Origin of the sequence: Bradyrhizobium elkanii WSM2783 (assembly GCF_000472865.1) — a bacterium.
Lineage (GTDB): Bacteria > Pseudomonadota > Alphaproteobacteria > Rhizobiales > Xanthobacteraceae > Bradyrhizobium > Bradyrhizobium elkanii_A.
Genome location: NZ_AXAP01000035.1, coordinates 1 through 90,964 on the forward strand (window position 1 = coordinate 1; position 90,964 = coordinate 90,964).

Consider the following 90,964-nt stretch of genomic DNA (forward strand, 5'->3'; position numbering starts at 1 on the left):
CACAGTCGGTCCACATCGCCTTCACCGCCAGCGAGGTCGCCGCGCTTACCGCCCTCAATCAGCAGCTCGAAGCCAGAACCAAACGGCTGAAAAACCCACATCCCCCCGACAGCCTCGCCTGGGCCGCCTGGATCATCGGCCGCCTCGGCGGCTGGGATGGCTATCCATCATCCAAGCCGCCAGGCCCGATCACCTTCAAAACCGGCCTTGAATACTTCCATGCCGTCGCAGTCGGATGGAGCCTCAGAGATCCGTGCATGCCCTAGTGTTGCCGCGAGGACGGCGTGGTGCGCGCCGGGTGTACGACCGACGGGTGATCAGCGGGATCGTGCATATGCTACGGTTAGGAGCGCTGCGGCCGGACCGCTTCAGGGCTGTGGCGGCCATGAGCGTCCCGTTCTATCCACGGGGCATGTCGCTTCGAACCGCGCTCATGCCGCGCACGGAAAACGCGCGGTTCTACATGCTTTACTTCCAGGAGCCAGGACTCGCCGAAGCGGAGTTCGGGCGCGATCCGCGGACCACTTTACGCAACCTGCTGTTTGCTGGGTCGGGCCATGGTGTGGCGCTCGCACGAGCCGCTCAGGCAAGCGGCGGGCCGTCAGAAAATTTCGCTATGGTCCCGAACGGCGGTGAATCCTTGCGAGGTTCCAGCGCACCGGCAGCATTGCCGTCTTGGATCACCGAAAAGGATATCGACTTTTATGGAGAGGAATTCAGGCGAACCGGCTTCCGCGGAGGCCTGAACTATTATCGCAACATCGATCGAAATTGGGAGCTGCTCGGCGCGATGGCGGGCCTGCGGGTGTCGGTGCCAGCGTTATTTATGGCCGGCGATCACGACCTGGTGATTTCCTTTCCCGGCACAGAACAGGTGCTCGCCAATCTCCAAAACCTCGTTCCCGGTTTACGCGGCATCAAGATGCTGGCAGGCTGCGGCCATTGGACCCAACAGGAGCGGCCTGAAGAGGTCAACGCCGCGCTCTTGGAATTTCTTAAATCGCTGCGGGATCACGGATGACGGAGCATGATCCGGACCGAGTTAGTGCAAACTGTGTGGCGGTTTTCCGAAGAGCATGCCCTCGGGGTCCGCCCGAGGGATCATGCTCCAACAAAAACATAGAGCGGGATGACGATACGAAGAAAAGTCATCACGCTCTAATGCGGACTAGCTCGGTCCCTTGCCGCGCGTGTTGTCGGTCACAGCAAAGACCTCGTAGAAATCGATCTGCGGCTTCATGCCGTAACGCTGGATGATGCCCTCGAGCCACGGTCCGGTGTAGAACGCCTTGGCGTCCTCGATGCGCTCCCACTGGTACACGCCGCCCGCCCAGCCGCTTTCGGTCCAGATAAAGTGCTTGCTGATCAGCCCCGTCACGTCGCGGAAGCCGGGTGCGATCTTGTGGAAGTGCTCGCGGCACGCGGCGCAGTCGATCTGCGGCGGCAGTTTGTATCGTACAACAGCGGTAATCATGCGACCTCCACGTAGGTATGCCCCGGCCCAACATTGATGGCACTCCCGGCATCAAGCAAGTGAAGCGGGAAGCCAACATGAGTCAAAGGCGCAAAGCCAAACCAGTAGCTTCCGTTCTGCTGCAACAAGCCAACTATCCCATAGCATGCTGGACTTCGCGCTAGAGGTTCAGCCTTATCCTGCATGATCTCGATGTAGGCGTCGCTCAATTCGCGCAACGCAAGCTCCATGCTGGAGCGTGCGCTCGACCGAAATATTGATCATCCACTCGCGCCGATCGCGACTAAATCGCGAGTGAGTAGGTCAATACGATTGACAAGAGCCTTAAAGCCGCGCCGCTATCTCCTTCCAATTTTTTGCGTTAATGTGATCGTCTTCACACCTGTGTAGCAGACGGGCTCGGATGATGCCCGCGGAGAGGTGAGCTAAGGCCACCGCAAAGCGCCGCCCGGTTCTATTCCATTCACACGCGAGTTTGGGAGTGACACATGGAAAAGCGCGAAATTGGCAACGGCTTCACGAAAGGTCTGACTGAAGCGAAGCGGGGCGCCTTCTCCCGCCGCTCGGCGCTGACGTTGGTTTGCACCCTCGGCGCCGCGGCGCCCTTTGGAATGTTCGGAGCGGCTCGCGCGCTGACGGCATCCGGGACAGGATCGCTGTCTTATATTCCTGGCGAGCCCCTTATTTGCCGCGCCGCAGCGAACAGTGAAGAGCTGCAGGGCCCACCCCGTCAACTAAAACTCGCCTGGAACGCGAACGCGGCATGCACGGTCGCTGCGCCAGTCGCAAAGGAACGGGGGATCTTCGCCAAGCACAACCTCGATGTAGATTTCGTCAATTTCGGCGGTTCGACCGACCAGTTGTTGGAGGCGATTGCAACTGGCAAGGCGGATGCCGGTTTGGGGTTGGCCCTGCGCTGGCTCAAACCGCTGGAGCAAGGTTTTGACGTTCGGATCACCGCGGGTGTGCACGGCGGCTGCATCCGGCTCCTCGGTTCCAAGGCTGCGAATATTGACAGCCTGGAATCCCTGCGCGGCAAGGCTATCGCGATTAGCGATCAAGCGAGCCCCGCGAAGAACTTCTTTTCGATCTACCTCGCCAAGAAGGGCATCGATCCAGCCCAAGAAGTAGAGTGGCGCCAGTACCCGGCCAATCTGCTCGCGCTTGCCGTCGATAAGGGCGAAGTGCAGGCGCTGGCCGAGATAGATCCGCTGCCCTACCTCTGGCTCAAGGAAGGCAAACTTAACGAGATCGCGACGAACTTGACGGGTGAATTCGCCGACCGCACCTGCTGCGTTCTCGCGATACGTGGCAGCCTCACCCGAAGCGAAATGCCGGTGGCGGCCGCTCTGACACGATCGATACTGGAAGCGGCAGATCGAGTTGCCAGCGATCCCGCCGATGCCGCAGCAATCTATTCGGGCTACGGCGGGAGAGGGTCCGTAGAGGATCTCGCCACTATGTATCGTAGCCATACTCACCACAGGCATCCCGTCGGGGCGGAGCTCAAGAAACAACTTTTACTCTACACCGATGAACTCAGGGCAGTGAACGTCATCAAGAGAGGCACTGACCCGGCCAAGTTCGCCGACCGGATTTATCTTGACGTTCTAAGCTGAGCCGATTGGGAAGATCCGCAGTGAGCTCGGTCATCGATGAAGTGCCGAGGCCATCAGAGAAATCGGGTTTCGGCTTTTTTGAAAGTTCGACCACTCGGTCGTTGATCGGCGGACTGTCTGTTGCCGCCGCATGGTTGATGGTCGCCGCGCTCACTGCGTTCTGGCCAGATAAGCCCGAGAGCGATTGGGTGTATACGGGGGGCTTCGCCCTTGCCTGCGGCGCATTGGCCCTTGCCCTTGCCTTGGCGGCCTTTGCCGGCGTTCGTTTCGTCGCGTTTCAGCGTCTCCAGCGGCTTTCTCCGTGGCTGCTCGCCCTCGCGCTGTTTTTGGCTGCATGGGAGGCCGTCACAGCAAAGCTTGGATTGCTGCCGTTGCCGTTTTTTCCGCCGCCGCAGGCCATTGTCGAAGTCGTAATCGATGATTGGGGGCGGCTGGCTGAAGGCATCTTCGCCTCAGCGCGTCTGCTCGCGACCGGTTATTTTCTCGGGGCGGCGGTGGGGTTCGTAACCGGCGTCGCGATCGGCTGGTCGCGGCTCGCCGGTTATTGGATCCACCCAGTTTTGCGGTTCATCGGGCCGCTGCCCGCGACAGCTTGGCTGCCGCTCGCATTTTTCGTTTTCCCGTCGAGCTTCAGCGCCAGCATTTTCCTGATCGCGCTCGCCACTGGGTTTCCGGTCACCGTGCTCACCTGGTCGGGCGTCGCCTGCGTGAAGAGCGCCTATTACGACATTGCGCGGACATTGGGAGCAACCCAGCGCTTCCTCGTGCTCAAGGTTGCCATTCCGGCGGCAATGCCGCATGTCTTTGTTGGCCTGTTCATGGGTCTCGGCAACTCGTTTGCGGTTCTTGTCGTAGCCGAGATGCTGGGCGTGAAGGCCGGGCTCGGCTGGTATCTGCAATGGGCGCAGGGTTGGGCGGCCTACGCCAATATGTACGCCGCGTTGCTGCTCATGGCGTTCTTATGCTCCGGGCTGATCACGCTGCTGTTCCGCTTGCGGGACCGCCTGCTATCCTGGCAGAAAGGTGTCGTGCGATGGTAGCGGCAATCGCAAGCGATTGCGCGGTCCGTGGATCGACCCTAACGCTCCGCGAAGTCAGCCATAGCTTCGATCTCGAAGGGCAGCCCTTGCCGGTATTGGACCGCATCAGCATGCAGGTCCGCCGCGGCGAATTCGTCGCTCTCCTGGGACCGAGTGGGTGTGGAAAATCGACCCTGCTGCGGCTGGTCGCGGGGCTCGACACTCCAACAGCCGGCTCCCTGCTAACGGAGGGAAGCGAGATCGAAGCACCCGATCCCTCGCGCGTCGTCGTTTTTCAAGACCCCACGCTTTATCCATGGCGGACGGTGTGGAGCAACGTTGCGCTCGGTCTGGAAGCCCGCGGGCTGCTGCGCACCCATCGCGGACGTATCGAGGACGCGTTGCGCCTGGTGGGGCTCATGAGCTTCGCCAATGCCTACCCGCACCAGCTTTCCGGCGGCATGGCGCAACGCGCGGCTCTGGCGCGCGCGCTTGTCAACGACCCGAAGCTGCTCATTCTCGACGAACCTTTGGGCCAGCTCGACTCGCTGACTCGCATCGCGATGCAGGCGGAACTCGTATCACTTTGGCAGCGCTCGAACTTCACGGCGCTGCTGGTCACGCACGATGTCGAGGAGGCGCTCTTGCTCGCCGGCCGTATCATCGTGCTGAGCGAGCGACCGGCACGGATCAAGGCCGAAGTCGTCAACAGCCAACCCTATCCTCGCCACCGGGGCGATCCGCACTTTGTTGAGCTTCGTCGCGAGGTGTTCGAGCATCTCGGCCTCGATGAGGCATGGTAGCCGTCGAAAGGAGCTCGCCGTGGCAGATCTTCTCATAGTTAGCATAGAGCAGCCACACGGCGTATTCGCCGCGATTGCAATGCGATTGCTTTAGCGGCTTGGTAGCCATGCAGACGAGGTCTAAAAATCTGGGAAGCGCACGGAGACTTCGATGACCTCTGAATTCAGCGTTCACAACGCCGCGGGCTATGAGCAGCTCATGGGCCGCTGGAGCCGGAGACCGGCGCGGCCATTCATCGACTTCACAGGAGTTGCCGACGGCGAAAGGGTTCTCGACGTCGGCTGCGGCACCGGGAGCTTGACATTCGCGTTAGCCAAAGCAGCTGATCTCGCCGAGATTGCCGCGGTCGACTATTCACCAGTCTTTGTCGAGGAGGTGATCCGGCGCAACACAAACCCGCGAATAAAAGTCCGACAGGCGGATGCCCGGAACGCGCGACGATCCGGACGCCGCGAGGGTGGGCGATCTCCGTGCTTCAGGAGGCCGGCGCCATCCGCGAATGCGAAGAGCACGGGTGGATGCAGGAGCGCGCCGACCCGCACCCCCGCGAGCGCGCCTTTGACATCGCCTGCCAGGATCCGCCGGCCAACATTTCCACAGATAAAGCCGTCGCAGAAATCCCCGGTGTGCTGGGCTCGATCGGGGACAGCTGCCCGGAGTGCCAGGCTGTCGCCTGACGCTCTCCGCCGAGAACCTTAGCGCTTCGCCATCGTCGCCGTTCTCACTTATGCCCGGAACCCGCCTGCTGCTGAGCGTTCGCATTGTTCGGGTTTTTCTTGCTTGCCTCGTGATGGCCGACGACACACCCTGCCACGGCGCCCAGCTTGCCGTGCCCCGCCATATGACCGGCCACGCCGCCGACGATCGCACCCTTGATGCAGCCCTTAGCGTCCGCCGCGGGAGCGAAAGCAAGCGAAATCGCCACGGCGCAAGCCGCCACTATGATCCGCCTCATGTGTGTTCCTCCGGTCATGAAGATCGAGGTCAACGTTATCCAGCCACACTCAGTTCCGGAGAAGCGGATGGCTGTTGCCGGCTAATCGCGCGCGCGCCGCAGGGCGGCTTGCAGCCGTTCTCTTTCCTTTTCCCACCGTTCGTTCTCGGCCCGTGCTCGCTTCTCGAGTGCGCCGACCTCGCCCGACCCAGACCCCAAGCAGTAAAGCGACAAAGAGAGACTGCAACGGTGCCTTCACGCTGATTTCGCGCAGGCGAGTGGCCCAGCGCCTTTTTGCGTGATCAACGGCGTTTTGCTCGGCGAGTGAAAGGCCAACCAGGTCTGCATCCTGGATCGGCGCCCGTCCGTCAGGTCCGGCAGTGTGCAGGCCATGTTCCGTCGAATCCAGTGCGTGGCCTACATCTAGCTCAACGACGTCTGTAGCTTTGGAAGCTCCCATCTCCTTCTTGAAATGAAACGAATCTCCAAACGCCGGCGCAGCCGCCGTTTCTGCCCGACCAGCGTCATCGGTAGGTTGGTCCTTGCCTCCGGCGTTCAGGCTGGACCCTAAGTGTAGGTTGCTAGCAGCGTTTACAGGCCCCGCGTGGAAGTCACGCCGCGATTGGCCGCGATTGGCCTCATTCTCCAGTGTCGCGTCATGCTTGGCAAGCTGCTCGGCAGCTGCGAAGCTGTCTTCAGAAGCGTGTAAATCGCGCTGCGATTGCCCGTGATCGGAGTCGTGTCCCGGTCGATCGTGCCTAGCATACTGCTTGGCGGCTGCGGAGCCGTCTTCAGCGGCGTGCAAATCACGTTGCGATTGCCCACGATTGGAATCGTTCCCCGCGCTCGCCTGTATCGTGCCATGCTCGCCAAGCGTGGACGCGTCGGTTGCGGTTGCCGCTCTGAAACCGCTATGATCGATTAGAGCGTTGATGGACCCTGATCCTCCGCGAGGATAGTTATCGTTATCGTTGCCGTTGACGCTAACTTGCCCCGCGTCTGCATCGGAAAATCTGAAATTCATCGCCGCGTCTGTCGACGGTATCGCCTGGGGTAGTCCCGAAGGCAAATGGCCGATCGTATATTCCGGGATCTAGTAGGGCCAAGTTGTCGGAACCACCCAGGTTCGCATCGGCGCTGCTAGGGATATTGAGGGTTACTAGTTCCTCGGTGCCGATTGCGGTAGCTGATGCGAAGACATCGGGTAAGCTATCACGAAGATCGAACGCTTGCGCAGGTGATAGGCTATGCGTACGTTCGATTGACGGAAGCGGGTTTCTGATTCGGAGCTTGACGTGGCGAGAAAGCTCGCGCGAGCGTTTCGAAATCCTCCGGCGGAAGAGGGCGGCCAAACAAATAGCCTTGGTAATTGAGCCGCCCATACCGCGCTAAGAAGGTATATTGCTCTTCCGTTTCCACGCCCTCGGCGATGACGGAAAGACCAAGACTTCTGCTAAGTGCGATGATCATCTTGGCTATCGCGGCACTATTAGGATCGACTAAGACATCCTTGACAAAGCTGCGATCAATCTTGAGCTGATCGATAGGAAGACGCTTTAGGTATGAGAGGGACGAATAGCCGGTTCCGAAATCATCGAGGCTAAAGCTGATACCGATTGCTTTCAACTTATCCATCTTGGCTATTACGTCGTCGACATTGCTGACTAGTGTGCTTTCGGTAAGTTCAATTTTTAGGCGACGAGGATTAGCACCGGTTTGCTCGATGATCGTACGAATTTGATCGACGAAGTTCTTCTGGCGCATCTGCAGTGCGCTGACATTTATCGCAACACTTAAGTGCTCGGTTGCAGGATCTGATGACCAGCTAGCTAGCTGCCGGCAAGCGATTTTGAGCATCAAAGCGCCGAGCGGCAGGATAAGACCTGCGCTCTCCGCCGCCGGAATGAATTCGCTTGGAGAAACCATGCCTTTCTGCGCATGTGGCCAGCGGGCCAGCGCCTCCGCGCCCAATAGCCTTCCTCCGTGATCGACCTGTGGCTGATAATGCAGCAAAAACGCTTCCCTTTTTAAATCTTCCCGCAGATCTGTCTCAAGGGCAGCTCGCGCCGAAATCATAGTCTGCATAACGGGATCAAAGAACCGGAGGCCATTCCGGCCAGCGGTTTTTGCGTCATACATCGCTAGATCTGCCCTTTTTAGCAGTTCGTCGACGTTGTTATCCTTGGAAGAAAATAGGGTCACACCGATGCTGGGCGTGCATGGATATTCATATGCGTGAAGGCGAAAGGTATCAGTGAAGGCGGCAACAATTTTTTCTCCAACTGCCTCTGCTTGCAAAGCAGCGGTTTTTGCCTTTTGGGTACCGAGATTGGCAAGAAGAACAACAAATTCATCGCCGCCGAAGCGGGCAACTGTATCTTCTGCGCTTACACATCGAGCGATGCGCTGAGCCGCCGCTTTCAGCAGGAGATCGCCTATGTCGTGGCCAAGCGAGTCGTTCAGAGTCTTAAAATTATCGAGATCAATGAAGAGCACAGCGCCGTAGGATTTATGGCGAGTATTGGCATTGAGCGCCTGACGAACGCGGTCGATCAGTAAGACACGGTTCGGCAAGCCTGTAAGTTGATCGAAAAAAGCTAATTCCCGGATCTTTTCCTCAGCGTGTTTGAGTTTGGAAATGTCATAATAAGAGCCGATGTAATTGGTAACTTCCCCTGCCTCGTTTTTCACGGCGGATATCGTCAGCCAGCGCGCGCAATGTTCTCCGCTCTTCGTCCTGATACTCATATCGCCCTGCCAGCTACCGGTGCTCTGAAGGGAGTTCCACAGGCTCTGGTAAAACTCAGCGTTGCGACGATGCGACTGGAATAGACGTGCCGTTTGTCCAACCAACTCTTCCATCGCATAACCAGTCAAGGTGACGAAAGCGCGGTTGGCACTCAAGATCACGCCCTTGGTATCGGTGACAATCATTCCCTCTTGAGCATTGAAGGCGGCAGCGGCGATGCGCAATTCAGCATTTGTCTTGTCAAGCGCATCGCTCTGCTGTTGCAGGTCGATCTCAATCGCTTCGCGACGCTTAATCTCTTGCGAGAGTGCAAGGTTATGTTCGGCCAACTCCGCTCTGTGACGATTGGATTCAACGAACTTAATTTGCAGCCGCGCCGAGTTCTGACGCATTCGTTCGAAGCCGACAGCCAACACGAACAGCGCGATAGCGAGGAGACCCAGACAGAATACAGAGGTCGGCGAAAGTGTACTGCCGTAAAGCTCTTCTTCGCTCGCCAGACGCAGGACGGAAAGCCGTGTGCCTCGAAGCGGCAGGCGCAGCGCAAAGTATCCCTTCAGCCCGGGAGCCAGGACAACTGATAGAGCCTGAATGCGGCCAGCCGGCAGAGCGGCGAGCGCGGGGCCGTTGGTAGCAACAGGCGAGTGTCCCAGCTCGACCGGGAATAACACCTCGCCGTCATCGGCCAACAGGAATTCATGGGGCTGTCCCAGATCGTTGCTAGGTACTAATGATGCAAGCAGATTGAGGTCGCTTATACCCTGCACCGTTCCCCGTACCCCGCCCTTCTGCAACACCGGCGCACTGGCTACAAGCAGACGGCGCTTCTCGTCGATCTGAACATTCGGCTCGACGAGATTCAAAACGGGAGAGAGCGTTGCCACGCCGGACGCGCCGACATCAGCTTGCGTCACGCCGTTGTTGTCAAAGAAAGTCAGGCGCAAGTAGCAGGGTTGGCCGCGATATTTATCTTCATCCAAGGTGGTCTGGAAACGACCCTCGATTGCAGCCAGATTAGCAAAGAGCCCATACTTGACGGACATCCCGAGATCGAGGTTGCTGAAATAGTTGGAGATGTCCTCACTGGCGGCGAGCCGCGCGACGGCCTGCCGGCGCTCGATCAAAAATTCTCCAATCTGGCTGGTCCGCGCTTCACCGATTGATAGAAAACGCGCATCGGCGTTCTGACGTAGTTCCACTTGCGATGTGTAGAGATTGACAATCAGAAACAATATTGACGACAGAAAGGCCGCGGCTGCTATGAATGGCCAACGCAGAGCCAGGAATCGACTAAAATTGGCCAGCCAAGGCTGCATCAATTCGTCTTTGCATAAAATTCCGGAAAGAAGCGACGGATGCCGGGATAGTATTTGTTCACGAGCCGGTCATAGGCGCCGGAAGCTTTGAGGTCCCTCAAATAGGCATTGAATTCGTCGCGCAAAGCCGTCGCATCTTTTGGAAAGGCAGTTGCCAACATCTGCGGGCCGGAGATTGGCCCTAGAATCTTGATCCTGCCAGCCCATTTTCGCAAATCGAGGATGGCGTCTGGCACGTCAAGCAGCGTCAGCTCAGCTTCCCTGTTGAGCATAGCCGGCACCATCTCGTTGAGGTTCGAACTCTTATTGTAGGCCTTCAGGTCGATACCGACATTGACCAGGTCGTAATTCGCTGGGTCCAAGCAGGTGCGCTCCATGACGAGCACGCTCCTGGAGCCGATGGCTTGCCGCGTCTCGGCGATATCTGCCTCAAGATCGGCGCTACCCTCGATTGGCTTTAGATCAGACTCGGCTGGCGCCACTAACAAAACCTGGGAGGGAAGGGTCGGATCGGAATATAGGAGAACGGCCTCTCGCCACGGCAGTATGGTGAAACCGCTCGAAATCACGTCCCCCTTGATGGGATAGTCGCCTGTCAGCGCCACCTCGCCATTTTTGCGCACGGCATCTTTGCCGAGCAGATCGCGGATTACCGAATAAAAATCTGAGTAGACAAGCTTGTAAGATACGCCGATCCGTTTAGCGAAGCCCTGCATCAATTCCACGTCGAAACCGTCACCAGCGCCGGTAACGAAATTAGCGTAGCGGATACCGATATGGCGAATTTCGCCGCGCTTCTTGATCTCCGCGAGATCAGCTGCCCAGCTAGAGGCCACAAACAAACAAGCCATTGCGCCGCTGAGCGACCCAAGCACGAAACGCTTCGAGAACATGAAGGTGCACTTTGCTTTTACAGCGATAAAAATGCACCCTAAAAGTCCGGCATTAAGAAAAGATAGCGAAAAACAGTTAAGTGCAATCCAATTTGGCCACCAAAAGGCTGGCTTGGCGGCGATGGATTACGGGCTCGTCGCTGGCTGTAGTGGAAGCGAATCCCTCAGGTTCTTGAGTTCGTTCAGCACCGACCTCCAAGGACCGATCGCGCTCAACAACGTACTTAAGGTTAATATGACGACATATCCTGAAAATTCGTGCCAATGAGGAGTTACGCGAGACAAGTATTGGTGCCCTTGCTGTCCTATCTGCGCATAAAGCAGCACGAGCGGCGCACTGCCTAACACACTCGTTGTCAGGTATTGGAGGGGTGAGACACGAAAGACTGCAGCAAAGAAGTTCGCCAATGGCGCTGGCACGAGTGGCGAGAGGCGTAGTCCGAGCAAAGTCAGCCAAATCTTGACAGCGGAGTAGTGATCTAAGCGAGCGCTGAGACGTTGCTGAATCTGCTTCCGGTAAAACAAAAACGCGCTCAAACCGCCAAAGGTACTGCCNAGCAACACCGTTGCACCTCCGGCGAATCCATCCATGTAAAAGCCTGCCGCCAGGTAAACCATGGGCATGGAAGGAAACGCCAGAAAGGCAAGCGCGGCTGATGCAAGCAGAAACGTCAAAGCTGTTACGAGCGGATTCGCTTCTGCCATTGTCCACAAGCCCGGGAACAGCTGCGAGGCTCCTTCGCTCGACATGGGCGACGCAAAATACGCCAACGACAGAAGGAGAACAGCCGACAAATAGAAGATTACCGCTTTGTGACTACGCATCACACTAGCCTAAACCGGATAAGAGAGGCGGCGTATGTTCAAAGCTGTTGTAGGTGTTCCAAAACAAGACCTTCTTGTTACTCAGTGTCCCAGTTCGAGACCAGGCGAGCAGCGACCGCCAAGCCTTCAACGTAAATACCGGATCGAGATTGAGCCCTGCCTCCTTCAATTCCTCCGCCCACGCGGTATCGACGCTTTCGACCAAACCGTAGCCAGGACCCCAGCTGTTAGAATCCGGGACAAAAATTTCCTCCCGCACACGACGAAGAGTGTTGGGCGAAATGCCTGGAAAGCGGATCTTTTGCAGCCAAGCCGCCGTGCTGCGGGCGAGCTGGGTGACGTTTCCCTCCACAAAGGGCAGAGAGGGCTGCCGATTGACCAACCATCGCGTCAAAAAAGGTTTGTCCTGATCGGCCACCCCTACCACCTTGGTTTGCCATCCCATCAGGTGGACGCCGAAGAGTAGGCCGAGCACAGTCGAACCGCTGCCCATGGGAACAAAGATCACGTCGGGCGGCGTTTCCCATGCCTGAGCGGCGTCGAGCCACTGCGCCAGCTCGGCGACCGCATTCATATGCCCCAACACGCTTAATTCGTTCGAACCGCCTGGCGGAACAACCGAATCCGTGTCCGGATGCAGCCAGTGCCTTGCAAATTCGTAAGCCGCCTCGCCCACCAATTCGACGTCGTTCTTGGTTATGGCAACGCGCTGAACAAGGCTCCGCAAAATGGCCAGCCTCGCCATGTCCGTGGCGGCTCCCGGTACCTCAAAAAGCACCAAATCAAGGGCGCAGTTCAGCGGCTCTCCGTCGCCGGTCAAATCAGCCATGCGGTTGGCGAGAGCAAATTGCAACGCGTGATTGCTGGAAACCGCACCGATGGTCCCAAGGTGCTGAGAGCCGGACCACTTCAAGTTTGGCAACAGAAATTCGTACTTGCGGGCCTTGTTACCAAAAACGGGATAGTGCGCACTGCTCTCATTCACCACCAAGAGTTCAGCGCAATCGATTTGTCGCGTCACCGACGGTGGCAACTGTAAGAGGTGGTTTTCCCGCGCAAATATGGGGGTCCAGGGAATGATAGCGCGGGCCTCGGCATCCTTCAGGAAAATGGAATTGCCGGGATCGCCTAGGCGCTTGTATCCGGCGAAAGAGTCTTTCCGGGCGCGCGTGTTGATGATGAGAGGCCCCTCTTCGGCGTCGGGATCTACCAAGGAGGGAAACAGCTTGGCCAAAGCCAAAAATTGCGAGTTTAATACCGCAGGCGGCGGCGCCAAACCTGAAACATCGGCCATATGGGGAAGCGGCAACAACGAACGCCCGCTTTGAGCCGCGCCGACCGCGCCCAACGCCGCTCCGCCCAAAATGATTCCTTGCACAAAGTTTCGGCGCGAGAGGTACATCGCGAACTGTCACATGGCACCCAAGAGTTGTAGATTAACCTTTTTTTAACGATATTCCAGTCGGGTGCTGGCTTCGACGAGGAATAATTTAAGTTTTGCTTAACCAAGACTCGTCTAAAGGCACGCCAGGATTCCGATCGGGCCTGACCTTGCCTTTGCCAAATAAGCGTCGAGAGAATTGCGATCGGAGCGGCGTCGCATACCCAAGGTTGAGGTTTAGCGCGGGCCGACCATCTGGCCGAGACGAGCCGCACATTCGCTCCAAAAAAGGCGCGGCTGCTACGCTCCAGCCTATACGAATCGAGCAACGGCATGGCGGGCGAAAGGCGAAACCGGTCAAGCAGATGCAGACCAGGCCGAAGCGTCCCGACTGGCCACTGAAAATAAAAATGATGCTGTCGGACAGCTCCGGCATTTGGTACGCCGGAAAGCAGAATGTCCGCGTCGGGCTTAGAAGCAGTGCGGTGAGTCAATCTAGAGATGCTTTCCCTCCAGCCACAGAAGCAGCAGGTGTGAATAAGCCCCCAAGTTTGACCCCGCGAACGCTAATAATTCAAGCATTTGATGCGCGATCGGCGTATGGACCCCACGCTGATTTACAGCTGCGGGTCGCCCACTCACTGATGACGCGGAGCGAGCCGCGGAAGCCACGCGCCCTTAAACGACGCCAAAGTGCATTCCCGTTGTGACAGCTAGACGCCCACTGACAGTCGAGCCATGGCAAATGCAAATCCAACGAACTTTGCCGGGTCCGGAAGACATCGTGACGTTCGCCGCGGACCACCTGTCGCACCAGCATCCTGCTGTGGCCGGTCTGACGCACGATCTGCGGAGTGCCTACTGCATGGCGCTGATTCTCCCCCAATCAATGCACCAAACGTCCCTTGAACTGCATCAAAAGTGAGTCAGAGCCAAATTTGAACACCCGATTGACAGTTTATGCCCTCAGAAGTCCATTGCGCCGGGACCGGCAGGGACAGTTTGGCCGGTCCCATCCTTCTTCTGGGGCGCTTCGGCGACCATTGCCTCTGTCGTGATTAAGAGCCCGGCGATCGAAGCTGCGTCCTGCAGTGCGGACCTTACGACCTTGGTCGGGTCGATGATGCCTTTCGCGAACAGATTACCGTATTCTGCTGTCTGCGCATCGAAACCCGCGGCATAGTCTTTGGTCTCGTCCAACCACGATAGATCCATCTTCTCCCGCATTTTCCGCGATCTGCCGCGCCGGCGAAGTGAGCGCTTTCCAGGCCGTGTCGCTGATCGTCGTTTGCGGCCTTGAGTTTCGCGAGCGCCGCCGTGGCCCGCAAGAGCGCCACTCCGCCGCCTGGAAGAATACCTTCTTCGACGGCGGCGCGCGTCGCATGCATGGCGTCGTCAACACGGTCTTTCCGCTCCTTGACCTCGACTTCGGTCGCGCCCCGACCCGGATGACGGCTACGCCGCCGGAAAGCTTCGCCAGTCGTTCCTGCAGCTTTTCCCAATCATAGTCCGAACTGGTCTCTTCGAGTTCGGCTCTGATCTGTTTAATACGCGCCTCGATCTCCGACTTCTTGCCAGCGCCGCTGACGATGGTCGTGTTATCCTTGTCGATCGTGACCTACTTAGCGCGTCCCAGCATGGCGAGCGTGACGTTTTCAAGCTTGGTGCCAAGTTCCTCGGAAATGAAATTGCCGCCAGTCAGAATCGCAATGTCCTGCAACATGGCTTTGCGCCGGTCACCGAACCCGGGTGCCTTAACAGCCGCAACCTTCAATCCGGCCCGCAGCCTGTTCACGACAAGCGTGGCAAGCGCCTCACCTTCCACGTCGTCGGCTATCATAACCAGGGGCTGTACGACCGATTCCAGCAGGGGCAACATCGGTTGCAACGCCGAGAGCTTCTTTTCATGGATAAAGATGTATGGATCGTCCAGCTCAACCCGTATCTTCTCCGCATTGGTGACAAAATAGGGGGAGATGTAGCCGCGGTCGAACTGCATGCCTTCGACGACTTGTTCGGTCTCGAGTGACTTGGCTTCCTCGACCGTGATCACCCCCTCGTTGCCAACCTTTTTCATTGCATCGGCCAGGAACCGTCCGATTTCCTTGTCACCATTGGCAGAGATCGTCGCGATCTGCGCAATTTCGTCATTTGAAGTTAGCTTCTTCGTATTCTTCTTGAGTTCATCGACGACCGCATCGACCGCGAGATCAATACCGCGCTTAAGATCCATGGGATTCATGCCCGCTGCGACCGCCTTGGCGCCTTCCCGGACAATTGCATGTGCGAGAACGGTAGCAGTCGTCGTGCCATCGCCAGCCTGGCGGAGGTCTTTGAGGCGACCTCGCGGACCATCTGCGCTCCCATGTTCTCGAACCTGTCCTCGAGTTCGATCTCCTTGGCAACAGTAACGTCGTCCTTGGTGACGATGGGCGTGAGCTATCCCGCTTAGCCCACGCCACCCGGGCCTACCGCCGCCGCTTCAGTTGACCTTAATGGCTCGCGGCTTAGCTTTCTCTGCCAACGGCAGCATGAGCGACAGCACGCCGTCCTTGAGCTCGGCTGCGATCTTGCTCTGGTCGATCTTGCCGAAAAGCCGGAAGCTTCGCGAAAAGTGGCCGACATTGTACTCAGTGTACAGCGGCTGTAGGACTCGGTACTTGGAGAAATCAAGCTTTCCGTCGACCTTGAGCACGTCGTCCTCCACTCGAACATCGACGCTATTCTTGTCGACCCCCGGCATTTCGAGAACCACGTTGAGCCCATCTGTGGTCTCATAGATGTCCGCGTTTGGCACGAATATCCTCGCCGGGATGGTGGTCTCCTCCTTCTTCTCCAACTCCCGCTTTTGGGTGACCTGCAGTTCCTTCTTAGAAACCATGATTGTATCTCCTCAAACCTGCGGTGCCGCGCCGATCCTCCGCCCTTAAGGAGGAACCAGTAGCGACAGATTGCCGTCAGGTTATCTTGACGGTGCGTGGCTTGTCGCTTTCCGCGCGCGGCAGGAATAGCGCCAAGATGCCGTCCCGATATTCAGCCCTGATGCCATCCGGCTCGATCTGCACGGGCACCGACAGCGTTCGATCGAACTCGCCGGAGACGCGCTCGCGTCGATGCAGGCTCGCCTCTTCGGGATAGTCGACTTTCTTCTTGCCAAAGATGCGGATGGCGTTTTCCTTAGCCTCGATCTGTAAATCGCTCTTGCTGACACCCGGCAGCTCAACGATGGCCAGGATGTCGTCGCCTTGCTGGAAAACATTGATCGGTGGGAATGGTCCGCGGCTGGTGGTGAGATCTTGCAGCCAGTCGCTGGCCAAGGTCACTTCAAGAGAGCGTTGTAGGTCGAGAAGTGTGTCGAACGGATCAGCAAATCCCATGATCATGTTTGCAACCCCATGTACTTGTGGACGGGGCGAGAAGGCATCATGGTCGCCCCTCAAAACTTTGATTTGGGACGACGAGTGGCACTGTCAAGAGGTGAGTGCTAATCGACTAACGTGTTTGCTGTCATCTATAAGTATTTGATTTTACGAACAAAATTTTATTCTAAGGATGCAGGCCAAGCCACTTGGGGCTCGACCTCGTCGGATTCTGAGTGCGGATTTGCTCGATGGCCCTCTCTAATGGCCCGTCAATCCCGGCAATTCACTCTTGATGCCAGTCATGATGAAATTCACGCCGATCGCGGCGACGACAAGCGCCATCACGCGAGTCATGACGTTGATGCCGGTTCTGCCTAGGAAGCGCTCGATTGCTGCGGCCATCCAAAGCGTCAGTCCAATCAGGAACGCTGCGAGTACCGAGGCAAATGCAAGCAGTGCTTTGGGAAGCCATCCGGACTGTCGTTGGAAAGAGTGATCATGATGCTCAGTTCGGCCGGCCCCACGAGCAGCGGAAAAGCAAAGGGCGTGATCGTCAGCCCATGGATATCCACTCCGTCGCGAGCCGTTTCATCAGCCACCTGTATGTATCTTCCATACTGGGCCTGAAACATCTCGAACGCGATCATCAGCGCCAGCAGGCTGCCCGCGATGCGGTAAGTCATCGAGGCCGACATTGAAGAAACGTCGACGCCGACGTTGCGGATCACGGCAACCCGACGTAGGAAGCACACCCGTATCGGCGGCAGGTTGCCGATATCGCGGTTGATCACCCGCAACAAAGCCATTCATCGCGGCCTGGTTGGTCGTAATCGAGTAGAGATTGCGCGTAACCAGCTTACTGCTGATCCTTCGGAGTGGCCCCGCCTGCCACGTCCGGACCGACGTCGGACTCGACTCTTCGGCTGGCGTACCTGTTCTTAGCTCCGCCGCCGCCGTGCATTCGCCAGCCCCGAGCTTTGTTCGCGCGACCGTTCCAACGAGCTTGCAACCAACCGGCGCTATTGGCTTCGCCTGAATGAGCGCCTTGAGCGAGCGCGATTGCGGGAATGAACAACATGGCACGCCAAGCGCGGTTCCCATAACGTGGCTCCGCTCCTTCAAAACAGGCGCGTCTGCACAATCATCTACCAACTTGTGGGGGCGCCAGATCCTCCAGTGGTGTCGGACAACTCAAGATCCGCTGACCCCGATACGACATCTCTAAGAGCCTAAAGGCCGCGCGTAACCAATGCCGCCAACCGCCTCTGGAAGCCACTGATCTGTCTGAATGCTTCCCGTCGCTCTGATCCGTCAGGCAGCCGCTGCGCGGCTTCCCATAAGTTCACTAGCAACCGTGCCATGTCGATCAATTCATTAAATTCCGGCATTCCAACGCTGCGTTGGCTCAACGTTGAGTCCTCATAGTACGAATGGATGGATCTGGGGGAGGCCGCAACGGGATAGCGCGGCGAGTAAGGGAAGAGAAATACCAGCGACGATGCAGGCGACCAACGCGACCATGGAGTGACCTGTAAAGCCGAGCAGGACCAGGCTGACCGCCGTGCCAACGGTGCCGAGTGCGACAAGCCGATCGGGCCCAAAGGTCGTTTTCATCCAGGGCAGGCCGAAAGCTCCACCGACAGCGCCTGCTCCGATCGCGCCGAGTAACATGCCGTAAAGCGCCGGTCCCCCAGCGATCTGGTTACGTGCGAAAGCGGAAGTAGTGCCTAGTAGGCGCTCGCAAAGAAGAAGCTTCCAGCTCTTATCAGTGTTGCCCGCAGATGTGGATTGTACCGGGTATGGCGAAGTCCGATCACCAGGGCGCTTATCAGACGTTCGGCAGGAAGTGCATGACCGTCGGAACTTGACGGCCGCCACCACCACAGGGCTCCGATGACGCCGAAATTGCTAAGCGCGTTCAGCCAGAACGGCGCGGCACTCCCCAATGCACCGATGATGACGCCGCCCAGTGCAGGTCCGATCGCCCGGCCGATGTTGACGCCAACGCCGTTGCTCGCCACGGCCGCGGCCAGATCCCGCCTCGGCACAAGGCTGGGCACCACCGATTGCCACGCTGGCGCAGTGAACGCTGCCCCTGCGCCGAGGCTCACAAGGGCTCTTGGAACGGAGGTTTTGTCGCGGGGCTCGATCCTGCGCGCAGGGACTACGCAAGTTTCGCCGACTTCTCGGACGGGGATGGCAATCGTTGGGTGCTGCAGGAACGGGGATACCGCAATTCGTAGGGAATTTCGCGACGAGCCCTCACTTTGCGCGCAAGTACCCCGCCCTAAACGCCCGCACCACTCCAAAGAACGACCGCTTACGCTCGCTGACGGTAGATATTTCTTGATCTCTCGGTGCACACGTCGCGCACGCCGCCATCTAACCAGTTGAACAGGGATTCTTCAGGGACGTCATCCGATCTAGCTGCGGCGTTCCCGAACGGAGAGGATGCGTTCGCGCCTGGAGAATGTCGTCGTCGTGAGAGGTGCGTATAAGCAGCACCGAATCCACTTTGATCACAACAAGCCAGAACTGAACGACACCATGGATCGGGTCATGCGAGCGGCATTCGGCGACCTCTACCCACAGTTGGCTGAGAGGGAGTATCGGCTGGCGCCGGCCGAGATCGCCCAGCCTAATCAGACGGAGACCAATCCGGCCAAACGGGCAGGGCTAAGGACCCACGAGCGGAAGCCGGAGGCCAAACACAAGAACTGGCCTTGGCTGGCATATGCGCTGTGCTTTTTGGTCGGCATAGCCGCGATTGGTGGGGCCTTGACCGATTTCGTAATGAACCGCCACCCATGGCTGGTCGTATGCATCGTCATGGGGTCGGCTTGGCTGGAAATACGACGCACTTAGGGAGGACGGTTCCTACTTCCAAGCCGAAGTATGAACCAGCACATTGAGGTTTTTGTGATTGCGGGTCCCAGGTTGTGGGTGACGCGCCTCCAGCGGCGGTTGCCCGATGACGCCTTGAAGATCGTCATGCGCGGCCCCGACAAGCAAGACCAGCTCGCAGCATGAGACGCTGCAATATCGCCCCCGGTACGATACGCCCGAGAGTAGCGGTCCGCGGGTTGATAGAGCTGGCACATTCCGTCGATCGCGGTCCTCAGCTCCTCCGGCGCTAAGGCCTTTGGCCTCGGCAGGCCACGCCCTCCTGAACGCGGCCGCATAGCAACGAAGCGGTCGCTCAAGCGTACTTCAGCTTTACATCGTGATGCGCAGAGATTCCGCAAGGCGCAGTGAAGGCTTCGTCAACAGGCCAACAGGACCGGTTTTTTTTGGAGACCATTCATGGCGCGGAGCCGCTCACGGCAGACCCAGACAATATTCCGGAAGCGCTTTGCATCGGAAAAGTCAACCTCTCGCCGGGGCCTGGGCCACTCATGACACTCACATTTACAAACTTTCGGCCAAGGGCAGGTCCGCTATTCGATTCGAGTAGGATTGAGCATGAAAGCGTCGTGCGTGCTCGCATTGTTACGACGTTGGACATTTTGATTGTATTGCGAAATTCGCCAGCTCTTTCCGTCAGCAGCGGGGCCGTCAAAGGCCCGAGACGAAGAAGGGCCGCACCATGACAACGTTCCGAACCGACCAGGTTGACGATAATAGGATGAGCATCAAGCGCGCCCCGAACATGCTGGCCGGGTCGATCGCCCGAGTCGACGATCACTGGCAGGTCGAGATCATGTGGGGCGGCCTTGACAACGCCATCACCTACGAGGCACCATCACTGCTTCGCGTTGGGATGGGATCGACGCAGCATTCGACCGATGATGGGCATTCGCTAAATGCGAGTGGCTCTCGCTGAATGGGGTCTGGCGGAAAGCATCCCCGGACCCCAGCACCCCGAAGCCGGACGCGATCGCACGGGCTATGGCGTCTTGAAATTGGTTAGGCCTAACCGCCGGCCGTCTTGTTTGTTTTGGGAACCTATTAATTTCCGCTGGATAGCGCGTTCCGAATTGGACACCTTTTTTCGAAGCGCAAACAGCTCAGTTCTCTCCTGTTCCAGCCTATGAATGGAGCCGAGCAAGGATTGAAAGCTATTCATCGAACCAATGTCTTTCGAAACAACCATAAGCGTTCCCTCGCGATGCGCATGAGCCACCGCCCGGTCTGCTATCTCTGCGAAAGGAAACGGCGCCAGCATCGAGGGCAAAGGCTGGGACCGTTCCTCTCGGGACGTGACAGGCGGCTGTCACACGATTGTCCACGATTGAAGTCCCTAAAGGGTTTGATACTGGGATAGCATCCTCTCAACGTCGCGGCCGCACGCACGCCTCGCCGATGGCATGGCGTCTTCTTTCAGAACCTCAGTCGTGCTTGCCGCGGCGCTTAATCAGCCAATAGACGCCATAGCCGATGGCGAGCATCGGAAGACCCGCGCCCGCAATTGGCCCGGCGGCCCCGTTGACATGACCGTGGTGGTCTCCTCTCCAGTGATCGTGTGACCGCGACCGCCAGAGGCATTCGCGGGCGCGGCAATCATCATCATTGCAAGGGCAAAAAATGCGGCGGCAACGCGCATCCTGCCCAAATCTCATAATATCGATAAATACCAATTTAACATTTAAATAATTTAATTTATTAAATTTGTTCGTTGCCATAAAACCCAAGTTTTCGGAGAGATAAGCGGAGGCGTAATATGGCCAATTTGAAACCGATCAGTTGCCCCGTTTGCGGGGCTGAGGCCCAAGACATTACCGTTGCGAGGTTCGATGGAAGGACGATCCGTTGCGACTTTTGCGGCGACTATGAAGTCTCGGGTCCGGTGTTCAAAGCTGGGCTTCTCGACAAGCTGGATCGCCAAAGAAGGCTGGATGCGCTCGAAAGAGCGAAGTCCTCCACTCCCTCCGGTAAGCGCCCGATGATCACAAGGCACGATCTTTAGCGAACATGCCGATCTCGCCCGCCGATCTCTTCCGCCTACCCTAATCGGCGACGAGACGGCGAAGACAACTACTTCATGCGCCTCATCTCTTGTGCCAGGATCGGAGCGGCACCTACGTGAAGATCACGCCGGAAGGCTCCTGCGGCTGCGGGGGAGCCGGCCACCCTGTCCCCAATGTCCCGGAACCAGGCGAAGCTCCGCGCCTTGCAAAGGGCTACGAGACAGACTTCGACGAAAGGGGCTGGTGACACTGATGGCGCATGCCACAGCTCGCCGCTAGGAAAGAATCGCCATCATCTGGTTGCGGCTTCATGGGGGGCGTTTGCCGCCATGTACTCCTCCCACAGGGTCCATGGGGTGATCGGCAGCAAGTAGGCGGCTCCTGCATTCCCAACCCCCACGACCCTGCCCCGGGTGTCGGAGCCGTTCCCCTTTCCTTGGGGATCTGTTTAGCGTGAAGCGCTCGCCTGCGGCTCAGGCCCCGACCCGAAGAACGCGCGGCACGCGGGCGAGAGCTGCGACTTATTGCGGATCATGCAGGCCTTGATGCGATCGACATCGGGAATGAAGGCGTAGCAGAGTCGCATCGCATCGGGGGAGCAGGCCTGCCGCTGCTCCGGCGTATAGGCGGTGCCCGCGTGAGGCCACATCGACACGGTGACCGCGCCTGCCAACACCAAGCCGAGTCGAAAACCACCGAAGACGATCGCCATGATGATTCCCCCTGTTTCGGAGAATTGTCGGTGAGCGTCTTGGCATTTTCAAGGCCCCCGCACCAAACGGGTGATGCGAGCGCCTGGTGGGTTTTCACTTCGCTGCGTCAGCACCCGCCTTTGCGACTTGGCCATCCTGAACTGACGTCCCGCCAGAGACGCCGATCGCCCCGACAATCTTGCCATCCACATTAATGGGAATGCCGCCTTCTAGTGGAGATGCCCCACGGAGTGCCAATGAACGCAAACCCATGCCCCCCTGCGCCACGAGATCCTCGAACACCTTGCTAGGGCGCCTGTAGTTAATCGCGCTGTGCGCCTTGTCCTCGGCAGCCATAAGAGAGCCGTATTGCGTATTGTCGAGCTTGTGCAGCATCACCATGTGGCCCGTGCTGTCGAGGATGACGATGGCCATCGCCCAGTTGTTCTTTACGGCCTCCGTTTCCGCGGCAGCCATCACTTTCTTGGCTGCCTCGAGCCCCAGTGGCGCTCCATAAGGCGTTATCGGAGGTGGGGATGGCGCCTGTTGAGCGCTGGCTGTTGCGGTGAGCATCACTGCAGCCACGATGGAAGCGACTAGCGTCTTGTCGTGCGTCCTCATGTTGTTGTCCTCCCGATATCTGCTGGTCGGTTAAATAGGCAGCCCCTGCACTGGGACCATTTGCGACCGCAGGATTGCGCCAATCCGTACCACAGTCCATCGGCTGGGGCGTGCCACCGGCGCAAAAGGCAGAGCGGCCCCTCTTCCTATTGCGGGTACTAGGCCCGGATGGGTCGCCCCTCGATTGGCTGCGCGTCAAGGACCGCTATGGGGCGAAAGCGCCGAATTAAGCGAATGCCGCGGTCCTTCATTGGCGTAATTCGGTAAAACAGATTGCCACTCCGCTGGAGTAAACGGGCGTCGTCCGCGCTCGTTATCGACCGCGCCTGGGGAGCCTTGAGTAGCTCGATATCATCATTGTGCAGCGGCACCGAATATCGTCACTCAACTGCCGCCTGAACGTCACAATAGATCATCAAAGCGTCATTTCCAGAGCGGCCAATGAGCGGTAGCTGGGCCGATACACTCTACAGGGAGGGTGAGCCATGGCACTGCGATTCCGTACCATCGACGGCTCCAGGAACAACCTTGCCGATCCCAACATGAATCAGGCCGACACCGACTTTGCTCGGGTCCGGCGCATTTCGCCGATGGATCTAATGAAATGACAGCGGGGCCGACCCCCGCGCGATCAGCAACATCGCCGTGGCGCAGGAGGACACCGGGGAGGAAAGCCCGCATTTGATGGACGACGACGGCGTTGCGCTATCAGGTATGATGTATGGGTGGGCCCAGTTCATAGATCACGATCTGGATTTGCAAAAGCAGGGCACAATCACGGATATCTCGATCACGGTCGCAGCTGATGATGAGTTTCTCCCGGCCGGCAGCATTATTCCGCTGGTGCGGGTAGCCATCGATCCCGCGACCGGTGTTGCCGGCATCCCGCAACTGCCATCAACACGGTCACAGGTTGGCTGGATGGATCGCAGATTTACGGATCCGACGCTGCCACCGCAGCGAGCCTGCGGACCGCCGACGGTCATATGAAAATGTCGGCGGGGCAAAATCTCGCGATCGTCGAGACTGATCAGGGCAAGGTCTTTGCGGCCGGTGACGTGCGGGCGCAGGAGAACCCCGACCTGACGGCCTTGCAGGTCTTGTTTGTGCGCGAGCATAATTATCAGGTTGATCGCCTGCACGAGGAACATCCACATTGGAGCGGCGACAGGCTGTACGAGACGGCCAAGGCCATCACCACGGCCGAGATGGTCAACATCACCTATAACGAATTCCCGCCGCATCTGTTAGAACGACGCTATTGCGCCGTACCACGGCTATGATCCTACGGTAGACGCGCGAATCACCGAAGAGTTTGCGGGTGCTGCGTTTCGCTTCGGTCACTCCATCGTCTCCGATGAAATCAGTGCGATCAGCAATCTAGGTGCCTTCACATCCGAGCAGACGCTGGCGAAATCATTCTTTGAAGATACGGCGACGTTCCAAGCTACGGGTGCAGATGGCTTGCTTCGGCATCTGTCCGGAGACCTGGCGAATCTGCTGGACGCCCGGATTGTCGACGGCGTGCGCAACTTCCTGGTCGATCCTCCGGACGGTATCGATCTAGCGGCGATCAATATCCAGCGCGGCCATGATCTAGGGTTGGGTACACTAAACCAGACCCGGGAGGCGCTGGGACTTGCGCCGTATACCAGCTTCGGTCAGCTCAGCTCTGATCCGAAGACGGCGGCGGCGTTCGAGAAAGCCTATGGTTCTATCGATGCCGTCGATTTGTGGGCTGGTGGATTGGCTGAGGATCATGCTGAAGGAGCCATCATCGGACCCACCTTCGGCAAGATCATCGGCGATCAGTTCACTGCGTTGCGCGACGGCGATCGGTACTATTTCGAGAACCAGAAGTTCGACAGCGAGACTGAACGAGATCAAGGGCACCACCCTGTCGGATTTGATCCTGCGCAACACTGATACCACGGCGATTCAGAGTGATGCTTTCGTTGCGACCGAGCGGCGCAGCGGCACCCTGGGAGGAGGACACCCTGACCGACGGGATCTAGATGACACGCTGGTGGCCGCGAGCGGCCACATGACCATGACCGGCGGTGGCGCCGATACGTTCGTGTTCAACACTTACTACTTCAAGGGGAGACACAACACTGCAACCATCACTGATTTTGATCCGAAAGTGGACAAGCTGCAACTTTTGAACGAAGACTACGTCAAAATAACCTCCGACCACCACGGCGGAACACTGCTGCAAGTCGGCAACGAGACCATCGACTTGCTGGACGTCAAGCCGAACGAATTGCACCATCGAGACTGGGCATAAGACCAACGGCTGCGTCGCTCTAATGGGCGGCGCGGCACCTCTTAGTTGGTGAGATGACTCGCCGTTTTTCGCATAGCGACGGGACCAATCGTGTCGCGTCCAGCGCGGTGATCCAGCTAGCGATGATCTTAGCGTCACAATTGCAATCCCCTGGTCGATAACGTCCGCGCTGGGTCGATGCCGAAAGTCTTCTTACATCGCTGACGCAAATTTTCCGAGCCATAGGTGCGGCGGACTGACAAAGCGCCCGTCATCAGCGACTGAGCGCGTAAGTGTTCGGCACCGAAAATGAAGGTGAACCCGACCGTCAGAATGGTGCCGCCGAAAAGCACCACCCGGATGATTGCGGGCACGACGCCGTCGGCCATGACACGGCGTTCGCGCCGAACCTCACTGATCGAATCAACGTGCCGTAGGATCTCGGCCAAGACGAGCCTTCATCGGTACCTAATGACTGGAATTTAAGAACCGCGTGGTAGATTTCGTTCAGCGTCTCAGTAGTAGCGGGCTTTGCTTGCGGCTCTCCATGGCCGGCCAGTCGCTTGCGGTAGCGGACGTCAGGTAGGCTGTCGTCGACTCGCGAATGGCAGCTCCGCGCTCGGGATCGATCCCCTGTGTTAGGCGAAAAACGGTTGCGGCCGCACCGGCCTCCTTGGCCACTTCGCTCTCGGCTTATTGAATTTTGCCACACGACCACGGCAAAGGCGAGCAACTCCACGTCGAGCACAGGCTTGGCGCGATGATAATGGCGCCGAATTGATCCAAAGCTCGCGAAACCTGCTCGATCATGCCTGCGGCAAATTGGGGGTACTCCGTCAGGCTCGGTTCCAACTCCAAACGAGCGAGTTGACCATCGTTGCAGCAGGATAAGGATTCAGTAGCTTTGAGTAGTGAGCACGCATGGTGGCTGTCACCCCTCACCCCATGACAATTCTCACTTTGAGGAGCAATCCACGTCGCTGAGAAATCTGACTGTTGCAACAACCTTGGCCGCGTTGACCGCTGTCGGCGGAGTCTGGTTCCGGCCGGCCGCCCACGCAGCTAGCACCAAGGAGTGCGGGACCACCACCACGACCACGACGTCGGGCGTGACGCCGCCTAATCCAAGTGCGGGCTTCACGCTGACGACGACCACATCGAGCACGCCGCCGCCGCGACGGAGAGGGCTCGCTTCGCGACCGAGCGCGAGCTCATCGTTGTTGTCGCCCAAAAATCCCCGACGTGCTGAAATACTGAAATACGTTGACGAACCGCCAACACGGATTCGGAGCTTTCAGATGAGAAAAGTGCTCGCTGCCAAACTGCATGGCATCCATGTTACGGAGGCCAATCTTCACTATCTCGGTTCAATCACACTCGATCCGGACCACTGCCAGGAAGCAGGCATTTTCCCGATGGAATTCGTGGAGATTTGGAATAAGAACTCCGGGGCACGAATTTCGACCTACGTTATTTTTGGCGCACGCGGTTCGCGGTGTTGTGTCCTCAACGGTGCTGCCGCACGCACGTGCCAAGTTGGTGACGCGATCATTGTCTGTAGTTCGACATATGTGGACGAGACAAGAATCGCTCAGCTGAGACCAAAAATCCTTACCTTCGATCGCTACAACCAGGTTACGGATCGCCTGACCTATTCGGTGACTCGGGAACCTACGGAGCGCTATTGCTTCGAAATCCTGGGTGAGTCAGGCGACATCAAAGCAATACCCCTTCGTGTTGCAGAATCGGACTGAAGTCCGTTTGACGGGATCTAGATCGGAAATGAGCTAAACATGCTGGGGCATACGCCTTTGTGATTGAGTTCGGAACTTAGTAGCCGCGCTGAAGTTTTGCGAGAAAACCGTCTCACCCTCAGAACGAGAAAAGCGAGTATTACAGCCTTGCTAGCCTCCGGGAACAGAGCGGGAGCGCTCCCACACACTGAACCTACATCTGCATCCCAGCGTCGGACGTGGTTCATGGAGCTTGTCGCTCCGGGCATTCCGCAACATCACTTGCCGTTCGCTCTCGAGATTTTCGGCGACCTCGACATTGCAGCGCTTCAACTCAGCCTCGATTTTGTCGTCGAGCGCCACGAGGCGCTAAGGACAGTATTCGTGGATGATCGCGGCGAGCTTCGCCAAGCGGTCGGGGGCCCTCGCGCTGTCGTCGCGCTGATCGACGCCCCATCCAGACCCGATACGGAGTTAAACACCATCCTCCGTGAACAGGTCACGGCTCCGTTTGACCTCAACCGGGGCCCTCTGGTTCGCTTGGTCGCCGTCAGGCGCGCGCCGGGGGCGCATGTCCTGGTGTTCGTTCTGCACCACATCATTGCCGATAATCTGTCGCTTGGCGTGTTCGCGCGAGAGATGGCCGAGGTCTATCGAGCATTCAGTGCTCGCAGCGTGCCGGTACTTGCGCCGCTGCCGTGGCAATACGTCGACTTCGCCATCGCTGAAGCCCGTTGGCTCGCCAGTCCCACATTTCGCACTCGCCTAAAGTGTTACGCGGAGAAAATTGGTCCCACGACAGCGCGCCTGGACTTCGGTTCCGAGCAAATCTCCACTACCGGGCAGGCCGGCGCGAACCACGTCATGTCCCTCGACCCTGCCGTGGTGGATCGCCTCAAACAGGTTGCGCAGCGCGGCCGCGTGACTCTGTTCACGGTGCTGCTTGCTGCGCTCGAAACAGTGCTCGCGCCTTACGCGGACAGGCCAGATTTCGTTATCGCAGTGCCTGTGGCTGGCCGCGCCAGCGATGGCGCAGAGGGCGTGATCGGTCCCCTTGCCAATATCGTTGGCCTGAAGACGAGTCTGCGCGCGGGCGGGACAATGGCTGAGCTTCTGGCCGACACCGGCCGCCAGCTTATGGATACTCTCGAGTATGAGAACGTGCCCTGGGATGCGCTGGTGCGTGCCAACAATCCCTCACGCTCTGCCGATTCTTCGCCGCTTAGTCAGGTAATGCTGTCTTGGGCAGCGGTGCCGGCGCCGTTTCAGCGCTTCGGGAGCCTGCCATGCCGACAGATCTGGCTTCCGTCTCCCGTGCCATCAATCGATCTTTTTGTAACCGCATCGGAGACGCCTGACGGGATACTATGGCTCGGTTTCGATAGCCGACCAGACAAGGTGTCTCCCCGTACAGTTTTCCGTCTATCGGGCACGCTGCAAACCGTCCTCCTTGAAATTGCTTATGGAGATATTACCACGCTCAGGGCGTATCCGAGACACGGCACAGGCGCCGCCATGCCTCGCCATCACATTCGCGATGCTTTTGGTGCCACCTCCGCCAACAGCTTCGCGCCCAGCCCCTGCGAAACAACGAAGCGTCGCGAGGTGCTCGAGAAACTCGTTGCCGAGCTATGGCGGCGGCTTCTCGGCGTCCCACCAAATCATATGCGCGAAGACTTCTTTGATGCCGGCGGCGACTCGCTGTTGGCGGTGCGGCTGATGTCGCAGCTGTGCATTTACCTCGATCGGAAGCTGCCGGTTGCGCTTTTCTTCAAGGCCCCCACCGTCGCCGGGCTAGTGAATGGTCTCCTTGAAAACAATACTAGCGAATTGGATTACTCCATCATCAAACTCGCAGACGGAATTGACGGCCGGGTGCTGTTTGTAAGCGCTGCGCAAAACGGTCTCGATGAACTGGCTGCGGCGATGCCGCGGGGGCCGTCGATATATAGATTGGATGCTTACTTCCTTCAGGAGCAGCAACTGCTTGCCGGCCGGCCCATGCTTGATAGCGTGGAGGCCATTGCTGCGGAATTCCGGTATCGACTGAAAGCGGTTCAACCGAAAGGCCCGTATCTGCTGGCCGGCGGCTGCGAAGGCGGCGTATTGTCTTACGAGTTAGCGCTTCAGCTTCAGCGGCAAGGTGATGAGGTTGCTTTTCTCGCCATGTTGGATACGCCCGTCCGCGGCTTCTGGGAATCGAAGCCAGCCTTTCTAGGTTCGGTCAGGGTGGCCAAGCGCCGATTTTTAGATTTTATCTTGCGACAACCACCTCAACCGACGACGCCAGAGCATGAGCAGGTCCAACGCATCTGGGCGATGATCTGGCAGGCCGTGCGCTCATACCAGCCCGAACGCCTTTTTGACGGAGACGTTCACCAGTTCAAGGCGGAAATGACACGATTGGGCATTGCCGACGTTGCGTCTGGTTGGGATCGTCGGGTTACCGGCCGGGTCGCGGTCCATATGTTGCCCGGTGACCATCTCAGCTGGATAACAAATCCGCAGAGCCGCGCAACAATCTCCGCCGTGTTGGATGCAGTAGTGCGGCCTCCGGTTTCGCCCGGACCTACTCAGTGACTGAGCGACCTACCATTACTATCGGGAGTGCAACGCCAGTCTCGCGGCGTGTGCCCGCCGGTCTCGCTGAGCTTGCGGCCTATCGCGAGTTGCTCGGATACATGACCGTCAACCGCCTCCGGGTTCGCTATCAGAACAGTTGGCTAGGGTGGGCTTGGGCGGTCTTGCAGCCACTTGCATTCCTGGGATTTCTCTCAGTGGTCGGTTTGGCCGTCGGTGGCTATGCGACCTCTGGGATCGCTTACCCACTCTTTATCCTTGCCAGCTTGTCGCCGTGGACATTCTTCGCGACATCTCTCAGCACCTCGGCCGCGAACGTGTTGAACAGCAGATCACTCATCGCCAAGGTGTATTTCCCTCGCGACATCGTGCCGTTCTCTAGCGTCCTCGCGGCCCTCGCCGACCTCGCGATCGCGACGGCGCTGACGATGGTCGCTCTCGTATGCACCGGCCACAGCATTCCGGCGACCGCGATCGAACTTCTGCCAATCAGCCTGATCCTGATCGTTTATGCAGCTGCGTTTTCGCTGCTGCTCTCCATTGCGCAGATCGGATTTCGCGATGTCGCGATCGGATTGCCTCTTTTACTCCAGGGATTGTTGTTCACGACGCCCGTCCTGTACCCATCGGGCGCCGTTCCCGAGCACTGGCGCGCAATCTATACACTCAACCCACTGGCACTGCTGGTCGAGGCCTTCCGGGGCGCATTGATCGACAAGCAAACCATCAGCCTCGCGCAGCTCGTTTACGCCGCTCTCGTGGGGCTAGTTCTGTTCGCGATTGCTTATTTCGCATTTAAGACTGCCGAACCAACCATGGTCGACGAAATCTAGTCATGTCTGCTGTCGATATCGTTGCCCACAACGTGTCAAAGTCCTATCGTGTCCATCGCGACGGCAGGAGCGGCCGCGGCCTGTTCAGATTCAGGCCTGCAGAACGCTTTTGGGCACTGAAAAATGTCAGCTTCGACGTTCGGCGTGGCGAGACACTGGGGGTTGTCGGCCCGAATGGTTCTGGCAAAACCACATTGATCAAACTGCTCGCCCGCATCACTTCGCCTGATAGCGGACAAATCACTATCGCCGGTCGGTTGATGTCCCTGGTGGAAGTTGGAGCAGGTTTCCATTCCGAACTCAGTGGCCGCGATAATGTCTTCCTAAACGCTGCGATCTTCGGAGTTCCAGTGGGGCAAGTACGAAAGCGCTTCGACCACATCCTGGAATTCTCAGGACTCGCCGAGTTTATCGATGCCCCGGTCAAGACCTATTCATCAGGAATGTTCGTCAGGCTGGGCTTTGCCGTCGCCGCGCACCTCGACGCAGATATCCTTCTTCTCGACGAAGTATTGGCAGTGGGCGACCTGGCTTTCCAGGCTCGTTGCATGGACCGGATCGAGGAAATCCGACGCTCGGGACGTACAATTCTGCTCGTTTCCCATGATCTCGCGGCAGTCGAGCGGCTTTGCGACAGAGTCCTTCTGCTTACCTCTGGTGAAGTGGCGGGCGAAGGCGCCCCGAGTGACATGATCGAGAAATACCAGATCATTGCGGCAACGCGCATCCCAGCCTCCGGTTCGAATCTCGAGGGTGGCGCCGTCGTCCTACACGGCGTCAGCTTCGTCGGCCGTGACGGCGCTCGACCTAGGACGGGAGACGCTCTGACTGTGCGCGTGAGCTACGAGGCCACAGCATTGGTTGACGACGCCGTGTTCACGGTGAGTTTCATCTGGCCCAGCGGCTATATCTGCACCGAGCTTGTGTCGTCGAGGTCCACTCTCGTGGTGGGACACGGGTGCATTGTTTTTGATTGTCCGATGCTTGCTATGCAACGGGGGCTTTACACAGTCGATCTCACGGTCGCCACAGACGCCGGTCGTGTTCTAGCCAAACGCGTGCGTGCCGCGCCGTTTCGTGTAGATCCGGGTCTTATCGTGCAGGGCGATTTCTACATGGCGCACAGCAACAGGCTGGAGCGAGACCCGAATTAAATTAAATTGCTTCAATGTCCCGCCCTACGCTGCGTATCAGCGCATCGAGTTCCTCGGGCGACAGTTGGACAAGTCGATTCCTCAGCTCGCTCAACTCCGTTCTCGACCGCGCCTGTGGCCTGATCTCCGTCAATTCCTGGTCGTCGGCCGGCGGGGCGTCTTTTACGGCATTCGAGAAACCTGCCAGCGTTGGGTTGTCGAACAGCGCCCGGATTGGGATGTCGATGCCGAACCGGCGCCGCACGCGCACGATGACTTGCATGGCAAGCAGTGAATTGCCGCCGAGGTCGAAGAAATCGTCGGTTGCTTGAATGTCGTCCTCACGCAGTACGGTTCGCCAGATCTCTGCCACGTCGGCATTCACCGGCATCGTGCCGGGTGCAGCCTCCTGGCGTGTGGGCGCATCAGCAAGCGATTTGAGAGCCATCTGATCGACCTTGCCGCTCGGCAAGAGCGGAAGCGCATCAACCACGAACAGTTTGGCTGGGACCGCTGCCGACGGCAAACGCTCCTGAAGCGATGCACGCAATTCGCTCGGAACGGGCGCCTTCTGTTCCTGGTGTCCGACAACGAATGCGACCAGTCGTTGTTGGTCAGCATCGCCCACGATCATCGCTGCGGCGTCCTTCACCGCGGCGTGGCTGCGGAGCGCCCCAAGGACTTCGTCGAGTTCCAGCCTGACACCCCGCAGCTTCACCTGGTTGTCGTTGCGGCCGAGATAAAGGATCGTGCCATCCGCCCGGCACACTCCACGGTCGCCAGTATTGAACAGTATCGGCGAAGGCGCGCCCGCAATCGGATTGACTCTGAAGCGCTCGGCAGTCAGATCGGGTTTGCCCCAATAGCCAAGTGCCAGGCAAGCGCCGCCCGCGTGGATCACGCCGGGCATGCCCACCGGGGTAGGCTGGCCCACGCGGTCGAGAACGTAGACCTGCGTATTGGCAATGGGTTTGCCAATCGGCACGGGTCCGTCGGCGTCTGCGTCCTGAACCTCGTGGACAAGAATGTCGGCTGCGACCTCGGAAGATCCGTAGAGATTGATGAGCTTTCGGCCGGGGCAGGCCAGCTTGAAACGTCTCACGAGATCCGGCGTGAGAACTTCGCCGCTCACCGACCACATCTCGAGAGCCGGCAGACGCCTTCCCAGGTCGGGCGCGTGGTCGAGCAGCACGCGCAGCAACGTCGGCACGAGCACAATCCTGGTGACGCAATGCTGTCCGAGCAGCGCGATAAATTTTTCCGGGTCAAGGATGATCTCATCCGGAATAATCACCGTCGGCACGCCTGCCAGCAGCGGTCCAAGCATTTCCCAGACGGCGTCAACGAAGCCGATCGACGTCTTGCAACAGGCCACCTCGCCGCGGGCGAACGGATACGCCTCATGCATCCAGTCGATCCGGTTCATCAAGGCTCTGGTCGCGCCCATGACGCCTTTCGGCACCCCGGTCGAGCCGGACGTGAAGAGGACATAGGCGAGATCGATGCCCGCTCCTGTACCCACCATCTCGACCGGCTTGCTCCAAAGCGGAGCATCCCGATCCATCACGACCGCTGAAAGCCCGGAAGGCAAGCGGTTGGACAACGCGCGAAGGGTGAGCACGGTACGGCAGCCGGCCAGTGCGACGAGTTGCGCGAGGCGCTTATCCGGTTGGGCGGTATCGAGAGGAACCCACGGTATGCCGGCGACCAGGCACCCCAGTACTGCCGTAAAGGCATCGACCGAGCGGGGCAGGAAGATGCCGACCGGCTCGGCGGTATGGCCACGCAGCGCCGTTGCGACCTGACCCGCACACCGAGCAAGCTCGCCAAAGCTGATCCGCTGATCGTCAGAAATGAGCGCGACGTCGCCCGGCAGCTTGGCCGAAATCGCGGCAAAGGCGTCTGCCGGCGTATGTTGCAGGTATTCGCGCGCCGTGGAATTCCACTCGAACACCGCACGTTGCCAGTCGTCCTTGTCAAGCAAGTTGATGCCACTGATAGCTCGCTCGGGTTTGTCGACGACCGCCTCCAGGATACGCCGGAATTGATCGGCCATTTGCGCTATCGTCGACGGATCGAAGAGTTCGCTGTCATATTCGAATGAGCAAGCGAGTCCGTCACTCTCGATGATCTCGAGCGAGAGATCCAGTTTGGCCACACCAGGGTCGACGTCCACGTCCTGAATCTGGAGGCCGGCCAACTTCGGCGCTTGATGTCGAAAGTTCTGAAGCACGAACATGACCTGAAAGATGGGGGAATGGTCCCGTGTCCGCGGACTACCCATATCAGCCACGACCCGCTCGAATGGAACGTGCTGGTGCTCAAACGCGTCAAGCAAGACCGATCGATTGCGGGCCAGCATTGCAGAAAAGGTGGGATCGCCTGACAGATCCCCGCGCAGCGCCAATGTGTTCACAAAGCAACCGATGAGTTGCGCGAGATCCTCGTCGCGACTTCCGGACACTGGCGTACCGACCACGACGTCATCTGTATCGGCCCAGCGTTGCAGCAGAATTTGGAATGCCGATAGAAGGCCCATGAAGAGAGTGGCACCGTGGCGGGCGCACAACGCTCGCAGCGTTTCGGTGAGACGTTCATCTATGTCGAAGCCGAGACGCTTGCCGCGGTGGCCCCGCGGGGCGGAACGCGGGCGAACAGTCGGCAATGCAAGGACAGGTGGCGCGCCAGCAAGCGCTTTCCGCCAGAACGCGACGTCTTGCTCGAATGCCGCCCGCGCGTACAGCCGTTCCTGCCGTTCGGCGAAATCGCTGTATTGAAACGCGAGCTCCGGCAGAACAGCCGGCTTGTTGCCTAGTCTCGCCTCGTAGAGACTGGCGAGTTCATCGAAGAAAGTCCCCATTGACGATCCGTCGACGATGATGTGATGAAATACGATCACGAGTACGTGTTCTTGTTCCGACACCCGCGCAAGCGCAACGCGTAAGTGCGGCGGTACGGCAAGATCAAAGGCAGTCTGACACATTCGCGCCGCAAGTGCGTCCACCTGCATACGACGTTCAGGTTCCGGCAGTGAGCCGAAGTCCTGCTCGTCGACGGCGAACGAGATCTTCTCATGCACATGCTGCAGAACCATCCCGTTTCGCTCGACAAGCCCCGTCCGCAGGACTTCGTGCCGCGCGATAAGGTCGTCAAATGCACGCGCGAGGAGATGGTTGTGAACCATCCCTCTGAGCCGCAGTACTCTCAACAGATTGAATACGGGCGTTCCCGGGTCGATTTCATTCGCCAACCAGAAAGCCCGCTGCTGGGCGGAGGCTGCTCGCAGTTCATCTCGGGTCGGAAAATCAAGCAAACATCTCTCCATTCCGAGGCAATAGGGATGCGGCACTAAGCTTTCAGCATCTGCATAGATGGAGGGGCATCAAAAATAATTCCGAAAATATAACATAAGCGTCTTCACAGAAAAAGCTCATGAATACTGAATTACCTATACGAAATTTTGGAGAAATTCATAACCGGCGGCAACCAGACTTGGTGCCGGCGAGTCGCTCTCACTCCAAACCCCCGTCGTCGTCGCCTCTCGGCAACATGATGGCGGCGAGCCTCTGAGAGAGCTTCAGCTTGGGAAACGAGGTGCATCACACAAGTACGTTCACCGGCCACAGGACGAAAGGGTGGGCAAATACCTCGAAAGAGGTAGTTTTCGGTAGGCTGAGTCGGCGGTTAGAGTGTCAGCCGGCGTTCAACATTGACCCGCATCGGCGTGCAGTTTTTGACTTGCCTTATCAAGGCGGCATCGCACAGGCGCAAACGCGGAGCGAGGTACCAAATAGGCGCCACGAACATGGCGAGCCGCGAGCGGCGGGCCGGATTGATCGAAGCAGTAGCTTGGCCGGCCTAAAGAAGAGTGCCACTTGCGGCGCGAGTGGGCTAGGCGGAGCCTACGATGAACATGGGCATCTTCATTGCTATCGTCGAGGACCGGAAGACGGCTTGTAGACCGCATCGCAAGCTTGTGCCTAGGCGATTGGCGATGGTTGTGTTCTTGCTATTGGCCTGCATGTTTCATCAGGCTGTGCCATTGATTGCGCGAACGAACGCGCCTGAAGCTACGCCACAGATACCGCCCTATCCAATGCAGACCATGCCTCGACTGGCACAAGCCAAGCGCTCCCCTAGCACAAATACGGTGGGAATCGTGACGGGCCGCCCAACCGGGACTGATTTTGCAATCGCCCAAGACATTTCGACGGTTCTCGCGACCGGACAGGAGACTGGTCCGAGAGGTGAGGTGGCATTGCGGATTCTGCCGATGGTCGACAAGGGCGGCATTCAGAACGTTCGTGACGTGCTAACCTTGCCCGGCGCCGACATGGGCATCACTCCCAAAATTTTGCTCAACCGCCTGCGCGCCGGCAAGGAGTTGGGTGATATCTCAAAGAGCTTGGTCTACATCGCCCCGCTCTTCTACGAAGAACTCCACATTCTTGCTCGCCCAGAGATCCGCACCGTTGCCGATCTCGCTGGAACACGCGTCAACCTTGGTGAGGAGGATAGCGGTACGGACATCCTGGCGCGGGACATTCTCACTCGACTAGGCCTGAAAGCGACAGAAATAAACGTTGACCAGAATGCAGCTGTTGAACGCATGCGGAACGGCGACATCGCGGCCACGATGTTCATCACGGGCAAACCCGCCCGGTGGCTCGAACGCTACGAGCACGAGGACGGCTTCCATCTCGTTCCCGTCCCATACACGTCCTCCTTGGAGGAGGACTACCTGCCGGCGACTTTCACCCATCAGGATTACCCGAACCTGATCGCTACTGACGAGCGCATCGACACGCTTGCGGTTGGTTCGGTCCTCATCACTTACAACTCGCCTCGGGCAAGCGAGCGGTACCAGCGCTTAGAGACCTTCGTTAACGCGTTCTTTTCGCGTATTTCAGAGTTCGAGAGTCCAGCGCGGCACCCGAAGTGGAAAGAGATCAACGTTGCGGCGGAGTGGCCCGGGTGGACCCGCTTCGCTCCCGCGGAACGCTGGCTGAAGCAGCGCCGATCAACAGCACCCGATGCCGACTCGCGGGCGGAGTTTGAGCGATACCTGGATCGGTCGGGCATCGTGCCTTCCGCCACCGAGCGCGAACGTTTGTTTCAGGATTTCCTACGCTGGTGGAAGGGGAGAGACCGCTGATCGATCTCACATCCGTTACAGGGCGACCTCGGAGCAACAATGGGAGGGGTCATGACCATGATGACGCGTGCATGTGCGATTGGCTTTCTGGCCATCCTCACCGTGGCTCGTGCGGCGAACGCGCAGATAGCGGACCAACCGAAAACGCTCACGCGCAGTCCGCCAAAGCAACTGGCGGTGCACATCAGCAACGAGAAGAGCGCGCGCATAGTGTATGCACAGGGGAGCTCGCTCGTGAATTTGTCGCCCTTCATCCGCGAGATCGGCGCTCTTGACGTTCGGCCTACAACGCTCCCGCACAGAACATTCCGTGCTTTCGACCTTAGGGGCAGACCGAGCGGCACGATCTACATGCACGCGCGCAGGTGGCCCAAACGAGCGGCGGTGCACATCAGCGACAGAAAGAAAAGCGAGCGTCTAGGATATGAGAAGGTGAGTTCGCTCGTGGATTTTCCACCCTTTTTCCCCGGCATTGGCGCGCTTTACGTTCAACCCAAAACGCTCCCGAACGGACCATACCGTGCTTTCGACCGCCGGGGCAGACTGAGCAGCACGATCTACATGCTCCCGATCGAGGATCTTGAGAACCGGAAACGGTTCGATCTTGAGGGCCTCGCCGGAAAGGGCGATCACGTAACCTTCTACTTCAATTCCGGTCACCCTGGACTCGACAAGCCCCACTATCACATCCACATTTGGCACGTGAGCAAGAAGGGGGAAGAGCAGGTCGCGAAATAGCGAGTGGTGGGATCTTTGGGATTGCCGCGATCGTGTTGCCCGCGGAACATTTGGTGGAACGGTTTCGGACTCCGTCCGGAAACGTCAAGATCGCGCGGGCGGTCCTGAAGGACGCCTTGGACAAGAATATCTACCGCAAATTCCCGCCAATCGCCTGGCCAGCCGGAGAAGGTCGCTGGCAGCGTCGTATTCCACGCCACCGACGATGCTGGTTTCGTCAGCATGGTGTGACGCCAGCTAAGACTTGGTGCCACCTGAATTCAGGATTCTCCCGGACCAATGCTAACGTTGGGCATCGCCAGTGGTCATTCGTCACGTGAAGCGTTCCGCCAGACGCGATGCGCGCCAGACCGTACGGGAAAGCTCAATGTCGGCACTGTTTCACACAACCGCACAGTGTCGCCAGAAGTGACACGAGTCTTGGTGTCGCGAAACGTATCCTCCAGGTCGAGTTGATGCGACGACATGTCTCATTCCTCTCGCTTAAACTGAAGTCAGTGGCGAATGATATAATGAAGTACCCCATCTTGACTATTGAACCGGCTCTAAAAGCTTCTAGCCTGTGATGCCGGACATCGAACCGTCTGATTTAAAGCATGCAAAGGCGTGATCTGAAATCCCTGTCTATGGATCAGCTATGGCACCTTCATGAAGAGTTGGTGACCGAACTGACGCGCAAAATAGCGGCTGAAAAAAACAGGCTCGAGGAGCGCCTTCGTCAACTTCGTCTCACCGGTGATGAACTGACCCATGGGCGTCGCCCTTACCCCAAGGTCCTTCCTAAGTATAGAAATCCCAAGAATCCTTCGCAGACCTGGAGCGGCCGTGGCAAACAACCTCGCTGGTTGAGGGAGCAGCTCCGATCCGACAAAACGCTGGACGACTTTCGGATAGAGCAAGCGGCCGCCGAAACACTTGCCCATACCATGCTTAGGATCGGCCGAGCGCAGCGGCCAAGGATGTGATGGCGTTGAAGCGCTCTTTAGACTGATAGACCGACGTCATCAAGCAGTCCGTCCTGGTCAGGATCATGGCTCTGCGTTCACAGCAGGCATTGACGTGCTGGAAGAACAGATTGCTACCGCCGGAGATGACGGCGAGGTATCCGATCTGTTCGACGATCAGCAGCGCGAAGCGGTACAACCTGATCCGGTCGCGTAGCGCTCGCGCTCGAGTTTGGCGAGTGTGATGGAGCGGCTGGGCGGGATGGCATTCTCGAAAATGTTGCGTCCGGGAGACCGGACGATGTCTTTGCCGCGACCGAGAAATTCGCCGCAAGACCTGACGCATCCTTGGTGCTCACGCCGCTAGGATTGACGCCGCTGATCTGGACTCGGCATCACGATAGCCATTCGGGTTCTTCAATTGCCAACGCCAATGGTCCGCACACATTTGCGCCAAAGGCCGTGTCGATTTCCAACCCAATACTCGTTCCGCAAGCGTCGCATCGGCACAACAGATTGCAACATCACCGGCCCTGCGTTCACCGATCGAATACGGAATTGACCTGCCACTCACGGCCTCGAATGTCCGAATCACCTCCAAAACGCTGCTGCCGGCTCCCGTTCCGAGATTGAGCGTGAGCACACCGGGCTGTTTCAGGTGTCTCAAAGCACTCAGGTGTCCAGATGCAAGATCGACGATATGAATGAAGTCGCGGATTCCCGTACCGTCCGGCGTGTCATAGTCGCTGCCCCAAATCGTGAGCTTGTCACGCCTTCCAATTGCCACTTGTGCCACAAACGGCAACAGATTGCTCGGAACGCCCAGCGGGTCTTCTCCGATGAGCCCGCTTTCGTGCGCGCCGACTGGATTGAAGTATCGCAGGATACCGATGCGCCAATCATCGTCGGCCCCGTAAAGATCCTTCAACATTTCCTCGATGATGAACTTTGTGCGGCCGTACGGATTTATTGGTCCGAGAGGATGCTTCTCATCGAGGGGCAGATATGTGGGTCTGCCGTACACGGTAGCCGACGAACTGAAGACGAGCGTCTTCACCTTCGCTCGCTTCATGGCGGACACGAGCCGCATCGTGCCCAAGACGTTGTTGTCGTAATACGTCAGCGGATCAACGTTAGAATCGGAGACCGCCTTCAGCCCGGCAAGGTGAATAACTGCACTCACATTGCAACTACCAAGTACTTCGTAGATCGCCTCCTCATTGCGGACGTCGGCATGCCGAAAGACCAGCGACCGACCGCAGATGGATTGCACCCGCTCGAGAGAGGCCTTGTTGCTGTTCGAAAGATTGTCGACTGCAACGACATCAAGCCCGGCCTCAAGCAACGCGAGACAGACATGGGACCCGATGTAGCCCGCGCCTCCGGTCAACAGGATCATCTCGGACGCGTCCCTATTCGCACTGCCCACTGTCGGGCCTGCCCGAACCGGCTGCGCTTTCCAGTCTCGAACTCTCTTCCAACTCACTCTGGCCCGTGACCCAATGCAACAGCCCCGAAGGATTACTCCCTGCACCACGCGCAATCTGGCGTGGATTGGGCAGAGTAGCCTGGCCTACCAGGCCGCTTCAGTACGACTTCGTATTGCCAGACCGTCCGATGGAGGAAGACGCTTGCGAAAAGATGCCAGCACCAAAGCGGAGGCCCGCAGGGTTGCTGCGATACGCACGTCAGTCGATGCGCAGAACAAACGCGTCGAGCGCAAATCCGCAACAATTGGTGCTACGGACGCAGCGCCTCGAAGCGCGCTTTCGCCTCCTTAATCCCTGCGGCGTCGGCTTTCGCGTAGAGATCTTGCGCTTTGCTCGCATCGCCTCGCGTCCCATAAGCTCCCCGTTTGGCGAGGATCAACGGATCATAGGTTTCTGCCAGCGAGAAGTTCGCCTGAGCGCTGCCCATCTCGATGGCGCGCTCCAGCACAATCCGCGCAGCGCCTAAGTCGCCATGTCCGAGCAGTGTGCTCGCACGCGCAACTAAACGTGCCGCCACCACAGCTTGCTCCGAATTGGGCTGGGCATCGCCCCGACCGTCCCTTCCCGGCATCCGGTCGGCGACTGGCCTTGCGTTCTCCTCGACAGGCCTACCCCGCGCTGTCGAATCGAGAGTTGCGATATTGGGCCCAACGCGATACGCAACCGCGAGATCCTGCGTCGGCCGATCGGGCTCACTCTGTGCGGATTTGTGAAGCGATGGCACGCTGTTTGCCGCCGCCTGCATTAGTTCGGCCGCTTCGTCTCCCGCTTTGCGGGCCTGCGCCTCGTACGCGTAAATTGAGCTCCAAGTCATAGAGCGGTCTTGTGCAAGCGTGTTGGTCCTTTCGTGTTCCTTCTGCATCGATTGCCGCAACTCGGCAGGGCCGGCTTCCATCGTCCGATTCCACCGCAGCAGTTCATCGGTTGCCTTCGCGGCCAGCGCCGTCTGGGCCTCCACGTCGCGTCGCGCCGCCGTAAGATCCTGCTCCAGCGACGCGGACCGTTCGCGCTCCTCTTGCAAGGACTTCTGCAGCCCGGCCGCGCTCCTCTCCCCCGCCTCTTTCAGCCGGGAGGCGTCCTCACTTGCTTTCGTCGCCAGCGCCGTTTGGGCCTCGAAGCCACGCCGCGCATTCGCAAGATCCTCCTCCAGCTGCGAGGACCGCTCGCGCTCCATTTGCAGGGACTTCTGCAACTTAGCCGCGCGCCTCTCGCTAGCCTGTTTCAGCCAGGTAGCTTCCTCACTTGCTTTCGCCGCCAGTGCCGTCTGAGTCTCGACGTCGCGCCGCGCCGCCGCAAGATCCTGCGCGAGCCGTTCTGCACGCTCGCGCTCGTCCTGTGCGGATTTGTGAAGTGACGGTGCGCCATTCGCAGCCGCCTGCCTTAGTTCGGCCGCTTCATCTGCGGCTTTGCGGGCCTGCGCCTCGTACGCATAAATCGCGCTCCGGGTCATCGAGAGCTCATGCGCAAGCGCGTCGGCCCTTTCGCGTTCCTTTTGCATCGATTGCCGCAGCTCGGCAGCACCGGCTTCCGCCGCCTGACCCCGCCGCTGAACTTCATCAGTTGCTTTTGCCGCCAGCGCCGTCTGGGCCTCGACATCATGCCGCGCCGCCGCAAGATCCTGCTGCAGCCGCGATGACCGCTCGCGCTCCTCTTGCAGGGACCTCTGCAACTCGGCAGCGCTGCTCTCGCTAGCTTGTTTCAGCCGCGAAGCTTCCTCGCTTGCTTTCGCCGCCAGTGCCGCTTGGGTCTCGACATCATGCCGCGCTGCCGCAAGATCTTGCTCCAGCCGATCTGCACGCTCGCGCTCCTGCTGCAGGGACTTCTCCGGCTCGGCCGCGCCCTTCTCCCCCGCCCACTTCAAGCGGGACGCTTCCTCGCTTGCTTTCGCCGCCAGTGCGGCTTGGGCTTCGATTACACGCTGAGCATCCGCAAGCTCCTGCTCGAGCCACGCGGCACGATTGTGCTCCTGCTCGAGACGTTGCAGCAATTCGATATCGCGCCTCGCATTGGTGAGGTCAGAGAGCAGTGTCTCCATCCAGCGGTGTTCCGCAGATTGTCCCGCATCGCTCATCGTTGCTTGCCCAACCTGCATCGATTTATCGTTGCTCCGCCTGCTCGGCGGCAAAGCCTCGAATTGGCCAGCACCTACGGTTTCCTCGGAAGCGAAACTGCGCGCAACCATCGTGCGTTGCGCACTCGCCAAGTGTCGCGCTTGGTCGGGGAACGCCTGTGTTTCCGACATCCATGCTGTCGCGAGCATGGCTGCGGCGATGCACGGGGTCACGGACCGTACGAGTGTCGATAGTCGCACGTGTCGCGACGCCGGATGAATGAAACAGACGGTATTCATCTCTTGGCGGAAAATGACTACGCGACCCATACAATCACCTCTTGCATCGTGATACGGCCTGATGAGATGCGCACCTAGGCCTTTCGCTGACACGGTTCTTATAACTTGCATGGAGGACCCCTTTTCTGCCTCTTTCGGGGTCAGCCTGCCGCGCGTGTGCGTCGAAATGCTCAAAGCTCCTCACGACCCAACTTCCGGAAGGTCCGCCGACGGCAGTCGCGACTGCTACGTTCCAGAATTGCGTTAGCCCGCGTCACCTGCTCCCGACGCGCGGCGAGTCGGCCTTGGCCGCGTCAGTTCGGCCCGTCCCTGTCGGGCTACTTGAACCACTTAGCTTGCGGGGCGGCGCGTCTGGACCGTCCTCGTATCGCAGCATAACCTCTACGGTGTCACCCGGCTGCAACTCGGTATCCTCGCTGGCGATAATCCGCTCCTGCCCCTTCTCGCCTTCTCTATTGATGGCAATCTCCGCTCTATTGACGGCTCCTCGTACGAGTTGTGATCGAACCATGGCAGTGTACTGAAGCTTCTCGCCGACGCTCTGCAGCTTTTCGCGAATTTGGTTGAGCCTTACGCTAGTGTCTTGCAGCTCACGGAGCAGGTCCAGCCTCCGCTGGTCATCGAGCTTTGCCAACTTTCTGGTGAGCTCGTCCTGTTGCCTCTTGACCTGCAGCAGTAGCGCAGATGTCTGCAGCGTCCGAGTTGATGACAGCAGCACCGCGCGACGCGCATCCGTAACGCGGGGGCTCGTCAAGGAACCCTTGCCGAAGAGATCGGACACTTTCTGCAGTTCTTCGAGGTCTGATTGAAACCCCTGTTCCTCCTTGTTCCGCTGCTCTGACAACACACGGATCTCGTCGTCCCCCTGTCGGACGCCGCGCTGAAGGAATGCCTTTTCCTGCTGGTAGTCACTCTGCTTCGTCTTCAGATATTCCGTTTCCGCATTGACGATTTCGGAAATCGCCGATCGAGCTATGGGCACGTCCGTCAAAATGCCTGGATTGAGCTGCGTCCCCTCTCCAAGTTCATTCTTGATGCGCCACATACGCGCCTGTTCTTTGGCGAGTTCTGTCCAAAGCGATCCATACTCGCTTCTCAGGTCTGCTGACTCGAGATACGGGTTGTTCATCCTGATACGCATGATGTCGTAGCCGCCCGCCACAGCGACGAGCTGCCGAGCGGTAATGGCCGGTCGATACGGATACTCACCCGGCTTGGACACGTCCCCATTTACGTATATCGGCCTGTATTCCCCCACGGTGGTCGTGACCTCATCCGCGTCTATCACGAAGACGACCTCACGGCCATCCGGGGTCCTTTGGCGAAATACCTTGCTGGCCAGTGCGGCTCCAATTTTTGCTCGGATCTGCGGTAAGGACAGGCCAGCTACTGGAACAGTTCCGACCAGTGGCAACAAAATGCTTCCGTCCATTTGGATGGCAGCACGATGCCGTAGCTCCGGCACCCCCGCCACCGCAACGTCCAGTACATCTCCAATGGCTACTCTATATTCGGCATATTCGGCCTTTGCTTGCGTGACGAGAATTGTCATACCAACAGCCACTAGGCCCAATCTGATGCAATGACCCAGGCTACTGTTAGAGACATGGACATGGAGACGATTGCGCAGCCTGGAGTTCGGCACGGCGGCAACCGTCTGCGCGGACATAGCCATGGGTGAAATCCTTCAAAGCCGCGGAAAACAGCGCGTCGATTCGCCACGTCGGATTGAACGTCCATACCGGTAATGCGCAAAACCAATGTTCTGTGGCGCTAATCCGCTCAGTGCCTTGGACATTACATTCGATAAATTCGATCGATTGGTCCTCTATTGATTGTTGGTCCTCTATTGATCGTCAATTCGCATTCACACCGGACCTATTCCGATGGGCGCTTCGAGCAGATTGCTTCTTTGCAATTCTAATCCCGCACTGTCGCCGCTCAATCGACCAGGGTAGTTACCCCTCTTACTCTACCCCTTTATTGCTAATTCCCAACCAATGACTCGAATGCTACGGATCAGGCTAGATGCTACGGATTAGCGAGACGGAACGATGGGTGGGGACTGACCAGGTAGTAGAGTGCTATGAATTACGCGTCGTTCACCAATTTGCCGGCCTCTACTAAGCTTCCGGCACATTCGGTCGATGGCAGTAGGGCAGTCCCGACAGACGTTAGTAGGGGCCGACTGGCCGCCTTATTAGTATTGGCAGCAAGTATCGAATTCCTGCTCGTAACCCTTGCGGCCTATTTCGCAGCCGTCCTCTATTACCGGCTGATCCTGCTGTACTCGCCGGATCCCGCCCTGTACATTCAGGAATCTGTTCTGATTGCCACATTGGAGGTGCTAGTTTCAGTAGGACTTCTTTCAGTAGGATTTCGGCAACACTCCCAGAACCAGACGCAGCCCCGCCACATCTTCCTATGGAGCGGCGCCGGTGGCGTGCTCCTCGTATTCTCCTTCTTCATCTCAACCATATTCGTTCTGAAAATCTCCGAGGACTACTCGCGCGCGACTGTCATCGTCCAAACTGCGAGTGTCCTCCTCACGGTACTCTGCACACGGGCAATATGGTTCTCACTACTACAGCCAGCTATCGCATCGGGACTGATCGACGCCAGGCGCGTCATTCTTATAGGAGAACCCGGCCACTGCTCGCAGTTTTCTGCGCAAGCAATGGGTACCGGCATTCGGACCATCCGCTCGTTCGATTTTCCGACGATTCGCGCCGACTCCTCAGTACCGGCGCGCCCCGGCACCGTCCGAGCGATACCAGACGTTCGCCAACTCGTCGCCGATTGCCGGCCCTACCGAGCGGATGACATTGTCATCTTGATTTCAGATTCGGAAGTTCGGTCTGCTCTCGCGCTTGCCAGCGCGCTATCGGAGCTGCCAGTTGACGTTCACGCCGTGCCTGTTGGCTTCATCGATTTGATGGCTGTGTCCCGGATCACTCAGTTCGGCAACATCGCGACGATGCGGATGTTCCAGTCCCCTCTCCCTCGTTTCAACCGAGCAATCAAACGAGGATTCGACGTCGCCGCTGCAATCGCTGGCCTTATTATGACCAGCCCCCTCTTCGTCATCGTTCCGCTAGCAATCAAGCTCGACTCCCGCGGGCCAGTGCTATTTCGTCAGACGCGTCACGGCTACAACAACGAGCCTATTCGGGTACTGAAATTCCGAACGATGACCGTGATGGAGGATGGCCACAATTTCAGACCAGTCGTCCGACACGATCCACGTGTGACCCGTCTGGGACAGCTCTTGCGTCGTACCAATATCGATGAGCTCCCACAACTGTTCAATGTCCTGGTAGGCGACATGTCCATCGTGGGGCCCCGTCCACACGCGACCTCGCAAAACCAGCTGTTCGCTGAGCTGATTTCGTCATTTTCCCGTCGCCATAACGTCAGGCCCGGCATTACCGGTTGGGCTCAGGTCAACGGATACCGCGGCGAGACCGATACCCTCGAGAAGATGCAGCGTCGTGTGGAGCATGATTTGTACTATATCGACAACTGGTCACTCCTTCTCGATCTCAAAATCATTATCATGACGCTCTTTTCCAGAAAGGCGTATTGGAATGCCTATTAACGCGGCTCCGTCTGCAGCGTCTTCGCAGCAGCGCGTGTTGGACTTTGGCATCCGTCGTGTCCTACTAGGCGTCTCGTTTCATGTGGTGGGCGAAGCCCGACTATCAGCACTGGGACCAGAAAATGCTGCAGACTATTAGAACGGACAATTCGGTGAATCCGGACACTAGGCCGCCTGAATTTCGCTCATTGGCCGAGTCTGTGGCCGAAGGTGTGGCCTTCTTACGACGACATCTCTCGATCATGTTGCTGACGTTTTTTGTAACGATTGGCGCTGCTCTACTCTACCTCATTACTGCAGTACCGACGTTTACCGCCGGCGCGGAACTCGTCATAGATTCGAAAGGGGCGGCCGGAGACGCTGCGTCCGTATCAACGATCGTGGAAAGTCAGATCGCAATCATAAAGTCCGAGAGCGTCGCTCGCACTGTGATACAGAAACTCGGTTTAACAGAGGATCCGGAATTTTCCGGGCAAGGCCTCGTGCGCGGCATGATCAGATCGACATCCCGGCTGCTCGGCTGGAGCAGGGAAACGGAATTTAGCGCGATGCGATACGCCATGCAATCGTTCAAACGCAAGCTTTCGGTGAAGCGCGTCGGCCTTACGTACATTGTCGAAATTGCCTTCGAATCCATTGACCCTGAGCGAGCGGCGCAGATCTTAAGCACTGTCGCAGAAACCCTCATCATGGGCAGTATGGACGCAAAATACAAATCGGCTTTGCGAAGTGAGAAATGGGTCAAGGATCGAATGAACGAATTAAGTAGTCAAGCATCAGCTGCCCAAAAAGCAGTGGCGGATTACTATAAAAACAGGAACCATGTCGGGGATCCCGCGGATACTGTCGACCCAGGTAAACCCTCATCGCAATTGACGGCGAAGATGCAAGGTGATCTCCGCGAACTGGAAGCCGCCGCCGAAACCTCAGCAAAGACCTATGATAATTTTCTCCGCATGCTGCGCTACATGGAGGCCATGCAACAGCAATCCCCGCCGGTGTTCGACGCGCGTCTGCTCACCGAGGTGTCACGTCCCTCGACGGCCAGTACGCCGAAAGCCGGATTCGTGCTTGGAATGTCGACCGTTGGGGGTGTGCTTCTTGGGATCGCAATTGGAATCCTGCGCGATCTGTTAGATCGAAGATCCGCGCCGGCGAGCAGGTCTGGAGCGAGCGAATTGATCCCAGGGATCAGGGCAGATGGTTCTAAACCCCAGTTCGACGATTCGTCCAACATCGAGAAGCATCGCGGGGTCGAATCTGGAATACTAATTTGAGCACACGGAACGGTTATAGATCGTCGTCGGAGGGCCGTAGGCTTCCGGACAGCAAGTCCCCGCTCATCGCGGCGACGATCTGCTCGCTCGACGCCGATCGCATCTGTCGGTAATACGGCTTAATCCGCGCACATTCTTCGTCGCTCAGCCAGAGCAGAGTCCTGCTCACGAATTGTTCCCGCCAATACGGATCAATATCGGATTGCCGAGGCGGAAGGATAAGTGAGTTCTGACCTTACAATGATTACCAGCGCGCAGACACTTAATGACTTAGCAGGTGTTGATTGCAATCAAGACCTCTCGGCGCGGCCATGATCAAGCCAGAGCCAGGCGGAAACGCCTGAGCCCGCCTCGCCTTCGGCAACAACCGAAATGGGTAATCCAAGAGGGTTGAGGGTCAGCGCGGCTGCAAGCATATACTCGTCTACAATCCGTTCATTTTGCTCATTTTTGATTTTTCACCGTCGGCGTCCATCGTGGATGTTCACGCGACGGCAGATTTCGTGGAGTCCTCATTATGGAGTGGCGCCGGAGAAGGATTGACGTGGTCGAGCACGCCCTCGGCGCAGCACGAGGCGTCCAGGACAACTTGCTTGGTGCAATAATGCCTCAGTGCAAACGAATACACCCGGCACCGACCGCGAGGCGGGCCGAAACGGGGATTCCGGGAGCAGCTCGATGGCAATCACCGCACGTGGTGTGGCGTCCACCAGAGTTGGCATGACCGATGACGAGCCTATTCGAGCGTCCGGCGGGCCGGGGACCATATTCAGCCCTATCTTCCGACAGTCGTGGCTGGCTCTGGTCTATCGCTGCTCGGGTGCCGTCGTCACTTTCCTCTTCGGCGTGAGTTTTACGCGGATGATGAGCATCGAGGAATACGGGGCGCTCATGTCGCTGATGACGTTCGGGTTCATGGCGGCTACAGTCGGCCTCATTGGTCAGCAACTTCGTGTGCTGCGGGAAATACCAAGTCTCGCAGCTCGGAAACACTATACGCCGATCGTCTCGATTGTCGCAAAAAGGGTTCGTGTGGCGTGTCTGGGCAGTATTGCGGCGACAGTGACCGCCCTCCTCGTATTCATCGCCGCTCAGGGCCGGGAAGGAATATTCGGGCGTTGGGAGCATTCCATCAGCTTGCTTCTGATATTACCGTTGGCATTGATCGAAATGCAGAGCTCGGTGGGTCGCGCGCTCGGCTCCGTTAACCTTGCACTCGTGCCGAAGGACGTGTTGTGGCGGTTGCTCATCATGTTGTTAGGCGGAGCTCTCTTCGCGAAGTATGGCCATCCGGTGAAGGCGGCAGATGTTTTCGTGATCGCAACCGGCGTCCTGGTCCTGCTGATCGCCATTCAACAGGTTTACCTGCGACATCTCGCCGAGGGCCATAGGCTGTTCACCATGGCGGTGATGCAATCGAAGGAAAGCATTGCCGGCGTTCTCTCCGGTTCCGCACCGTTCTGGGTGAGCAGCATTGCCAGCGTCCTGTTCGCTACAATCGATATCGTCATTGTCTCGGTCATGGTTGGTCCAGAATCCGCCGGATATTATTACGCCGCCAACCGCGTCTCGCTGCTTCTCGATTTATTCCTGTCGACTTTCTGTATTCCCGCAGCACCGCTCATCGCCCGCCTATGCGACGCGGATTGTCGCACTGCGATCACACGGGTCGCGTCGGGTGCGGCACTGGCTGCCTCTATCGCAGTCCTTGGATGGGTCGTCGCATTGGCGCTGGTCGGCGACATCGTGTTGATGATGTTCGGAGAGGCTTTCGTCCGCGCCCACGGCATCCTTATGATCCTGGCGGTCGGTGAGTTGACGTCGACATACTTCGGCATCGGCAGTATCGCACTGACCATGAACCGGGCACCAGCGGGCCGCGATGTACATCATGGTCATCACGTCCGTGTTGGGGATCGTAGCCATGGTCGGCGCGACCTGGACGTTCGGGGTCTGGGGAGCAGCGGTCGTTGTCGCCTGCGTAAGTGTCGCGACAAGGGCATGTATGGCGGCCCACATCCACGCGCGGGAAGGGATGGATCTCACCGCCACCACGATGCTACGCACTATCGCGAGGCGTGCAACACGGATAAGCACATGAAAGTTGCTCCGTGACCGGAAATCAGTACCACCCACCGAGGGGCGGGAGGCGGCGGTATCATTCTCGACCAACAGCCCATGGTTGGCGGAAGTCGCGACAATCGACATAAATCGAGGAGATGGCGTCGGATAAAGATAATTGACTGTGTTCGCGGCCCTCCGAGGACACGCCAGCTGGAAACGGATTTGCGCGCGTGAGACAATACTTGAAGCAGCAGAACCAGGCTGCATTCGATTACGAGGTTTCGGGAAGCCGGCTTTCGATGGGGCTGGTGAGGCTGCTTGACACCGCTATTGCGCGGATTACCGGGCGCGGAATGGGACTCGCCATGCAGGTGGTCAAGCCCCTTCTGAGTTCCCAATTGTCTTGCGTCCATTTCGCGGACGGCAGCCGCTTGTACTTTCGGTTGGACGACGTCTACTGGAATCGGTTCATCCGCCAGCCCAAATTCGAGTACGAGCCGGACATAGGGAAGTTTCTGCTGCAGCTCAAAGATATCGACTATCTGTTCTTTGATTGCGGCGCCAACATCGGACACTGGTCCGTTCTCGTCACGTCACAAATGCTCGGTCGCAAACGTGCGATTGCCGTCGAGGCCTCACGGGAGACGATCGCGCTCCTTCAGCAGAACTGTGAGGCCAACGGTCAGCGCTTCGAGATATGCCGCAGGGCGCTGTGCGAATATGACGGACAACGCTTGCTCTTCTCCAACGGACCACATGCCAACCGACACATCGTGGAGCCGCGGGGTACCAATTCGACAGGCGTCGAACCGGTCATATCAGTAACGATTGATGCGCTGGCACGGCAACTGGATCTGACCGACAGCGATCGGATCATCATCAAGCTGGATGTCGAGGGCGCGGAGATCTCAGCTCTAAAGGGCGCGCGCCAGGTGCTGAAGCGCGACACGCTGGTCATTTACGAAGATCATGGCAGTGATCGAAGCCACGCTACCACGAGGTATGTGTTCGATGAGCTCAGATTTCCGGTCTTTTCGATTGCTGCCGATGGGACAATTACGGAGATCGAGGAGCTCTGCGCGCTGGATCAGCTGAAGATGGAGCCGAAAATAGGCTACAATTTCGTGACCTGCCATCCACTGTCCGGCTTCCACCGGTGGATAGTAGAAATTTCAGGTCGCGCAGGATCGCGGTGAGCTCCGTACTGCTCGACATTGCACGGCCTCGAAGATCATGCCAGGCGAGCGGGTTCGGGGACCAGGTTCCCGCAATCGATGCACTGGGTTCGCCCCACGGCCCGAACGTGTCGCTTGGCCAGTGTTCCAAAGGACAGTTGCCAAACTGCCCCTTACCGAAAGCATCCGGCCAAGGCCGCGAGGTGCCCGCTTTGAGCGCAAGGGGTACGCAAGCGCTCCTGCCTGCTTGCGAGGATGTGTGAACGGCGTGCTTTTGGTGATTGACGGCCGTTTGGCGCGATAGCTTCATCTTCTTCCGAGGAGCGAAGGCATGTCGATCGAAGACCTACTTCGTGAGCGGCTGAAGAGGTGGAGGCGGAGCGGCGGCCGAGGGAGAACGCGGGGCCGCGGAAGCCGCGGTAGAACGGCTGAAGGCGAAGCTCGATGAGGTGAGCGGTCGCGATCCCCCCATCGAGGTGAAGTTTAGCCGACCAACCAATGGTTTGGTCCGGCTGTTCATCGCCTTGTGCCGGCGTTATGGCGTGCGGCCTTCCGACATCCGCGGCAGCGCTCGACGATCATGGTCACGGCGCCGCAACGCTTTTTCGAAACCGTTGTGTGGCGGCAGCTCTTCGAGCTGCATACGGACCTCTAGCTATATTTCGAGCAGACTACCGAGCCGCGGCGCGGTCCGCCCCGCGATCCGAACCCGCGAAAAGCCAGCACTTACGTCCCAGCGCAAATCCGCGCAGGGCGCGTTCGGCCGCATCAATACTAAGGCAGATCCTGTCGTCATCGATGAAGCGGACAACCGGTCCCCACCGCTTGAGCATGTAGTCGATCGGTTCGGCGACGGAAGCTGATCGCGAGAGGCGGGAGCGCTGTTCGCGCAGCCATGCTTCCATCTCCATCAGAAGCGCACGCTTCCCTCCTTGCGGATGCGGAGCCTCTCGTCCGCCGCACGGCCATTAATGCCGCATCGAACAGGAGGTCGATACGTCTGACCGCCTCCAGCGCGATCGGCGAGATCGCAGCGGCATTCTTTACGCGCCGCGCATTGGCTGCGATGTCCGCGAACTCGAAGAACTGCCGCCTCACGTGGGCCCAACAGAGTCCCGGTGTGATCGGCCAAGGCGCGCGGCACGGCTCGTAGAGCTCTTTGTATCCATCACAAGCATTGGCCCGCAGAATGCCGGCGAAGTCTCGAAGATGTCTTAACTGACAAGGCGGCCTTCGGCGAAAGGGGTACTCCGTAAGGACAGTTCATACCGCACCCCAACCCAACGATGCGGCCTTTGACCGTTGAGATCCCTGCCGACGTTTCGACACGAATTCGAGCTTTCGTTCAGCCCGAAGGCTTCCAGTGATCCGCCCTAGCTTTACGCCTAGCCGCTTGAGGCCCACCAGACCCGTTTCGCGGGCAAGCGGCTATTCCGCATCACCCGAAGACAACAGGTGCTAGTTATGACCCAGCAGCACGTGGACAGCTGACTGGACGCCATTCATTCGAGCCTTGAACGCGGCGCTCGTATCGCGCCCTCCGACGCCGATGCGAGGAAGTGCAAAATGATTTGGCCTGGAATCGAATACATGCCTATCCTGCGTTGTTACTGCGGTCGAAAAGCCTATTTCCTTCGCGAGATGTTCTTCCCGAGAACCACATGCTCTGGAGTTGCCGTACGGATAAGCGACGTGCCGAACGGGACGCTGTAGAAGTTCCTCCAGATAGTTGCGGTTGTCCGCCATTTCGGCTCGCGCTGAAAGGACATCTAGACACGCTAATGCCGGATGCGAAGCCGTGTGCGCGCCAATTGACGCGAGAGGATGCCGCGCCAGGACTTGAAGCTCGCGTTCATCCAGGAAATATGTCTCGTTCAAAGCCGATAGCGATATACCTGCCCTGCGGAACGTTGGGGCGAGCATTGCAACGCGGTGGTAATCCTCGTGAACCCACTCTGCTACCCTGTCAAAGGCGACGGTCTTGTTGCGAAAGTCGGGACAGCGAAACCGCATGCCCATCGCGTCGATCGTAACGGTGTCTCTCGAGCGAACTAATTCGCGCAAGCCAAGCCACCACGATTCCAGCGTTCGCGTCAAAGCGCCAGTAGGCACATACATCATGAATGGCGCGTTGTTTCGCTCGAGGATTGGAAGCGCCGTCGAGACGTTGTCTCGGTAACCGTCGTCAAAGGTAAGCACCGCATAGCGGCGCGGTTGGAGATCCCTCGCCAATCGCTCGAGACACGCTTCGAGGCTGACAATCTCCCATCCTTCTTGCCGTAGCCACTTGAGTGAATATTCAAAAAGGGCAACTGAGGTGCCGGTCATCAACTCCGAGCGACAATCTTGCTGAATCTCGTGGAACATCAAGATAACTGCCCTACCAGCAAAAATCCTGCGGAGCGCTGGCGTCAGTCCGGACCAACGAGCCACTTGGAATACGCCGGTTTTGAGAAGCTGCTTCATACCAGGCGCCGATCAGACACACCGCTCGCCCAACAATAGACCGCACATCTTGGCCTTTTCTTTTTCGTACGCGGCCTGCTGTCAATGTTCATCTTCAAAATACCCGTCGTGAGCGCAATATCAGCACATCCGACACCTTCGCACGCGAAGGCATAAAAACGAAACAAGAGATACATTCGATTTATGGACGAACTATTTTATGGACGAAGTGGCTGGCATAAGCAAATGCGGACCGTTACTCACTTGTAGGTACCTCTGAATTCGTGGCCTCCATCGGACAGCTCTCTGGTAACATCTGACACTAGACACACTTGTTGTGAGTGATGCCGGAGGCAAGAGTCCGCGCGATGCCAGGAATCTGGACGCGGCCTCGTTGATGAAAGTGGCCATCCTTTGAAAGTATTGGTCGCCAATAAATTTCTCTTCAACAACGGTGGCTCAGAGGCCGTGTTGTTTCAGGAAAGAGCGTTCCTGACGAGCACCGGGACAGAGGTCATAGACTTCGCGATGCAGCACGACCGGAACATCCAGTCGCCGTACACGTCGCACTTTGTGTCTCGCCAGGATTACCGAAGCGGTGGCTCTCTCGCCAAAATAGGGAGCGCGCTTCGGTTGATCCACTCGCGCGAGGCCGTGAGCAAACTCGCTTCCCTGATCGAGGAAACACGGCCAGACCTGATGCATTGTCACAACATCTATCATCAGATGACGCCATCGATCGTCGGCGTCGCCAAGTCGCGAGGGGTTCCGGTTGTACTGACGCTCCACGATTCGAAGCCGGTGTGTCCGGTGCATACCCGCATGCGGGGGGGCAAATTATGTTCGTTATGTCTCGCCGGAGATTTCCATCATGTGCTGACATATCGCTGTGCCGAAGGTTCGATAGCGCAAAGCGCCGCGCTCTACATGGAAGCGGTCATTCAACGCTGGCTGGGAAGTTACGAAAAGGTGGACCGCTTTCTCGCGCCGAGCCGATTTATGCGGGCGTCCGTTTTACGCCGGTTCTCGGCGGACCGGGTGCTGCTGCTCTACAACGGTGTGGACGTGGCGAACATTTCAACGAGCGCTCGAGACAAGGGATACGTGCTTTATTGCGGTCGGCTATCGCCGGGAAAGGGTGTTGAGACCCTGCTGCGCGCCCACGATGCTGCGGAATGTAGTTGGCCAGTGATCATTGCCGGCACGGGTCCATTATTGGATGCCTTGAAGTCGCAATTTACCCGGAATGTGCGGTTTGCGGGCCAGTTATCCGGGGAGACATTGAGTACGACGATCGCTGCAGCCTCTGTGGTGGTTGTGCCTTCGGAGTGGTGCGAGAACTGCCCGATGTCGGTGCTGGAGGCGATGGCGTACAGCAAGGCTGTCGTAGCGGCCCGCATTGGCGGGATTCCCGAACTTGTAAACGAAGGAGTGACGGGACTTCTATTTGAGCCCGGAAACGTGCAGGAGCTTCGAATGCACCTCGAGTGTCTCATGGGCGACGCCGCCCGCCGCGCGCGCATGGGAGCTGCCGGAAGGATCCGAGTGGAAAGGGACTTCTCTCTCGAGAAGCATAACGCCGAGCTGATGGACGTCTACCGATCACTGGTGAGCATTTGAGCGGCGTGCATGGGATGAGGAATACAAATGGACCTCACCATAATATCCACGTATCGGTGCAATTCGAAATGCCAGATGTGTTATATCTGGCAAAATCCGACCGATCCCAAGGAGGAGGTCACACTCGAAACCCTTGCCAAGCTTCCCGCGCGGTTCGATAACCTGAATATCTCCGGTGGAGAACCAACCCTACGGAAAGATCTGGCCGAGATGGTGGACCTGCTCCATCCGAAGGCCCGGGTCATAGAGGTCAGTTCGAACGGACTACATCCCGAGCGGCTCCTGCCCATCGTCAGGAAGCATCCCGAAATCAAGGTTCGTTTTAGCCTGGAGGGTGACGAGGCCACCAACAACTCCATTCGCGGCGAAAAGCACGGCTACGCCACAAAGGTGGCTGGGCTTCGAATGTTGCAAGAGGCAGGCGGGCAAGATCTGGGGTTCGCCTTCGTCATTCAGGACGAGAATGTTGATCAGCTGGTGCGAACCTATGAATTGGCGTGTTCGATGGGCTTCGAACTTTCAACTTCGACGCTGCATAACGCGTGGCAATTCTACAAGAATGATAACTACTTCTACGAGCGCGTCGCGGTGGCACGACAAGTGGAAGGGCTTATCACTGCGATGCTCAACAGTAATAAGCCGAAGAACTGGTTTCGCGCCTATTTGAATCTGGGCTTGATCAAAAAGATCCTCGGACACCCGCGACTGATACGCTGTACTGCGGCGACGGACTTTGCATTCATCGATCCCTGGTCCGATGTGTGGGCCTGCAATGTGCGATCGGACTTGCTGCTGGGTAACTTGGCGCAGCAGTCCTGGAACGAGATTATGACAAGTGACGCGGCCAAGAGCGCGGTCGCTAAAGTGCACACTTGCGAACAGAACTGTTGGATGGTGACGACGGCACGCACGGCAATGCGCTCAACGCTGCTCCCCCAGGCGCCGAAGAGGGGGCCGCTGATGTGGGTGTTAAAGAATAAGCTTAAAGTGGCGCTCGGCAAGCCGATTTGCTTCGATGAGTACATTGATTATTCCAGCGTGGCGTCGACTCCGCGCATTCAGCGAACATCATTCTTAAACCAAAAGCAAAAGGCCCACCTCGTGCGTGGGAGAGACACCGTCGAGGCCAGATACCCGCTCAAGGAGTTCATGAACAACTAGCAAATAACCGGGAGGGTGCAGTGGGTACGGATCATCTGGTGCTGCGGGTGATGATGCTTGGCTTGCGCGGCTTCCCCAATGTACAGGGGGGAGTGGAAGTCCACGCCGAGCATTTGTGCCCCCGCCTCAAGGAACTGGGTTGCAATGTCGAAGTGATTGTCCGTTCCCCCTATATGCGGCCTGACGGGGGGAACGAGTGGCGCGGAGTACGCTACTTGCGGGTTTGGTCCCCGAAAGCCTCGGCCCTTGAGACGGTAGTTCATTCGTTTCTCGGAGTACTGGTGGCCGCATGGCAGCGGCCGGACGTCCTGCACATCCAGGCCATCGGGCCGGCCTTGATGGTGCCGCTCGCACGGCTGCTCGGACTTCACGTTGTCGTGACGCACCATGGCCCGGATTACGAACGAGAGAAATGGGGCCCACTGGCCAGATTGGCGCTGCATACTGGAGAGGCCTGGGGCATGCGGTTTTCCAATGGCCGCATCGTGATCTCCCGGACTATTCGGAACTTGGTACGGGATAAGTACGGTCTGAATTCGAACCTTATTCCAAATGGCATCACCTTGCCTGAAGTGCCCAGGAGCACTTCGGTGCTGCAGAAGTTCGGGCTCGCGGCGGGCCGATACGTGCTGATGGTGAGCCGGCTGGTACCGGAGAAACGCCACGCGGACCTGATCTCGGCCTTTGCCGATGCCAAACTCGATGGGTGGAAGCTCGTGTTAGTTGGGGGTTCTGAGTACCCCGACGCCTATGCTGCAGCGGTGTCGGAGCGCGCTCAGGCGACTGCCGGGGTGATCATGGCGGGCTTCCAGAGCGGACTAGCACTGCGCGAGTTATACGCCCATGCAGGTATTTTCGTTTTGCCATCCTCGCACGAAGGGTTGCCGATCGCGTTGATGGAGGCCTTGAGCTACGGTCTGCCAGTGGTGGCCAGTGACATTCCCGCTCATTTGGAGATCGAATTGGATGACGCGCACTATTTCCCCTTGGGAGACGTGTCAGCGCTCGCTGATCGCCTGGCATCCTTTGCACAACAACCGTGGTCGTCGGATCTCCGTGAGAAAACGCGCAGCTGGCTTGCCCAACGGGAAGACTGGCGTTCTGTCGCGGAGCGAACCCTTGGATGCTACCGTAAAGCAATCGAGCCACGCAGAGGTGGCCCCCATGTGCGGCCCCGGCCGGCACCGCCGCGCGCTGCGTAGCCGGTTGCTTACGCGGCGTGGCGGCGAAGCCGTCACGTCCGTCCTGCTTTGTGGTTACCCGACTAGGCGCCGTCGCAACAGTTGGGCTGTATTCCGCCTCCGATCGCACTAAGGCGCCGCGCAAAATGGATGCACTCCTATTATTTCTTCCTGTCTTCATCTTCTTGAGGTCACTCTCCAATGGGGTCGATCGTCTGTACGGTACGAACCTCTCACTGGCTCTTTCACTCACCGCTATTGTGATTGGTCTTGTGGCCGCCTGGCACGCGCGACATGTCAGGATACACGGGAGATTTTTCACGCTGTTGATATCTTTGTCCGCCTTTGTTGTCGCTTCGGGACTGTCATTTGTCGTCAACGCCTTTGGAGCAGGTTACATTATCGACGCATATGCTGCCTGGTATGAGATCTTCAGGTATGCATACCTGATGATGTTTGCGATATTATTGTCTTCTGCTTATCGCTCTCCAACGTTTTGCCTGAACGTTCATCGTGCTTATATACTGTTGTTGCCTCTGATTTCCATGGTTGGACTAGGTCAATACTTAACCGGTCGTACAGAACTTGTTACACAGTACGACAAGTTTGAACGGGTGGCGGGTCTTTCTTCGCACCCCGTACCCTTCAGCCTGGAGATCGTGTTGACTTTTTGCGTTTGCGAGTTATCGCGCCGAAAACTGCGCCTTCCCGTCACGCTTTTCCACCTTGTGGTTTACACGTTGTTTCTCGTCGCTTTGGTCCTTTCTGCTTCGAGGACCGGGGTCGCGCTACTGGGACTGACCCTCGGCATATTCCTTTTTACTCGGAGACCTGCCCTCCTCCCGGCGTTCGCTGCAGCATTCGCTGTAGTCACCTGGATGACTCCATTTGGAGAATTGTTTTCGGACCTGAGGTCAGTTCCGGAATATGTTCTGAGAGGCGAATATATGGTGTGGGATTGGCGCACCGCGGTTACCTCGGTCCATTGGCGCATTCACCACTGGTATTATCTATCTACGCTTGCATTGGACCGACCGTTGATCGGATACGGTCCTGGTCAAGTGACGTTATACAGCCCGTTTTCCCTGTTGGCGCATAGTCAGTTCTTGGAAATATTCTTCGAGACGGGCGTGGTCGGCCTGATCTCCTTTGCTGTGTTTTGGTTCAGTCTTCCGCTCGCCGCAATGTCGGACCGGCAGCGGCTCGTTTTCGTATATGGAAAAAGGTCAGCAGAAATTGGAGGCCTGCACTTCTGGATTGCCATGTTTGCCGGCGTGACGCTGGTTGCATTGTTCGATGCTAGCTTCAACAGGGAAACAGTGGCGTTTTCGCACTTGATCGTCAGTGTCTTTGTGGTGCTGGCTCAACCTGAAGCCGTCATCCAACGTGACCTAGAATCGCGTTACTCGCACATCTCGATGACTGCTGGTTCGCGGATTGAAGCATCGGGGCGCCGGGGCACTATCTGAACCGCAACTTGGCCGCTGTTAGTATCATCGGCCTATACTGGTCATGAGCACTTCCCATGAAAGAGCATCTTGCCAGTCCGCTCACGGCTCCCATGTTACTCGGCGCTCTCGTCTCATTGGCAAGCGCCGCGACGATAGCGCCTCCAGCCCAGTACGGACGATGCAGCGACAACGGCGATCTCTCGTTGGAGAGAGTCTCTGCATCGCATGCGACGCGGCCGGGAATGTGTCATCCTGTCCTGCAGGTGCAACAACACGAGCGTCGGGCGCTCCAACCCACCTGCACGTCTTTGTCGATCGATTGTGTCGCTTCGCAAAATTCGGGATATGACACCGGAATATATCCATACGGGGTCAGGACCTATTACTCGTGGTACGCCGGTGGCGCCGGCGCCACGAGGAACATTGCTTCTCCCGCCGACTTCTCTTCACTGACGGGTTGGGGACAGATATATCCGCAAGTGGGTGCTTCGAACCTTGCTGCAAACGTCTATTTGAAGGACTATCGCGTCTATGTGCACTTGACGAGTGGCGGCTGGCAACTCGTACAAGATCAAGCTACGAATTCCATCGGCGGCCAGCATTTCGTGGCAGACTTCTCCAACAACTCCTCTTCGGAAATGAGTCTCGTCATTCAGTCTGACGGAAGCGTAAGAATGGACTCGCCAGCATTCGGCTACAATAATCACTTCTGGATTGAGCCAAGAGGGTCGTATACGCCCGGAACAGTCAACGGGGTGTTCTCGATGGCCCAGCTGCGCACCGATAGTGCAAGTGCTAATTTGATCGCAAACTTTGGAGCTGACTGGTGGAAAAACACCTCAGCTCCGTACCTCTACCAAAATGGAGTGTTTGTAAATAATCCCGGCATCGGCATGGGCAGCTGGGTCAAGTTGACGACGACGTATCAGTACTTCTTCTTCACGACCATGACTAAATCGCAACTAGAAGCCGAACCGCCGCCGCCCTTGAGATAGCGGATCACTGCTTCAGTGCTCGACAGATCCGCTCTGGCACTTGCCGCAACCAGCCTCCGCTTCAAGGCACGCGGCGCGGTCGCCAAGGATGATTGTACGCATCCGGCGACGGCCCCTAGTTAGTCGTCTGGGCGGATGGCTGACTGCGTTTAGGCGGCGTGAGGCTGCCAATTCCAAGGCAGGAGTTCGTGAATGAGCTTGGCAGGGTGATCGGCAGGCGTGCCAGCACGTCAGCGAGCCAAGCCTGTAGACCGATGTCGTTGAGCTTAGTGGTCGCGATGAGGGTGTGTAGATTGCAGCCCCACGCCCACCACCCTCATCGGAGCCTGCGAGATCCAGTTTCTTCGTCCTACAGCGACGGCCCGTAGCTTGAGTTCGGCCGCATTGTTCGACGTGCAGTAGGCGCCCGTTGTCGAGGAAGCGGGTGAATGCATCGCAGCGGCTGAGGCAGTAACTGATCGCCTTGGTCGTATCGTTGTTCCTGGAGAGATTGGCGCGCTGCTCGCGCAGCCAACCCTGCAGCCCGACGATCACGGGGCCGGCTATGCTCATGGCGCACGCGCACACGCCCCTCGCGAGTAAGACCGTTGATCCCACGCTCGATGTAGAGCCTGCTGAACCCGGCATAGGCGTCGGGCTGCATCAGTCCGGCATAGGCCGCCAAATGATGCGCCGGATGCTCACCGCCGCGGTCCGGCGAATAGAAGAACACGGCTGCCGGCGGATCTGGCCCGGCAAAGGGGCGGTCGTCGACGCACATAGGTTCAGAGCCGGCCGGTCCGCGTCTTGCCCTTCGCCAAGACCGGCACCGTGGTGTCGTCGGCGTGAATGCGTTCGGCCGCAAAGACATGGGTCTGGATCGCGTCGACCAGCGGCATCAGCGTTGCCGCGGCGGCGCCCACCCAGTCTGCAAGCGTCGATACATCGAGGTCGATACCTTCGCGCCGGCGCCGGATGCGTACCCCTGACTCGCTTTTGGGACAGCTGGTCACGCCGCGCCGATCACAGTTGCCTCGATCAATGAGGTGCCCAACTCTCTTGGCTCTGCAGATTAAGGCCCGACTTCCGTCCACAGGAAGGCACGCACCCGATCGGGGACGAGGTTGATACCCAGGCCGGGGCGATCGGGGATGCGCAGCTGCCCGTTCTCGACCTCCGATTCCGGTGCATGATCGACCAACTGGAAATGCGCCGGCGGGCGATACGGGTACAACTCCTGAATCATGAAATTGGCGACGCACGCATCGAGCTGGAGGGCCGCCGCAGTTGCAATGGGACTGGCGCAGACGTGTGGTGCAATTCTGGCGTTGTACGTTTCTGCCATGGCCGCGATCTTCTTTGCCTCCATAATGCCACCGGTATTGCCGATATCAGGCTGCAGCACATCGGCGGCGCGGGCTTCGAGAACCGAGCGATAGCCATAACGGGTGAACAGCCGTTCGCCGACAGCGAGCGGCGCATCGACGCGGCTCGAGATTTTCTTGAGGGCGCCGAGATCGAATGGGTCAGCCGGCTCCTCGATGAACAGGATGTCCTGGTCCGCGAACCGCTGGCATAAGCGAATGGTTGCGTCCGTCGTAAGTCCGCCGCTGAGGTCCACCATGATTGCGACCGCGGGGCCAACCGCGCCGCGGATCGACCTGATCCTTTCGACCGCGAGATCAATAGCGGCGCGGTCGACACTGCGCCTGGAGACGTGGCGTATGCCCCCGTCCGGCCGCGGCATCGCCAGAGGGTTGCATTTCAATCCCGAATAACCATCCCGCACAACCCGTTCCGCCGCGGCGGCAAACTCGTCGGGCGTGTTGCACCGAAAAGACCATCCGTTTGCATAGGTAGAGACGTGGTCGCGAAGCTTGCCGCCGAGAAACTCATAAACGGGGATGCCCAGCGCTTTTCCCTTGATGTCCCATAAGGCCTGTTCAATCGCGCTTATTCCCGCGAACACGATTGGCCCGCCGCCCTTGGCCCAGAACGAGTGATCATACATCTCCGTCCAGAGCTCTTCGATGCGAAACGGATCCCTGCCGAGCACAACGGCCTGGACCAGGTCCGTGGTCATCCCCGCTGCCGCCGTGCCGCCGATGCCATAAGCGATGGCCGCCTCGCCAACGCCGGTGATGCCCCCATCCGTGTTGAGCTCGACCAGGACGGGATGCAGGCTGCCAACATTGACGAGGTAGATCCTCGCGCCAATGATCTTCATGCTACCGGCCGTTGCCTAGCCATGCACTCCGTCGGCTCTGTCGATTGTCGCCAAAGTTGGCGCCCCCGATTGAAAAAAACCGTTATGGCATAGGCGATCGCACCGACCACCGGTAGGAGATCGTCGCGGGCAATGTAGCTGGTCTCGGCTATGCCGCGCAGCGAATCGCGCCAGCCGCGCGGCGTCAGTTTCCCATCGCGCCAATAACGCAGAGCCGAGATCCAGTCACAGTCTTCCACAACCCACTTGCGGCCCTCCACAGTGGTAGCGGGCACGACCGCCTGACCCGTCATGTCCTGGTAGAGCGCCCGCACGACATCCATGTCATTGGCTCCGACGAAGCAGCGAAACATGGCGCCGACCCGGGGGTTGATATCGTAGATCTTGTAGCAACCATCACGCGCGTCATAGCGGTAACCGAGATCGAGCGGGCCGCGGTAGCCGATTGCCTTCATGAAGGCGATGGTCGTGTTGAGGACCTGCTCGTTGTGGATGCACAAGCCCAGCGACGCCATGCCGAAATAGGGCCGATAATTCCGTAACTTCCTGCCCGTGAAAGCAACCCGGCATTCCCCGCAGCGATCGAAATAGCCGTTGAAGACCCAGGCCATCTCGTCACCTCCGGGGATGTACTCCTGCAACATCACGTTTGGCATCAACGGATCCTCTACTGCCTGATAGTGCTCCAGCAATTCCTGACGGCTGTGGACCAGCGTGATGGGCCAAATCTTGCGCCCGGCGATGATGGGCTTCAGCAGCACCGGAAAACGGGCGGTCTTCAAGTAGACAGCAACGTCATCGACCGACTGGGGGAAGGCAGTCTCTGGCGCTGGCACGTTCCATTGCCGGGCGAGATAGTACATGTCCTTCTTGCTGCAGAGCGAACGCGTGAGTTTGGCGTCCTGCTCGGGAAAGGCGAACCAGGCGCCAAGCTGGACGGCATGGTCCGCAACGAACATGGCGGCGATATCGCTCGTGGGGATCAGCAGCGCACGCCGCCCGATTCTCTCATGAACCTGCATGAGGAACTGTATTGACGCCTCAGGTTTCGCGTTGTTCAGTTCCCAGTGAAAGCGCCCACGGCAGTAGCGCGAGAAAGCGCCGGCTGTCACCCATCCGTCGTGGACCACGTAGACCGGGACACCGAGGCGGCCGAGCGTGCGCACGACCGCGAGGCCGCCGTGCTTGTAGCAGCCGAGCACTATGGCCGGGGTCGATACATCTTCAATCATACAAGATCTCACGCTCGTATGCGCGATCGGCCTTGGCGAACGGCTCCCACACCACTTCGCCATCGCGCAGCGCGAATGCGGCCTGGAGATCGTCTATATGATCAAGAATGAATTCGAGGTCATCGAGCTGCTGGCTCCTGCGCAAATACGCCGCGCTATTTCCCCGCGTCCAGGCATCGGGTCTGCAACCACGCCAGCGCTCGGCTATGGTAGCAGTCGCCTCGTTCTCGGGGCGATAGCCGAACTCGAACAGGCGGTCCGCAATCCAGGCGCAACACATCTGGTCCTCTTCCCGGAATTCACCTCGCGTGCCAGCTCCGATGACCGCGACGTCGGCAAAGCTGCCAGCGAGATGTGTTGCGAGAGACGTGAAATTGCGCAGGCATGCCAGGAACACGGCCTCGCAAGACGCTGCCGCTTCAAGCAGCTTGGTCCCCGAGGAGGAGAGGAGCACCGCCGGGCGGTGCAGGTCCATGCGCTTCACCAATGCCGCCGGGCTGTTGTTGATATCGAACCCCTCCGGCATGATCCCGTTCACCTCGCCGATCAGCAGGGGATCAGCGAGCCGGCCTGCCAGCGAATGGGCAGCATCGAGGCTGGCCACCGGGAGACAGCGCCGGCCGAGCGCGACAGCTGTGATCGCCGTTGTTGTGGCGCGGACCACATCGATGACAACCACCGCATATCCCTTGCGATAGCGCACCACGCTTTCCGGGAAGCAATCAATGACTATGGACCTGGGCATTTAATTGGCCTCGGGCATTTAATTCAGTCACAGGATGCAGGGCGAAGGTAGGGCTCGAGGGGCGCAAGTTGGGCCGGCCGAACGCGTCGGAATGCAGGCCGCGGCGATAAATCTCGACGCGCAGCAATTCCTCGAGCCGAACGTTGGAGATCCGCACCTCGCGGCCGAAATGGTCGATCAGCGCGAACTGACTCGGCTTGTTCGGGGCTTCGAAGGTGACGCGCTCCAGGCCGAACTTGGCGGCGAAACGATCCGCAAAAGAACGATTGAGAACGCCGTCATCATCGAAGAGCCCAACGCCCCGTGCCGATTCTCGGCCCTCGACGACGATCTCCTCGGCCCCGGCATCGAGCCAGCTTTGGCCTTGGACGATGAGCTCGGCGACAACATCCTCGCCGAATGCGCCGCCGTGCTTCTTGCCGAGCTCGAACTGTACATCGAGCCCGCGCTCATGTGCCATGGTGATGACCGAGCGCGGCGGGAGCGGCATGTCGGTGAAGCCTTGGCCGGCCTCGATCCGCGTCACGCCGACGTCGGCGCAAAGGTCCAGATAGGCGTGCAGCTGGCCTTGGGCGACGGCGATTTCGAATGGGCCACCGCCCGTGACCGTAGCGACATTATGGGCGCGAGCCAGCGCGATTTTCTGGCGTGTAGCGTATTCATCCGCAACCAGCCAGCAAGCCATGGAGATCTTCAGGATCGAGATCAGATGCGAGCTCTGCTGCAGGTGGCCTTGCAACGTGACCGGATCGTAGCCCGGGTCGAACACACTCGTGGACGGCGCCACGGGTGGAACGCCAATGAGCGTTAGATAATCACGCGTGTGGCACTTATGGTTGGGTTGCACGGAGAGTACTCCTCGGACAGGGTTGAAGTCGCCGATCGAGCTGTGAAGAGTCGCACGAGCCCTTTGGTTCTGCGGCGTTTGGCTTCTTCGCCAGCACTAGAAATTGCGAGCCGCCTGAACTCAAAGCTGGTGTTCCTGCGTTGGCCATGGACTGGAGCCAGTTGTTCAGGCGTAGCCCAGCGGAAGCCGGCAGGATCGGACGATTGAAAAACGTGAATGGCCCGAAGCCCACAGTGTAGCCGCTCTGCAGTTCCAAGCCCTGCGCCACGAGCTCCCGCTTGAATTCGCGCAGCCGGGTAACCTGGGGGCGCACGCCGCGGCGGGGAACGAGCCGTCTGCGCAGAAAGGGCCCCGCGAGCCTGCGCGGTCCGTGCAGCAGCGGGTTCCTGAGCGGGTCGAAAAGTTGGCGCAGCTGCCAATAGGTGTCGATGGCGGCGATCAGATAGCCGCCGGGGTGCAGGACCCTGGTCATTTCGCGCAACGGCGGCTCGATCTTCGGCAGCCAGGGCAGAACGCCGAGGGCGACGACCAATGCGAAAGTGTCGTCGGAAAAGGGAAGCGCGTGCACGTCGCCTTCCTGGACCGCCACTCTGGTCTCTACGCACGCCGCGGCGACACGCTTGCGCGTAGCCTGCGTCATTGCCCGTACCGGGTCGATCGCGTCCACGGTCAGCGCTCGGCGAGCGAGACCAACCGTGGCCAATCCTGCGCCGCAGCCGACATCCAGAACCCGCGTGCTGGGCGGCAAGCAAAGCCCATCCGCCATGGCCAACGTCAGGCGCAGACGCTCCTGATAAATGGTTTCAACAATGCCTTCACGTTCGTAAATTGCTCCCCAAAAGGGAGACTCTTCACGAAAATGGGCGTCCAGCTCTCTTTGGTGGATCGCAAGGCTCGAGTGCTCGATGTCTGGCATTGCCCAACCCCCTCAATAACGACCTGCCTGACAACCTGCGCCGGAGTTTCGAATTCGCGCTGATTTCGGAGTGAGTATAAGTCTGGCCGAACTCACCTTGTGAGCGAGATTGTGGCTATTCCGCTAGTGCTCTATCGGCGCACAAGGCGTACCCTGATTGGGGTAGCCGCCCACGATCGGCGTCGCGCGACGGGGTTCCGGACTCGGATCACGAGTTGAGCGTCGGGGGCGGGCTCCTGGGGCGCGCAACCCCGTGCGGCGCCCCTTGGGGGGGACCTGCCGGACGAGCCAAAGGAAGGCCGCCCACCGCGCCGATGCCCCCACCGCAGTGCCTGCCAACATCGAGTAGGCCGCTCCGACGAGGCCCCACTTCATCATCAGAAACCACACCAGAACGACCGTCACAACTATCGCGATGAGACACGCCCAAAAGATGGCATGCGGGCGCTCGATGGCGGCAAGGGCGTTGGCAGCCGGCATGCCGAGCGCGCACGCGAGCATCGTCAGGGCCAGCACTACCAGCGTGTGACCCTGTCCCTCGTAGTGTGGCCCAAATAGCAAGTGCATCGCCTGCTCGCCGCCAAAGCCGACGAGCAGGCAGAACAAGGCCATCGCGGCGCCGAGCAGCAGCGCGTCCCGGACGATCTCTCGCTGAAGTCGACTGACACCCCCTGTTGCCAAGGCGAGGGAAGCTTGCGGTAGCAAAATATTGAAGAACCCCTGGATGATTGGATTGCAGAACGATACGATGCTTAAGCATGCGGCGTAGGTACCCGTCGCGGCGGTGCCAATGGCCAGGGCCAGCAGCCAGTAGATAACTTGGCCATGCAGCGACTCCACAATTCTGGTTGCGCACAGCCATTTGCCTAATTGCCAGCTTCGACGCATCGTCTTGCGCAACTGGCCCCGTTGGATCGCAAAGCTCTCGCGGGAAAGGTAGAGCCACGTGACACTTGACACGGCGTACGCCACGCCGATCACCGCGCAAGCAGTAAGGGCGGATAACTGTGCGGTCCATCCGAGCCAGGCCAGTCCACAGAGTTGCAGCGCGCTCGCTGCGAGGTCCAGCGTCAGGCACTGCTGCACGCGCAAGTGAGCGAAAGCAAACCGACGGCCGAATTCCCGCAATGACGCGAACGGGACCACAGCCGCCAAGACCAAGGTCGCTGCCGCCATACCATGCGGTGCGATTGCAGTCGACAGACCCAGGGCGGCCATCGAAAACGTCGCTATGGCGAGTATCGAAAAGAGGCCGCTCAGCGCTAGGTAGCTGCCGGCGTGTTCTGCTGGCGCGGCCTGCGGGCGGTGCCGGTGTATCGTGTAGGGAAGCAAAACCATGGATTCCTGCACGGCGACCCAAGACACGAGAAGCGAGATCGCCATCGCGTAAATGCCGAGCTCGTCTAGAAAGGCCCAGCGCGCGATCATAGCGGTAGTTAGGAAGCTCGTTCCACTGACCACCGCCTGATCGGCAAGCGCCAGAGCGCGCGTGCTCGCAACTGCGAGCCAGCGACGTGACCAAAAGCTGAGCGTGTGGTCGTCCGACACCGCCATAGGCGTCGGTCTCGCTGGAGTCGGGCCCGCCAAGGGCGAATCGTTTATTGCCAGCGATATGGCGGCGACAGGCGCATCCCTCGTCAGTTCGTGGAGCGCCGTTGCTCCGTCTGAATCGAGCATCCTCTCCGACCATTCGGGGCCCAGGCCGTCGTGTGAACTGTTCCGCGCAGAAACCATTGCTGTGCCGGCGTCGATGTTGCTTTCAAAGATTTCTCAGCATTGCTGGGGCGGGCCCTATTTCCGAGATGACGAGCCCCGCCAGCAAATCGGCGGCCGGCAAGAGCGCTTGGCGCATGAGGTTCCCTGTGGCGCGGATTGCGAAGGCCGGTACAACGTAGGCATAGCGCCATAGCGGGTGGGGTTCCGCGTGCAGGCGAAGTAGCCATTCAAAACGTCTGACAGAACACGACAGAAGAGTCTCACTGCGAGGACGATATCGCCGGTCTGAGTGTATTTGAATTGTGGCAGGTCAAGTCGAGAGTGGGAACTGCGCATAAGTGTCAAAGTCATAGATTTGGGGGTAATCCGCCGCATCCCCGTCGCGTGCGTCCGATCTTGGCTGGACAAGCTGTGGTCAGGCGAGGCAGGCGACCGATGATGACCAGACGAATGCGAGGTGGTTCGCAACCTTCACCCATCTGCGCAGAACATTCTCACATGAACGTCCAGGTCTCGGGCGGATTGCGCCGCTGATACCTCGCGTTACCTGACTAGCTGGTGAGGACCATCAGTGAGGCCCCGCCGAGCAAGCGCACAGACAGGTCCTCTCCGGCAATAGTCCGGACAATGCGCCGCCCGGCGTTAGCGAGGATGGATTTCTTGCTTCGCCATTCGGGATGGATATGGAGGAAATCTTCTGTCCTAGTGTACTGCCTGTCAATGATCTCAAATCCGGTGTCGCGCAGAGTCGCCAGAGCTGTTGCCTGATCAAAGTAATGCAGGTGACCAACCTCCTTGCGTTTCTGAAGAGGCTGACAGCGCAGGAGGCTGAGGATATTAAGGTCGAGAGGAATGTGAAACACATAGTATTTCGAACGTCCTCTGAGCTTTCGCAGAAAGCCGATATAGTCATCGATGTGCTCGAAGACATCGATGCACAAGAGACAATCGTAGCTCTCGTTGGTTTGCAAGAAGTCACCGCAGTGGAAGCTTAGGTTGTCTCTTTCTCGCTGTTTGGCGACGTTTATGGCATAAGGAGCGATATCGTAGCCAACGGCGCTTGAGTTACAGAAGATATCGTGCTGAAGAAGCGCATTCAGAACGCCTCCCGCCCCGCAGCCTACGTCGACGATTTTCTGGCAAGTGATGTTGTTGGCGCGCACGATCTTGGCGATCTTCGCGGCCTTGGTACCAGCATCTTCGTCATGCCAACCCGGATGGGCCTCGGCATAATTTCGTCCAGTATAGAGATCGCTTGACATAAGCTCTGCCCCTCTGACATTCGCCATTGCTCCCCCCCTTTGATTGAACTGCGACTTGGACGAGAGATTGAGGATCCAAAGTTCAACTAGCTTTTGCGAGCTAAGCCGTCATCGCTAATTCTGACAGCAATCAACGCCGCGTCCAGACGCTTGCGATCAGCGTAATTGCGCCCCGTAATCGTCGCGGCGGGTCGTCCGCAGCCGATCGGCGAGCCTGCGTTCGAGTTCGTAGTGCGCAATCAGTCGCTCAAGCGACCGCGTGTCCCTGCCGGTGCCGCTGGATCGCCACATGGTCAGGCTTCAGGTTCGTCAACACACGCGTCCCCATTCGATGTGGCTGTTCCTTTTGCCTAGTCTGCGACCGTGGCGATCAGCTTGCGCGAACCCTCCGCTGGTCGGGGGCGGGACCGGAGAGGCCGAGCTGTTCACTCCGCCTGTTCACTCAGCCGGCTTTCGCCACGACATCTGCGCCAGCAGCCATGACATCTGCCAGCAATTGTGTCCCGGATCATAAGGTTATCGCAATAACCCTTACGGGGTACCTTGGATCAGGAGGCCTTGGTCGACCCCGAAATTGGCTTCGCTATCCGGCTCAGGTCGGCCTAAAACACCACTCGATCTCGGTGCCCGAGGGCGCGACGAGAACACGAGCAAGAACCCGCGCTTGGAGTAATCGAGACCGGACGATTGAATTCATCGAACTGTCTCTGCCTGGTGCTCGCAATAAACCTGCCATCTGCACAAGCACGGCAGGGTGGAGGACATGCTTAACTTTTCCTGCGCGGACACGACATTTCTCGAAAGGGATGAGGTGGTTTGGCGACTGGTCGCGCTTCAAATTTTTGACGATCCCTAACCTGAGCGTGAAGCACCCTCGCATCACGCGTTAAAATAGATCGGCCCTGGCGTGCGTTCGTCTCGGCTGGCTCCGTCGCTTTCGATCTCCCACAACGCTGACGACGAAGCAATCTGATGGAAATCGATCGCGTGGCTTGAACCCGATATGGACACGTATCGGGCATGCATACCTAGGTATAAATCATACTTTGAAAGTTTTTTCGCCATCTTTGCTTATTAACCAACCGACCACAGCAGTCGGGGGGCCAGCCTCCAAAATCCCACTGCATTGAAAATCTGCTCGCGGTCCGAGGCTGCGATGCATTGAAATCTGTTCGCGGTGCGATGCTGCGAGCAGGCGGTATGTCGCGCGCCCCGCTGTGCGCGGCAGTGGAATTCCTCGTCTTCAACCTTCCTGCAAAGGAGATTCAGAGTGACTGCGTTGACCGATACCATCTATCAAAATACGCCAGGCAATAGTGAAGGATACCCACTAGGCGTCCCCACAAGCTATTCTTGGTATGGCGGTAGCACGGGTCATACAGGGAGCACTCCCCCTTCCAATTTCTCGGCTGTCACGGGATGGGGGCAAGTTTATCCCCAGGCCGGGGCGCCGGCCGATTCCACCCCAGCTAATGTTCAGATCGCGAACTTCCAGACGTGGGTGCACCTCAAAGGTGGTGGCTGGGTCCTGACGCAAGATCAGGCGACGGACCCCATCAGCGGGGCCCAGTTTCTCGCTGATTTTTCCGGAAACACAAACACTGCATGGCAAGTGACAAGATCATCGGACGGCAGCGCAAGCGGAGCTGCGCCGCTAAATGGATACAACGACCATTTTTGGCCGGACGCACGCGGAACGTACGCGCCAGGAGCGGTCGACGGTGTTTATGTTCAAGCGAGCATGAAGACCAATGATCCGAACGAGCATCTCGTGGCCAATCTGGGTGCTGATTGGTGGCTAAACTCCACAGCTCCATACGTCGACGGGTTTTCCAACAATCCCGGAGCCGGGATGAGCGATTGGGTCGCACTAACAACTGACTATAAGACTCTTTACTTCACTTCGTTCAGTGCGGCGCAGTTGCAGGCTGATCTACCGCCCCCGCTGAGGACCACCTCTGCGCCAACCACGCCTACGACCCCACCCACGCCTACGTCGCCAACTACCCCGCCAAATCTCGCGCCGGCAGTGACGCAGGCCTCCGCTTCACCGGGAACGGGAGTCGAGCATAGCGGCGATACCATCACATTGACACTCGGCTTCAGCGAGGCCGTGACCGTCACCGGCACGCCAACGCTGTCGCTCAACGATGGCGGAAAGGCCACCTATGTCGGGGGCTCGGGCACGAGCTCACTCACCTTCAAAACCACCGTCGCGTCGACTGACAAAGACACCTCGGCGCTAGCCATCACTGGGGTCAATCTTCCGACGGGGGCTAGCATCAAGGATGGGTCCGGTCTTGCGGCGGACCTCTCGGGTGCGGTGAAGACGTTCACCGGTCTCCAGATCGATGCGACGCCATCGTCTTCTCCGCCTACACCGACCTCGCCGACCTCACCGTCTTCGCCGTCAACCGTGACCAAGCCGGCCCTCTCTATCGCGGATCGTACGCTCTCGGTGACCGGCGGCGGCACGGTCGACCTGGGAGTGAAAGTGACAACGACCGACCCCAACGACGTCGTGACTGTGAAAATCTCGGGACTGCCGGGATACGAAACGATCACCGATAAGCTGGACGGTCACACCTTCAAGGGAAAGAACATCACCTTGACGGCCGCGCAGGTCGACAGCGGATTGACGCTGCAATCGAACTACAAGGGATCGGCTGATCCGGTCTCAACACTCACGCTCACCGCAAGCGCGAAGGACCCGGTCACCGGCACCGTTGCAACGTCTGCGCCGCAGACGATCACCGTGAAGGATCCTCGACCTGCGAGTGCCACGACGACAACTGCGTCGCAGCCGACCACTGCGACGGATCCTATAGCTGCGACCGGTACGACCACGTCCCAGCGCGCAGATTCGGTCGGCACGGTGGCGACCTCTGAGCCGCAGCCGATCACCGGGACGGATCACCCGGCTGCGACCGTCACGACCCCGGCGTCTGCGGCAAGTCACGGCTCTGCCCTGTTCAGCCACATCAGGGACCTGGTCGCTGGCGGGCTTGCGAACTCAGCGCCGCAGGCGATCAACGCGACGGATCATGATCCGTCTGCGACCGGCAAGAGCACGGCGTCCCTGGCAAGCCAGAGTTTCGCGCTGCTGAACCAGTATCTGGCCGGCAACACCGGCCGGGTCGACTCGGGGCAGATCGTGGCGGCGCTCTCGAATGGAGCCGTCGGGGGTCAGGATTCCTTCCTGACCAGACCTCAACACTGATCCGCTTCCGCACCCGGGCGCTCGGCGCCTGGGTGCGGCACATCGGTCTTTGGAATGCATGAGAAGGAACATCAAGCGCGGCCGGGTAGCCGCGACGAGTTGAGCAAAAAATGGCGATGCAGAACCGGAATGCCCACGCCGCAGATCTAGGGCTTCGAGCGCTAGCTCTGTTCCTGCGCCTTCATGGCGTGAACGCTGAGCCCGACCAGCTCCGCGATCGCTGCGGAAGCAGCGCGATCGGCATCGGCGCGATGCTTCGCTGTGCGCACGAATTAGGGGTCACGGTGCGTTCGCGCACGACGCATTGGAAGCGACTTGCGAAGATCCAGCTGCCCGGAATCGCTTCGCTCCGTGACGGTGGATTCCTGCTCCTCGGCAAGGTCGACGACCAGGCGGCGCTCGTGCTGCATCCAACTGCATCGCATCCGAAGCTGATGACGCGCGCGGAATTCGAAGACGTATGGGACGGCCGCTTGATCCTAGCCGGATCACAGAATCTCGCGAATCGAATGCTCCATTCCTTCGTCGGCATGAGTGTCCCTGGGCGTGATCTGGCGCGACGCGCCGTAGAATCCGTACTGCGCGTCCGCGATCCCTTGGTGCGTGCTCGGGATATCTTGATGCGTGCCCGCGATAGGCTGATGCGCTCGCGTGTCGCCCATCAAATCGATCTTGCCGCCAAGCGGGCGAGCACCGAATTCCAGCCTGCGAGCACCGAATCTGAGAGTGACGATGAATCCGGCCTCATAGCCCTATCGATCCTGCTGCGTTGCCATGGCATTGCAGCTGACCCGGGCCAAATCCGCCATCGGACGGGCACGGCGCGCATAGGTGTCACCGAAATTCTGCGCTGTGCGAAGGACTTCGGGCTCAAGGCGCGGGTCCAGAGAACGAGCTGGAACAGGCTTGCGGTTACTCCACTGCCGGGGATAGCCGTGCTGCGCGATGACGGATTCCTGATCCTCGGTAAAGTCGTCGATGACAGTCTTCTCGTTCAGCGCCCGCTGTCTCCCCGACCGGAAACAATGACGCAGACGGAGCTCGAGGCGATCTGGGACGGCGACATCATCCTGATGACCCGGCGCGCCGCCCTGACGGATCTCTCCCGGCGATTCGATATCGGCTGGTTTGTCGGCGCGGTTCACAAATATCGCCGCCTTCTCGGCGAAGTGCTTGTCGCGTCGTTCTTCCTCCAGGTCTTTGGACTCATCTCACCGCTGTTCTTCCAGGTGGTCATCGACAAGGTGCTCGTGCATCGAAGCATGAGCACGCTCGACGTCTTGGTCATAGGCCTTGTCGCGCTGACCGTGTTCGAGACCGTTCTCGGTACACTGCGCGTCTATCTGTTCGCGCACACGACGAACCGAATCGACGTCGAGCTTGGCGCCCGGCTGTTCCGTCACCTGATGGCGTTACCCATCGCCTATTTCCAGACGCGCCGCGTCGGCGATTCGGTCGCACGAGTCCGCGAGCTCGAGAATATCCGCCAGTTCCTGACGAGCTCGGCGCTCACGCTCGTGATCGATCTTTTGTTCACCGTCGTGTTCCTTGGGGTGATGTTCTATTACTCGATGACGCTGACGCTGATCGTCATGGCGTCGTTCCCGTTCTACATCGGCATTTCCGCGGGAGCTGCGCCGCTGTTTCGCCGGCGTCTCGATGAGAAGTTCAATCGCGGCTCCGAGAACCAGGCCTTCCTGGTCGAGAGCGTGACTGGCGTCGAGACGTTGAAGGCCATGGCGGTCGAACCGCAGATGCAACTTCGCTGGGAGGAGCAGCTGGCCGCCTACGTGGGCGCCAGCTTTCGCGTGCTCAGCCTGAACAACACGGCGAGCCAAGCGGTCCAGATGATTAACAAGCTGGTCGTCGCCGCAACGCTCTACTTCGGCGCTAGGCTTGTGATCGGCGGCGACGTGACCGTCGGCGAGCTCGTCGCGTTCAACATGCTGGCCGCGCGCGTCAGCATGCCGGTGCTGCGGCTTGCGCAGATCTGGCAGGATTTCCATCAGGCACGCTTGTCGATCGATCGCCTCGGCGACATCCTCAACACCATTCCTGAGCCAAGCTTTAATCCCGGCCGTGCCGCGCTGCCGCCGATCCGCGGGCAGGTCACGTTCGAGCATGCGACCTTCCGTTACCGCATCGACGGCCCCCAGGTGCTGCACGACGTGTCGTTCAGCGTCGAGCCCGGTCAGGTCGTCGGCATCGTGGGCTCCTCCGGCTCGGGCAAGAGCACCATCACCAAGCTGATACAGCGTCTCTATGTGCCGGAGAGTGGGCGCGTGCTGGTCGACGGCGTCGACCTCGCGATGGTCGACCTGGCCTGGCTTCGACGCCAGATCGGCGTCGTGTTGCAGGAGAACGTGCTCTTCAACCGATCCATTCGCGAGAACATCGCACTCGCCGATCCGGCCATGCCCATGGAACGCGTGATCGAGGCGGCAACGCTCGCCGGCGCTCACGACTTCATCCTGGAGCTGCCCGAGGGCTATGACACGATCGTCGGCGAGCGCGGCAGCAGTCTTTCCGGGGGGCAGCGCCAGCGTGTCGCGATCGCGCGCGCACTCATTACCGACCCGCGCATTCTCATCCTGGACGAGGCCACCAGCGCCCTCGATTACGAAAGCGAGCGCGCCATACAGCAGAACATGCGACAGATCTCCTCCGGCCGGACCGTGTTCGTCATCGCTCACCGGCTCTCGACCGTGCGTCACGCCAACCGAATCATCACGCTTGAACATGGCCGCATCGTCGAGGATGGTAGCCATGATGAGCTGATCCGTTCGAACGGGCGTTACGCAAACCTCCACTATCTGCAGGCGGGCATCCATGACGTCCGCTAGCCGAAACATCATCGTATTTCCGCGAACCGAGGTTCGCCGTCGCGAGCAGGAAATTGCGTTTCTGCCGGCGGCGCTCGAAATTACCGAGTCGCCACCGTCGCCGATCGGGCGGGCGATGGGAGCGAGTATCATCGCGCTCCTTTGCATCGCGCTTCTGTGGGCGTCATTCGGCAGCGTGGATATCGTCGCAACCGCGACGGGCAAGATCGTGCCGGGTGGACGCACCAAGTTGATCCAGCCACTCGAAACGGGCGTCGTCCGCGCCATCCACGTACGCGACGGCCAGAGCGTCAAGGCCGGCGACGTTCTGATCGAGCTGGACCCGACAATGACCGAAGCCGACCAGGAGCGGCAGAGGAGCGACCTCGTCGCGGCCGAACTCGACGTTGCGCGGCTGCACGCGGCACTTGCGGAGGATCCGCTTGCTGCCTTCCGACCACCGCAGAGTGCGAGCACCGCGGAGATCGAGATGCATCGTCAGTTCCTGATCAGCCAGCGCGCCGAACAGAGCGCCAAGCTCTCGGAGATCGAGCGCCAGCAAGCTCAGAAGGAAGCGGAACGGGCGACCACGTCGGCGAGCGCCGCGAAGCTGCAGGCGACAATACCGGTGCTGCAGGAGCGCGTCGACATTCGCAAGACACTCGTCGACAAGGCACTGGCTTCGAAGGTCGTCTATCTCTCCGAGTATCAGGACCTGGTCGGCCTTCAGCAGGATCTCCTCCTGCAACAGAGCCGGCTGCGCGAAGCGGATGCGGCCATCGCCTTGCTGAAGGAAACGAGGGACAAGACCGTCGCGGAGTATCGTCGCGCGACGTATGACGCACTCGCGAAAGCCGAGCAGAAGGCTGCTAGTGCTCAGCAGGAGGTGATCAAGGCAGAGCGGCGCACGAAGCTGCAGCATTTGACGGCGCCGGTCGATGGCGTCGTGCAGCAACTCGCCGTTCATACGGTGGGAGGCGTGGTGACGCCTGCTCAGGCGCTGGCCGTGGTGGTTCCGAGCGAGAGCCAGCTCGAGATCGACGCGATGCTCTCCAACCGCGACATCGGATTCGTCCATCCGGGACAAAAGGCGGAGATCAAGGTCGACACCTTCAACTTCACGCGCTACGGACTCCTTCATGGCGACGTGATCAGTGTTTCGTCGGACGCCATCACACGTGACAGGCAACAGGCCACATCGAATGACCGAGCGGCGGGCTCGGCGCAGAGCACCAGTGAACCGAAAGGTCAGGAGCTGGAGTATGCAGCGCGCATTTCACTCGACCGGTCGTACATGCAGGTGGAGGACAAGCTCGTCAAGCTCGGTCCCGGCATGGCGGTGACGGTCGAGATCAGGACCGGCTCGCGCAGGATCATCAGCTACCTGCTCTCGCCGCTCGCGAAATACAAGCAGGAAGCGCTGCGGGAGCGGTAGACGACGCGGAGCACTATCGATGAGCATTGCGGGCAACTGGAGGCAAGCCATGGCGAGTGAGCTGGTGCACGCGGCATTTGATAATCCACCACGGCCGTGTCAGATACTACCGTAGCGGACCTGCGATCGGCCGCGCCTGGCAAACTGGCCACTCGTCGCATCCCCAACGTCAAAGACAGGTCGCGGTCGACGGCCCATGAATTGCAAGAACACGAGACAAGGCCGAGATAATTAACCGGTTACGCTCAATGAATTCCTGACTGACCGAAATCGCTTTGGTCTTGGGACCTTGCCTGATCACACGACGCAGTATCCCTCTTGCTGCCTTCAGTAGTGCCGGACCTAGATCGTCCCAACGCCAGTAGGCGTTGTGAATCCGATGATGTGGATAGAAACAGCTGGTGCCGAGCATCCGGGCGAGATGAAATCCCTGAATTCGTCTCGCCAGACATGGGTTGGATCAAGCTTTAATGGTGGGCACGGCTGGCCGGTGGCGTCGCAATAACCAACATGACAGAGAGGAGATCTCCACCTGCCCATCTGAGCCTAACGGTTGGCTGACAAACCGGAAGCCGCTGGCACGCTGGTCGCGCTTGTATTCCATGCTGACGAAGCCGTTCGTCAAGCCGATTGATCGGAAGAAGCGGATTGTCAGATCCTCCAGCTGCTCGGCAACTTCCGGCGCCGCCCAGCAACTAGCGGTCAGGCCGATCTGAGACGGCCAGGAATGGCCTTTGCGGCCCGTAAAAGCGACCGAAGCACGAGGGCTCATGTAGCAAAGGCCAAAGTGGATGGAGTCATTCGACCCCTCGACTACTTCGGGGTGGGCGTCCCCTGGCATTCCCGGGCCGGAGATGTCGGCCGTGCGGCGGCGTTGGGCACTGATTGTTTCGCGAACGCAGAGTCCGCTCGCGGCTTCTTCACCGAGGTATTCGGAGACGTCGAACAATCACTAGCAGCGCGCTGCCCTTAATCGAGCGCGCTCGCAATCTAATCACGATTCCGCTCTGTCAAGATGGCGACCGCCGCGAGCACGGTCCGGTTGCTGACGTCAAGCTTCTGAAAGATGTGATGAAGATGAACTTTGATAGTGCCGTCAGTAATGCTCAATTTTCGCCCAATTTCTTTGTTGGACAATCCTTCGGACACTAGACGCATGATCTGACGCTCCCGGTCTGTCAGCATCGATAGCTCATTCTCCGCAATCGCGACGTTTCCTTGCTCCCGGGACACGACCCGATTGGAGGGCGGTAGTTGCAACAGCCTCTGGCCATGCGCAACCTGGCGCAAGGATCGCACGAGAGTGTCGGCCGTCACTTCCTTCATGATGACAGCGTAGGCGCCAGCAGTGGCCGCCGTGAGGAGTTCGCGATCGTCGATAGATGAGGTGAAAAGAACAAGCCGAGTACGAAGGTTCTCGGAGTTAGCAATGGAGAGGATTTCCAATCCGGTCAGACCAGGCATTGGCATATCGAAAATGGCAATGTCGGGGGTAAGACGCCGAATGGCTTCGATGCAACTCCTACCATCACAGCAAGAGGCAACAATTTTGAAGCCATTCACTGCGCCGAGCACGTTTGTCAAGCCCTGTAGAACCACTGGATGGCGGTCCGCAGTCACTACGCTGACACAACGCAAGGGCCGATCCCCTAACCTATGCCTCCGCTAGCGCAACGCGGCTCGTTCACGCGTGTTCCTCCGACGAACCCAAGTTACTCCTCTTTCAAGGTGCGCCGCGGCGCCACGCCGCAGCTAAAAAACTTGAAGCGTAATGAGAGGCAGATTGAGGCATTTTGCCTGCTGTCCCGACGCTATTTTGTCCTGAGTGGCGAGCGCCGGGTTACGGATAGCGTGCGCGCATCGGCCGATGAGCCCGCGATTGCCGATCTGGCATAGATTGCCGCGGCCCGACTGAAATACCAAACGCAACTCTTCATGGCATGGGCTGGCTGACACTCGACGAGATTTAGCGCGGTTAGCCTATAACTTATGATATATAGGGGGAGCGGCATTTCGCATTTAAAGTCCAGATTTAAGTATGTTAAAAGGTCACCGTTATAACTGCGACACTTTCAAAAGCTTCGGTCCCAAAATTTCCCTGAAAGTCATGGAGAGGTCCGCGGACTAACGATTCTGAATTGCTCGACACAAGACGTCACAAGGAGCCATTAGGCGATCAACAAATCACCTCACCAAATGAGAGGGGCCGTCCTTGGCCCCAATGGTTATCAATTGCGTGCAGGCCGGGAGGGTCATCATGCGGATGCGGCGGTCTTTTGTGACCATACTCATCGGGAAAAGTGTTTTGCTTCGAGAGGGACTTTCCAGAATCTTACGCACAGCTAACTTCCGTATTCACGCCTCGGTATCGCGCGCAGATGATCTGCTCCCGAGCTCTCTCCAGCGATATCAGCTACTGTTTCTTATTATCCGCACAGGCGACGATTTCGATTTCGCCGTCGAACAGATCGAACTTGTCCGAGCGCAGTACCCGAACGGGCGCATCGCGATCGTGGCTGATCATTATCGGCCGACCGAATTGGTTTTGGCATTCCAGGCAGGCGCAAACGGCTATCTCGTCGATGTCACGACGTGCGATGCATTCATAAATTCGATCGAACTGGTGATGATGGGTCAAATGATTTTCCCGCCGGCTTTGCTCTCATTCGTTCGAGACGGCGGAGGCGGTCCCCACAGTGAGACCGAACCGCGCCACGAAGACGACGCGTCCACTTCTTTCAAGAAAGAGTATAGCACTGTGGAGCATGCGGCTGCCCCACACCTGTCGCCCCGAGAACAATCGATTTTGCGCTGCTTGATAGAGGGCAATAGCAACAAGCTCATTGCGCGTAAGATCGATATCACCGAAGCGACCGTGAAGGTTCACGTCAAAGCGATCCTTCGCAAGATTCGGGTTCAGAACCGGACCCAGGCGGCTATTTGGGCGATGAATAATGGTTCACTGGCACGGTCGACAGACAAGAGTGCTCTGCCCGAAATCGCCGAGGTGGACACGCCGCTTGCGAGTGCCAACAGCGTGATCGGCGAGGCACCGGCACCGTTACGCATCGTACCGAAATAAATGAGGTCGACATAGGTCGCATCAACTACGATCCGGTCACCGAACATTCCTTCCTCGGCATCAGCACATCGTGCCCAAAAGCGGGAAAGTGTCACCATGTGTCCGGCACGAAGCGTCAACTATTTCTCATGTCGCTCAAAACTGAGCTATGATCGCGACATTTGAATACTAGCTACCGCTTTGAATTATCTATGCTCGCCCATTGTGTGGCTTTCAGCGCTACATCTGCGTACAAATCAATATCTTGGTTGGTTTAAATAAGCGCAGCCTCCGCTGTATCGAGATATTTCTGCCGCAACTTTCGATAAACACACGTTCGTACTTGTAATAATAAATAAATAGCGGGTCGAGAGGAAAGATTAATCGAGCGCGCAGCGAAAGCGTCGTGCTCCGCTGCCGGAGTGGGATCCTCGGGGAAAAGCGAGACAAACTGCTCAGTACTGCCCGTCTCCGATCCATCGTTCGACGAAACCATGAAGATGGCGGATTCCCCCTCAGCGCATCGACCCGGTATCGAAAAACAACTCAACCGTCAGACTTATTCGGTGCCGTAAATGGAACCTCGGCAGAGCAGATTTGAGCATGACAGGCAGCGCGTGGGATGCGCGGAAACGGTCAGCACCGAGTCCCGCACACACCGTCTTCTTTGCCCTGATAAATCCTCAGGGTTACTGGCCGTAAGTAAAGCGATCCTAGGGATTTGATCCTGCTCAACAGAGGATCGGCATCCTCGGTAGCCCGAGCTAGGGCATCGGCCACCGCAAATGACGCGACGAGTCCTGCGCGATGCAAAACCTGAGGGCATCTCGCAAATTGATACGGCGCAGCTCGCTCAAAGCTACGCAGTATGTAGGTCTCGCGAGGCATGTCAACGCATAACAAGAGATGTGCTCGCCACAGCGTGCTGGGCCGAGTACAAGGACGGCTCTCTGGTGATCGTCGGGAGCACTGACGCAGGATGCGTCGAGTATTAAATCTTTGATATGGCGAAGACTCCGCCGACCGCTCGTCGCTACGCATCGCCGAGAGCGAAGGTCGAGAAGGTGTTTACCTGGCAGCATGAGCAGACGCCGTTCCCGCGGGGTCGCCTCATCAAGGTCGTCAATATGCCGTGGTGAGTGTCGCCAGTTTTCCGCGCCCTGTCCACGAATCTCGCGAAGAGCATGGTTCCGGAAAGACGCCGGGGCGGACAGAGCACCGTCCGTTCCCCGCGCTCTCTAGATTGGATGAAAGGAATAAGATGACGGACAATAGTGACTTGATGGGAAAGATCGCGGCATGGCCCTGACCAAGCTGCCATGGGCAAGGTCTACGAGATCGAACTGAGAGAGCGGCTCTTGTGCCGATGCTCCAACCCGGAGCTGCCCCACGAGCGCGATGGTTTATTCGCCTGATCGGTTTCGGAAGCAACTAAGCTCGGACATCGTGAGGGATCAGCTCGCTGTCGACGGAGATCACCTCACCTACGTCGCGAAGTGCTGTCTCACAGAGCGACAGAGCGGTGACTAGGACGACGCGCTGCGTGCCCGTCTGGCATCGATCGCTATCGGGGCGTCCTGACGCGCGAGCGCGCCATCCAGCGCGGACGGCCCGGTGCTCGTGACGGCTCGCGTGGGCACGGGAACGCCCGAACTGGGACAGGGGACGGCTTTCGGCAGTGGAGAAAGCCGTAGGGCAACAGGAGGCCTCGCGGCTCGTTCCTAAATTTAGGCTACAGCCGCAGAAGCTGGATGGACGCCAGCCGTATTCCGAAATCTGGGGGATGCCCCTCCTGAGCAGCTTTTCCTCCTAGGTTCCGGTACCTGCGTCATCGTGGATGGTAGTTTTCCTGCGCCTGTGCGGCCGTTGATGGTGAAAAGCTGTGCGTGATGCTGGACGGCGCTCTCTGGTGGGAACGTGTACCTCTACAAGACCGAGTGGCGCGAGAGCTTCCAGGCAGCCGTTAAAATCTGGCGAGCATTCTCAAACACTGCTGCGACCTCGTATGTGACAAGGAAGAATGCGCAATAGAAGGCGCCGGGATAGTCATCGCTCCAAAGCAAAAGCCGGCGGCTCAGCGGTATCCTGATTTTGTCATGGCCCATTATGAGCGTAACGACAGAACCTATTAAGGCGCCCGCCACGATGTCCGATGGATAGTGATAACCGAGATAGACGCGCGGAATGCAGATCACAACAAGACTGTACAGGATCGCGAACCAGCCCCATCGGCGCCATATCATGAGCACACCTACAGACAACGCAAATCCAAATGCAGCGGTGTCGCTCGGAAAAGAACTCCAATTCCACAATGACTCACTGGTGACGTGGTGAGGCAATGTGAAGCCGACGGCGGGATCTTGGATCGGTCGTAGCCGAAACGGCAGATAAAACCTGATGATCTTCGCGAGCAAAAGTGACGCGATTGTCGCCGCAAGTGTTGAAATAACCAGAGACCGGCGCAGCTTTTGGCCCGGGTCACGCTGAAACCAAGCCAGCCACAGCAACGATGTTAGCAGGGCGCCTTTGAGTACAGCTTGGTCTGCCACGAAGCGTACCGCGGCATCAAATATGGATGAGCGGTGTGCAACGTTGTTGAGAAGTCCCAATAGATACTGGTCAGGGCTCACGGGCAGCCCGCCATTTAGGAACCAAGTGTCTCCCCGGGGCAGCCTGTCGGCTCCCAAGCCAGCCTACCCCAAATGGTACCGAGCGTTAAGGTAGCGACGGGACTTTCAAAAAGTCAGGAACTGGGATGTCATCCTGCCCAACGCTCCCCAGCAGCCTGATCACCGCGGCAGCGGCCCGGACCTCGAAAGTGCTAGGGCTCACTTCAAGGCGACTTGGCTGCGAGTGCACCAGCGGCTGAGCGATGACGACATTGCGTAGGCCCCGAGCTGTTCGCCTAATTGTCGTACTGCGAGTGTCTGGTAGAGTATTTAGCCGAATTTGAAGGTCGCCACAAGACGCCCAAAATCGCTAAGATCAGCGCAAGTACCTTGTTTTCTGACAGCCAGCTCACAATTCCTCTAAAGGTGCCGCCGCGCATTTCCCAGAAGGTCGTTAGGTCTTCAACTGTCGGTCGTGCACGCGCTGAAATAGGTTGCTGATGACGTCTACCTTGCTCAATGTCGATTGGTGTAGGCCGACGAAAGTTTTGTTCTCGAACGCTTCTGCTTCGCCAGCTCCGCTCAGGAAATTGAGCGGGCTGATTTTGTTGAGTTTTAGCAGACTCTCTCTAACCTTGGGTGGCCAGAATATCCAGGGCCATAGATGTCAATGCAAATCCGGGCCAGATGAAGTGTTTTGCTGTCATCGATGACGATGGGCTCGCCGCGGAGCACCCTGTAACGATGGTCGATTGCTGCGAATCCGTAGTTGGCATCGCGCATGTTCCAGTGAAGATACTTGAACCCCGGTGTGCGCCTACATGCTTGTAGTCGGCATCAAGCATCTTTTTCTCTAGCTCATCGTATTTTTCTTCTCGCAAACGGGACTCTCTCTCGCTCGGCCATTTGGTGAATCGAAAAAGACAACGCCTGTCCTGTTTTCAGATTTCTGACTGCAATTGATGTGATGCGGGGAGAAGCGCCGTGCGGCCTATCGTAAAGGCTTTCGCAGGAGTAGTGAATGACAGAGGCGTTTTCGGCCTCGTTCGCGAGGTTGTCGATGGTTTGCCAACCGCTCTTCTGACGTTGCGGATTTGGTGATGTCATTGGGGTTCTGTGAGCCTGCCCGTGAACGGGCAGGCGTTCTCGACCTTCTTCGCCGGTGCTACTGTGCGGTGATCTGCGCCGGGATAATAGCAAGTTGAGCGATCGACGGCGCCAGATCACCCCTTGAGATCTTGCCCTTCAGATAGTTGCTGAACTTGCCGCCATCGATATAGACGTCCTGCAACCACATGCACGGGATGCTAAAGAGTATGGTGCAGGGACAAACACGGAAACGGTTGGATATCTAGAGAATCGCCGAGATCAAGGGCGCGGCCCAAGTGCCGCTTACCCTGCATGGCGGATCGGGAACCGATGACGAAGATTTGCGGAAGGCAATCGCCCCTGGGATCAATATCATCCACATCAATACTGAATTGCGGGTTGCCTGGAGGCGCGGCTTGGAGGAGGGGTGGCCCAACAGCCCCACGAAGTCGTCCCTTATAAGATCCTGCCGTTCGCAGTGGAATCGGTAAAAAAACGTAGCTCTCTCACGCTTGAGCCTATTCCACGACAAGTAGCTGAGCTCGGTCTCGGCAAAAACGCCCCTCGCATCCGAGGCTCGCTTCCTCATTGCCCGGCTGTCCGGGAGTGGCCAAAGCGGAAGACTACAATTTGACGACGTGATGTCGGCGTTCCAGCCAGGCCGTGTGAAAACTCAGCCTCTGCTGTTATTCTCCAATGAATCGGCGGGGACGAGCGATGGCGGGATTCGTGGAAGGGGTTGATCGCGGACAGAGCACGTTGTTCCCCGCGCTGCTCGACGACTACGTGGCCGAGGACAATCCGGTGCGTGCGGTTGATGTGTTCGTCGACGGGCTCGATCTGGATAAGCTCGGCTTCGTTGGCGTCCAGCCGCTCGACACGGGGCGACCGGCTACCATCCCGGCACGATGCGCAGGCTCTACATCTACGGCTACCTCAATCGCGTGCCGTCGAGCCGACGCCTGGAGCGGGAATGCCAGCGCAATATCGAGATGATCTGGCTGGCCTGGCAGTTGGCGCCGGACTTCAAGACCATCGCGGACTTCCGCAAGGACAATGGCAAGGCCATTCGTGGGGTCTGTCGCGAGTTCGTCGCACTGTGCCGCAAGCGTGATCTGCTTGTTGCGGCGATCGTCGCCATCGATGGATCGAAGTTCAAGGCCGTCAATGCGCAGGAGAAGAACTTCACCGAGGCGAAGATGAAGCGGCGCTTGGAGCGGATCGACGAGAGCATCGCCCGCTATCTCTCGCAGCTCGAGACCGCCGAGCGGCACGGCGATGCAGTGCCAGAGGCGAAAGTTGCGAGGTTGAAGGGCAAGATCGCGAAGCTCAAGGAGGAGACCGTCCGGCTCAATGCGATCAACGCGGAGATAATGAAGAGCGATGACAAGCAGATCTCGCTGACCGATCCTGACGCGCGCTCGATGGCGACAGGTGAAGGACACCGGGATCGTTGGCTACAACGTGCAGATTGCAGTCGATACGCAGCATCATCTCATCGTGGCTCACGAGGTGACCAACGTGGGCACCGATCGCCACCAACTCGCCAATATGGCCGGCCGGCCGCGCGACGAGATGGCTGTCGGGACGCTCGAAGTCGTGGCAGACCGCGGCTATTACGATGGAGAGGAGATCAGGGCCTGCGAGGAAGCCGATATCACGGTGACGTTGCCGAAGCCGATGACTTCGGGCGCCAAAGCTGCCGGCCGCTTCGGCAAACAGGACTTCGTCTATGTCGGCCGCCGCCGACGTTTATCGCTGTCCCGCCGGCGAGCGGCTAACTTATCACTATACGAACGTAGAGGACGGAAAGACCCTGCGCCGCTATTGGACAAGCACCTGCAAAACCTGCGCGCTAAAAGCTCAGTGCACGACAGCCCCCCGAGCGCCGCATCGCACGCTGAGAGCACGAGGCCGTTCTGGAGAAAGTTCAGGAGAGGTCGACCACAACCCCAATGCAATGGGAGTCCGCCGTCAGACAGCGGAGCATCCGTTCGGCACGATGAAGTGTTGGATGGGAGCAACGCACTTTCTCACGAAAAAGCTGCCGAAGGTGGCCACCGAGATGGCGCTCACCGTGCTCGCCTACAACATGAAGCGCGCGATGACGATCATGGGCGTAGCCGGATTGCTGGAGGCGATGCGGGTGTGAGGCCGGCAGCGCCTATGTGAAGCTCCTGGTTGCCACTGAGATGAGAGATCGGTTCCATCCAACTAGAAGTTCGGCGGCCGCGAAATGCGCCAGTGCGCCCAAGTTGCGCGATTTTCACACGGCCTGCAGGAGGAGCTGACAGAGGTTGTGCGGGCCTTCGACCGCAGCTTTTGACCCTTATGCGACATCGGCCAGAACCCGATGTTGCAGTAGCAAGCCGGTTTCAACACCTACCAAAGTGACCATTTGAGCCGCTAAGATGCCGCCTACGCGCAACTTGGAGGCGGACGTGCGCCGACGCGACGCTGGTACGTTGGACTGAAGGGAACTGCTCTATCGCTGGCGTCAAGTAGCTTCCAGGCATCCTAAAGGCTCGGTGTCAAAATGACATTGGATGCAGCACGACGTCGAGCAAGAGTTTCTGGAGCCCGACGATTTCCGCCGCGACGCCGCGGCGAGTTTCCCACCATCGGTCGGGGTCAAAATCTGAGTAGCGCGAGTGTTGAACTCTGACGCGTGTCGAATGGCCTTTCATAACTCGGTCGAGCACTCGCCGCACTCGTCGCGAGTGATCCTTACTGGCCATGAACACAACGGATTGGAGCTGATGCTCATCGCACCATGGCGGAAGGGCCTGACCTTCACCTTCGGTCGACGCTCCCTCGATTGTGGAGATTCGCACGATATCTGTCACGCCAAGCGACCTCAGTTGGCGAATCTGCCTTGCCCCCTCAACCTCGTCAGGGACCCCCCGGCGAATGAACTCATGGTCTTTTAGACTCGGAGGGTTCTCAAAAACCGCAACTCGTTTTGAGATGCCGCTTTGCAGGAGGTCCGCCGCTTCGAGCGCCCCGGCGCCACCGGAATCGAGCGATAGAACGATGATGTCGGCGGACGAGACCGATTCGTTTAAGACGAGCGCCCATCCCGCGGCTCGCAGAACCGGCTCCCGCAGGGAGCGAACAGCAACGAGCGCTAACGCGGTCAATGCGACCATCACTAGGATCGGGGGCCGCCAAGATCGCCGGGAGATCATACTCGGATTCATTGGTTGCTACACGAAAGCGCTACGTCACCTGCCGGGAGCATCGGTCATGCTGATCTCTAGCCCGGTGTTGGCCAGTTTGAGACCTGCCAACAGGCACTGAATATGTGCGGCTATCGGGGTAGACTAAAAGTCATCCTTCGAAGTTTCCGAGTGATGTTATTGAGAGTGGCAAGACCGGCACGGCGCCGGTTCCATCGCACATTGCTTATTCGGCGGGCGTCGCCGGGGGCACAGCGGCGTCCCTTATCGCGCGGTACGCATAGCCGGGGTTGATGCCGCGGCGGTTAAAATCCGCACGACAACGACACGCTAAAACTTAAAATGCGACCGGCAATTGCAATTTCGAAATAACCCATAAGGATATGGCGGGGCGGCATTGGTGCGCCTCGGAGGGTGTCGCAGTCTCAAGGTGAACGCGATGTCCGGAAACGATGCTGTGGACGGCTCCTCCACGGGCACGAGCGTGCCAAGGAGGGGGCGCCGTTTGAGGCTCCCACAATTCGGAGGAGCAGCCTATGCAGTCAATTTCGACAGTCGGCCTGGATATCGCGGAGTCGGTCTTTCAAGTGCATGGCGTTGATGCAGCTGGCCAGGTGGTCATCCGCCGTCAGTTGCGGCGCCAGCACGTCCTGGCGTTTTTCGAGAAACTGCCGCCATGCCTGGTGGGGATCGAGGCTTGCGCCTCATCGCACCATTGGTCCCGCGAGCTGCAGGCGTTACAGAATTCACCTGAAGATGCAGCTATCTTGCGTCGATGGGCTGGGTCATGACCCTGCAGCTGTTTGGGACAGCCACCCATTGCATTGGGTTTGGTGACGAAAGCGATAGGTCGGTCGTACGGCTGAAGGCTATACAAAGCCAGCCTAACGAGACTCCGTCAGATTTTGCGCTAGCCCGCACACCCGAAGAATTTGACCTCGCGAGAAATGCGAAGTGGAAGGCCGTCTTTTTCGTTGGCGACGAAGGAGAACGTCTGCTCCACGCTGAGAGCGACACTCGGATAATTTCTGTCGGTACTAGGTTCGGCTATTTGGCTGATGGCGACATCATCGGCATCCGTCATGCGTCGAAACGATTTCGAACATTGTTTCGCCGAAATTCGAAGCACAACTCTTTCCTGGTGACGGAGCGGTGTAACAACTATTGCCTGATGTGCTCGCAGCCACCAAAGGATGTCGATGATGGTTGGATATTGGACGAGATCAGGGAAAGTGTACCGCTCGTCGACCCAGCAACGCGTTCACTTACGTTCACGGGTGGCGAGCCGCTAACGGACTGGCGCGGTTTCATAATCGTACTAGCGAATTGTCGCGACTTGCTTCCCCGGACGGCCCTTCAAGTCCTAACAAACGGGCGAGCTTTTTCCCATTCCGAAATAGTGGACGAGTGGAGCAGCGTCAGGCATCCCAACCTGATCGCAGCGATCCCCGTCTATTCTGCGGTAGACCATGTCCATGATCACGTCGTGCAAGCCAAAGGAGCCTTTGACGAAACAATTCTTGGAATCTTGAAAATTGAAAGATCGGGGACAGCGTGTTGAAATCAGGGTGGTGCTCCATGCCTTAACAGCCCCGATAATCCTAGACACCTGCCGTTGGGTAGCTCGGGATCTGCCGTTTGTGGATCATGTGGCATTGATGGGCCTCGAAAACACCGGTTTCGCTATCGCAATGATGCTCTGATATGGATTGATCCGACGAATTATCGGCAGGATTTAGCGGAGAGCGTCGACCAGCTAGTTGCAGCCGGACTCAACGGCTCCGTCTACAACTGCCACGGTGTGTGCTCGAACGTTCTGTATGGCCCTACGCAGTTCAATCCGATTTCGGATTGGAAGAACGGTTATGTTGAGGAATGCGAGCGGTGCGTTGAGAAACAGCGATGTAGTGGGCTTTTTACTTCTGGACGCCCGCGCTGAGTCAAGGAATCAAAGCGATAGCTTCGCAGTCGGTTTGGACAGATATTGTCAGCAAGACGGGTGCTGCGATGCCGAAGAAGATGGTGCTGACTATTCGGCTGGCTGCACTTGCTTTGTCGAAGCAGCGAGTGCTTTGCCGATTTTGCGACCCAATTTGTACGATGGCTCTTCGACAAGGCCGTGGATCGCGCTCGCGACAGAAAATGCCACAGTGAGCCCGATCAATATTGTCAGATTTGCGCCGGGCGGCAAGGATGGACATCAGGGTATATCCGACAAGAGCGTGCGTCACGTATAGCGGATAGCTGATATCGGCCAAGAACGAGAGCCACCTTGGCTCTGGGATGTAGTTCCTAAAGATCGCGGCGGCAGTGAAGAGCGCCAGTGCAAGCGCGTGGCTTGGGAAGATGGGCGTTAGGTCTGGCGGGCTCGCGAGGTGTGCCATCCACGCTAAGATCGCCGTGGCTATCACGGTTGCCACGTTTGACTGCGCTCCCCGGTAGCTAAAATGGAACGCGGTGCCAATAAACATGAAAATCAGATAAGGCGCGGCCTGTGTGAACGTTGGAGAGATGCCAAGGCGCGAGATCACCAGAAGTGCCAAAGGGACGATATAGGGTTAGCGGTGATCGAGCGCGAAGAAGCGGCGCAATAAGCAGCGCTAGTATGTAGAACTTAATCTCGACTTCCAAGATCCAGACGATCCCATCGATCGGCTGGATACCGAGCGGTTCGCGCAGGCCAGCGATTGAATGTAGCAGTACGGTCGCGGCGTCGAATGGGACAGCCGTGTGCATCAGGTGCGCGCCTGCCACAACGGCAGAGACGCCAACTAGAAAGCCGAAAAATAAGTAGGCCAGATTCGAAATAGGCGGCCCATAGCAAATTGCAGTCGCGTCTACGCTTCGAATGCAAACGGTATGACAAAGCCGCTGATGAGAAAGAAGAGAGCAACCCCAAGCGGGCCGAAATTGATCGGCAAAACGGCGATCGTTGTCCAATACGATATTTCGGGTGCTGCAACCGAAACTGGCGCAGCGGGGAGCCCCGTCAGCGCCGGAACCACAGCGCGGGCGTACCAAAAAGAACCAGTGTGGTGGGCAACAACGACGATCAGAGCCGCGATCCCGCCTGGTTGGCAACGAAACCTTTGCTCCCGAAGCCGAGTGCCCGTCGTCCCACCTCATGAGTTTCTCTGCCCCTTGTCGCCCGAAAAATCCTAGAGATTATGCCACAGCCTATAGTTGCTGTTCGACAACATCTTAACGTTTTGCTCCAGGGCCGGCCCAGCACCGGCAAAACGCGGTGCGGAGTCCTAAGCCGTTGTTCCCTGCCCGTTCCGCGCAGCTCGAATCTGTTGATCAAGAGCTCGCCTACAGACAAGCCTAGACGGCGTCGCGCCGAAACGCAGTTGGTGTTGCGCCAACTAATCTGCGAAACACGCGGTTCAATTGGGCTGCATCGCTAAACCCAACCGCGAGAGCCACGTCGGCAATCGACAAATAGCGTTCGGACAGCAGTTCTTTTGCACGGTGGATCCGCTCCGAGAGAACGAACTGATAAGGCGAAACTCCAACTGAGTCTTTGAAGGCGCGGATAAAGTGGAATTGGCTGAGTCCCGCCACGGCTGCCAGGTCGGATATCGTGATATCATTCGAGATTTGAGCATCGATAAATTCTTTGACGCGCCTTAACTGAAGTGCAGTCAAACCTCCCCGAACCTTCGGTCGCGAGTGCTTTAAGTCCGCAGCATGCCTTAGTTCCCACAAAAGCAACAGCCCGAGCGTCTCTGCATACGCATGGTCATTTATGCCCGAGCCCTCCACGACGCTTTGGAGTTTTTGGAGCGTCGCTTTGATACTGTTGCTCTCGAAATACAAAGACGGAGGAACGTCTGCGATATCCTTTGCATCGTGATCTAATGGGGGAGAGCCGAGATGGACTGCGAACACGGACGATACCCGGCTTGTGAATCGATTCCAACCTTGTGCGGAAGAACCGACCGGCACGAACGTTAGCCTACCTCGGACGTCAGCGAGCGTTGAACGGCTCCCTCCATTTATGGTCGTTTCCCCATCCGATCGAACAAAATCATGCAGCGCTAAATAAGCTGCACGTGCCTTCACTTGGTATTCCAATTCCGTTGGGCAAATACGGACAAGCTCGGCAGAGAACCATAACCAAGACATCCGCTTAACGAAAAGTGGATGACGGGCATCAGGATCCCGCTGATGCCACTCGATTCTGCCGAACGGCTCCAAAGCTGCACTCTCAAGGACGCGATTCCCGGTGACGGTGAGGACAATGAACATGGGAAATAGTTGCAATGGAATACGAAAAATTGCTCAAGGCATCAAAGATTGCTGAAAACACGCTAAGCATGCAAACACGAGGATGTTGCAACCTGCGCAAAATGGCCTTTCTTGCGCCAAATAATTGAAGCGCGGACTTTACGTTGCCTATGGCGTCTAATCACCGGCAGTGAGGCGATGCTACGCAATCCGTTCGCGAACTAACTTTTCTGATTTGCCATAGGCCCCGCGGTTAGACCTGCTTAACATTGCAATCTGCTCGCAAGCAAGGCTGATACCTAGGCAGCGTGACGACTTCGTCCGTTGGGCGGCTGTATCGGTTCGTCAAACTCACGCGCGACCAGGACGCAGGCGCACCGGTTCGTCACCGTTCCGTCCGCATGTATTCGCTGCGCTCGGATATCAATCGCAGATCAGGATCCGCACTCAAGGAATGGGAAGTTTCTAGCCGTACCGAACTCTCTCGAGGGCGCTCCGCTACAAGAACCGAGCCAAACACGCCAAAAGCGAAAAGAGCGGCAGCTACGGCCCAAGGATGCCGCACCATAGCGTCCTCCCTTGGCAGTCGTTGCTATCGGCAAGGTAAGCACCGAAGGCTCGTTATCCCAATTCACGATTGCGCGTGTCCGCACATTGATCGGCATTCTAGGCGCCGAGGCCGGTCCGGAGAGCGGCCCAGGAAACCCATCAAATGGGTGCCGCCGGACGAAGATCGATGAAGCGTCGCGAGAGCGCAAAGGCGCGATTCTTCAACGTGGTCAGGCCATGGCCGTTGTTGTGCCTGGAATAGTCGTCATTTCCCACCCGGATCAGCGAAGTGTCAAGGAGATGCACGACGGTTGCCAGAACTTTTTCCCGCGGGAGGCCGCGCAACCCCATGTGCTCGCGCACGATTCCCGAATGGAACGCAGCGCGTCGGCAAATGCGACCACGTGCTCATATTCATGCTTTCCCGTACCTCGCGGAAGCGCGCGTGGAAGCGATATTGCTTGCGTCCTTTGCGTCACAAATAGTTGCTCGGGTATAACCGTCGGAAAGGGGCAGATCCAAACGTCAGTCCAGGCGGGCCGGATCGCGAGCGCCCGGATCCGTTTCAGCGCGTCGGGCTCGACAAGCCTTGAACCATCGGGCGATGTGTAGCTCAAACCCGTGCCCGCCTTCTTGCGCCGAATGCCGGGCCATTCGTCGGAAACATCTCAGGCTGGCAGATTCGGCGTCACGCCGTCGACGATTGCGTGCTCGCCATTTGTCATTCGGCCTGCAATATTGACCCCCTAAGCCGGGGGATCGGCGTCCAAAATTGACCCCCGCATTGCCTCATCAAGAATGTTACCGGAGAACTGACCGTCAGGATTGGGGCGGCGATACCGAATCGGCTCGGTGTCGCCGATGGCAGGACGGATCAGCATGGGTGCGCGGCGNGAGCTCACGGCGGCGGTGGTAGAGCGCTATCGATCAGCAGGGCGGGCAGATAAGGGGCGCATACTCGACGAGCTTTGCGCGGTGACCGGCTGGCATCGCAAGCACGCGGTTCGGGCGCTTGCCGGCCATGTCGCAATTTCGCCGGAGGCCCGGCGCCAGCGAAGGCC

General features: G+C 58.4%; 72 protein-coding genes and 10 pseudogenes. 40 read left to right on the forward strand and 42 right to left on the reverse strand.

The window, feature by feature from the left end:
* Together YY7_RS62050 and YY7_RS52930 are read left to right on the forward strand one after the other, a co-directional pair.
* Positions 1 to 266: pseudogene (locus YY7_RS62050) on the forward strand (IS4 family transposase); the annotation flags it as partial.
* Between the two features lie 119 nt (positions 267 to 385).
* The gene (locus YY7_RS52930) at positions 386 to 1,021 is read left to right on the forward strand and encodes an alpha/beta fold hydrolase (protein WP_196237337.1); all 636 of its coding nucleotides are present in this window, start codon (positions 386 to 388) and stop codon (positions 1,019 to 1,021) included.
* A 147-nt stretch (positions 1,022 to 1,168) separates the two neighbouring features.
* Here YY7_RS52930 and YY7_RS0126780 read toward each other — a convergent pair whose 3' ends face one another.
* On the reverse strand, positions 1,169 to 1,474 hold the full coding sequence (locus YY7_RS0126780) for a hypothetical protein (RefSeq protein ID WP_028165908.1): 306 nt from the start codon (positions 1,472 to 1,474) through the stop codon (positions 1,169 to 1,171).
* A 488-nt stretch (positions 1,475 to 1,962) separates the two neighbouring features.
* Between YY7_RS0126780 and YY7_RS0126790 the strand changes: the two genes are divergently transcribed.
* The 5 genes and pseudogenes from YY7_RS0126790 to YY7_RS0126805 all read left to right on the forward strand — a co-directional run bounded on the left by YY7_RS0126790 (position 1,963) and on the right by YY7_RS0126805 (position 5,593).
* Entirely contained in the window at positions 1,963 to 3,093 is a 1,131-nt protein-coding gene (locus tag YY7_RS0126790; RefSeq protein ID WP_080663862.1) for an ABC transporter substrate-binding protein, read from the forward strand.
* Positions 3,094 to 3,194: 101 nt separating this feature from the next.
* The gene (locus tag YY7_RS52935) at positions 3,195 to 4,133 is read left to right on the forward strand and encodes an ABC transporter permease (RefSeq protein ID WP_245287431.1); all 939 of its coding nucleotides are present in this window, start codon (positions 3,195 to 3,197) and stop codon (positions 4,131 to 4,133) included.
* Complete coding sequence (locus YY7_RS0126800; protein ID WP_028165911.1) at positions 4,127 to 4,915, forward strand: ABC transporter ATP-binding protein; 789 nt, start codon at positions 4,127 to 4,129, stop codon at positions 4,913 to 4,915. The genes YY7_RS52935 and YY7_RS0126800 overlap by 7 nt, the downstream gene beginning before the upstream one ends.
* A gap of 151 nt (positions 4,916 to 5,066) precedes the next feature.
* A pseudogene (locus YY7_RS58515) lies at positions 5,067 to 5,342 on the forward strand (class I SAM-dependent methyltransferase); the annotation flags it as partial.
* Between the two features lie 14 nt (positions 5,343 to 5,356).
* Positions 5,357 to 5,593, forward strand: coding sequence for a hypothetical protein (locus tag YY7_RS0126805; RefSeq protein WP_028165912.1), 237 nt, complete (start codon positions 5,357 to 5,359; stop codon positions 5,591 to 5,593).
* A 44-nt stretch (positions 5,594 to 5,637) separates the two neighbouring features.
* On the opposite strand, the gene YY7_RS0126810 is transcribed toward YY7_RS0126805, so the two are convergent.
* The 13 genes and pseudogenes from YY7_RS0126810 to YY7_RS64475 all read right to left on the reverse strand — a co-directional run bounded on the left by YY7_RS0126810 (position 5,638) and on the right by YY7_RS64475 (position 18,487).
* Positions 5,638 to 5,871 (reverse strand): hypothetical protein, encoded by a 234-nt coding sequence (locus YY7_RS0126810; RefSeq protein ID WP_028165913.1) that lies wholly within the window; start codon positions 5,869 to 5,871, stop codon positions 5,638 to 5,640.
* Positions 5,872 to 5,920: 49 nt separating this feature from the next.
* Positions 5,921 to 6,874 carry a hypothetical protein gene (locus tag YY7_RS60695; protein ID WP_155255337.1) on the reverse strand — a complete coding sequence of 318 codons (954 nt, stop codon included), beginning with the start codon at positions 6,872 to 6,874 and terminating at the stop codon, positions 5,921 to 5,923.
* Between the two features lie 221 nt (positions 6,875 to 7,095).
* On the reverse strand, positions 7,096 to 9,915 hold the full coding sequence (locus tag YY7_RS56785; RefSeq protein WP_051396939.1) for a putative bifunctional diguanylate cyclase/phosphodiesterase: 2,820 nt from the start codon (positions 9,913 to 9,915) through the stop codon (positions 7,096 to 7,098).
* Positions 9,915 to 10,808, reverse strand: a complete 894-nt coding sequence (locus tag YY7_RS0126825) for a transporter substrate-binding domain-containing protein (protein ID WP_035691007.1) — start codon at positions 10,806 to 10,808, stop codon at positions 9,915 to 9,917. Before YY7_RS0126825 ends, YY7_RS56785 begins: the two co-directional genes overlap by 1 nt.
* Positions 10,809 to 10,934: 126 nt before the next feature.
* The gene (locus YY7_RS0126830) at positions 10,935 to 11,633 is read right to left on the reverse strand and encodes a VTT domain-containing protein (RefSeq protein WP_028165916.1); all 699 of its coding nucleotides are present in this window, start codon (positions 11,631 to 11,633) and stop codon (positions 10,935 to 10,937) included.
* Between the two features lie 4 nt (positions 11,634 to 11,637).
* Positions 11,638 to 13,035 (reverse strand): pyridoxal-phosphate dependent enzyme, encoded by a 1,398-nt coding sequence (locus tag YY7_RS0126835; RefSeq protein ID WP_028165917.1) that lies wholly within the window; start codon positions 13,033 to 13,035, stop codon positions 11,638 to 11,640.
* A 592-nt stretch (positions 13,036 to 13,627) separates the two neighbouring features.
* Positions 13,628 to 13,864: pseudogene (locus YY7_RS63440) on the reverse strand (ISL3 family transposase); the annotation flags it as partial.
* Between the two features lie 116 nt (positions 13,865 to 13,980).
* Positions 13,981 to 15,447 (reverse strand): annotated as a pseudogene (gene groL, locus YY7_RS64465) (chaperonin GroEL); the annotation flags it as partial.
* 49 nt (positions 15,448 to 15,496) lie between these two features.
* Complete coding sequence (locus YY7_RS0126850) at positions 15,497 to 15,895, reverse strand: Hsp20/alpha crystallin family protein (protein WP_028165919.1); 399 nt, start codon at positions 15,893 to 15,895, stop codon at positions 15,497 to 15,499.
* 76 nt (positions 15,896 to 15,971) lie between these two features.
* Positions 15,972 to 16,397, reverse strand: coding sequence for an Hsp20/alpha crystallin family protein (locus YY7_RS52950; RefSeq protein WP_051396940.1), 426 nt, complete (start codon positions 16,395 to 16,397; stop codon positions 15,972 to 15,974).
* Positions 16,398 to 16,634: 237 nt separating this feature from the next.
* Positions 16,635 to 17,182, reverse strand: a pseudogene (locus tag YY7_RS52955) (MarC family protein).
* Between the two features lie 613 nt (positions 17,183 to 17,795).
* Entirely contained in the window at positions 17,796 to 18,047 is a 252-nt protein-coding gene (locus YY7_RS64470; protein WP_028165920.1) for an MFS transporter, read from the reverse strand.
* Positions 18,048 to 18,103: 56 nt separating this feature from the next.
* On the reverse strand, positions 18,104 to 18,487 hold the full coding sequence (locus tag YY7_RS64475) for an MFS transporter (RefSeq protein ID WP_028165921.1): 384 nt from the start codon (positions 18,485 to 18,487) through the stop codon (positions 18,104 to 18,106).
* A 340-nt stretch (positions 18,488 to 18,827) separates the two neighbouring features.
* On the opposite strand from YY7_RS64475, the gene YY7_RS0126875 reads away from it, so the two are divergent.
* A complete protein-coding gene (locus tag YY7_RS0126875) occupies positions 18,828 to 19,241 on the forward strand; it encodes a hypothetical protein (RefSeq protein WP_028165922.1) in 414 nt (137 codons plus the stop codon).
* A 760-nt stretch (positions 19,242 to 20,001) separates the two neighbouring features.
* On the forward strand, positions 20,002 to 20,199 hold the full coding sequence (locus YY7_RS0126885; protein WP_028165923.1) for a hypothetical protein: 198 nt from the start codon (positions 20,002 to 20,004) through the stop codon (positions 20,197 to 20,199).
* A gap of 505 nt (positions 20,200 to 20,704) precedes the next feature.
* Here YY7_RS0126885 and YY7_RS60700 read toward each other — a convergent pair.
* The 3 genes from YY7_RS60700 to YY7_RS0126905 all read right to left on the reverse strand — a co-directional run bounded on the left by YY7_RS60700 (position 20,705) and on the right by YY7_RS0126905 (position 22,596).
* Positions 20,705 to 20,998 carry a hypothetical protein gene (locus YY7_RS60700; RefSeq protein ID WP_155255338.1) on the reverse strand — a complete coding sequence of 98 codons (294 nt, stop codon included), beginning with the start codon at positions 20,996 to 20,998 and terminating at the stop codon, positions 20,705 to 20,707.
* Positions 20,999 to 21,731: 733 nt separating this feature from the next.
* Positions 21,732 to 21,995 (reverse strand): hypothetical protein, encoded by a 264-nt coding sequence (locus YY7_RS52965; RefSeq protein ID WP_051396941.1) that lies wholly within the window; start codon positions 21,993 to 21,995, stop codon positions 21,732 to 21,734.
* 94 nt (positions 21,996 to 22,089) lie between these two features.
* Positions 22,090 to 22,596, reverse strand: coding sequence for a GlcG/HbpS family heme-binding protein (locus YY7_RS0126905; protein ID WP_196237338.1), 507 nt, complete (start codon positions 22,594 to 22,596; stop codon positions 22,090 to 22,092).
* A 485-nt stretch (positions 22,597 to 23,081) separates the two neighbouring features.
* Here YY7_RS0126905 and YY7_RS63465 point away from each other — a divergent pair, with 485 nt between their 5' ends.
* From YY7_RS63465 to YY7_RS60705, 5 genes are read left to right on the forward strand one after another with little or no spacing between them, the layout of a single operon-like run.
* Entirely contained in the window at positions 23,082 to 23,204 is a 123-nt protein-coding gene (locus tag YY7_RS63465; protein ID WP_245287417.1) for a peroxidase family protein, read from the forward strand.
* 37 nt (positions 23,205 to 23,241) lie between these two features.
* Complete coding sequence (locus YY7_RS56790; RefSeq protein WP_028165928.1) at positions 23,242 to 23,586, forward strand: hypothetical protein; 345 nt, start codon at positions 23,242 to 23,244, stop codon at positions 23,584 to 23,586.
* Complete coding sequence (locus YY7_RS64480) at positions 23,493 to 23,879, forward strand: peroxidase family protein (RefSeq protein ID WP_080663864.1); 387 nt, start codon at positions 23,493 to 23,495, stop codon at positions 23,877 to 23,879. Before YY7_RS56790 ends, YY7_RS64480 begins: the two co-directional genes overlap by 94 nt.
* A gap of 19 nt (positions 23,880 to 23,898) precedes the next feature.
* The gene (locus tag YY7_RS64485; protein ID WP_283807023.1) at positions 23,899 to 24,522 is read left to right on the forward strand and encodes a peroxidase family protein; all 624 of its coding nucleotides are present in this window, start codon (positions 23,899 to 23,901) and stop codon (positions 24,520 to 24,522) included.
* Positions 24,503 to 24,883, forward strand: a complete 381-nt coding sequence (locus YY7_RS60705; protein WP_155255339.1) for a hypothetical protein — start codon at positions 24,503 to 24,505, stop codon at positions 24,881 to 24,883. Before YY7_RS64485 ends, YY7_RS60705 begins: the two co-directional genes overlap by 20 nt.
* 134 nt (positions 24,884 to 25,017) lie before the next feature.
* Here the strand turns inward: YY7_RS60705 and YY7_RS0126940 are convergent, their stop codons facing one another.
* A complete protein-coding gene (locus YY7_RS0126940) occupies positions 25,018 to 25,311 on the reverse strand; it encodes a hypothetical protein (RefSeq protein WP_028165932.1) in 294 nt (97 codons plus the stop codon).
* A 506-nt stretch (positions 25,312 to 25,817) separates the two neighbouring features.
* Complete coding sequence (locus tag YY7_RS0126945) at positions 25,818 to 26,093, reverse strand: hypothetical protein (RefSeq protein WP_028165933.1); 276 nt, start codon at positions 26,091 to 26,093, stop codon at positions 25,818 to 25,820.
* 67 nt (positions 26,094 to 26,160) lie between these two features.
* Between YY7_RS0126945 and panD the strand changes: the two genes are divergently transcribed.
* The 4 genes from panD (at position 26,161) to YY7_RS0126965 (ending at position 31,162) form a co-directional block, all read left to right on the forward strand.
* Positions 26,161 to 26,616, forward strand: coding sequence for an aspartate 1-decarboxylase (gene panD / locus YY7_RS0126950; RefSeq protein ID WP_028165934.1), 456 nt, complete (start codon positions 26,161 to 26,163; stop codon positions 26,614 to 26,616).
* A gap of 147 nt (positions 26,617 to 26,763) precedes the next feature.
* Positions 26,764 to 29,175 carry a condensation domain-containing protein gene (locus YY7_RS0126955; protein WP_283807021.1) on the forward strand — a complete coding sequence of 804 codons (2,412 nt, stop codon included), beginning with the start codon at positions 26,764 to 26,766 and terminating at the stop codon, positions 29,173 to 29,175.
* Positions 29,176 to 29,276: 101 nt separating this feature from the next.
* Complete coding sequence (locus YY7_RS0126960) at positions 29,277 to 30,008, forward strand: ABC transporter permease (RefSeq protein ID WP_035691020.1); 732 nt, start codon at positions 29,277 to 29,279, stop codon at positions 30,006 to 30,008.
* A gap of 2 nt (positions 30,009 to 30,010) precedes the next feature.
* A complete protein-coding gene (locus tag YY7_RS0126965; protein WP_028165937.1) occupies positions 30,011 to 31,162 on the forward strand; it encodes an ABC transporter ATP-binding protein in 1,152 nt (383 codons plus the stop codon).
* Between the two features lies 1 nt (position 31,163).
* On the opposite strand, the gene YY7_RS0126970 is transcribed toward YY7_RS0126965, so the two are convergent.
* Complete coding sequence (locus YY7_RS0126970) at positions 31,164 to 34,454, reverse strand: non-ribosomal peptide synthetase (RefSeq protein ID WP_245287418.1); 3,291 nt, start codon at positions 34,452 to 34,454, stop codon at positions 31,164 to 31,166.
* 594 nt (positions 34,455 to 35,048) lie between these two features.
* Between YY7_RS0126970 and YY7_RS52975 the strand changes: the two genes are divergently transcribed.
* The 3 genes from YY7_RS52975 to YY7_RS58525 all read left to right on the forward strand — a co-directional run bounded on the left by YY7_RS52975 (position 35,049) and on the right by YY7_RS58525 (position 37,999).
* Positions 35,049 to 36,296: a TAXI family TRAP transporter solute-binding subunit gene (locus YY7_RS52975; protein ID WP_051396942.1), complete on the forward strand. Its 1,248-nt coding sequence runs from the start codon at positions 35,049 to 35,051 to the stop codon at positions 36,294 to 36,296.
* Between the two features lie 51 nt (positions 36,297 to 36,347).
* On the forward strand, positions 36,348 to 37,034 hold the full coding sequence (locus YY7_RS56810) for a hypothetical protein (protein WP_155255340.1): 687 nt from the start codon (positions 36,348 to 36,350) through the stop codon (positions 37,032 to 37,034).
* A 743-nt stretch (positions 37,035 to 37,777) separates the two neighbouring features.
* Positions 37,778 to 37,999 (forward strand): H-NS family nucleoid-associated regulatory protein, encoded by a 222-nt coding sequence (locus YY7_RS58525; protein WP_433994530.1) that lies wholly within the window; start codon positions 37,778 to 37,780, stop codon positions 37,997 to 37,999.
* A 334-nt stretch (positions 38,000 to 38,333) separates the two neighbouring features.
* Here YY7_RS58525 and galE read toward each other — a convergent pair whose 3' ends face one another.
* Together galE and YY7_RS63480 are read right to left on the reverse strand one after the other, a co-directional pair.
* Complete coding sequence (galE, locus tag YY7_RS0126995) at positions 38,334 to 39,377, reverse strand: UDP-glucose 4-epimerase GalE (RefSeq protein ID WP_028165941.1); 1,044 nt, start codon at positions 39,375 to 39,377, stop codon at positions 38,334 to 38,336.
* Positions 39,378 to 39,718: 341 nt separating this feature from the next.
* A complete protein-coding gene (locus YY7_RS63480; protein ID WP_245287419.1) occupies positions 39,719 to 40,918 on the reverse strand; it encodes a hypothetical protein in 1,200 nt (399 codons plus the stop codon).
* A gap of 9 nt (positions 40,919 to 40,927) precedes the next feature.
* On the opposite strand from YY7_RS63480, the gene YY7_RS63485 reads away from it, so the two are divergent.
* Positions 40,928 to 41,104, forward strand: coding sequence for a hypothetical protein (locus YY7_RS63485; RefSeq protein WP_245287420.1), 177 nt, complete (start codon positions 40,928 to 40,930; stop codon positions 41,102 to 41,104).
* A gap of 967 nt (positions 41,105 to 42,071) precedes the next feature.
* Here YY7_RS63485 and YY7_RS0127005 read toward each other — a convergent pair.
* Positions 42,072 to 43,370: a polysaccharide biosynthesis/export family protein gene (locus tag YY7_RS0127005; RefSeq protein ID WP_245287421.1), complete on the reverse strand. Its 1,299-nt coding sequence runs from the start codon at positions 43,368 to 43,370 to the stop codon at positions 42,072 to 42,074.
* Between the two features lie 654 nt (positions 43,371 to 44,024).
* Here YY7_RS0127005 and YY7_RS0127010 point away from each other — a divergent pair.
* The 4 genes from YY7_RS0127010 to YY7_RS0127030 all read left to right on the forward strand — a co-directional run bounded on the left by YY7_RS0127010 (position 44,025) and on the right by YY7_RS0127030 (position 49,953).
* Positions 44,025 to 45,416 (forward strand): undecaprenyl-phosphate glucose phosphotransferase, encoded by a 1,392-nt coding sequence (locus YY7_RS0127010; protein WP_245287422.1) that lies wholly within the window; start codon positions 44,025 to 44,027, stop codon positions 45,414 to 45,416.
* A gap of 80 nt (positions 45,417 to 45,496) precedes the next feature.
* A complete protein-coding gene (locus YY7_RS0127015) occupies positions 45,497 to 46,693 on the forward strand; it encodes a GumC family protein (protein WP_245287423.1) in 1,197 nt (398 codons plus the stop codon).
* A gap of 678 nt (positions 46,694 to 47,371) precedes the next feature.
* Positions 47,372 to 48,808, forward strand: coding sequence for a lipopolysaccharide biosynthesis protein (locus YY7_RS52985; RefSeq protein WP_051396946.1), 1,437 nt, complete (start codon positions 47,372 to 47,374; stop codon positions 48,806 to 48,808).
* Positions 48,809 to 48,999: 191 nt separating this feature from the next.
* Positions 49,000 to 49,953, forward strand: coding sequence for an FkbM family methyltransferase (locus YY7_RS0127030; RefSeq protein ID WP_245287424.1), 954 nt, complete (start codon positions 49,000 to 49,002; stop codon positions 49,951 to 49,953).
* A 659-nt stretch (positions 49,954 to 50,612) separates the two neighbouring features.
* Here the strand turns inward: YY7_RS0127030 and YY7_RS63490 are convergent.
* Positions 50,613 to 51,147 (reverse strand): annotated as a pseudogene (locus tag YY7_RS63490) (IS66 family transposase); the annotation flags it as partial.
* A 243-nt stretch (positions 51,148 to 51,390) separates the two neighbouring features.
* Positions 51,391 to 52,398 carry a polysaccharide deacetylase family protein gene (locus YY7_RS0127045; protein WP_080663869.1) on the reverse strand — a complete coding sequence of 336 codons (1,008 nt, stop codon included), beginning with the start codon at positions 52,396 to 52,398 and terminating at the stop codon, positions 51,391 to 51,393.
* 393 nt (positions 52,399 to 52,791) lie between these two features.
* On the opposite strand from YY7_RS0127045, the gene YY7_RS0127050 reads away from it, so the two are divergent.
* The 5 genes from YY7_RS0127050 to YY7_RS52995 all read left to right on the forward strand — a co-directional run bounded on the left by YY7_RS0127050 (position 52,792) and on the right by YY7_RS52995 (position 58,785).
* Positions 52,792 to 53,997 carry a glycosyltransferase family 4 protein gene (locus YY7_RS0127050; protein ID WP_028165949.1) on the forward strand — a complete coding sequence of 402 codons (1,206 nt, stop codon included), beginning with the start codon at positions 52,792 to 52,794 and terminating at the stop codon, positions 53,995 to 53,997.
* 27 nt (positions 53,998 to 54,024) lie between these two features.
* Positions 54,025 to 55,158: a radical SAM protein gene (locus tag YY7_RS0127055; protein ID WP_028165950.1), complete on the forward strand. Its 1,134-nt coding sequence runs from the start codon at positions 54,025 to 54,027 to the stop codon at positions 55,156 to 55,158.
* Positions 55,159 to 55,178: 20 nt separating this feature from the next.
* Positions 55,179 to 56,360: a glycosyltransferase family 4 protein gene (locus YY7_RS0127065; protein ID WP_245287426.1), complete on the forward strand. Its 1,182-nt coding sequence runs from the start codon at positions 55,179 to 55,181 to the stop codon at positions 56,358 to 56,360.
* Between the two features lie 125 nt (positions 56,361 to 56,485).
* Positions 56,486 to 57,808 carry an O-antigen ligase family protein gene (locus tag YY7_RS0127070; RefSeq protein WP_028165952.1) on the forward strand — a complete coding sequence of 441 codons (1,323 nt, stop codon included), beginning with the start codon at positions 56,486 to 56,488 and terminating at the stop codon, positions 57,806 to 57,808.
* Positions 57,809 to 57,864: 56 nt separating this feature from the next.
* On the forward strand, positions 57,865 to 58,785 hold the full coding sequence (locus tag YY7_RS52995) for a hypothetical protein (protein WP_155255341.1): 921 nt from the start codon (positions 57,865 to 57,867) through the stop codon (positions 58,783 to 58,785).
* 149 nt (positions 58,786 to 58,934) lie between these two features.
* Here YY7_RS52995 and YY7_RS60710 read toward each other — a convergent pair.
* The 8 genes and pseudogenes from YY7_RS60710 to YY7_RS0127115 all read right to left on the reverse strand — a co-directional run.
* A pseudogene (locus YY7_RS60710) lies at positions 58,935 to 59,726 on the reverse strand (IS66 family transposase); the annotation flags it as partial.
* Positions 59,727 to 59,836: 110 nt separating this feature from the next.
* Entirely contained in the window at positions 59,837 to 60,991 is a 1,155-nt protein-coding gene (locus tag YY7_RS0127085) for a mandelate racemase/muconate lactonizing enzyme family protein (RefSeq protein ID WP_028165954.1), read from the reverse strand.
* On the reverse strand, positions 60,988 to 62,223 hold the full coding sequence (locus YY7_RS53005; protein ID WP_155255342.1) for a carboxylate--amine ligase: 1,236 nt from the start codon (positions 62,221 to 62,223) through the stop codon (positions 60,988 to 60,990). The genes YY7_RS0127085 and YY7_RS53005 overlap by 4 nt, the downstream gene beginning before the upstream one ends.
* Entirely contained in the window at positions 62,216 to 62,968 is a 753-nt protein-coding gene (locus YY7_RS0127095; RefSeq protein ID WP_080663871.1) for a 2-phosphosulfolactate phosphatase, read from the reverse strand. The genes YY7_RS53005 and YY7_RS0127095 overlap by 8 nt, the downstream gene beginning before the upstream one ends.
* On the reverse strand, positions 62,946 to 63,815 hold the full coding sequence (locus tag YY7_RS65175) for a phosphosulfolactate synthase (RefSeq protein ID WP_433994529.1): 870 nt from the start codon (positions 63,813 to 63,815) through the stop codon (positions 62,946 to 62,948). Before YY7_RS65175 ends, YY7_RS0127095 begins: the two co-directional genes overlap by 23 nt.
* Positions 63,799 to 64,731 (reverse strand): class I SAM-dependent methyltransferase, encoded by a 933-nt coding sequence (locus YY7_RS56825; RefSeq protein ID WP_051396949.1) that lies wholly within the window; start codon positions 64,729 to 64,731, stop codon positions 63,799 to 63,801. The genes YY7_RS65175 and YY7_RS56825 overlap by 17 nt, the downstream gene beginning before the upstream one ends.
* 123 nt (positions 64,732 to 64,854) lie before the next feature.
* Positions 64,855 to 66,285: a lipopolysaccharide biosynthesis protein gene (locus tag YY7_RS0127110; RefSeq protein ID WP_196237340.1), complete on the reverse strand. Its 1,431-nt coding sequence runs from the start codon at positions 66,283 to 66,285 to the stop codon at positions 64,855 to 64,857.
* A gap of 713 nt (positions 66,286 to 66,998) precedes the next feature.
* Positions 66,999 to 67,709, reverse strand: a complete 711-nt coding sequence (locus YY7_RS0127115) for a class I SAM-dependent methyltransferase (protein ID WP_035691028.1) — start codon at positions 67,707 to 67,709, stop codon at positions 66,999 to 67,001.
* Positions 67,710 to 69,738: 2,029 nt separating this feature from the next.
* Here YY7_RS0127115 and YY7_RS62055 point away from each other — a divergent pair.
* The 4 genes and pseudogenes from YY7_RS62055 (at position 69,739) to YY7_RS0127135 (ending at position 75,186) form a co-directional block, all read left to right on the forward strand.
* A complete protein-coding gene (locus YY7_RS62055; RefSeq protein ID WP_051396950.1) occupies positions 69,739 to 70,929 on the forward strand; it encodes a hypothetical protein in 1,191 nt (396 codons plus the stop codon).
* 116 nt (positions 70,930 to 71,045) lie between these two features.
* Positions 71,046 to 71,354: pseudogene (locus tag YY7_RS65180) on the forward strand (cysteine peptidase family C39 domain-containing protein); the annotation flags it as partial.
* A 216-nt stretch (positions 71,355 to 71,570) separates the two neighbouring features.
* Positions 71,571 to 73,772 (forward strand): type I secretion system permease/ATPase, encoded by a 2,202-nt coding sequence (locus YY7_RS0127130; protein ID WP_433994531.1) that lies wholly within the window; start codon positions 71,571 to 71,573, stop codon positions 73,770 to 73,772.
* Positions 73,759 to 75,186 carry an HlyD family type I secretion periplasmic adaptor subunit gene (locus YY7_RS0127135; RefSeq protein ID WP_028165960.1) on the forward strand — a complete coding sequence of 476 codons (1,428 nt, stop codon included), beginning with the start codon at positions 73,759 to 73,761 and terminating at the stop codon, positions 75,184 to 75,186. The genes YY7_RS0127130 and YY7_RS0127135 overlap by 14 nt, the downstream gene beginning before the upstream one ends.
* 460 nt (positions 75,187 to 75,646) lie before the next feature.
* On the opposite strand, the gene YY7_RS0127140 is transcribed toward YY7_RS0127135, so the two are convergent.
* Both YY7_RS0127140 and YY7_RS0127145 read right to left on the reverse strand, forming a co-directional pair.
* Positions 75,647 to 76,135 (reverse strand): hypothetical protein, encoded by a 489-nt coding sequence (locus YY7_RS0127140; protein ID WP_028165961.1) that lies wholly within the window; start codon positions 76,133 to 76,135, stop codon positions 75,647 to 75,649.
* Between the two features lie 41 nt (positions 76,136 to 76,176).
* The gene (locus YY7_RS0127145) at positions 76,177 to 76,806 is read right to left on the reverse strand and encodes a LuxR C-terminal-related transcriptional regulator (RefSeq protein ID WP_028165962.1); all 630 of its coding nucleotides are present in this window, start codon (positions 76,804 to 76,806) and stop codon (positions 76,177 to 76,179) included.
* Between the two features lie 637 nt (positions 76,807 to 77,443).
* Between YY7_RS0127145 and YY7_RS53020 the strand changes: the two genes are divergently transcribed.
* Positions 77,444 to 78,268, forward strand: a complete 825-nt coding sequence (locus YY7_RS53020) for a LuxR C-terminal-related transcriptional regulator (protein ID WP_051396959.1) — start codon at positions 77,444 to 77,446, stop codon at positions 78,266 to 78,268.
* 1,904 nt (positions 78,269 to 80,172) lie between these two features.
* Here YY7_RS53020 and YY7_RS0127160 read toward each other — a convergent pair.
* Positions 80,173 to 80,877, reverse strand: a complete 705-nt coding sequence (locus YY7_RS0127160; protein WP_196237341.1) for a phosphatase PAP2 family protein — start codon at positions 80,875 to 80,877, stop codon at positions 80,173 to 80,175.
* A gap of 1,144 nt (positions 80,878 to 82,021) precedes the next feature.
* Positions 82,022 to 82,153, reverse strand: a complete 132-nt coding sequence (locus tag YY7_RS64490) for a hypothetical protein (protein WP_283807022.1) — start codon at positions 82,151 to 82,153, stop codon at positions 82,022 to 82,024.
* Positions 82,154 to 82,223: 70 nt separating this feature from the next.
* Between YY7_RS64490 and YY7_RS65185 the strand changes: the two genes are divergently transcribed.
* A complete protein-coding gene (locus YY7_RS65185; RefSeq protein WP_433994532.1) occupies positions 82,224 to 82,436 on the forward strand; it encodes a class II fructose-bisphosphate aldolase in 213 nt (70 codons plus the stop codon).
* Between the two features lie 226 nt (positions 82,437 to 82,662).
* Positions 82,663 to 84,097, forward strand: a pseudogene (locus tag YY7_RS53025) (IS1182 family transposase).
* Between the two features lie 379 nt (positions 84,098 to 84,476).
* Here YY7_RS53025 and YY7_RS0127180 read toward each other — a convergent pair.
* The gene (locus tag YY7_RS0127180) at positions 84,477 to 85,094 is read right to left on the reverse strand and encodes a hypothetical protein (RefSeq protein ID WP_245287428.1); all 618 of its coding nucleotides are present in this window, start codon (positions 85,092 to 85,094) and stop codon (positions 84,477 to 84,479) included.
* 566 nt (positions 85,095 to 85,660) lie between these two features.
* Between YY7_RS0127180 and YY7_RS53030 the strand changes: the two are divergent.
* Both YY7_RS53030 and YY7_RS56835 read left to right on the forward strand, forming a co-directional pair.
* Positions 85,661 to 85,864, forward strand: a pseudogene (locus tag YY7_RS53030) (IS110 family transposase); the annotation flags it as partial.
* Positions 85,865 to 85,911: 47 nt separating this feature from the next.
* On the forward strand, positions 85,912 to 86,685 hold the full coding sequence (locus YY7_RS56835) for a radical SAM protein (protein ID WP_155255343.1): 774 nt from the start codon (positions 85,912 to 85,914) through the stop codon (positions 86,683 to 86,685).
* Positions 86,686 to 87,064: 379 nt separating this feature from the next.
* Here the strand turns inward: YY7_RS56835 and YY7_RS0127195 are convergent, their stop codons facing one another.
* From YY7_RS0127195 to YY7_RS64800, 4 genes are all read right to left on the reverse strand, one after another.
* A complete protein-coding gene (locus YY7_RS0127195; protein WP_155255344.1) occupies positions 87,065 to 87,655 on the reverse strand; it encodes a hypothetical protein in 591 nt (196 codons plus the stop codon).
* A gap of 793 nt (positions 87,656 to 88,448) precedes the next feature.
* Complete coding sequence (locus YY7_RS0127205; RefSeq protein WP_245287429.1) at positions 88,449 to 89,375, reverse strand: helix-turn-helix domain-containing protein; 927 nt, start codon at positions 89,373 to 89,375, stop codon at positions 88,449 to 88,451.
* A 687-nt stretch (positions 89,376 to 90,062) separates the two neighbouring features.
* Positions 90,063 to 90,209, reverse strand: a complete 147-nt coding sequence (locus tag YY7_RS63500; RefSeq protein ID WP_245287430.1) for a hypothetical protein — start codon at positions 90,207 to 90,209, stop codon at positions 90,063 to 90,065.
* The gene (locus YY7_RS64800; protein ID WP_349642682.1) at positions 90,185 to 90,520 is read right to left on the reverse strand and encodes a hypothetical protein; all 336 of its coding nucleotides are present in this window, start codon (positions 90,518 to 90,520) and stop codon (positions 90,185 to 90,187) included. The genes YY7_RS63500 and YY7_RS64800 overlap by 25 nt, the downstream gene beginning before the upstream one ends.
* Between the last annotated feature and the right edge of the window lie 444 nt (positions 90,521 to 90,964).

Coding starts and splice junctions, on each gene's coding strand:
- YY7_RS0126875 (WP_028165922.1), top strand. CDS start 18,828: ATGCGTTCGCGCCTGGAGAATGTCGTCGTCGTGAGAGGTGCGTATAAG.
- YY7_RS0127110 (WP_196237340.1), bottom strand. CDS start 66,285: ATGGCGGTGTCGGACGACCACACGCTCAGCTTTTGGTCACGTCGCTGG.
- YY7_RS0126905 (WP_196237338.1), bottom strand. CDS start 22,596: ATGAGGACGCACGACAAGACGCTAGTCGCTTCCATCGTGGCTGCAGTG.
- YY7_RS53005 (WP_155255342.1), bottom strand. CDS start 62,223: ATGATTGAAGATGTATCGACCCCGGCCATAGTGCTCGGCTGCTACAAG.
- YY7_RS0126835 (WP_028165917.1), bottom strand. CDS start 13,035: ATGTACCTCTCGCGCCGAAACTTTGTGCAAGGAATCATTTTGGGCGGA.
- YY7_RS52975 (WP_051396942.1), top strand. CDS start 35,049: ATGAACATGGGCATCTTCATTGCTATCGTCGAGGACCGGAAGACGGCT.
- YY7_RS0127205 (WP_245287429.1), bottom strand. CDS start 89,375: ATGTTCATTGTCCTCACCGTCACCGGGAATCGCGTCCTTGAGAGTGCA.
- YY7_RS0127070 (WP_028165952.1), top strand. CDS start 56,486: ATGGATGCACTCCTATTATTTCTTCCTGTCTTCATCTTCTTGAGGTCA.
- YY7_RS56825 (WP_051396949.1), bottom strand. CDS start 64,731: ATGCCAGACATCGAGCACTCGAGCCTTGCGATCCACCAAAGAGAGCTG.
- YY7_RS53020 (WP_051396959.1), top strand. CDS start 77,444: ATGCGGATGCGGCGGTCTTTTGTGACCATACTCATCGGGAAAAGTGTT.
- YY7_RS0127055 (WP_028165950.1), top strand. CDS start 54,025: ATGGACCTCACCATAATATCCACGTATCGGTGCAATTCGAAATGCCAG.
- YY7_RS56835 (WP_155255343.1), top strand. CDS start 85,912: ATGACCCTGCAGCTGTTTGGGACAGCCACCCATTGCATTGGGTTTGGT.
- YY7_RS63465 (WP_245287417.1), top strand. CDS start 23,082: ATGGCACTGCGATTCCGTACCATCGACGGCTCCAGGAACAACCTTGCC.
- YY7_RS56785 (WP_051396939.1), bottom strand. CDS start 9,915: ATGCAGCCTTGGCTGGCCAATTTTAGTCGATTCCTGGCTCTGCGTTGG.
- YY7_RS0127115 (WP_035691028.1), bottom strand. CDS start 67,709: ATGTCAAGCGATCTCTATACTGGACGAAATTATGCCGAGGCCCATCCG.
- YY7_RS0127045 (WP_080663869.1), bottom strand. CDS start 52,398: ATGAAGCAGCTTCTCAAAACCGGCGTATTCCAAGTGGCTCGTTGGTCC.
- YY7_RS63480 (WP_245287419.1), bottom strand. CDS start 40,918: ATGACCCGGAGCGCGATTTATGCGTACGAGGCGCAGGCCCGCAAAGCC.
- YY7_RS0126850 (WP_028165919.1), bottom strand. CDS start 15,895: ATGGTTTCTAAGAAGGAACTGCAGGTCACCCAAAAGCGGGAGTTGGAG.
- YY7_RS0126790 (WP_080663862.1), top strand. CDS start 1,963: ATGGAAAAGCGCGAAATTGGCAACGGCTTCACGAAAGGTCTGACTGAA.
- YY7_RS0127180 (WP_245287428.1), bottom strand. CDS start 85,094: ATGGTCGCATTGACCGCGTTAGCGCTCGTTGCTGTTCGCTCCCTGCGG.
- YY7_RS60700 (WP_155255338.1), bottom strand. CDS start 20,998: ATGGCAACGAACAAATTTAATAAATTAAATTATTTAAATGTTAAATTG.
- YY7_RS0127015 (WP_245287423.1), top strand. CDS start 45,497: ATGTGGTGGGCGAAGCCCGACTATCAGCACTGGGACCAGAAAATGCTG.
- YY7_RS0127095 (WP_080663871.1), bottom strand. CDS start 62,968: ATGCCCAGGTCCATAGTCATTGATTGCTTCCCGGAAAGCGTGGTGCGC.
- YY7_RS0126810 (WP_028165913.1), bottom strand. CDS start 5,871: ATGAGGCGGATCATAGTGGCGGCTTGCGCCGTGGCGATTTCGCTTGCT.
- YY7_RS0126965 (WP_028165937.1), top strand. CDS start 30,011: ATGTCTGCTGTCGATATCGTTGCCCACAACGTGTCAAAGTCCTATCGT.
- YY7_RS0126885 (WP_028165923.1), top strand. CDS start 20,002: ATGAGCATCAAGCGCGCCCCGAACATGCTGGCCGGGTCGATCGCCCGA.
- YY7_RS64470 (WP_028165920.1), bottom strand. CDS start 18,047: ATGTTACTCGGCGCGATCGGAGCAGGCGCTGTCGGTGGAGCTTTCGGC.
- YY7_RS0126960 (WP_035691020.1), top strand. CDS start 29,277: ATGACCGTCAACCGCCTCCGGGTTCGCTATCAGAACAGTTGGCTAGGG.
- YY7_RS0127130 (WP_433994531.1), top strand. CDS start 71,571: ATGCGCTCGCGTGTCGCCCATCAAATCGATCTTGCCGCCAAGCGGGCG.
- YY7_RS0127085 (WP_028165954.1), bottom strand. CDS start 60,991: ATGAAGATCATTGGCGCGAGGATCTACCTCGTCAATGTTGGCAGCCTG.
- YY7_RS56810 (WP_155255340.1), top strand. CDS start 36,348: ATGACCATGATGACGCGTGCATGTGCGATTGGCTTTCTGGCCATCCTC.
- YY7_RS64490 (WP_283807022.1), bottom strand. CDS start 82,153: ATGTGGTTGCAGGACGTCTATATCGATGGCGGCAAGTTCAGCAACTAT.
- galE (WP_028165941.1), bottom strand. CDS start 39,377: ATGATCCTGTTGACCGGAGGCGCGGGCTACATCGGGTCCCATGTCTGT.
- YY7_RS0126825 (WP_035691007.1), bottom strand. CDS start 10,808: ATGTTCTCGAAGCGTTTCGTGCTTGGGTCGCTCAGCGGCGCAATGGCT.
- YY7_RS0126780 (WP_028165908.1), bottom strand. CDS start 1,474: ATGATTACCGCTGTTGTACGATACAAACTGCCGCCGCAGATCGACTGC.
- YY7_RS52930 (WP_196237337.1), top strand. CDS start 386: ATGAGCGTCCCGTTCTATCCACGGGGCATGTCGCTTCGAACCGCGCTC.
- YY7_RS0126800 (WP_028165911.1), top strand. CDS start 4,127: ATGGTAGCGGCAATCGCAAGCGATTGCGCGGTCCGTGGATCGACCCTA.
- YY7_RS0127135 (WP_028165960.1), top strand. CDS start 73,759: ATGACGTCCGCTAGCCGAAACATCATCGTATTTCCGCGAACCGAGGTT.
- YY7_RS63485 (WP_245287420.1), top strand. CDS start 40,928: ATGCGCAAGCGCGTCGGCCCTTTCGCGTTCCTTTTGCATCGATTGCCG.
- YY7_RS60695 (WP_155255337.1), bottom strand. CDS start 6,874: ATGAATTTCAGATTTTCCGATGCAGACGCGGGGCAAGTTAGCGTCAAC.
- YY7_RS52950 (WP_051396940.1), bottom strand. CDS start 16,397: ATGATCATGGGATTTGCTGATCCGTTCGACACACTTCTCGACCTACAA.
- YY7_RS52985 (WP_051396946.1), top strand. CDS start 47,372: ATGGCAATCACCGCACGTGGTGTGGCGTCCACCAGAGTTGGCATGACC.
- YY7_RS52965 (WP_051396941.1), bottom strand. CDS start 21,995: ATGGCGATCGTCTTCGGTGGTTTTCGACTCGGCTTGGTGTTGGCAGGC.
- panD (WP_028165934.1), top strand. CDS start 26,161: ATGAGAAAAGTGCTCGCTGCCAAACTGCATGGCATCCATGTTACGGAG.
- YY7_RS52995 (WP_155255341.1), top strand. CDS start 57,865: ATGAAAGAGCATCTTGCCAGTCCGCTCACGGCTCCCATGTTACTCGGC.
- YY7_RS0127005 (WP_245287421.1), bottom strand. CDS start 43,370: ATGACAATTCTCGTCACGCAAGCAAAGGCCGAATATGCCGAATATAGA.